This is a genomic window from Micromonospora sp. WMMD734 (assembly GCF_049178975.1).
GTDB lineage: Bacteria > Actinomycetota > Actinomycetes > Mycobacteriales > Micromonosporaceae > Micromonospora > Micromonospora wenchangensis.
Genome location: NZ_JBMHMK010000001.1, coordinates 5005917 through 5121259 on the forward strand (window position 1 = coordinate 5005917; position 115343 = coordinate 5121259).

A 115343-nucleotide genomic window follows, 5' to 3' on the forward strand; every position below is an offset into this window, starting at 1 on the left:
TGGTCGGCGCCCGCCGCCACGGACACGACCGTGGCCACCGCCCGGCGTACACCGTTGTTCTGCTGCGGCGCCTGCTGCCCGCCTCCGGTCGGCGGGGCGACCAGCACCACCACCCGCGACCCAGCGGTCAGGCTCGTCGGGGCCCGGCCCGGCTTGACCGGCACCGCGATCACCGCCTGCCCCGCCGCGGGCCACGCCGCCGGCCCGACCTGCGCCGAAACCAGCAGGCTCCCTGCCGCCAGCGGCACCGCCGCCGAACGGCCGACGACCCCGCCGCGCCGCTCGGCCGGAACAAGGTCCAGGCCGGACGGGTTCGCCACCCGCACCACCCGCACATCGGCGTCGGTGATGACCTGACCCGCCGGTACGTCCCGCGCGACGGCGAGGAATTGCTCGTCGGCGTTCCGGCGCAGGTCCACCTGCCAAAACGTCACCACCGTCGCCAGGACCAGCAGCAGCCCGGCGACCACACGCCGGCCGCTGCGCCGCCCCACCCGCCGCGTACCGGCGGGCACCGGCGGCAGGTCCGCAGCGGCGGTGTTCACCGCCCGGGGACGGTCCGTGGTGACGCTCACCGGGCACCTCCGACGATCGCCTGGGACTCCGCCACCCGCACGGACACCGTCGAGGTCGTCGTGAGCGGGGGGAGAGTGCCCCCGCTACCGGCACCAGACCAGGTGACCGACCACGTCACCGTCGCCCGCAGCCGGAACGCCGCCCCCGCCGCGACAGCGGACGAGGAGGTGTAGGTGTGCCCGCACGACGAGGACGCCCGCGGGTCCGCGCCTGGCTTCCACGGCTTGCCCGGACCAGTGCACGTCAGGTCGTTGCTGCCGTCGCCGAAGGACCACACCACCTGCGTGGGCGTCGCGGTGGCGGTGACCGACACCCCAGGCACCGACGCGGTCGCCGACCGGGCACCCCACGTCGCCGGGTCCACCCACAGCCACACCGGCACCTGCACCAGCACGAACGGCGCGGTGGTGGGATTCGTGCGGATCTGCGGCGAGGGCAGGCGCAGCCGAGACCGCGCTGTCTGCGCCAGCGCCGCCAGGTTCACCGACGGCGCCTGGTCCAGCCACACCGGCACGTCCTGCGACCCCAGCCCGTTGGCCACGCAGGTCCGCGAATACCAACCGCCCTCAGGGCCCTTGCCGGGCGGCGGCGGGAGGTCTACGTCGACAGGCAACCAGTAGCAGCCGTCCTCGCCGCCGCCCCCCGAGCCGTCATCGGAACCGCCGCTGCCCTGGTTGCCGCCATTCGAGCCGCCCGGTCCGCCTGGAGTGCCGGCGCTGATGTCGCACTCGGCCGCGTTCGGGGTCTGGCTGCAGTCCACGTTTCCCAGCCCGTCGTCGGCCCAAGCCGGGGAGAAGGCGCCGACGCCGACGCCGACAATCAAGAGCGCGATCCCAGCGCGCAGAGCACGCCTCAGCATGAGCCGACCGCCTGTACACCGAAGCTGGACACCTTCCAGCCGCCGTCGTCGCGGGTCACGGTCGCCCTCACGGCACGGTTCCCGCCCGGGACGTCATCGGCCAACGCTCCCGTCGCCGTCTTGTAGGTGAGGAATCGCGCCGTGTTCAGGCAGTCCTGCACCGAGATGCTCGATGGCGTGGCGGCGGGCGAGGCTTCCGTGACCTGCGGATCCGACTGGTACTCGCCCTTGATGACCTCGCCGTCCCGGCGAAGCTTCGCCAGGCCGTTCTTCAGGTTTGTCAACGCTTCGCCGGTGGTGTGCGCAGCCAGGGAATGCTCGTCCGGGTTGGCCGTGAGGCCGGCCTTCGCGTAGGCCTGCCACATGCCTCGGTAGGCGTCCAGCGCCGCTTCCTCGGCGCTGCCGCGGGCGTCCTGGGTCGGCGCGGGAACAGATGGCAGCGGAGTTCGGCTGTCTTCGGCGGGCTCGGCACCCGTGCAGCCGCCCGCAGCCGCGATAGCGACCAGTGCGGCGAGAACAGCCACAGCGGGCAGCGGATTGCGGGGTCGGCATGGTCGGTGCCTGACCCGACGCCTCCGTCGATCACGGACAGTCACTTTTCCTCCTCAGGTGCACCCCTCCACAGCACGCGCCGGCGTTCCTGCAGCGATGCGTGGAAGTTCCAGGGAGCGCGGTCTGAATCCACCTCTACACCCGGACCCCGCAGTTACCGCAACGTACTTACCGTGAGGTGATTACGACTCCGTGATCACCCTTCGGTAAGCGCCAATGGTCTGAAAGCAGAGCAAACCGGCGGCCGGGTGTCGGGTTAGCGACACTATGCCCGCAGGCATCGATGCCTCTAGAATCCCTCTGAACAGTTCGAGGGAGTCCCGATATGAGTCGCAGTGCCGAGGCTCGCTGCCCCCACGACCTAGCCCGCGAACTGAGCCGGCGAGCGAACGCGGTCGCCGCTCTCGTCACTCTTCGCAACCACGGTGACTCCAACCTGGACGAGCTCGCGCGGCTTGGCAATTGCCGAGACGGTGTTGGACTCGCGTGCGACCTCCGCTGGTTGGCGGCTGCCGGACTGGTGCGACGCGCCTCGGGAGCCGGAAGCTGGGACGTAACAGATACCGCGTCGGTCTACCTGCTCTCACGGCCCGGTCGGGCCCTTGCCGATTCCCTCGCGGCGTTGGCGCAGGCGTGCGACAAGCTGGGCGAACGCCACTCTTCAGGACGCACACCTGTCGATTAGCCAGCACCTCATCCTTCGGAGGTCGTGAATTTTACTATTCACGCTGCGCAGTGCTGCCCTTACACTCGTCGGGGTAGCCGACCTTGACGGGGAGGGAAGGCGGTGCATTCCTTTCAACGCGTCTACGACGCTGTCCGGCTGTGCGGACACCGGTGGTCCCTGGAGATCCTGACCGCGCTGCAGCAGGGGCAGCCCATGCGCTTCACCGATCTGCTGCACACCATCAGCCCTGCGCCCAGTTCGAAATCGCTGAACGAGGCTCTGCGGCGGCTGCAGGAGCACGGCCTCGTCGGGCACGTCGCGAGTACTGAGGGCAGCCGCTACGCCCTGACCGAAGCCGGCGAGGAACTACTGCCGGTGCTCATGTCATTCATGGCCGACCTGGGGCAATGGCTCGACACCTACGGCGACGAGACCAGCCAGCCCTCGGCCAACAACCGCACCCACCCCTGAATAGCGTCGAGGACGCGAGGGCTGGGTCGCGGTGAGTCACCTCGACGCGGCACTCTTATTCGGCAGCGCCGGGCTCACCGGTGCGCTGGTCGGCGCGGTGCTGCCATGTGCCACGCGGCTGCTGGCGGTCCCTACCGGCCCATCTGCCAGAACCATCGGAGCGGCAGAGGACGCGCCTTCGGGAGGTCGGCAACGGCTTGCCACCTCTCCGTGCGTGGCTGTGTCCGATCGGGTGCTCGGCAGCGTCAGCCTCGCGGTCGCTTCGATCGGTATCGGCCTGCGCCTACGATCCGCCGAGCTATCCGGCCTCGCCACCTTGGCGGTGTGGTTGGTCATCCTCTACAGCGGGGCGCTGCTCGCGGCCGTCGACATCGCCGTACGCCGTCTACCCACTCCCGTCATTGCGGTCGCGGCAGCGGCGGTCTTCGTCATCCTCGCCGCCGAGGCGGCCATGACCGCGGACGGCCGGCGGCTCGTCGTCGCTGCGGCGGCCGGCGCGGCGCTCGGCGGTGGATACCTGCTGCTCGCCCTTGTTGGCGGCAGCGGCATGGGACTCGGCGACGTACGGCTGGCCGCCCTACTCGGCACCGCGCTCGGCACGCTCGGCTGGGACGCAGTCCTCCTCGGCGCGGTCCTACCGTACCTGCTTGCAGCGCCCGCCGCCCTTGCCCACCTGGCAAGCCGGGCTGAGGGCAGCATGGCCTTCGGGCCATACCTCGTCGCCGGTGCCCTCGTCGCACTCGCCCTCATCGCCTAAAAACCAAGTCGCGGCCTCAGTTCCCCGAGTTGACATCTCTTAGCTCGGCAAGGCCCTGGACTGTGGGCCCACGACCCTCGCCGCTACGGATGGATGCGCACTGGACACAGTTGGGGCAGGTCGACGGCATTGGGGCCAGCGTGTCCTTTGAGCAGCCTCCTTGGATGCTGCGGCGCGGAACCTGCCCCGATCTCCTGCCCGATCACGACGACGCGAACTCTGCACAGTCGGCACCAGCTATGGGGATGTCGTACGGGCATGGCAGGGTCAACGCGTAGCCTCGGGACTAGCGATAGGCAGGTGCGGCGTGGCAGGCAGCCAAGCTGGAGGAGCTGCGTACTCTTCCGGTGTGTCCGGGAACCCTGCCCGATGGCCTGTGTCCGAGCTGCACCGTCACTTCTGCTCTGGTTTGGGAGACCACCTGTCCGAGTGGCCGCCTCCCTCAGACATGATGTCCAAGCCTCTGAGGCTCCGGGCGGTCTCACCCTTGCCACCTCGGCTGATCGTCTACTTGTTCAACGCCACAGATCACCCCTCGGAACGCCGCGCGGGCGACTACCGCATCCAGCTCCGGCTGCCGGGCCAAAGACCGCGGTCACGCGGGAACCTGGAGTCCGCGCCCGGATCAATGCTTGTTTTAGCTGGGTATATCCAGGAGTTCGACACCTTCGTAATGTGGGACGCCACCGCCCATTCAGAGTTTCCGTACTCCAAGGGCGTTCAGGTGGCCGCCCGGACAGTACACGAAGCGGCCATCGAGGGAATCGCCGAGCAGATTCGCCTGATCCGGTCTGCAGGGGTTACCGAACATGTGGTGGCCGCACGGACGGACCATCTAGTCCGAGCACTAATACGACGACACGAAATTACGCGCGACGACCTCCTACTGGAGACGCAGCAGTACCACACCGAGCGTACGTCGCCTAGGGCTGATTCATCGCAGGGAGAACTCTGGTGAAACGCCTCCGAGATTTAGAGCTAAAAGAAAGCTACGACAAGGGCGAAGATGACATAGCGGAGGATTTCTACCTGCCCTGCATGAGGCTATCGACACGCTATGATCGCATCTCGGGCTACTTTTCGTCGGCGGTCTTCGGAATCGCGTGGCCCGCACTAAAGGAATTCGTTCGCTCGGGTGGAACAATGCGGATTATCTGCTCACCCATATTTTCCTCCGCCGACTCAGCGGTGTTGCGGGAAAGCAGGGAATCGCTAGCCAACGATGAACTTGCGGCTGCCTTGATAACAGAGCTGAACGTCCTGCTCGCCAACGATCGGTCCAGGAAGCCGACGCGAGTGCTCGCTGGGCTAATAGCAAGTCGAGTGGTAGAGATCCGCTTGGCCAGCGTGGGCGCATCAGCGCGAGCTTCAGAGCGTCGTATGTTTCACGACAAAGTTGGGATCTTCGGGGATCCAGGCGGCGATTGGGTCGGTTTCCGCGGATCGATGAATGAGACATACCTTGGCCTGGCCGCCGATGGAAATATCGAGAGCATTGACGTATTCGCGTCATGGCTCGATGAACGGGATGCGCGCAGAACCGAAAAGTCGCGTGAACGGTTCGAGCTGCTTTGGCATGATCGGGCACAGGGCGTTCGCGTGCAGCCGCTGAATGACGAGGCCATGTCCCGGGTGCGCGAAGCTGGAGCCGAGGACTGGGAGGTCTTGATTGACGAAGTAATAGCAGAAGCCTCGGTCCGGGCTAAGAACAGCGGAAAACGTTCACCACTTCGAGACCACCAAGTACAGGCCCTGGCGTCCTGGGAACTAAACAAGCGGCGCGGGTTAGTCGAGCATGCTACTGGTAGCGGCAAGACCTACACGGCAATCAACGCCATTCGGGCCGCTCTGGAAGATGGTGGCACGGCCCTTGTGGTCGTCCCAAGCGCACTACTTCTAGGGCAGTGGCAGCGCGAGTTGACTGAGGGCCTTGGGGACCTAGACCCAAAACTCCTGCTCGCCGGCGACGGCCATGAGGACTGGCGCCGCCAAGAGCTCTTGCGGCCATGGAGCGCCCCTGGCGGTTCAGGAGCACGGATTGTTCTGGCGACTATGCAGACTGCCTGCACTGATGGCTTCCGCAGTCGGCTTTACCCGCACGACCGCCTCCTTTTCGTAGCGGACGAAGCCCACCGGCTGGGCAGCCCTAAGATAAGAAGCCTCCTCACAATTGACGCAGGATGGCGCCTAGGACTCAGCGCGACTCCACGGCGAGCAGGTGACGCCGAAGGAACCTTAGCCATTCTCGACTATTTCGGTGGCATCCTTAAGCCGACGTATAGCCTTGCCGACGCTATCCGAGATCGGGTCCTCACGCCATATACGTACCATCCACACACAGCTCCGCTTACAGGGCCAGAGCAGGCTGAATACGACGACATTACTCGCAGAATCCGTCGAGAAGCCGCGAGGAACGCCAGCGACCTTGGCGATATCGAGAGCAACGAGCGCCTTCGCCGTCTCGCCATCGCCCGATCGCGAATCCTGAAGCAGGCTTCGGTGAAGGTTGATCTGGCCCGTCGGGTTCTGGTCGATCACTGGCAGGACGGCCAGCGGTGGATTATTTACTGTGACAGTATTGAACAGGTGCAGCAAGTGCGAGCTGCGCTAAGCGGGGCGGGTATACCGTCTCTGGAATACCACTCAGAAATGGATGGCAGTCGAGAGGCTACGCTAGCAGAGCTAGAGCTGAATGGCGGGGTGCTTGTGAGTGTTCGCTGCTTGGACGAAGGCGTCGATCTCCCAGCAGTGTCCCATGCCCTGATCCTAGCTAGCAGCCGGAACCCGCGGGAATTCATTCAGCGGAGAGGGCGCATCCTTCGCCGACATCCCGGTAAAACCTTCGCGCGGCTCCACGACGCAGTCACTACACCAAGCGTCGAGAAGAGTGAGGATGCCGCGCCGCAGAACTTCCGTCGACGTGATGCCGACCGGCTTCTAGCGGGCGAGCTCGGTCGTGTGCTTGACTTTGCGAGTGGTGCTGCCAACCCTCAGGCCATGACCGAGGTCGAACGAATCTGCATCCAGCATGGAGTTCAAGTCATCGCAAACCATGTTGCGGACGGTGCCGAGGGTATCGAGTCGGAGGACTATGACGATGAGTGATACTGCAGGAGTAGAGCCGGGTGCCGACACGGAGCCTATCTTGCCTCAGGCCTCCGTAGAGGATGTATTCCGTGCAGCCGAGGAGCTGCGCGAGGCAGAGTTTCCGGATGTTCCGGCGGATCTTCTGGAGGCCGTACTCAGCGCCGAGCGGGACAACCTCGACAATGCTTCAGTTGCAACCCGCGCCGTGGCAAGGGCCGTGGAAGATTACCTCTCGCGGGAGGGTAGGTAAATGCTGCGCCTTAAGTCGCTAGAAATTACAGATTTCGGGCCCTACCGTGGCACCCAAACTTACGAGTTTTCAGACAGGCCTGGCGTGGAGCTCTTGTGGGGCGAGAACGGGAGAGGCAAAACGTCATTCCTGAACGCGCTCCGATATGCCCTGTTCGGCGTGATTCTTGGCCGCGGTTCTGCGAAGATTGACCTCGCAACTGTCGGCAACAGTGAGGCCGAAGGGCACCGCGGAGCCCGGGGTTTCAAAACGGTTCTTTCATTTGTCTATGCTGGACGGTCGTACAAGCTGACGCGCGCCTTCAAGCCTTACGACCCCACGCGGCCGGCTCATTCTGCTGCGGATTTCCGTGAACAGCTTAGCCTTCTTCGTGATGGGGCTGCTCTAGGTCCCGACGAGCGGAACAGGGAGATCGCCCGGCTGCTGCCGGAACAGATTGCGCGATTCTTCCTGTTCGACGCTGAGCTGCTTCAGGAGTACGAGCAGCTACTTACGACTGGCAGTGAAGTCGGCGAACGCCTCAAGGAGGCTATTGAGCGCATCCTCGGTGTACCCATCCTCACGGAGGCTCGAGCGCACGCAGCAGCGCTCTTGAAGACGGCCCGCACTGACCAAGCCAAGGCAGCGCAACGTGACAAGAGCACACGTGAACTCGGCAACCACCTCCAGATTTCGAGCGAGCAGGCGGACCAGCATCGCGAAAACGTTCGCGACTTGACAACTAAGGTCGACGAGCTCACTAGCAGTGTCAGTGATCTTGAGAAGAGGTTGGCGGCGGCAACCCGCTTGCGCGAACGTCTAGGTAAGCGCAACGCAAAGCGCGACGAGGTCGAGCGGCTGCGCCAACGCCATGACGAGCTAGTCAATGATCTTAAATCCAAATCCGGTACCGCGTGGCGTGCTGTGCTGGAGCCAACGGCGCAGAAGGTGCTGATCCAGCTCGACGACGAAATCGATGAAGTCACCAAGCGACGGGACGATGCTGTTCTCGCGCGAGCCTCCGCACAGAGCCGTGCCGAGCTGATCTCGAGTGGCCAGTGCCCGACATGCGGCCAGGGCACCGCGGCTGTCCAGACGTTAGACACGGCTGATGAGTCGCCCGCTCAGGATCCTGCAGAGCTCGACCGTTTGCTCGTTGACCTCCGTAACCGCCAACGTGCGCTTCGGCGATTGAAGGGGGAGGCTTCTCTACTGGCCCGGCTCGAGAGCCAGGCTGAGCAAACGCTGGTAGATCTGTCGGACGCGGAGCAACAGTTGAACGAACTGGAGGCTCAGCTGAAGGAGGACGGCAGCGGCGAAGGCGCTCTCATGGAGCTTGTCGAACGGCATGCCAACACACGAATCAGCCTCGGCAACACAAAGGCGATTCTTGCTGAGGAGCGCCGCTTGCTGGCCAGCAAGGAAGCGGCTGTCGCCAAGCTATCTGAGAGGTTGGCTAAGGCCGGGAATAATCAGACCGGACCATACGACCGTAAGGTAGCGCTTCTCACCCGGCTTCATGACCTGCTTGACACTGCTGTCACTGACTTCCGAGAGCGGCTACGGGAGCGGATTGAGGAAGATGCCACCAACGTCTTCCGGATTCTCTCAGGAGAGCCGGACTATGACCGACTTCGCATCAATGAAGGCTATGGCCTGACGATCCTCCACAAGGATGGCCAACCGATCGTCAACCGCAGTAGTGGGTACGAGCACATCGTCGCACTATCTCTGATTGCCGCTTTGCAGAGATGTTCTCCGATGAGCGGACCAATCATCACCGACAGCCCTTTTGGCCGCCTAGACCGGACGCACAAACGGCATGTCTTGAAAGCCCTGCCGATGTTGACCGATCAGGTACTCCTGCTCGTGCACGACGACGAACTGGATCGGGAGACCGCAGTCCAAGAACTTGACCACCTCCTCGTTTCGGAGCATCACCTACGTAGGCGATCGGCACGTCACACTGAGATTGAGCGGGGGGCACAGGTATCATGACCACGCCTACGCAGCGCGGCGCGACTGCAAAGGGTTCTTCCGCCAAGGGCCCCAAGAAGACGATGAGCTTTACAGCTGCGGCAGAGTCTGCGGCCAAGAGGGTGAAAGACCATTTCAATCTGCCCGACGCTTTGGACGCTGGCCGTCTGGGTCTTGCCTACGCGCTACGGGAGAAACTTCCGGTTGAGAGGCCCGCTGACTTCGGCGCACTAAGTGGCACCTTATACAACATCGGATCGGTCGACCCGGACGGGGAACTTCGGGATCTCCTTCTGGCCCTCCGGCCAGAACTGTCGGAGGACCCTTACAGAGCAATCGAAACCCTGATGAATATCGGGACAATTAGCCTGGATAATCAGGTTGCTACCGCAGCGGTACTTTCGCTTCGGGACTTGTTGAGCGGCCCTCAGTAGGGCAAATCCGTCCATGTCTTTGGCGGCGGCGGCAACGGCGGCGCTGTACCGATTTAGTCCTCGGATCGCGCACAGCGCCGCCACGTGGTCGCTATAGTTGGGGACAACGGCCAGACTTTACGGCACCGTAGACTTCCCGTATTTCGTCGAGTTCTCTGCCCTCCATGAACCGAATGCTGGACAAGTCGGCATACTCGCGACTCTCCTCGATTGAGAGCCATCTACGACCGAGCCGCTCGGCAACACGGCCCGTTGTGTTGGAGCCGCTGAAAATGTCTACGACGAGGTCGTCCTTCTCAGTCAACATCTTGACGAAGAATTCTGGGAGTGCCGCCGGAAACCGGGCTGGGTGTGCCCGTTGGCCGAGCTGCTTGCAGGTTCGAATGTAGAAGCCATTCGAATCAGAGTTAGGATAAGAGAGCAAGTTTGACGGAAGGGCGCCACCGTTATCTTGACCAAAAGCCTTACCGATCGCATGACCAGAGTCTCGGAGCTTCGGTTTATAGTACCCTTCCGGGTTCTTGAGTAGCCGCTTCATTGATTGCGAATAGGGGACCCTGACAGGATCGAGATTGACCTTAGGAAAGTCAGTCTTGGACAGCCACCAAACGGTGTTGACTGCATCCTTAACCCGAATCTTTCTCTTGTTTACCCATTCAATCGGCGAGGGGAGCTTCGCGGTGTTGTACCAGTAAAACTCCTCGGCCAGCTCATAGCCGACATTCTCGACGAGCGCAATCAAAACAAGATACTGGTGAAGCGACCGAACCGGACGGCCCTTCTGGTAGGCGCCGCCAATATCCAGAACCAAACTTCCTGTATCCTTCAAGGCATCCTTAGCAGCCTTGGCGAAATCTACAAGCCAATCGACGTAGGCGTGTTGATCCTCATTGCCGTACTCCTTTTTCCGCAGAAGTGGAAAAGGCGGCGACGTAACGATCAGATCAACAGAATTGGCAGGCAACTTCGGCAGGATCTCACGGCTGTCGGCGCAGATCTGGGTGCCACTACCGGTTGTGTATACACGACTGCTATGCGCAATCTTCGCGAGCAGATCCGCTTGAGTCATGATCATCTAGCTCCTCGGGCACCACCGACCTAGCGTGCCGGTGTAGTTGGCACACTAACGGAATGCCGCAGGCAATCAAGTATTCTACCAGGGGGTGGTGTCTCTTTTTTTGCAGGGGTTGCTCATCCCAGAACTAGATCAGTCGGTCGCCTCGGCTTGCCTCATTTTGGGCTTGTGCTCCACCTATCGGCTCTCGCTCGGCAGTACTAGCTTCGGAGCGAGTACGAGCTCCGACAGTCACGGGCGCCGTCGGTGATGCTGACGGCTCCTCGCCTTGACCCTGGCTCTGGCCCTGAGTCGGTTGGCACTGGGGTGATCTAAGGGCCAGACTGGTGTCGGCGTCGTCGTGGCGACCGTCGAATGTAGTCGGATGGGGCGGACGGGGTGGCGCGCTGTCGCGTCCGCCTGAGAACTCGAGCCGGCGTTGACAGGCACCCACGACCCCGCCTGAACCAGACCCTCACTGACGATCCGTCTCGATCAACACAAGCACCCTGCACGCCCGTTCGGGCGTCTGAGTTGGCCGCCTTGTAGGCGTTCATCCGTTCTGCCGGCACCTTCTCCGGCTTCCCCACGGTGCCGGCCGTGCAGTCCCTTCAACGAGAGCCATGGGCTTGCCGAGACGCGTAGGTGCGGCAGAATGCGTGGATGGCCTTCAAGCGTCGGACGCCTACCCCAGTTGCGCCGGATGACCCTGTCGAGCTGTACAGGACTCTCTCTGAGACGAATAACGGCCCTGCGGCCTTGTGGCTGCATCAAGGTGACGTCCTGCGCTCATGGCACAGCGGCCACCGGGGAGATCCAGATGTGGCGATCGAGCTTCCGACTGGCGCAGGCAAGACCCTCGTCGGCGGCCTCATCGGCGAATACCAGCGCCGCGCTTTAAACGAACGGGTTGCATACCTGTGCCCGACGCGCCAACTGGCACGCCAGACGGCTGCTGCGCTTAAAAACTATGGCATTCCGACTTCATTGCTGGTTGGCGCAGTTCCAACATGGAACCGAGCCGACAGGGCTCGCTATACTTCGGCGCAGTCCATCGCAGTCAGCACGTACGCCCACGTCTTCAACAGCAACCCAGCACTCGACGATGCCCAACTCCTTCTCTTGGACGACGCGCACTCGGTGGAGAGCTATGTTGCAAGCCCATGGAGCCTGGAGATTTCGCGAAGCGAAAGCGCTTATGGACTCGTGCTTGCCGAGCTCAAGGACTCCCTCGACCCCCTTGTCGCAGCTCGGCTTCGTAACGAAAACCCGGATGGGCAGTTCCTTACTCGAACCTACCTTGCATCGCCAACCGGCGTCGCAGCACATGCCGAGAGACTAGAGGAGATCGTCAGGGCGGCGTGCTCTGCCGAGACGGTCAGTAAGTCGGCACGATACGCGTACCAGATGCTTGCGGGCAAGCTGGATCGATGCCTCCTCTACGCCACATACAGTAGGTTGCTATTCCGCCCCTTGATCGCTCCGAGCACAGTTCATCCGGCATTTAGCAATCCAGCTCAAAGGGTCTACATGAGCGCGACCCTGGGTGACGGCGGTGAGCTAGAACGCAGTTTTGGACGACGCAAGATTAAGCGTATCCCCATCCCGAAAGGTTGGGAGAAGCAGGGCACAGGCCGAAGGCTCTTTTGTTTCCCAGAACTCACCACCGATCTATCGGTCGTCAGGAGCGATCTGGGACCATGGGTAAAAGACGTCATTGCTAAGCACCGTCGGGCGGTGGTGCTCACGCCTGATGGTCGGACTGCGGCCAAGTTCACCGAAGATCGTGTCCCTAAGGGCTTCGCCACGCTCACCGCGCAGGACGTCGAGGATGACTTGTCCTCTTTCACCACCAGCCCGGACGCGGTTCTGGTGCTTAGTAACCGCTACGACGGAATCGATCTCCCCGACGACGCCTGCCGACTCGTGATTCTCGACGGGCTCCCAGCCAAGGGTGATCTTCAGGAGCGATTCCTTTTCGAGGAGCTCGGTGCGCTCGAGGTCCTTCAGGAGCGCATCCGGGCTCGCATCGTTCAGGGCTCAGGACGCGCGACACGAAACGCTCGCGACTTCGCAACAGTACTGGTCCTGGGTGATGACTTGACGAGGTACATCGGTCGCGCCGATGTGAAGGCCGCAATGCGTCCGGAAATCCACGCCGAGGTTCAATTCGGCTACGACAACAGCCTTGGCTGCCAGTCCTCCGAGATGGCCGAGAACATTGAGGTGTTCCAGCAACACAGCGCGGAATGGCGAGAAGTTGACGCGGATATCATTGCCCACCGCGACGCGCTCAGCCAGGTGCCACCTGCAGGCGCGGCTGAACTTCAGAGGGCCGCGGGCCGAGAGGTCGCGGCTTGGGAGGCCGTCTGGCAGGGTGAGTGGGAACGGGCGCTCGATCTCATCCGCCAGGTCCTCGATAACCTACGGGGAGGAAAGGCGCCCCAACGCTATGCCGCTCTCTGGCACTACCTTGGATCGTGTATCGCACGACGGCTCGCGACGCAGACCGGCGACGCAACATATGCCGAAGCGAGCGAAGCCTACTACCGCGACGCCCGCGCCGCCGGGCGAGGCACGAACTGGCTGTCACACCTGGCCGCACCCGTCGAAGAGGCCCAACAGGCAGAGCCGGCCCTGGTTGATCCGCTCGACGAGGTGGCTGTTTCGAGCATCCTCGCTCGACTGTCCACGCTCGGTAAGTCGAGTACGTTCGAGCCGGAGATGGAACGGATCCGCACTGGACTGGGCGAAACGCCCGCCAAACCCTATGAAGCTGCGCTTGTAGGCCTCGGCCACTTTTCTGGCGCCACGGATAGTGTTGGCAACGGCGATGCCGACGCAGCCCCCGACGCTATCTGGACGTTTGGTGATCTCATTTGGATTGCATGGGAAGCCAAGAGCGAGGCGAAACCCGAAGGGGAAATGGGAGCATCAGACGTTCGACAAGCCGGCGGTCACCTCCGCTTCGTGGCTGACAAGCGCGGCGAGGCCGCCCCCGGCGATTCGGTATCGCTGCTGGTGTCAGCCCAGCACACAGTTCACCCCGCTGCACGTGCCGTAGCCGAAAATCACGTATATCTCGTACGTCCGAGCGATGTGCTCGATCTTTTTGAACGACTTAATTCGGCTTGGCGGATGCTACGAGCGATCTACTCTGCGGCCACAACAGGCGACGACGTCGTGAGAATTTTCAAGGCTGAGGGCGCACTACCTTCACAATGGCTTCCTCGGCTGAGGCAAGTGCCAATAGCGTCAGCCGAACCTGAGCAGCCTTAGGCGTTTCGCGACTGGGGGTTGGCCGGGTGAGGCCACGGGGTGGGGTGGCGGTGATCGATAACTGAGGAGGTCTTCGGTAAGTGGGTCAGCGGGCCGACATGCCGCATCGCGACGCACCGGAGTCGATAGCGGCGCGACAGGCTCGTCATTGCCCGCGTTCTTCTGCACGTCGCCGTGTGTCACTGGCCACAGGGCGCTTCCGACGCGGGCACACTGCCGCCGGCGCTACGCAGCGGCGAACTCGTTTGCCGATACGGTGAGCGGTCAGGATGATGCGAATGCCAACCGGTCGGCAGTGCAGGAGGCACGGTGCGCGCCACGTTGATGGATCGTGCGGACGGCGATCAGATCGACCTCATCCTGACGCATCCAGCGCATCAGGAGACCCTCCGCGCCTTGATCGATCTGATCCGGACATTACGCGCCTGCCGCTCTGCCGAGGGGTTGTACCACTTTCAGAGTCGGCTCGTGGCATGGTCCTCGACACCGAGCAGCGTCGTTCCGCGATCAGCCGGCAGATCAAACGACTGGATAGGCACCGCAACCTCACCGGGGACGCACCCGAACTCGGCACAGCCCTCGATCGCACCGACCGAGAATCCTGGGTGTTGGAAGGCGACGTCTACGAGCGGATCTGGCGCCAGCTCAAGTCGATCGCGGACGCACTCGCCTGGAAGGTCTTTGGCTACCAGCGCAACATCATTGTGGCGTTGTCGCGCGCCGACGCCCCCGGCCCGATGTACGGCAAGACCGGCCTGGCCGCAGAGCTGGAGGTCATCGAGACTGCGTGGCGCGAGAATCGGGAGTTCGTGCTGCACCATGACCTGACCAACGTCATCCGTGTCGGCGACGTCACCGTCCTCGACCGTGACGGCTGGGCCTGGCTCCGCGAGATCAAGACCAACCAGCGGTATCGAGTTCCTGCCCAGGAGCGGCTGCTGGCCGACACCTCGCAGGTCCTCGCCGACGAGACCGGCAAGTTGCCCAGCGGCTGCGCACCGGTGCGCACCACCATCGACTACCGCACCGACTTGGCGGGCCTGCGTGACATCCTCGGCTTGGCGCATGCGCGGACGGGTATCGCCGGAGGCGTGGTTTCGTCCGGCCGCGCGGTCGTCGCGGCCAGTCAGTTCACCGCCGCCGGCCGGTACACCGCTGAGGAGTTCGGCACTCGGTTCAGCGCCGAACTCGACCGGGTCCGCCGCCGCATCGGCGCCGACGACCCTGGGCACACGCTGACGCTGCTGAGCATCGACCAGGCCGGTCGTACTCTCGTGCGCCCACCCTGGGCGATTTACCCGATCGAAGCCGAGGTCGCGGCCAGCCTCATCGCCGACGGCATGTTCTTCGCCGTCTGCATGAACCCGAACAAGATCATCGACTCCCTGGCCAAGGCCGGTGTCGAAGCGTCCTGGCTGCAACGTCTCGACGGCACCGAGGACCCCTCGAAGCCGTTGTTGAACGTCGCCGTACGGGCGGGCAACCGGCTCTGGTCGACATCCCTGAACTTCGCCGCGATCGCGGAGCTGATGCTCGAGCTGATCGATCTCCGCACCTGGAGCCAGCAGGTCGCCGCGATGCTCAGCGGCGAGTTCGTTGCCGGCACGCGGCCCTGGCCGTGCTTCGCCAGGGAGGCCAGAGTCTGGGCCTGATTGCCCGGACGCTGGCTGCTTCGCTCGATGCCATCGCCCGGCGGATCGGATCGGCTCGCAAAATGGCATTGGCGCCGTCAGACAAGGTTAGGCCGTCGTGATCAACGCTCAGCGTTTGTTCTCGGCGCTGCCGGTCAGTCGGGTGAACTCGTACTCTCCCTCGCCGTCGGGCGTCATCGCGTAGCCGGAGTACGCGGGTGGGGCGTCGTAACGGTGTGACGTGAGATGTACGTCCAGGCGTTGTCGACCAGCCGTACGCACGGGATGCCGTGTGCCTTGGCGAAGTCAAAGGCACCACTCTGGAGTCTGCTGGCGGCCACCACCACGCTCTTCCGGGCGGCGATGGACTGAAGCTTGGTGAGAAGCACCTGAGCATGGACCGTTTGTGCGACGGGCGTTCACCACCAGCGGCGGCTCCTGACCTTGATCTCGCGTACCGGTATCTCGGAGGGGTGTAGGGGGCGTTCGACGACGGGACGCATCGTATGGGGTGTGATGCGGTCGCGTTCGTGTTCCTCGGCGAACCGGGCAGCCTGCTCGTGTTCGCCGAGGGTGTCCAGGGCCTTGAGGAGGTCGGTTACCAGGATGTCGAGGCGGTGGGTTTCGGCTTCGGCGGCGAGGAACCGTTCGTGGTGGGTGACTGCCCGGTGGCCGCACCACTGGCGTAGTAGTTCGTGACGGGGCCGATCGTGGCGGCGGTACCAGTCGTACTCCCATTCCGGTGTCGTCGACCGGCTGTCGCGGCCGACGCGGTGCTCATCGCCGAACTTACATTTGTGGCGGGACTGGGCTTCCTGCTCGATGACGAGGTCGAGGACCTGGGTCGGATGGGCACGGCACGCGGCTTCGACCAGTTGGAGGGTGCCGGCCGGGGACAGGATGGTCCGGCCGTCGTGGTCGAACCATTGGGCCGAGGCGAGGATGTCGTCGACCGGGCCGCCGATGATCTCGCTCAGCCGGGCCCTGTCGCGGATGTCGGTGGCGCATGACACTGGGGACCAGAGCAGTTCGGCTACGTCATCGCTGATCAAGACGCCGAAGATCTCCTCGACGCAGGCTTCCTCTGTGTGATCGAGGCTCAGATCGTCGATGCGTTGCCAGTTCGCCATCAGCGCGTCGAAGGTCCCGACCTCGCTCCACGGCACCCGCAGCCGCGAACCGGGGACCTTCTCCACCCGTTCGTCGGGGTCGTCGAGGAATCTGATCTCGAGGCGGGCGCTGGTCTTCTTCGGCTCGACGGCCAGGATGCGGACGCGCTCGGACGGTGCGTGGTCCGACTGCCGGTACGCCCATTCGTCGCCGACGGTGAAGCGGGAGGGGTCGATTCTCATCCAGCCGTCCTTCGGGTAAGCGTCGCTTGTTGCGTGGTACCGGGTCGTGCTGGCGGTTCGCGCCGCGATGGCGGCAGGTCCCGGCGCAGCTCGTGCGCATCCGGCCGAAGTGTGGTGACGGTTGAGGTGGACACACTTCAGGCGCCGCGGTCGAGCAGCCCGTGGTGCCACGATTCGGCCTGTCGGCGGATGCCGGCGTGGGCCTGCCGGTCGTGATCAGGGCGGTGCTCCTTGCGTGGTCCGTGGGGGCTCCAGTCACCGAGGAACGGGCCCAGGTCGTCGGGTCCGGGTTCGGGGTTGTAGTCGATGTCAGCTAGCACGCGGGGATTGCGGATGGGGTCGATCCGGTCGGCGGCGGCCCTGCCCCACGCGACCCAGCTGGCGAGGTACCCGCCGGCGGTCCTTCCCTCGGCCGCTTGTTCAAGGGCGGTGCAGAACGCGCGGATGTCAGCTGCGGTGGTCCACGCCTGGTAGGCGTTGCGGAAGGTTTCCGCGCGGATGGTGTCCGCGGCCCGGACGCGGGCGTCGGCCATCGCGGCGTGCCATTGCGCGAGGGTGGCCTCCTCCTGCCGTCTGCGCTCGGCCGCTGCTTCCTCCTGCCGCCGCCGGTGCTCGGCCGCGGCCTTCTCCCGCGCGGCTTCGGCTGCCCGCCGTTGCTGTTCGTCGGCGGTGACGCCAGCCTCGAACCCTTGGATGATCTGCGCGACGCGCTGTTCCAGACGTACGCGTGCAGTGTCGGTCCAGGTGTCGCGGTTGTCGTGTCCGGCCCGGGCGATCTCCAAGCGGAGCCTGCCGGAGTCGACGACGTCGAACTCCGGGGGTTTCATCCACGGCCGCAGGCGCAGCACCTTCAGCTCCTCGGCGGTGGGTTCGTGCGGGACCTGGTCGCGTTCCTCGGTCAGGGTGACCGTGCGTCGGACCTGCCCGGCCTGGAGGAACACCCGCGGGTGTTTCGCCTTGGTGTTGACCCCGAGCCGGTGCCCACGCCGGGCCGCCTCACCGGCGAGCTGCCGGATCAGCAGCAACGCCCGGGGCAGTAGGTCCGAGCTGACGGCGAGGTTGGTCGGATCGGCTTCGAGGGCGCTGAACGCCAGATGCGGGTCGGTGGTGACACGTCGGGTGTTGAGCCGGATCCGGTTCCAGTCGGTCTCGTCCGGACCGGCGTCGGTGTAGAGGCGGATGACGATGTCGCCGGCGTCACGGCCAGTGTGGCGCAGATGGTGACCCGATGGCACAAGTCCCTGCTGCTTGAACGCGTGAATGATCCGGCGGTACCGGGCCCGCGTTCCACTGTCGGGACTCTCGATACGGACCATGCCGCCCTCGTGCTGTAGGCGGTCGAGCAGTTCGCGAGCCGATCGCAGCAGGTCCGCCGACGAAGCGCCGCCGGCGATGCCGCCGGGTGCCGGCGTCTCCGACCGCGGGAGGGAAGCACGGTGGTCGGGATGATCGGGATGGTGGCCATGCTCAAGGTAGAAGCGGCCGGCATCGGTCGAGCACGCCCTCCACACCCCTGCCTTGCGTGTCACCGTCACCAGGTTCCGGTCCTGCAGCGCACGCGCCGACCGGCGGTACACAACGCCGTCCGGGCCGCTGAGGTCATCGCCGCCGTGGATCCGGCGAAGCAGGTCGAGCTGCCGCTCATTGAGCGAATCCCATCGCTGCACCCGCCGACAGTAAGGGGCACGGCGTACTGGATTGAGCTGGACACGGCTGCACGTGGCATCCCATGCCGGCAGGGCCGCCGAACGGTTCACTGCGCCTCGTCCTGCGAGGGCACTCGCACCTATTGGGCACCATGACCGCTGCCACGCCGGCGGGGTGCACGACACCAAGTTCGCCACCAAGCTCGAGTTGGCCGCGCAGATGATCACCGCAGCGCTGGACGCCGGAGTGGCGGCGGGCTGGGTCGCCGCGGACGAGGCCTACGGCAACAGCGCCGCCTTCCGCGCTGGCCTGCGCGAACACCAGATCCGCAATGTCCTGGCGGTGTCCCGCAGTCACCTGGTCCGCTCGACTGCGGTAAGACTCGGGTCCGTACCTCGGTGACACCGCAGGGTGCCACCACTGTCGTCCAGACTGTGTGCCCGAGGGGCGATCCTCACTCACGCGGGAACAGCCGCGAAGGCCGGCCTATGTCTGGCTACTATGCTGACTCCTTGCCGATGCACCGAGTGATCATCATGGAGTGTGGGTGACCGCCAACGGATCCCGCGCGGATTTCGCCGCGCCGCTGTTCGATGACAACCCAGCGGTCCTTGACTTGCTCGGTTTCGATGCGGTGGCAGAGGTGGTAGCCAAGGCCGTCACCGCGGGCGGATTGGACCCAGTGACCGTCGGGATCCACAGCGCTTGGGGCGGCGGGAAGTCCACCGCGCTGAACCTCATCGCCACACGGCTGGAACGAGAAGGCCATGTGGTCGTAGTCCGCATCGACCCGTGGGAGTTCGAGAACGCCGAGGATCTGCGCGGCACGCTGATCGCTCAGGTCCTCGACGAACTGCAGAGCCGCGTAGAGGCGGCCCCTGACATCGAGCCGTCAAAGCGCGAGAAGCTGGTGGCCCGGCTCAGTGACCTGCGGAGGCGCATCGCCTGGGGACGAGTCGCGCAGGTCCTGGTGTCGAGCGCAGTGAAAATGTCACCGGACTTCGAGGGGCTCATCGAGGCGCTAACGCCCAAACCGAAGCAGGCGGAGTCCGACACGTCCGATGCCCAGGGTACAGCCGACGCTCAGGGCATGGCGGGTTTCCGGGAGGCGTTCGAGGCGCTGCTGAAGCAGGTCGACGGCATCCGCAAGGTCGTCGTCCTGGTTGATGATCTCGACCGCTGTTTGCCACCGACGATCATGGCGACGCTCGAGGCCATCAAGCTTTTCTTGTCAGTGAAGGGGATGGCGTTCGTCCTGGCCGCCGACGAGGACCTGATCCGCGAGGCAATCGGGGTGCACCTCGAAAGCACGGCCAAGGGCGGTTTCGCCAAGCTGTACACCGAAAAGATCATTCAGCTTCCGGTCTCTCTGCCGGTGCTGTCGCTGGAGCAGGCGGAGGCGTACATCGCGCTGCTGATGTGCAAGAACGCCGGTGAACTCACCACGCGGGCGTTCGAGAAGGTCATCGAGACAGCGAGCGAGCGCCGCCTGCAGGGCCGAGCGCCGTATGTGGTCGCCGGCGAGGACACCGCCGCGGGGCCGTCGGCCGAGCACCTGATCTTGGCCGCTCGCATCGCCCAGGGACTCGGCGCCGATGTCTGGCGCAGTCCACGGGCGATCAAGCGGTTCCTCAACGCTCTTGCCGTGCGTGAGCATCTCGCCCGTGCCGGTGGCGCCGAGCTGGATCTTGCAGTGCTGCTCAAGCTATACCTGCTGGAGATCAGGCACTTGCCGGACTTCAAGCTGCTGAGCCAGAAGGCCAACGCCGAACGCCGCACGCTGATCGCCGAGTGGGAGCGCTGGGCTCACGGCGACGGCGCCCGGCCCGCCGATGTGCGGGAGGAGACCAAGGCGTGGGCGGGCGGCGAGCCGGCACTCGACGGACTGGACACGCAAGTCGAGCGGTACTTGAGCGTTGCGGCGACGCTGCTGAGCGACGTGCGGTTCGGCGGCGCGGTCACCGGTGCGCTGATGCAGGTCATCGAGGCGCTGGCCGACAGCTCCGACGCCACGCGCAACGCGGCCCTACAGGAGCTTGCGGAACTGGAGCCCGCCGACCGGCAGACCGTTGCCGAAGGCCTGAGTGAGCAGCTCACCCGGCTGTCCGAGCCTGAGCCGGTGATCGAGTCGCTGGCCGCTATCGGGAAGACGGACCGGGAGCTGACGGACGTGGTTACCCGGCTGCTGAGCAAGCCGGCGGTGATCGGTCGGCTGCAGGCCCACCACGTTCCGTACCTGAGCGGGCTCACCAGTGTGCTGCACGCCATCGTCGGCACCGAGGGTCTGGATGCCGATGTCGTGGCGGCGGCGCGTGAAGAACTGAACGGGCTGCCACGGTAGTGGGAACGTCGGGCGCGTACGGCGGCAGCGGATCCCAGCCGTGGGACGCCGCTCACGACGCGTACGGTGACGCCGCCGCAGCAGGCGAGGCGGGCCCGTCGGACGCGCAGATCGAGGACTTCGTCAACGCTTTCATGCAGGCACTGGCGAAGACGGCCCCGCCGGTGCCCGCAGCGTCGTCGTACCCGCTGGCCTCGCTGCGCCCACAGCGCGCCGGCGGCGCAGGTGGCGGCGGGGGCGGGTCAAGCAGCTCGGCCGGCGGAGGCGGCGGGCGTAACCTCGGCCGGCAGAGCGCCCGCGGCGCGGCTGCGGTCGCCGGCGCCTCCGCCCTGCGCACCGGCGACAGGGCCACGCTCACCGAACTCGGTCTCGACCTGCGCCACCTCGACGGCCTGACCACGGCCCGTGCGAAATGCGCCTACATCGTCGACACGCTCCTCGGGGCGCCGAGTCACCCGGACGAGGTCGCGCTGCGCGCGGCGACGCTGCGCACCATGGTGGAGATCCAGAAGGCCAAGGAGCCATTGACCACGACGGAGCAGATGGAGTTGTTCTTGCAGCACCTGGCCTACGAACAGGTGCTGGTTGAACTGACCTCCCAGCGGCGTACCGACAGTGTCACGCCCCAGCGCGCGAAACAGATCGAGGACAAGGCCAAGAGGTACCTGCGTGCCAGCGTGAAGGCGATGAAGCTGCCGAACATGGCGAAGCTGACCGCGCAGGCGTTCGTCTCCTCTGCGGCCACGCTCGCGCACAAGGTGTTCTCGGTCTTCCGGATGCGAGACAGCCGATGACCACCGTCGAGCTGTTGCCTCACGGCGCCCCGGCCACCCACGGCGATGCGCAGACCTATCCTTGGCCCGCCGAACCGGGCCGCACCGCCGCCCTGCATACCGACATCGGCTGGTCCATGACTGAACTGGGTTCGGCCGCCCCCGCGGCCAAGGATCTCCTGCGCCTGGTAGCCGCCGCCTACCTGGCTGACCGCACCGTCTCGCGTCCGCAGCTGGCCATGCGCCGCGAACTGCACCTCGTCGTCCACCTCGAGCAGCCCGACCTCTGGACCGAAGACAACCTGAATCGGCTGGCGGATCTGCTGCACTGGCTGTCCGGCGACATCTGGCGCATCGACACCGTCCCCGCCCGCCCGACCTCCGCGCACCACCGGCCCGACATCCTGGCCACCCCCGCCGAGGCGGTCAGCCTGCTCTCCGGCGGACTCGACTCGCTGTGCGGCGCCCTCCTGCACCTCGACCGGGCGGCCACGACCCTTTTCCTCGGCCACCGCGACAGCTCCACCGCCGTACGCCGAGCCCAGGACACCGTCAAGGCCGCCCTACAGCAGCGGCAACCCGACACCACCTACCTGCGGTACGCGTTGCGGCCGACGACCACCACCCGCGAGCCGACCCCGCGCACCCGGTCCCTGCTATTCATGGCTATGGCCACCGCCGTAGCGTCCGGCCATCAGGCCACTCGCATCCTCGTCCCAGAGAACGGCTTCACCAGCATCAATCCGCCGTTGGAGCCTTCTCGCGGTGGCCCGTTGACCACCCGCTCCACGCATCCGTGGACCTTCCACGCGCTGCAACTGCTGCTGAATGCGCTGCCGCTGGACGGCATGACCGTCAGCAACCCGTACGCCACCATGACCAAGGGCGACCTAGTCGCCGCGGCGCTACGCCCCGACTCCACCGACGACCTGGATCTGGCCGCTGCCACCCTGTCGTGCGCCAAGCCCAATGCCGGCCGGCTGCCCGGCGGCAACCCCAACCTCAACTGCGGCCTGTGCATCGCCTGTCTTGTGCGCCGTGGCGCCTTCGCCGCCGCGCAACGACCCGACACCACCGTCTACCTCGTGCACACGCTCACCGGCGCCACCCGCGAACGGCTCCTACGGCTGCGCCGCCACGACATTGCCGCCTGGACCTATGCCACCGGCGCCGGCTTCAACGAGTACCGCGTCATCGCGTCCGGCCTGTGGCCGCCCCACACCGACTTCGACGGCGTGCTCGCCCTGTGCGACCGAGGGCTGGAGGAACTCGCCCGTGTCACCCTTTGACCTGCCACCGCTGGACTGCCACGCCCACATCGCACCCGACGTCACCGGCCCACAGATCGCCGCCCTCAACGGCGCGATCATCTTCGCGATGACCCGCAGCCCGGCCGAAGGCCGCTTCGCCGCCCGCCGCAGCGACCCCACGATCCTCTGGGGCTACGGCGCCCACCCCGGACTCGCCTCCGCCCTCACAGCCGTCACCGAGGACGGCATCCGCCGCGCCGCCACCAAGCACGTCGTCATCGGCGAGATCGGCCTCGACAACAAGACCGCCCTGGCCCCCCAACTCGCCGCACTCGACCTCATCCTCGACGTCTGCGCCGGCCAGCCCGTCGTGCTGTCGCTGCACAGCACTGGCCGCACCGGCGTCCTGCTCGACGCGCTGACCCGCCGTCCCCACGCCGGCGCGATCCTGCACTGGTTCAACGGCACCCGCGAACAGATCGACCGCGCCGCCGCGCTGGGCTGCTACTTCTCCGTCAACGCCGCCATGAGCGACGAACGACTCGCCTGGATCCCCCAAGAGCGCCTACTGCCCGAAACCGACTTCCCCAGCAGCCGCCGCACCACCCGCGCCCGCACACCCGGCGACATCACCTTCCTCGAGCAGCGCATGTCCGAACTGCTACAACTACAGGCGGCGGCTGTCCGCAGCATGTGGTACACCAACTTGGCGACGCTGACCCAGCGCACCAGCGTCACACCGCGGCTGCCTGCCGGCCTGCGCCGTCTGCTCGGCGACTGCTGACCACCCACGGTCGACACGACGCCTCACCTCTGCCAGTCGGGAGTCGCCGCTGTCGCTGGTTACCAACCGTGGCATAGGTGCCTTCGGCGATCTTCTGCCCCCTGTAGACCACCACCCATGAAGTACATCCAGACCACGGGACGGGCCAACGCCCGCCGGCCGCGCCGTGGCCATGGCCGCCGACGAATGCCTACGACGCCCCGCTTATGCAGCGCAACACGCTGTCATGCCGCAAGGCGAACGCCTCGGGCCGAGCACCGATGAGACTCGCCACGCCAGTGGCTATGGGCGCCCCAAGCCCGCGCCCGCCTGCACCGGTAGAAGAGCCGACCGCGTCAATGGCAAAATCGACGTGAGTCCGTGAGCTTTGTCGGTGAACATCGCGCAGGCGTTCGGTCACAGACAGCACCTCAGCCCGACCGGGAGTTTCAATATGCCTCAGCTGCGACTACGGGCACTCATCGACCATTTCGACTCAAGGACCGCCAGCACGACCTCGGCGGTTGGTCTGGTCAGTAGGGCTGAGGGCGAGGGGATGCTGCGCGCGTTGCTGACGACCTACCTGCGCGACATCGGGATGGACGTAACCCGCACCGGATATCGTCCCTGCACCACCGTTAACGGCAATCGAGCCGTGCTCGACGACCTCCTCCTACTCGCATGCCCAGACGGGCGACGCAAGCTACTTTCGGTGGAGTACAAGTTCTGGACGGCCTCGAGCTATCGGGCCCGCACCGTGCCCACCGACGTTCCTGTCGAAGCGTACGCGTGGCACGGCTGGCACGACGGTGAGTCATCCTGGCAGGGTGCCGTCACCCGCGAGAGCTTTCTCAGTTGGGAGCCGGGAGCCAAGGTGCTCGGGTTGCTCGACCGCAGCCAGCTACCCACTGCCTATAGGGAACTTCCGGTCCGGCCGGTCCTCGCGGTCTGGACGCCGCTGCTGGCCCGACCCTCCGGCAGCGGAGTGTGCTGGAGCGAGGCTTGGCTAGCCGACGGGTGGTATCGCGGCCAAGGCTACGACGAGCCGCTCGGGGTTTTCAGCGGATCACTGTTCGCTCGCTCGACAAACCGCAGGAGCATTCCTGCTCAATTGGATCAGGCGACGTTCGGCGCGACGATCAGAGCCGCGACACAGATCGTGAACGATCTCGTCGAGGAGGAGTAGGGCTGTCCCTCGATGCACGGCCTACGCGCCCGGCTAGTCACCGGCTAGTCAGCGGTGGTACCAGGACGCCGACCGCTCAAATTACGGGCTGAGCAGGGCTTACAGCCCCATGCTGATCTTCAGCAGGCGAGCACAGCGGCACACCGGTGCGACCAGCACACAGTAGGCAAAATAGAGAACCTGCAGGCATTCGGCTTGGGGCACCGGGGAGAGCCTCGGGTTAGGAGTCTCCATGTGACTCCGGTTGATCTTGGCGGGCAGGATGAAGTGGCCGGCGGGACCGTTGTCGCGTCGGCGGGGAGCGGTCTGGTTCAGGCTGCGGCGCGGATCACCGGTGCCGGTCGGATAAAGGTCTTGCGGTCACGGACAAGGGCCCAGAGAACGTCGACGCGTCGTCGGGCGAGGGCGAGTATGGCTTGCCGGTGATTCTTTCCTTCGGCACGCTTCTTCTCGTAGTAGGCACGCGATGCAGGGCATTCCCGGGCGGCGGTGAACGCGGCCATCCACAGAATGTGCCGCAGCCGCCGATGAAAGCGACGAGGCTGCCGATGGTTCCCGGAGACCGTTCCGGAGTCGCGGGAGACGGGTGCCAGGCCCGCATGGGCGGCCAGTTTGGCGGGGCTGTCGTACTGGGTCATGCCGGCGGTGTGCACCAGCAGTTCGGCGGTGAGCAGGGGGCCCATGCCGGGCAGGCTCCCGATGATCGGCGCGAGGGGGTGCTGGTCGAGTTGGTCGGCGATGAGGTCGTCGACGGCGGCGATGCGTTGTTCGATGGCGAGTATTTCGGTGGCCATCTGCCCGATGACCACGGCAGCAGCACGCTGGCCGGGCAGGGTGACAGTCTGCTGCCGGGCGGCGGCGACCATCGCCTCGGCGACCTGGACGGCGTTCTTGACGTGCCCGCGTCGGAGCAGGGCGGTGATGCGGTCGACGCCTGCGTGCCGGATCGCCGCCGGGGTCTGCCAGCACGCCAGGACCATCATCGGGGCCTTGCGGTTCAGGTCCACAGCCCGCTCCAGGGCGGGGCTGATCCCGGTGAGGAGTTCCTGCAAGCGGAACAGGGTCGCGACGCGCTGGCCGACGAGGTCGGCCCGGTAGCCGGTCAGGACGGTCAGCTCGGCGAGGAGCCGGTCAGAGGGTTCCAGGATGGGGATGTCGGGGCGCATGCGGATGGTCTGGGCGATGACGACCGCGTCGCGGGCGTCGGTCTTGTTCTCCCCGGCGAACGCGGCGGCCATGTGGAACGCGACGGTGCCGGAGACGTAGCGGACCTGCGCCTGCCGCCGCCACAGCAGGGTCAGCAGCAGCGCGGACAGGCCGGTGGTGACGTCGACCGCCCAGCAGACCGCACGGCCGTGCGTCGACACCTCGGCCATGACGGTGAGCAGGGTGGTCTCGTCGTTGGCGACCCGGCGGGAGTAGACGAGCCGGCCGCCGCCGTCAACGGCGGCGACGTGGTGGTGGGTTTTGCCGATGTCCACGCCGATCCACAACTTCGCCACCGTCGTGCTCCCCTTCGTTGATCGGTTCTCTCGGATGCCCTTTGTCTGTGGGTTCGGGTTTGCCGGCACCTTCTACGAATGCGATCGCAGGTCGCGGGTCTCCATCAGCGGTCTACCGAATCTCGCAGACGACGAAGCGGCGGGTGGCATCTCCTACCGTCAGCCAAGCGATCTCGGCGAAACACACGCAGCCATACCCGCCACTTCCTGGGCATCACGGTCTACGGCCACCAAGGCCGCGCCCGTTCAACCAAGCCCACCCGCGAGGCGAGAGTTGGTGGCACCTCGAAGCTCAGCCACGATCACGGCGGAACACACACAGCCATCCCCACTCCCGGCCCCGCGGGCACGGCGAACTCAGCCTGCCGCCATCGTCGGCCGGCACCACGGACACGATGTGCGAGCCCGCGTGTCAACGCCGGCCGAAGGTTCCACGCGGCGTCGACTGGCTGCCCGCTCCCGAGCGTGGAAGCGTGCAGCCGGGCAGGAGACGGGCCTCACGGAAAACGTCCTCCGCGGACTTCGGAGGCTGGACCAGCACGAGGCCGACGCGTGCCGGCGTTCGGCGGAGCGAGTGAGCCATTGCCCGACGATCTCCTCATGCGTTCTGGGCTTGCCGGCCAGGGTTGAACTTTTCCTGGCCGGTCCGCGGGCGGGCGGGTCGGGATCGGCGTGTCGGGAGGCTCGTTCTCGCATGGGAAACTCTCGCCGTGAGCTCAGGTGTTCCCCGGACGATCAAGGCAGTCGACACGTCAGAGTTGATCCGGCTCGACACCGAGGCGATTCATTGCGGACTGAACCGCAATCACGGGGCAGGGTGGTTGGCGGAGTTCGCCGATCCAGCAGCGGTGCACTATCTGTGGCCGGTACTGGTGCACCGGTTGGGGCACCGGCCTGAGTCTTCGCCGCACTGGCGGTGCATGCTGCTTCTGACGGTGCGAGACGGCCAGCAGATCTTTTCCCTGCTGGATGTCCTGCCCGCCTCGTTCGAGGATCTACCCGAGACGCTGGATGCGGCCATGAAGGCCAAGATCGCCCACCGGCTGGAGCATGAGGGCCTGCTGACACAGGCGCAGTGGGCCGACCTCAACCCCTGATCCGGGTACTGCTTGGCGGCGATACACGGCGGCTGATATCGAGCGACGAACCGTGCGTCAGGTGTCGAGGCCTGCGAGGTTGAGGCGTTCGAGCAGGCTGGGCTTGCGGGCGTGCACCGCCCGTAGCTCGGCCAGCCGGTGCCGGAACGACGAGCTGTCCCCGTCGCGATCGCTGAGTTCGCGCAGGTCGACGAGGAGTTGTACGGCGGTGTCGTACTCGCGGGGTCTCTTTGTGGCGATGGGTTCGTCGACCCGCTGCCATGCGGCGGGTTGGTCGACTGCGAGGGTGTCGAGGTGCCGTTGCCGGGCTGCTGCGGCGGACCGTTCCCGGCGGATCCGGTCGCGTTCGCGCTGCTCGGCGTCCCGTCGTTCCCGCTCGGCGCGCAACTCCGCGGCGGTGGCGAGCAGTTCCCCGGCGGTGCGGGCGACTGCCGGGGCGAGGGCATCGGTGCGGTGCGCGGCGCGGTAGCGGCGCAGCAGTCGGCTGCGCAGGCGGATTCTCCAGCCGCTTCACGGGTGCGGTGCCCACGGACGCGGCCACGCTGCGCGGGTGGCTGACCGCCGGGGCGTCCGCGCACGAGGCGCCGGTGCAGTACCTGGAGGATGTCACCGAACTCGCTGGGGTGCGGCTGCTGAACCCGGCACAGCGGGCGGCGGTGCTCAGACTGCTGGCCGACCTGCTGGGCATAACGGTGACCGGGATCGTCATGGACCGAGCCGGCCGCGCCGGGCAGGCGTTCTCAATCGCGTCGAGCGCGCACGGTCTGCCTGCCCAGTACACGGTGATCGTCGATCCGCGCCTCGGCGCGCTGTTGGGTACGAGGAGGTGCTGACCACTACGGCGGGAAAGTTGAACGTGGCGATTCCCGCGGTGATCTCTTACCGGTCTGTCGGCGGCCAGCCGAATTTCCCCGTGGACGGCCAGTACCAAAGCTACGCACGGTAACGACAGGTACCTCATCGCCCTGCGTTCGCAAAGGCAACGATCTCGTCGAGTCCAGGGCGATAGCCGTCGCTGGTGTCCACCTCGATCGTGGGCACGTCGAGCCGGATGGGCTGGAAGCCGTCGTGGCCGACGGCATGGGTTTGATGGTCGCCGAGGTAGGCGTCGGCATGGGCACGCCGAGTCGCGTTCTCGTCCTGCCGTCGCTGGACACGGTCAAAGGCCGTCTGCGCGTCGACCTGGCAATGCACAACCCGGATGTCGGCGATCCCGATCAATGGCTGCAGGCCGGGGCGCCACAGGCGGTCTTGGAAGGCCGCCTCGGCGACCGTGGTGACGCCTGCGGTCAACAGCAGTTGAAGCACCTTGAAGAACGTGGGCAGGGTCCTCAGGGACAGCTCGTCGGCCGGTGCGGCGATGAAGTCGCCGGCCGCGTGGACCATGCCCTCCTTGATCTCGTCCCGGCAGATCGCCGGGCAACCGATTCGCCGGGCGAGCAGGTGGGCGAGTGTCGTCTTGCCAGCCCCCGACGGTCCGCTGATGAGGACAAGGGTCGGCGTTGTTCCCATCACGTCGTTATAGCTCGGCCGGGTGCGCGGCGCAGCACCGGGAGGGATCAGCGCTGAGTAGTCATCTACGGCCAGATACCTCCCCGCTAAGTGGCCGCCAGCGGGGAATCTGAACTGGCCACCAACACCGGTCGTACCTGGTCGCCGAGTATGGACCGATGCCCGGATGACGCGCGTCGGGTGGGTGACGTCGTGGAGATGCCACCTCGGACTCTTGATCGTCATCTGGGTCTTGGCCCGTGTCTGGCGGGATAGGCGGGCGGCACACCGCCCGCCCCTACTACACGCGTGATACACACTGCTCGGCCTCCACAACATTCCCTCCAGAAATCATCGACTGGAGGTGTCACCAGCGCTGGTTGAGCTCAAGGGATCATCGGTCAAGCTGCCAGATCACGCCCACCCACCCGCGCCAGTTCGCTGATCGACCGCCGCAGCTCGCCCATGTCTTCCCGCGTCAGGGCCTGCCCCCCGTCGCACAACGCGGCCTCGGGGTCGGTGTGCACGTCGACGATGACCCCGTCGGCGCCGGCCGCGATCGCTGCCCGGGTCAGCGGCAGGACGAGGTCCCGCCGCCCGCCGGAGTGCGACGGGTCGACGATTACCGGCAGGTGGGAGAGCTGCTGGATGACGGGGACCGCCGAGATGTCGAGGGTGTTCCGGGTGGACCTCTCGAACGTCCGGATCCCGCGCTCGCACAGGACTATGTCGAGGTTACCGCTCATCGCCACGTACTCGGCGGCGAGCAGCCATTCCTCCACAGTCGCACTCATCCCGCGCTTGAGCAGGACCGGCATCCCGGTCCGGCCGATCGCCTTGAGCAGTTCGAAGTTCTGCATGTTCCGCGCGCCGACCTGAAGCATGTCGGCGTGCGCGCAGACCACGTCCAGGTCGCGGGGATCGACGATCTCCGTGACGACGGGGAGGCGCGTCTCTTGCCCGACCGAGGCTAGGACCTTGAGGCCCGACTCACCGAGCCCTTGGAAGGCATACGGGGAGGAGCGGGGCTTGTAGGCCCCGCCGCGCAGCAGCGTCGCGCCTGCGGCCTTGGCTATCAGCGCGCAGTCCAACATCTGGTCGGGGCTCTCGACGGCGCATGGTCCGGCGACGAGGGTCACGGTGTCCGGGCCGATGGCGACGTTGCCTACCCGCACGGTCGACCGCACCGGTTGGTGCTCGCGGCTCACCAGCTTGTGGGAACTGCTGATCGCGACCACGTCCCGGACGGCGGCCAGGGTTCGCAGGTCCGTGCTCACGTGGCCGGCGGCGTCGGTTGCCACGACGAGCGTCCGGCCGCCGCCGCTGCTCGTGCTGGCACGGCCGCCCCCGCTCTCGATGATGGTGACGACGTCGGTGACGTCCGGAGGCGTGGCGGTTGCGTCGAGTACGACGATCACGGTTCCTGTCCTTCCGGTGATGCTTGCGTCGGTGGGGTGGTCGCGAAGGCCTCGGCGATCGGGCGGAGCGTCTCCGCGAACCGGTGCGCCTCGCTGTCGGGCAACTGCCCGGTGAGCGTGTCCAGCCGGCGGTTGAGGACGTCGGCTGGCCCGGCCGGCCCGGTCAGGCAGGGGCAGTGGGTGAGGGACCACAGGGGGCGGACGCGCGCACCGCGCAGCGCCTTCGCGCCCAGGCTGGAGGTGCCCAGCTGGATGCCGGTCAGGCCCTCCTCGTAGCAGAACTCCAGCGGGCTGTAGAACACGAGCTGCGGATACTCGTAGGCGTCCCGAAGGCGGTCGTAGTCGAACCCGACGAGCCGGATGACCAGCTCCGAGCGCCAGCGGTACGCCAGGGAGAAGCCGACCATCCGCGCCCCGTCGTAACAGCCGAAGACGACCGACCGGTGGTCCAGCCGTTCCGCCTGCCGGCGCAGCACGTCCGCCATGAGGGCGGGCGAGTGGTCGTGGCCGTAGCGGCGCTGGAGGTTGGACGCGAGCACGCCGCCCTGTTCCCAGCACTCGGACAGGCGCAGCCGGCGTACGGTGAGCCCGGAGGCGGCGAAGGCTCGGGCCTCCTGCCGCACGTTGTACCGGCGTCGTTTGTTCGGCAGCGCGGCGAGGTAGTCGTCGAACCCGTCGCCGGGCACGTCCAGCACGCAGTCGGCGTTGAGCAGGCTCACCGCCGGCCGCTGATCCCCGGGTGCCTTTATGACGGCGTGGACCTCCTCGCTCAGCAGGTAGGGCCACCACCAGCCGTCGACGGGCTCGCCCTGGGCGGCCACCGCCGTCTCCCGCAGGGCCGGCAGTGTCTCCGCCGGGGGCGGGGGCACGGAGCGGTATCCGCGTCGTCCCCCGAGGACAGCCAACCGGTGGGGGCAGTCGGCCAGCGTCCGCACCTCGCGCCCGGGCCGGTAGCGGCCGTTCGTCTCGGTGCGGGCGAGGTGCACCGGCAGCATGCCCTGGGGTGCCTGCGTGTTGCCGGCGACGGCGTACCGTGCCCGCGCCTCCCCGTCGGAGTCGGAGAAGGTGAGCCAGTCGCGGCTGGCGTAGAAGGTGTCCCGGTCGCCCAGCGCAGCGTCCCACCCCGGTACGGCAGCCGGGCTGTCCACCACCTCAACGGTCACCGGGCACCGTCCCCAGGGCCCGCTCGAGCCCGTTGGTCACGGCGTAGAGGTCGGTGATGAGCGTCTCGGGGTCGACGGCGGTGACGAAGAACCGCCCGAAGCAGTTGCGGGCCCCGGCGGCGGGGTCGTAGCGGGGGACGGTGCTGCCGGCGGGGGCGGTGAGTTCCGGGACCGTCTCGATGGTGCTGCCGGGGCTCAGCAGCGCCTCGAGCTGGGTGGCCTCGGGACGCCACACCGGTTCGCTGGTCCAGGGACGCCCGGACGCGTCCGCCGGCAGCCAGGCGAGCGTGGCCGCCGCGCCGCGCCCCCGGGTCAGCATCCGCTCGGGGTAGTCGACCGGCTCACCGAGCAGCTGCCGGACCAGCATGTCGACCATGTCGAGGCCGAAGACGTGCTCGACGACCCGGGCGATGACCGAGCCGCCGAACCGGGCGGCGGTCTCGACCACCGCCAGGCTGCCGTCCGCGCACAGCTTGATCTCGGTATGGGTGCCGCAGTTCTCCAGGCCCAGCGCGTCGACGGCCGCGCGGGCCACCTCCTCGATCCGTCGTTGCAGCGGCTCCGGCAACACGCACGGCGCATTGCTGCTCAGTTCCGTGAACGGCGGAATGGTGGGCATCCGGGCGGTGACGCACAGGGGGTGGTAGGTGCCGTCGGAGACGATGCCCTCTATGCTGACGTAGTCGCCGTACCGGCGGCGTGCATCCTCGTCGCCGTACCAGCCCTCGGTGGTGCCGGAGATGATCTCCTCGACGAGCAGGTTCCGGGCCGCGTCCGGCTCGTACCACTCGACGAGCCCGAAGTCGTCGTTGCGTCGCAGAGACGCGGTGAGCGCGGCGAAGGCGGCCGGGGCGTCGGCCTCCGACCGGACGACCATCTGTCCGATCGACCCCGAGCCCCAGGCCGGCTTGAGCAGCAGCGGGGGGGTGAGTTCCCGCACCGCCCACCGCACGTCCGCCTCGTCCTCCACCGGCAGGAAGCGGGGGATCGGCACGCCGTCGCGTCGCCAACTGGCGCGCATCAGCCGCTTGTCGCGGGCCCGCCGGGCGGCACCGGAGCCGGGCCCGCGCAGCCCAAGCCGCTCGGCGGCCACCGCCCCGGCCAGCACCAGGTACTCGGAGAGGCAGAGCACCGCGTCGGCCCCGACGTGCTTCGCGTGCCGCATGATGAGTTCGACCAGGTCCTCGCCACGCGGCCGGTCCTGCCACGCCTCGACGATCGACGCGCAGGCCGGGCGCCACGCCTCGGCGCCGCCGGTGGGCAACGGCGAGATCGCCAGCACATGCAGTTCAGCGCGGGCGGCGACGCGGGGCAGCGCGTACTGCAGGGGCGTGCCGGCCCGGCCGTGCACGAAGAGGATGCGTTTCACGTGCTCCCTTTCCTTCTGGACGGTCACGTTCACGCTGTCGCCGCACGCCTCGTGGCCCAGACGAAGCGCCACCAGATGACGGCCAGCGTCACGAGGACGAGGATCAACAACAGTCGGATGAAGAGGCGGTAGCCGACGACGAAGCCCCCGACGCCCATCAGGACGTTGCCCAGCGGGATGCTGGAAAAGACCACGAGCCGACGGAGGCTGAACACGCGCATGCGTACCGGAGCCGGGGTGTGGGCAAGCCATGCCGCCCCGCCGACGGCGACCAGGACGGAGAAGAGCGCCCCGCTGAGGACCATGGCGGGCACGATGACCCAGTCCTGCCCGGCGATCGTGACGGTGAGCAGCAGCCCACAGATCGCGGCGAAGGCGAGGGCCGCCGCGCCGAGCCGCCGTTGCCGGTAGCGCATCAGCGCCAGCGAGCCGAGCAGCAGACCGATGCCGTAGGCGCTCGCGGCGTCGCGGAACAGTACCGCCTGGGCCTGCTCCGGGAGGCCGTACTCCTTGATGAAGGCCGGCAGCACGGCGTAGAACGGCGCCACCACCAGGTTGGCCAGGATGCCGAACCAGACGAGGAAGACCAGCTCGCGGTGGCTACGGATGATCACCAGCGAGGCCTTGGCGTCACGGAGGGTGCGGCGCAGGAGCCCTACCCGGGGTGCGGTCGGCGCGTCGCCGGCCAGTCCCGGCCCGGCGGCCGAGCGGTGGCGGGCGGTCACCACGTCGAGCGGCCGGGCGAACAGCAGCGCCATGACGAGCGCGGCCAGCACCAGGGCGAGCGAGACGGCGGAGACCCCTCGCAGCGCGCCGGCGGCGACGAGCCCACCCGCCACCATCGGCGCCGCGACGCGGCTGATCTGGGTGTGCAACTGCGTCAGCAGCGCCACGCGCGGCCCGGGCCAGTCCGCCGGAGCCAGGTCGGCGCCGATGCTCTCCATCGTGCCGATGTAGACGGTCTGCACCGTGAGCACGGCCGCGTAGCAGCCGCCGGCGGCCAGTACCGTCCAGGCGTTCTGGCCCGTGCCGAAGATGGCCAGGAGCGCGATCAGCGGGGCCGCCATCAGGGCCAGTTGCAGCAGCACCGCCCGGCGGCGGTCGGCATGGTCCAGGATGCCGGAGACCACCATCATCGTGGTGAGCGACAGCACGCTGGAGAGGCCGACGATGAGGCCGAGGTGGGCCCCGCCGCTCGGCGAGCGGGTGATCCACCAGCTTAGCGCGAACATGGCGACGCCGGACGCCACCACCGCGCCGAGGCTGGGCACCCACACGGCGAGGAAGGGCAGAGTGCCCCGCCCGGCCTCGGGCTCCTCCAGCGTCGCGTTCGGCTGGGACGCCCGGGCGGCGGTCATCGGCCGGCCTCCGATTCGGCTACGGGTCCAGACGGCATCCGGTCGATCCGGAAGCTCGGCCCGTTGAGCAACTCGGACATCGTCTCGGCGAAGGCGATCAGTGTCGGTTCGCTGCCCGGCGGTCCGACCGCCTGCATCTCGATCGGCGCGTCGAGGGCCTCGTCGTGGGCGACCGGGAAAGTGACCGCCGGCAGCCCGGCGAGGCTCGCGATCGAGGCGTACCCCACCAGGCGAGGGTCGTCCTGGTCGTTCGGGTCCGGGATGGTGGAGACCGGCGCGGGGGTGAGAGCGAGGTTGCGGGGCGGCCGGGGGCCCGCCGGCAGCAGCCAGACGTCGACGCCCCCGTCCTCGAAGAGCGCCGGGGCGGCGGCGCGGGCGCGTCGGGCTGCCACGACGATGTCGGCGAGCCGCTCGTCGGTCACCGCGGCACCGGACTCCAGCGCCAGCCGGGTGGGCGTGCCGAAGGACTCGGTCACCCGCTCCGGCCAGGTACGGCAGGTCTCCCAGGCATGCCGGGCGCACAGTTCGAAGACCGCGCCCCGCCACCGCCAGATCTCGCCCAGGCGGACCCGCCGCACCGGGTGCCCCGCCGCATCGAGGGCCCGCACGGCCATATCCTGCGCCCGGACCACCTCCGGCGCGCGCCAGTGCTCCAGGACCTCGGCGACGACGCCCACCCGGAAGGCGGCCCGCTGCTCGGGTACGGGCGGGCCAGACCCGAACCAGCCCTCGCCCCAGGCCCAGGCCAGGTCCCGCGCGGTGCGGGTGACCAGCCCTGGCGCGTCCAGCAGCGGTGAGCTGCGGAAGCCCGTGCCGAAGTGGCGCGGATCGTGGGTGAGCCGAAGCCCCACCACGCCGCAGGCCGCCGCGGGCAGGCGCACCGATCCGACGCTGTCCGTGCCGACGGCCACGTCGCAGATGCCGGCCGCGACGGCGACCGCGCATCCGGTGCTCGACCCGGCCGGGTCGAGGTGGGGGAAGTACGGGTTGACGCAGCCGTGCCCACGCCCGATGTTGATCTCGGTGGTGACCAGTTTCGCGACGACCGCCCAGCGGGGCAGCCCGCTCAGCGCGGCGGACGTGCTCCGGGGGTGGTGCCGGTAGTGCCGCAGTCCGAGCCGCGTGGCGAAACCCGCTACGTCGAGCGTGTCCTTCACGCCGATCCGGACCCCGCCCGCGCCGCGCCCGGTCGGGCGCAGCTCCACGCATGCCTGGTAGCGGCCGTCGGCGTACGCGGCCCACTCGTCCGCCTCGGCCCGCCACCGGTCGCCGTCGAGCCGCCCCCGCCGGAGGCGGTCGACGCGCTCCGACAGCGGGCCGGTCAGCGACTCCGGCACCGCCCGGACGGGCTCCTGGATGTTGGTCACGATCAACCCGTGCTCCTCGTCGTGTTCAGGCCGGGGCCGTCAGCGCCCGCGCTCCGCGCCGCCGTTGACCTGGATGATCTGGCCGGTGACGTGACCGGCCAGGGGGGAGGCCAGCCACCGCACCGCCTCGGCGACGTCCTGGGGGGTGCCCGCCCGACCGTTGAGCGTCTGCTGGATCAGCCCGGCCCGACGCTGCTCGGTCAACCGGTCCCGGAAGAACTCGGTGTCCGCCACGAAACCGGGGGCGACCACGTTGACGGTGGTGCCCATCGGCCCCAGCGCGGCGGCGAGGTCGTAGCAGTAGGGGTGCAGCGCGGCCTTGCTCGCCGCGTACGAGCCGGAACCCGAGCCCCGGTACGCCGCAATCGAGCTGATGAAGATGATCCGGCCGTGCTCGCCGGTCAGCAGATCCCGTACGGCCTCGGTCAACAGCACGGCGGTCAGGACGTTGGCCCGCAGGTTGCCGTTCCAGTGGTCGGCCGCCGCCGCCACCGGGCTGTCGAACGACGGGCGGCCCTGCATGGTGACGTTCCCGCCCGCGCAGTGCACCAGCACGTCGACCCGCCCATACTGCTGCCGGATCGCCGCCGCAGCCGCCTCGGCCTGCTCCGGCTCGGCCAGGTCGGCGACAACCGGATCGACGGCGAGGGCCTGCGGGTTCGCCGCGCCGATCTCCGAGGCCGCCGCCTCCAGCACCTCGGCCCGCCGTCCGATGATCACCACCTGCTCACCGTCTGCGGCGAACTGCCCGGCGACGGCGCGCCCGATCCCGGTTCCCCCGCCACTCACCACGACCACCAGGCTCATTGCACTTTCCACCCTTCAATTCGGTACGACGGATTCACGGCCGCCATTATTGGTCCTCGCTGAGATACAGCGGGGTCTTGCCCGTGCGGGAATTGACGGCGAGCCGGTCCACGACGGTCACCTCCAACGCCCGGGGGGCGCGGTTGACGACCGCCCGCAGGCGGTACACCTCGGTGAGCAGTTCGTGCCGGACCAGCCCGGCCACCGCCGCCGGGTCCGCGCCCGGCTGCACCAGCAGCCGCACCTGGAGCGCCTCGTCGGGCCTGGCGTGGTTACGGAAGGCGAGCTGGACGTCCTGCACGCCGGTGATCCGCCGGGCGATCTCCCCCAGTTCGGCCGGTGCCACCAGCACGCTGACGAACTTCACCTGCGTGTCGGCCCGCCCGAGCACCCGCAGCCCCGGCTCGGCCCGGCCGCACGGGCAGGCCACGAACTCGCCACGGTCACCGACCTGGTACCGCAGGATCGGATTGAGGCAGTCGGGGTCGGTGTTGGTGACCAGCACGACGCCGTCGATCAGCTCCACGTGCTGGTACGGCAGGACGTGGAACACGTCCAGAGCGCAGTCCGGCCCGTTGCCGCCGATCACCCACGTCTCGGTGGAGCCGTAGACGCCGTACGTCTTGACGCCCGGCAGCATCGACCGGGTCAGCGCCGCCGCCCGATCCCCGTACTTCTCGCCCGTCCACAGCAGTTTGTCGATGGCCGGCGGCTTCCGGCCGGTGTTGTCGCAGTACTCCAGGAGCTGGGCAATCTGACTGGGGGTGGCGTTCAGCGCGGTGACCCCGAGCCGCTCCATGACCTCCAGCCACTCGCCGAGTTCGTCGCCCTCCACGGAGCCGAGCGGCAGGACCACCGAGCCCGACTCGTGCGCCAGCATGTTGAAGAAGTTGTGCGAGGACCACAACTGGCCGGTGCTGTAGAAGTTGACCAGCATGTCGTCGGGGGCCAGCGGGTTCCACTCCCGGCGGACCGCGGAGACGAACATGCCAGTGGGCACGACGCTCAGCTTCGGCTTCGAGGTGGTTCCACCGCTTCCGTAGAGGTAAGCGCCGATCGACCGGGCGCGCGCCGCGGCCACGAGGTCGTCCAGGGCACCGGCCAGTTCGTCCTTGGTGAGCACCGGCATGTCGCCCAGGGACAGCTCGCCCCCGTCGTCGGGCACGCCCGCGTACTTGTCGCGGAGCGTCGGCAGGCTCGACGCGTGCGCGTACATCCGGCGCAGCGCCCCGGCGTCGAAATCCGTGCGGTCGTGTTTCATCCCGTCTTGCCTCCTGTCAGTTGGCCGGCCGGTCGCGGTGTCACTCCGCGTCCGTCGGATCCGGATCGAGATCGCCTGGCACGAGTGAGAGAACCTCCCCGCCCCAGCACCGCCGGACGATCCCGGCGGCGGCGCGGACGTCCTCGGCGAGGGGCCGGTCCCGGTCGAGGGGGACAACCCGGTCGTGCAGGCGGTGCCACCCGGAGCCGGGGGGCGGTGTGGCGTCGAGCAACCGGGCCAGTTGCGCGACGGCCACCGCGAGCGAGCCGATGACCAGCCAGCCGAGGCGGACGATCTCGGTACCGGCAACAGCACCGTTCAACGCCATCGGCACGTGGTCCTGGTTGCCGAGATTGGTGGGCAACGCGGTCAACGTCGCGGGATGAGCGAGCTGGCGAATCTTGGCGACCATGCCCGACGCGGCGATCTGCACGCCGGCGAACCCGCTGTTCCGGCCCGGGTCCGCCGCCAGCAGCGGCGACTGCCCGCCGTTGTGCCCCGGGTCCAGCACCAGCGCGAGCTGCCGCTCAGCCAGGTACGCGAGCTGATGGGCGCAGAGCGACAACAGGTCGGAGGCGAGCCCCCCGGGCGCGGCGTGGAAGTTGCCCCCGTGCCACACCGCCCCGTCGATGGTCACCGGATTGTCGGTGCACCCGGTCGCCTCCCGCAGCAGGGGCTGCTCTTGGAGGGCGAGCTGGTCGAGGACCGCGCCGACGACCTGCGGGGCGCACCGCAGCGAGTATGGCTCCTGTAACGGCCGAGAGGCCGCCGTCCGGGGCGAACCGGTCAGCTCCCCCTCGATCCAGCGTGCCGCCCGCAGTTGACCCGGATGCCCGCGTACCCGGTGCACCGGCTTGGCGTACGGCTCGCGGCTGCACCCGAGCAGCCCGACGATCCGGGCCGTCAGCGCGGCACAGGCCCGGGCCTGCCCGGCCAGCTCCGCGTGGTTGAGCATGGTCACCGCCAACGAGGCGCCGCATCCGTTGACGAAGGCCAACGCGGCCCGCCCGGGCCACCGGAGGGGACGGCCCTCCAGCCGGCCGATGACCTCCGCCGCCGCCGTCGGCCGCCCTCGCCACCAGGCCAGCCCCTGCCCGGCGAACGCCTGCGCCGCGTGCGCCAGCGGGATCAGGTCGCCGCTCGCGCTGACGCTGCCCTCACCCGGCACAACGGGCACCAACCCCCGGCGCACGAGATCGGCGAGGGCCTCCCAGGTCTCCGGGGCCACGGCGGAGTGGCCGAGGCGCATCCCCTGAAGGCGCAGCCACACCAGGAGCCGGCTCGCCGCGACGCCCAGCGGGCGTCCCTGTCCGGCGCAGAGGTGGTGGATGAGATTGAGCCCTTGCTCGTGCCCGTCGCCGGCCGCCGGGTAGCGCACCAGCGGGCCGAAGCCCCGGGTCACGCCGTAGGCATCGCGGCCGGACGCGACCCAGCGGTCCAGGTCACGCACGCCGCGTGCCATCCGGTCCCGATCCTCGCCGGTGAGCGTGAGCCGCTCTGACCGCAGGGCACCGACGATCAGCTTCCCGAGGCCCTCGGCGGCGGGCACGACGGTGTTCAGCACGGCCCCAACTCCCGGGCTGGCTGCAGCGACGAGTGCGACGACCGGACCGCACGTGGCCGGTGGGCTGCGGGCAGCAGGTACGACACCGCCCGCAGCACGTGACGACGCCGGTGCTCTCCGCCCGGCACGAGGATCTCGTACCACTCGCCGCGCAGCTCGTCCCGGAAGATCCGGCAGGCCACCGGCACGCCGACGAGGTCCTCCAGCTCGCGCTCCACCCGGGAGACGTCCAGCCGGTGGCCGTCGACCTTCACCAGGCGGTTGCGCCGGCCGGTGAGCCGGTACGTGCGGGGGCCGGTGACGATCACGGTGTCGTCCAAGGTGTGCTCGTCGGGTTGAGCGGTACCGGCCCGACGGGCCAGCCTGGGACTGCGAACCCGCAGCGGGCGCGGGCCGTCGTGCCGGTCCTCGTCGGCAATCGTCACGTCCTCGGCCAGCGTCCAGTCGTCGTCCGGTGCGCGGCGCACCCCCACGAGCCCTGTCTCGGTAGAGCCGTGCAGCTCACACAGGCGCAGGCCGGGCAGCCGGGTCAGCACCTCGCCGGCCCGCCGGGGCAGCGCGGCGGTGCTGTGCACGACAGTGACCGGGTCGTGGCGAAACCGCGGCAGCGAGCGTTCGATCTGCCACCAGGCCGAGGGCACCGCCACCACCAGCAGCCCGCTCGTCGGATCGCTCAGCGGGTCGATGACGCTGGCCGAGCGCAACGGCACGCCCAGGATCTGTGGCACCAGCCGGTTGAGGAGGTAGCCGTACAGGTGATGGTCCGGGGCGTAGGTGGTCACCGCCCGGACTCCGTCGGGCAGCAGGCCGGCGAGGAGCTCGGCCTCCGCCACCAACTGGTGTCGGGTGCGCCGCCATGCGACCGGTGGCCCGGTCGTGCCGGAGGTGGTGAAATCCACCTCCGCAGGCAACGTGCCCAGCAGGGCGGCCATCAGAACGACACGTCCAGGACCGTCCGGTCGGCGAGCTTGCGCCGCACCAGGTCGTCGATGCTGGCCACGCTCGCGAACGAGGTGCGCAGGTCGTCGTCGACCAGGTCGATCGAGACGCCGAAGCGCTGCTCGACCGAACCGACGCAGTCGATCACGGCGAGGCTGTCGTACTGCGCGTACAGCATGCTCAGAGGTGTCTCGTCGTGCGCGGGATCGAGTTCCTCCCGCACCAGCTCGGCGACGGCAGCGCGGACTTCCGCACGCACCTGGTCGTTCGGTTCGGTGGCTGTCGGGTCACTCACGATCGTGCCTCCTGTAGGACTTCCGCGCCGGTGAGGTGCAGCTCCGGCGGAGCGTGCTCGAACTGGACGAAGACCCGCTCGGGCGGTACGGCCGGGCGCAGCGCCTCGACGATCTGCTGGCACAGCCCGCGCCGGAACCGCTCCGGGCGGCTCGGGTCGATCCGGCAACCGACCAGGGCGAAGGGGCCGCCGGTCGCCAGCGGGAACGGCCCGCTGAACACCGACTCCGGGCCGACCTCGCGAAACGAGCTGATGACGTGGTTGAGGTCGACCCCCTGGCCGCGCAGCCAGCGACTGACCGTCTTGGCGAAGTTTCGGCGTACCGCAGTGGGGAGCGGGCCGCTCTCGACGGTGATGGTGGGCATCACGGCTCCTAGAGGTTGAGTCGGGGCAGCCGCGCGCCGGTCGCGAGCCGGGTGCCCATCGCCGTGGCCAGGACACCCCCGGACCGGCGGCTGAGGGGCCCCCAGGCGTAGCCCGCCGAGCCGACCCGGGTCTTGTCGAGGAACCGGTCCAGCCCTACGACGTCGACCGGCTGGCCGAGGACCTGGTGGGTGAGCACGGCCTGGTACGTCGACACCAGATCCGGGACGCCGCGCTCGGCGGCGGCGAAGCCGCCGAGCCGGGACGCGAAGCCGGCGAGCTGCCCGGCGGCCCGCGCGGCCGCCTCACTCTCGCCGATCAGGTCGAGTACGCGCGCGGCCTGCGCGGTGGCAGCGCAGCTCACCGGGCCCTGCGGGGTGTGCCGGTAGCCCTGCGGGGTCGCGCAGGACGCGACGAACGCCCCCAGCATCCGGGTGTTCAGCACGTCGACGGCGGCGCCGAGTTCCGTGACGACCTCCGCTGCCGAGGCGGTGGCCGCCATGTCCGAGGCCCTGCCCTCCCAGTAGCCGAAGCCGCCGTCGGAGTTCTGGATGCGCCGGCACCAGTCCACGACCCGATCCGCCTCCGGCAGGCCCCGGCCGGCTGCCTTCAGCCCGGCGACGGCCCAGAGCGTGCACCGGACCTCCGCGCCGCGCCCCGGCATGTACATCACGCCGCCCTCGTAGGGCAGGTGGGCGCGCACCAGCCAGTCGGCGTAGCCGGTGACCGCTTCGGCGTCGGGACGGGCTTGGACGGTCTCCAGCAGCAGCGCAGCCGCCGTGGCGAGGCTGTCGCCGGCCATCGCCGAGTGGCGGTAGGTGAAGCCGCCCTCCGGCAGCTCGCAGGAGGCGAGGAACTCGGGGATCGAGGCCGCGAGCGGCACCGGGACGTCGAGCGTCTGCAGTGCGCCGACCGCGCTGAACCCGGCCCACACGTCGGCGGTGCGGTATCCGTCCCACCGCAGGTAGCCGGCGGGCGTCGCTCGGGCGGCGATCCACGCGCGGCAGTCCGCCGCCCGCTCCGGTCGCCCCCCGAGCGCGTCCAGGGCGCGGACCGCGCGGAAGGTCGCCCACAGACAGGGGGCGGAGTCCGGGTCGGCGAAGGCGTACCCGCCGGCCGGCGTCTGACGCTGGTTGATCCAGGTCAGGAGGGCGGGCGTCCAGGGCGGCGCGGCCGTGCCGGAGGCGGCCCGCCAGGCCATCGCCCCGTAGTAGCAGGCCCGGACGTCGGCACCGGTGGCACCCGGGTACCACCCGAGGCCACCGTCGGCGTGCTGGAGGCGGCCCAGCCAGTCCCGCAGCGCCCCCACATCCGCCGGTTCGACGCTGAGAACCTCCCGGGCCGTGCGCAGAGCGTAGTAGGTGGCCCAGACATCGGGGTGCTGCCCTGGCATCATCGCGAAGCCGCCGCTGTCGTGCTGGAGGGTCGGCAGCCAGCGCGTCAGCTCCGCCACGCGGGGCACCTCGGCACCGAGGTCGCGCAGCGCCTGCGTGCAGTAGTAGGTCGCCCATACGTCCGACGGCAGCCCCCGCTGCCAGGCGAATCCGCCGTCGTGGTTCTGGCAGGACCGCAGGTACTCCACGCAGGCGTCAACGTCGCCGGGGCGGCGGCCGAGCCACGCCAGCGTCCGCACCGCCGCGTACGTGCACCAGAGGTCGGCACCGCCCTGGCGGACCCCTCCGTCACCGGTTCTGACGATCGTTGTCCGGTCCATCAGTCCAACCACTCGACGTTCGTTCGCTTCCAGTTCTTCTGGCTCGCTCCGGCCTTGGTGAGCGCCGGGAGTTGGTTGACGAGCACCACGCTGTTCCAGGTCACGCCCAGTTCGGCGAAGCGGGCTCGGATCCGCCCCGCGACCGGCTCCGGCGGCCCGGTGAAGTCCACGTCGCGCTCCAGGACCAGGCGCGCGGCCGGCTGGTCACCGCCGCGAAGCTGGATCAGGTAGCCGGTCACCTCGGGCACGGCGTAGACGACCGACTCGACGTTCTCAACCGAGATCGGCCGACCGGCGACGCTCACCGCGTCGGACGCCCGTCCGTGGATCGTCAGCACCGGCAGGCCGAGACCGCAGGGGCAGCCGTCGCCCGGCAGGACGCCGCCGATGTCACCCGTGGCGTACCGCAGCAGCGGCCGGGTGTGGTTGTTCAGCGTCGTGGTCACCAGTTCGCCGGTGTCGCCCGGCCTGGCCGGGCGGATCGCGCCGTCCTCGCCCCTCAGCTCGGCGATATGGGCTGGCAGCAGGAGGTGCATCCGGTCGTGCTCGCAGCCTGCGCCGATCGTGCCGGTCTCGGTGCTGCCGTACGAGGCGTCGATGACCCGGCAGTCCCACAGCGCCGCAAGCCGCGCCCGCATCGGGGCCGTGCTCACCTCGCCGAGAAGCAGGGCCGTGCGAAGGCTTTCCCGGACGGCGTCGAGCCGTCCGCGCTGCTTGAGCAGCCGGGTCCACTGGAGCATCACGCCAGGGGCGACGAAGACGTGGTCGGGCCGGAAGCGGCTGAACAACTCCTCCAGCCGGTCCCAGTCGCACATGCCCTGGGCGAACGGATAGCAGCGCAGGAGCATGCAGTCCAGGTGCTCCGCGACGGAGGCGACCAGGTCGCCGACGGGGACGACGTCCGACGGCAGCAGCGACGCCACCCGGTCGCCGGGACGCAGCGTACGGCTCCAGACGGTGGCGACCGACGCCGTGTTCCACACCACGTCCTCGACGGCGCGGGGCGTGGGAGTGGGAGAACCGGTCGAGCCCGAGGTCTCGTAGTAGCGCACATGGCTGCCGTCGTCCCGGACGAACCCGAACGGATCCGCCTTCACCTCCTGCTTCTCGGTGACCGGGGCGCCGGCGAAGTCCCGGGCACGCACGTGCGGGAGGTCCCGGTAGCGGGGCGAGCCGTCGAGCCGCTCCCAGAGCTGGGCGAGCTTCTCCCCCTGGATACGGGTGACGACGTCCGGCTTGAAACCGGCGGCTGCCAGAGTCTGCCGCTCCCGCTCGGCGGCGGCGCACGCCGCCGCCGAGCGGCGGTGGAAGTTGGACATGCTGACTCCTTCGACTCAGACGACGATCGCGGGCGAGGCCAGGCACAGGTCGGACTCGCCGTCCCGCAGGACATCGCCGTACGTCTCGCGCACCCAGACGTCGTCGTAGACCGAGGCGAGGTACCGCTCGCCGAGGTCGGGTGAGATGGCCACCGCGCGGAGCGACCGATCGGCGAGCCAGGACAGTGCACCGCTGATCACCGTGCCGGTCGAACCGCCCAGCAGGAAACCGTGGCCGAGCAGTTGACGGCAGGTTCGGACGGTCTCGGGTTCCTCGACGTACACGACGTCGTCGACGAACGATTCGGCCAGGATGGCCGGGCGGACGCTCGTGCCGAGACCGGGGATCATCCGGCGCCCCGCCGGGCCGCCGAAGTTCACCGAGCCGACGCTGTCCACAGCGACCACCCGCACACCCGGGTGGTACGCCTTGAAGTAGCGGGCGCAGCCCATCAGGGTCCCGGTCGTGCCCGCGCCGATGAAGAGCACGTCCAGGTCCGGGAACTGGGCGGCGATGGCCGGAGCGGTGGTGCGGTAGTGCGCCTGCCAGTTGGCGCGGTTGACGTATTGGTTCAGCCAGACGTGGTTGTCGTCCGCCGCGCAGAGCTGTTGGACGTAGCGGATCCGGGCGCCGAGCAGCCCCTCGTCGGCGGCCGGCTCGCCCACGACCCGCACGTCCGCACCGAGGGTGGTCATCAGCCGGCGGGTGAGCGGGTTGCACCGGACGTCCGTGACGCAGATGAACCGATATCCCCGGTGGGCTGCGATGATGCCGAGCGCGACCCCCAGGTTGCCGGAGGACGACTCGACGAGGGTCATGCCGGGCCTCAGCCGCCCCGAACGTTCCGCGATAGTCACCATCTCGGCCGCAGCCTTGATCTTGATGGAGCCGGCGAAGTTGAACCCTTCACACTTGAGGAACAAGTCGCGGCCGAAGATCGGACGCAGGTCAACGAAGAGATCATCCACATTGAACTCGTGCGGAGCGGAGATCACTGGCACGACGCGCCCCCGTCCCCCGTGCGGCACCGCCGCGCCGCTGCGCCGCTACGCATAGCGGCTCAGCTCCGAGAAGAAGCCGTCCACGGTTCCGAGACCGTCCGTCGCGGCCAGTCGGTCGTACACCCACCGTCCGACCGCGATGTCCAGCACCCCGAGTCCGAAGGGTGAGAAGACCACGGGGCGGTCCCGGGGCAGGACGACGTCCCCCGCCATCACCTCGGCCAGGGTGCCGGCCAGGAATTCCCGGTTACCGATCCGCTGCTCCGTCAGGTGCACCGACGTCGAGGCCTTGAGGCAGTGTTCGACATCGTCGACCACGTTCACGGCAGAGAGCACCACCTCCGGCGACAGGTCTCGCAGCGACAGGTGCAACACCACCGGCCGGTGCGAGAACCAGGCAGGGTCGGTGACGTGCGGCTCGGCCGCGACGGTCGCGAAGACCACTACGTCGCTGTCGCGCACCAGGCTGCGCAGGTCGTCGTGGACGCGCACCTCCTGATCGGGCACCCACCCGCGGATCGAGTCGCGGAACCGGCCCGCGTACTCGGGTGACAGGTCGTAGACGCCGACGGCGTCCCAGTCCCAGCCGGTGCCGGCCAGGTAGGAATGGACGTACCGAGCGATGAGCCCGCCGCCGACGAAGCCGATCCGGCGCGGTCGCTCCCGGTCCCGGGTGAGCCGGTCCAGCGCCAGCGCCGCCGACGCAGCCGTACGGACCGCGCTGATGACCGAGCCTTCGAGGCAGGCGTATGGGAAGCCGGTGCGGGGATCGTTGAGCACCAGTACCGCCGACGCCCGGGGGATCCCATGCTCGATGTTCGCCGGAACGCTGGAGATCCACTTGATGCCGTCCGTACGCACCTCGCCGCCGACCGAGGCCGGCAGGGCGATGATCCGCGCCGACGGCCGGTCCGGGAAGCGGAGGAAGTACGACGGGGGGTTGACCGTGTCACCACGGCCGTGGAGGGCGTACACCTTCCCCACCAGGTCCACGATCTGCCGCTCCCGGCCCCGCAACACCTGCTGCACCTGGGCCCCGGTGACCACGGAGAACGCCGGTGGCGCCGGCCGGTCGGCCACGGCGCTGCCAGGCCCCACGGCCTGTGGATGACGGCTGTCGCCCGGGCGGCCGGCTGGTCCGCTGTTTGTCACTGAACCTACCCCTCGTCACGCGAATGCCCCCGTCTCCGCCGAGGCCGCAGGGCTTCGGCAGCACTGACTGAGGAGGCGTGGACCTGTGGCCCTGACGGCCATCTACAGCATTCGGGACATCTGCATCGCGTTGTCATCCGCGACTCATCCGGCCGGCACCGCATCGGCGGGGAGCAGGGGGGACGTGGTCCCCGGTGTCGTACCCGACCGGCCCGGCGACCGGGGCGACGGACCCGGTCAGGCGGTGTCGCCCGCCGGGGCCGCCATCAGTTCCAGCACGGCCGACTCGCCGACGGCGTCGTTGCTGTCCCGGTAGAGGCTGAGCGCCTGGCGGAGCCAGGACCGAGCCTCCTCCGGCTCGCCGCAGCCGCGCATGGCCATCCCAATCCGCATGAGCGTCTCGGCCTCCGCTGTCCGGAAGCCGAACCGTCGCAGCCTGTCGAGCGCCTGGTGCAGGTACTCCAGGGCGGTCCGGTATTCCCCCCTGCGGATGGACACCTCGCCCATGCTGCTCAGGATCAGCGCCTCGTGCTGGTCCTCCCCGGCCTCCCGGGCGATCTTGAGGGCCGTCTCCAGCCGGTCCAGGCCGGCATCCGTCTCACCGAGCGCCACCAGCGTGTCGGCGGAGTTGTTGAGCGCGTGCACCGTGAGCGTGACGTTGTCCGCTTCCTGGGCCAGGGCGAGGGCCCGCTGGTCCTGCTCCAGCGCCTCCTCCAGCCGGCCGGCCACCCCGAGCGCCCATCCGATGCCGAGGAGCGCTCCGGCCGCACCATCCAGGTACCCCTCCGACTCGTACAACTCGGCGGACCGATGCAGGTGCTCGATCGCCGGCGTCAGTTCCTGGCTCACTGCCAGGGCACCGCCCAGGGCGTGGCACAGGTGCCCGAGCATCAGGGAATCGTCGATGTCCTGCGCCTTCTCCAGGCAGAGCTTCCATGCCTCGACGTCGGCCCCGGGGAAGCCGGAGCGGACGAAGTAGCTGTGCAGGTGGTAGATCAGCTGAACCGCGCGGCGGATGTCGTGGCCAACCGCCCGGGACGTGACGGCGGCCAGGTTCTCGCGCTCCCCGTTGAGGAACTCGATGGCGTCTATCTTGCCCCGAAAGGGCGCGAGATGGTTGTCGATCGTGGGCCTGGCGTCCGCGTAGCCGTCCCGGTCGGGCCGCAGGAGCCCTGCGACGTCCCCGGCCACCGACAGGTACCAGGACAGAAGGCGGTCCAGCGCCTCGTCGGGTCGATCCTCCTTCGCCGACTGCTGCAGGCGCTCCTCGGCGAAGGACCGGACGAGGTCGTGCATCGCGAACTGCCCGCCGAGATCGTTGACCAGGTGGGTGGTCACCAGGCTCGCGATGATGCGGCGGGCGGCCGGAAGCGGCACACCGGCCAGCGTCGCCACCAGTTCGGGTCGGAACCGGCCGCCCGGATGCACCGCCAGCAGCCGGAAGACCCGTGCTTCCTCCGGCGGAAGCACGGCGTAGGCGCTGGCCAGGACAGACCGGACGCTCCGCGTGTCGCCGTCGACGACGAAGCCGTCAAGGGGCGCACCGGCGCGCGTGAGCTCGGCGACCAGGTCGCCGAGGGTGAGGAAGCGCTCCGCGATCAGGCGCGCGGCCAGGATGCGCAGGGCCAGCGGCATACCACCGCAGAGATCGACCAGGCGCTGCGCCGCCGGGTCCTCGCGGCTGACCGGCGACCGCCCGGTGACGCCTTCGGCGAGGAGGGAGAAGCTCTCTTCGCGGTTGAGCGGGCTGATGGTCACCCGGCTGACGGCCACGTGGGTGTTCAGGGCGGCGAGGCTGCGCCGGCTCGTGACCACGAGCTGGGAGCCGCCGCCGACAGGCAGTACCGGCAGCACCTGGTCGATGCTCCCCACGTTATCCAGGATGATGAGGACGCTACGGTCGCTGATCACCGACCGGTACAGGGGTATCTGCTTCTCCAGCGCACCGGGTATCCGCTGCGGCGGGAGTTGCAGGCTCTCCAGCACGTGCTGCAGCACGCTGCTCGGGGAACGGCTCGATCCGGGCAGGTGTCCCCGCAGGTCGAGGAAGATCTGCCCGTCCGGGAAGCGGTCCCGGACGCGATGGGCCCACTCCACCACGAGGGAGGTCTTGCCCATCCCCGCCGCGCCGGTCACGGCGATGACGGGCCCCTCTCCCACCTCTCGGTCGAGGTACCCCAGCTCACCGCCGCGGCCGGTGAAGTAGCCGACCCGGGGCGGGATCTGTATGGGCGGCGGCGGGCCGCTCGACATCGCCGGGACGGCGGGGACCTGTCCCGGGTCGTCCCTCACCGGCGCGTCCAGCGCAGGGTCGTTGCGCAGGACCCGCTGATGCAGTTCACGCAGGTCGGGACCCGGGTCGATGCCGAGTTCCTCACCGAGACGGGTCCGGATCTCCTGATACGCCCGCAGCGCGTCCTTCTGCCGACCCGCCCGGTAGAGCGCGAGCATCAACAGCCCGGTGAGCTGCTCCCGGAAAGGAAACTCGGCGACGAGGCCGACGAGCTCGGTGAGGACGCGGCCGTGCCGCCCCAGGCGGAGCTCCAGCCGTACGCACTCCTCCCAGGCGACGTGGCGCTCCTCGTTGATGCGGGCCGCATCCGCCTCGATGACACCGCTCCTGACCCCCGCGAACGCCGGCCCGCGCCAGAGCGCCAGCGCCTCCCGCAGGGTGCGTACCGCGCCGGCCACGTCACCGGCTTCCTCCAGCGCGGTGGCCCGCGAGACCTGGTCGCGGAACCGGTACAGGTCCAACTGGTCCGGCGCGACCTCCAAACGGTATCCGCCGCGCGTGGTGCGGATCACCCGCTTCGCGTCCGGCACGCCGGCCTGCTGCCATGCCTGGCGCAACTGCGACGCCGCGTTCTGCACCTGACGCTCGGCCGAGTCCGGTGGCTCCTCCTCCCACAGCGCCTCGGCGAGCGCGCCGATCGACACGAACGTGTTCGGCGTCAGCAACAGGCGGGCGAGGAACCTCTCCTGGCGGGGCCGCAATGGTGGAAGCACTCGCCCTGCCCATGTCTCCAGGTTGCCGAGGACACGGAACTCCATGCGTCGCTCCCCCCAAGCGGAACTCCCCCGAAACGCCAGCTGCCGGCGAGCGGCGGCGCAACGCCGATTGTATAGACTTCGGACATTGGCATCGAAGTGGCGCGATTCACAGCCGGAGCAGCGTGGGCAGAGGCCCACCCACCTTTCCGTCAGCGATCCGCATGCAGATCTGCGATGAAATTCGGATGAAGATCGATGGCATGCTTTCCCAGCCAACGGATCACTACTGGGACTGAGGAGATCGGATGGAGCACGTGGACGACCCGATGGAGCAGATCGACGTACTCGTCTCGACGCTGCAGGAGCTCGACGTCACGGACGACGGCCGCGAGGCGCTCGTGGCGGTCGAGGCAGGGATGAGTGGCAGCGTCGTCTGACGTCGTCGGCCGGGGCAGGGGCTGCGGTCCATGCCCCGGCGACGCTCCGAGCGAGAGGGGTGTGCAGGACGTCGGGGGGCAGAGCCTGAACGAGTGCCCGGAGCTCACCGCCCGGTACGACGCCCTGAAACGGGTGACGGCCCTCCGTTACGGAGCAGACAGTCAGGCCATGGTGTTCGTGCTCTACGAGGAGCTGCTCGCCCTGCGCACCGCCCTCCTGAGGCATCCCGGCTCGATCGTCCTCACCGCGCGGATCGCGGCGCTCCGTCGGCACATCCAGGGGCTGTACGACAGGTCCGCCTTCCCCCGGCTCGCGGAGACGCCCGTGGTGACGGTACAGACCGCGCCCCTACTGCTGGAATACAGCCGGAGCGTGTTCCAGCGCAGGTACGCGGCGGCGGCCCGGTCGATCCGCCCGCAGCTCGTCGCCGTGACCGAGCCACGCGTCGAGCCGCTGCGGCCCGGCCGCCCGTACATGTTCGTCGTGGACGACACCCGCACCCTGAAGGTCTGGAACCGACCGTTCCACTTCGGGGACCTGGTGTTCGGGCGCAACCGGGCGACGGTGGACGGCACGCCGGTCGCCCACCCCATGCTCGTGCCGGACCGGCTCCGGGTGCTGGCCGCCGGCGAGATCATCCTCGTCGGGCGGGGCAAGCCGGCCGCCGTCATCGTCAACACCAAATCGGGCCACTTCCGCCCACCACCCGCAACGGCCGAGGCGATCCGCGACGTGTGCCGCGAGGTGCTGCGGTTACAGGATCACGACATCGACATCTTCACGCTCGCACTGCCCGACCGTGTGGAAACCGCGGCGGCGGGCACTCTGAACGGAAGGACACCATGAGCAGTGAGCCTCGGCTGTTCGAGGGGGCACTGCCCCGCGTCGTCAGCGGCGTCGAGCACGAGTACAAGTGGCTCGTCACGGGCCTCGACCTCCCCGACTCAGTCGTCGGTACGGACGGCGTGCTCACCCACCTCGGAGGGCCGGAGGGCTTCGCGCCGGTACTCAAAGGGACCTCGAAGCAGTCCAGCATCTACCTCGACACCGTCGACTGCGATCTGGCGGCGGCCTTGACCTCACTCGCGGTCATCGTCAACTACGGCAGGCGCCGCGACGTCCGGTGGCTGACACTCAAGGAGACACTGCTCTGGGCCGAGGGCCGCCGGGACTCGCTGGAGATCGGCGAGCTGATCGGCTGCACCCCGGTCTCCCAGGTGCTCCAGGCCTGGGCCGCCCAGCCTCTGACTTGGTTAACACGGGGGTTCGGCCGGCAGCTCGACCTGCGACCGTACGGGGCCACTACCCAGCGGCGTCAACAGGTGCTGGTCAGCTCGACCGACGGTTCGAGCCTGGGGCTGAGCCTCGACGAGACCACGACGCGCGACGGCAACGGCGTCGAGCGGGCTGTCGACCGATGGCTCGAGGTGGAGACCAGCCAGAGCGACCTGCGCAGCCTCTCGAGGCTGGCGGCGTGGGCCCGCACGATCAGCGACCGGCTCGGCGTCGGCCCGTACGAGGGATCGAAGCCCGAGCGGACCGCCGAGCTCGTGGGGCGAGCCAGTGTCGGTTGACGCCGCCGTCGACGAGGCCGTTGAGGATGCCGAACGGTCCAGCATCCCGGCGGACATCTGGGTCCTCTACGCTGCCCGGATCCTCTCGCTGCTCGGCAACTACCTCCAGTACGTCGCGCTGCCGCTCTGGGTGCTATCCGTCACGGGGTCGGCCGTCGCGACGGGCTTGACCTTCGCCATCGAGGTCATGCCGGTGGTCTTCCTGGCCCCGTGGGTCGGCTACCTCGTCGACAAATACGACCGCCGTAACCTGCTCGTAGCGGCCGAGGCGCTCTCCGCCGTCGCGGTGGGCGGCCTGCTGCTCGCCGTCGGCAACGGCTTCCTCCCGCTGGTCTACCTGGCCGTACTCGTGATCCGCGTGTTCGACACTTTTGCCATGCCGGCGTCGACCGCGATCCTCAACAGCCGCGTGCCGAAGGCGGCCCGACCGCGCGCCATCGCCACATTGGAGGCCATGTTCGGCGGCATGATGACCCTGGGACCGATCGCGGGCAGTCTCGTCTACGGCGCGGCCGGCATCAAGGTCCTGCTGATCGTCAACCTCGCGTCCTTCGTGGTCAGCAGCGTGCTGACGGCCTTCCTGCCGTCCTGCCCCGCGGTCGGAGTCCTAGCGGGAGTCCGGGCTGCGCTGGTCGACGCGGTCAGATCCGTGGCGGCGGACCGCCGCCTCCGACTGGCGTCCCTGGTCGAGATCAGCTATTTCCTCTGCTGCGGTGGCCTCACCACGCTGGCCGTCGTCATCGCGGAAGGCAGCATCGGGGCCGACCTCAGCGGGCTTTACGTCGGCGGGCTGGGGTTCGGCTGGCTCGTCTGTTCGCTGTTCGTGGTACGGCGGTTCGGCGGGCATCCCCGCGCACTCCTCTTGGCCGGGGCGATCGGCTGCTGCGGCGTCGGCGTGGTGCTCTGGCAGGTGGTCGCCCTGCATCCCGTGGCCTGCGTGCTCGGCGGGATGCTCGCCGGCGCGGTCAACGTCCTAATCGTCACGGCGACAACCGTGGTCTACTCCGACCGGGTCCGCGTCGACGCGATGGGTCGGGTCTTCGCCGCACGGCGCGCATGGATGAACCTCGCCCTGGCTCTGTCGCACGGCACCCTGGCCGCGCTCTCCACGGCACTGGGGCCCGGCGCCACGGCGGTGGTCGCGGGTACGGCCGCTACCCTGGCTGGTGTCGTCCTGCTGTCGCCGGCCTTGGCCCGCGGCGCGTGGCGCCCCGGTCCCGGGAACCAACCGGAGGCAGCGTGCTGAGCACGCCGGACGTGATCGTGGTGCCTCGCGCGCGGGTCGTCGGCTGGGATTTACCGTTCCCCGACGCACCGGCCCTGCCCTCGGGCCTGGCGGCCGTGGCCGCCCGGTACCTCGCGGACCCCAGGTCGGATTCGGTCGGACAGTACGCCGCGACTCGCTACTGGAAGCTCAGGCACGCCCTTCTCGGCCCGTGGTCCTGTTTCTCCTTCTGGGCCCCGGGGCTCACGGCCGACGCCGCCGCCCGGCTCGCCGATGTGGCGCGACCCGCCCCGCAACCGGAGCTGCTCCGAGCGGTGACGGCGGCGCACCTGGCCGGCGTCGCCCGCCAGCAGGCCGATCCGACGACGGCCATCCGACGGGCCCTGCACGCGGCAGCCTGGGGCGAGCCGGAGCCGTGCGGCGGGGAAGCCGGAGCGGACGGTGTCGCGGCGATCGACTGTTCCACCCTGGCCGACTACCTCACGGAGGTCGTACCGCGCGCTGAGCTGACGGTCCTCGACGCCGCGGCAGGCCCGGTGCCGCTGAGGCCGCGCACAGCCCAGGCGGAGCGCGCGGACGACCGCCGGGTGCGGGGCGGACCGTGCACACTCGTCGACCGGCCCTGGTCCCAGTTCGTCGTCGGGGTACTCGTCGGCTTCGACCCGGTCGAGGTCGACGAGGTTGCTCTGGCCGTGATAAGGGAGTTGCTGGGCAGCGGCACCGACGGGCTGCTCGGGGCGGAGCTTCGCGCCGCCCGCGGCCTCGTCTACGCCGCCGGGGCTGCGGGCGGGCTGGAGCACGGTAACGCCGTGTTGTGGGCCTGCGCGAACACCGACCGCGACCACGCCCTGGACTGCGCCCGGCTGTTGGGCGAGGTGGTGGACCGCCTGCCAGCGTCGAGCGCCGACCAGTGGCAGGCCGCCGCCCGACGGGCGAAGCAGCGCGTCGTGACCGCGCTGGACCAGCCCTTCGCCCGCCTGGACGAGCACCGGCGTGCCTCGCTGGGCCAGCTCACGCTGGCGGAGGTGCACTCCTCGGCCGACGCCCGGGCCGAGGAACTCGCGTCCCGGCCGCCGGTACCGACGGGTGGGCGGGCCCGCGCCATCGTCGGCGGCCTCGACGACGCCATCCGCGCGGGGGCCGAGGCGTGGAACTGACCGGTACGCAGGTCCGGGTCGAGGAGGAGCGGCTCGGACTGACGGAACTCGCATCGTCCGGCCTGCGCGTCCTCCTGGTGCGCGTGCCCTGGCAGCGCAGCGTGGCGGTGCACTTGCGGGTTCTGCGCGGCTCGGGCGACGACCCCTACGATCGGGCGGGCCTGGCCCACCTGGTGGAGCACGAGCGGGTCGCCCATGCTGCCACGCGTGCGCCGTCGCTTCCACCGCTCGCCGGCCGGACGGAGGTCGCCTGGACCGACTACCGGCTATGTGTACCGGCCGAACACTGGCGCGACGCCCTCGGACAGGCGTTGGCGGTTCTGCACCACGGTCGGCTGACCGACACGCGGCTCGCCCATGAGCGGCAGGCCGTCGTGGTCGAGCTGGCGCGCGCCGTGGGGCGGCCTGCGCTGCGCCTAGGTCCGCTCCTCGCCTCCGTCGCCGCCGCAGGCTCGGACCTAGCTGCGGTCGGCGCTGCCACGCCGGACTCGATACGCTCACTGACCTCAAAGGACGTCGACAATTTCCTGCGGGACGCGTACCAGCCGCAGCACTGCCTGCTGGCTGTCACCTCTCCGATCCCCGGAGCCGAGGTCGGGCGCTTCCTCAAGGCTCATCCGCCGGAACCGCCGTACCACCTGACGCTGGCGAAGCGGTCGGTGGTCGACCGCCCTCCGGCGGGTCCCGAGGCCGCCCTCTCCGGGACACTGGCCATGACCATGCTGGCCGCGCGCCCGACGGACCCTCACGATCATCTCGCCGAACGGTTGGCCCACCTGTACCTGACCGAGCCGCACGGGCACCTCGACCGGCTCTCGTCGCCGTCGGGCGGGCGGATCGTCGGGTCCGCCATGCTCGTCGGCCGGCAGGCTCGGCTAACCATGCTGAGTTGGGGCCAGGTGACCTCGGCAGCGCGGCTCGGTGCCGCCCTGCACGGCGGCCTGCGGGCTGGCGGCCCGATGGCACCGGCGGAGCTCAGCCGGCTCCGCGAGCGGTTGTACCTTGACCGGAGCTTCGAGTCGCAGACTCCCCTCGGCCTGGCGGGGCAGGTCCTCCGTGCAGCGGCCGGCGAGGACGCCCCGCCGGCACCAAGGGCCGAGCTGGAACGGGTGTCCGCCCGGCAGGTCGACCAAGCCATCGGGAGACTGAGCGAAGCGGCCGTCTTGTGGCGGATCGCCGATGGTTTACCCCAACCTTTGGAGTCGTAGATGGAAGTCCTCGCGTGGGGCCGGGGCTACTCCGGGCTCGCCCTGCTCTCCGCTCTGTGCCAACTTCCGGGAGGCCCGAGGGTGGTGGGCGCCGTCGTTGACGCTGAGGCCGCCCGCGCGGCGCGGGCCGTGTCGGCGCTACGCGGGTTGGACGTCCGCGGACACCGGGACGACGTCGAGGAGCCGGCCTTCCCAGACGCGCCGGGTCATCGCCTGCTGTCGCTCGGCCCGCCGGCCGGCTCCGGGGACCGTCCGGCGGTGCCGTCCGTCGTCGTCAGTGTGATAGGCAGCAGCATTGACCGTGGCGCGGATCCGCTGCCCTGGGCCCTGGCCGCAGGCATGGACGTGGTCACGCTCGTCGTCGATCGCGTGCCCGGGACCCGCTGCGTACACCAGCTCCGCCTGCTGCCCGAGGGGGGCCTGCGCGACGCCGGGGAGGCAGCCATCCGGTTGCTCGCTCCGTGCCTCGGCGGACCATGCGGATCGCCAGTGGAGGCTGTCCGCCTTTCAGACGGCGCGAGGCGGGAACAGCCTGCCCTTCCTTGCCTCGCGCTGCCGACCCGGCTGGACTGGTCAATGCCCACCGACCGGATTATCCGCCTTGTCCGCGCCTGGGGTCCGCCCGCGCCCGGTGCGTGGACGACGTGGCGTGAAGTCCAGCTGTTCGTGTCGTCAGCGTTCCGCGATCCGGCCCCGGGCTGGCCGGTGGCGCCCGGGACTGTCGTCGAGGCCGCCGCGACGGGCATCGTCGTGGCGGCCGTCGACGGCGCCGTCCGCATGACCGGGCTGCGGGACGTCATTGGGTCGGTCGACGGCGGCAGTATCGCTGTCGGCGACCTCCTCGGCGGAGATCCGGTTGCGGAACTGGCGCGGCTGGAGCAGCGTGTACGTGACCTGGAGTGCATCGTCCGGCGGCTTGCGGACGGCGTGGCGTTCCTCTAGCCGGCCCGACGCTGATTCACCAGCCTCGGGTGCGCCACTCCTCCAGCGCCGGCCGTTCCGCGCCCAGCGTGGTGTCGCGGCCGTGGCCCGGGTAGACCCACGTGTCGTCCGGCAGCCGGTCGAAGACCTTCGTCTTGACGTCGGTGAACAGCGACGCGAAGTCGTCGGCGTTGCCGAAGGTGTTGCCGACTCCTCCGGGGAAGAGCGAGTCGCCGGTGAACAGGTGCGGGTGGCCTCCCGGGTCGTCGTACAGCAGGGCGACGCCGCCGGGCGTGTGGCCCGTCAGCCGGATGACCTTGAGGGCGATCTCGCCGCAGCGGATGACGTCGCCGTCGGCCAGGGGCACGTCGGTCGGGACGGTGATGCCGTCCACGTCGGGTGCGCCGGCGTAGGTGCGCGCCCCGGTGGCCGAGACGACGTCGGGCAGGCCGTGCTCCCAGTGGTCCCAGTGGTGGTGGGTGGTGACCACCGCGTCGAGCCGCCCGCCGCACAGCTCCAGCAGCCGCTCCGGCTCGTTCGCCGCGTCCACCATCAACTGGGCACCCGTCGCGCGGCAGCGCAGCAGGTAGCAGTTGTTGTCGCCCGGCCCGACCGAGATCTTGTTGAGGGTCAGCGCCGTCAGCTCGCGTACCCCGGGGGCTGATCCGTCGTATTCCGCCATGGTTGGAATATAGCCCGATCACACTAAGCGACGGCGCCCTGGACCGACCTGCCCCCACCCATGCGAATCGCCGAATTGCGCTCCACCCGTGAGTACCCCCGCTCTCAAAGCCTAAGGGCTTGGAGGTGCCACCGTCACGGTGATCATCGGCGCGCTGATGGCCGTCACCCTCCTGCTGTGCCCCGCGATGCACTGCTCCCACGCCAAGATTTCCAGGTCGAGCTGCAAGAGACGTCCGAGGCCCCAGCCGTTCTCATTGGTCGCATTCTTGAGGTTGTCCTCGACCTAGGCGTGCAGGTCCAACAAGTGCTGGTCGATCACAGGCCGGCTGGTCAAAGACGATCCCCCCAGGCGTTCGATGAGTGCCTTTAGTAGATGGACTCGATCTTTATCAGCCGTGACTGCCTCGTAGACCCGGTCGGCGGGCTGGGCGTTTTCCCGGGCCTTGTCCTGGATCTTCTTGCGGAGTGCGCCGGGTGGCGATGAGGACCCAAGCTGGCGGTGGCGGTGGAGCCGTGCCGGTGCAGCTGGGGCGGAAACCTGATGTAGGGGTGTCTGCGGTGATCATGATGCTTGAATGGTCGAGCAGGATCTCAGGTCGGGCCGGACTCGTGTGCGAGCGACGCGGCCACGTTCCGCAGTCATGCACCCGCACCAGTGGCAGCCTGGCGCCTTGGCCGAGCTTGCGGAAGCGGGTGGTGGCGTAGTTCGGGTTGATCGACGGGCCGTCGGCGCGGGTGAACACGTACCCGAAGTCGTGCTGACTTGTGCCGGCTGCGGCGTGCTGGTCCCGCCGCACCTCACGACGAGCACGCCCGGCTCCGCGCCATACGCCACAACGCAGCCCGCACCGGCCTCGCACGTTCCAGCTGATCTTCGGCAAGCGATCGCAGCAAGCCCGCGAAGCGACCGGCACGCACCGGCAGAAAACAGAAAGCCGCGGGTCATCGGCCTGCGGATACCGGCGGAGCGTCCGGTTAGGAAACCGATGCTCTATCCCCTGAGCTACGAGGGCGCGAGCGCCTAGTCTAGCGACCTGCCGGTTCACCTGGGGTGGCAGGGAGTGGCCCACGTCCACCCGCAGCGCCAGGACCCGTGTTCGCCCAGCCCAGGACCACACCCGGAGCACACGAACCCCGGTTTGCGACCGGCGGTCGGCTGTGGTGACCCGTGTTGGCACCGGTTCATCCGGGTTGGCATCCGCTGGAGAGCACACACCGCGCACATCATCGATAATCATGAGTGCTCGCTCAGCCCAGGACCCGTCAGCCGGTGCCAACGGCAGTGACCGACGCTGTCCGCCCTTGGCCTCACCCCCGCCGAAGGCGAGGCCCGCCGAGTACGTCGGCGCAAGCTTGGTTCATGGGGTTGGTGCGTCCGGCCGACGACGCCCCACCCTGATGCCTACGGCGGCGGCCCCCACCAAGTGCCCGCTCATGCCGATGTGAGTGCGCCCGAAGCGATGCTGACACACCTACAAACAACAAACGACGCGCTGACGATTTCCAGGAGGTGCTCAACAGAGTCGACCGAGCCCTGAAGGCCTCATACCCCCTGCTCCTCCATGCCTGCCGTCCAGACCGAGCCGGCCCTCTTTCGAATCCAACCGGTAGGTAGACCCTATCTGCGACCCATTGCCGTCTTCAGCTGATGAACCGAACGATCGTCGTGGACCGACGCCGCATTCCGTCCATCTCCGATTCGAGGCGGTAGGTCTTGCGCGAGTTACACAGCCAGTGGGCGCACTGTGTGTTGTCTCGTCGGTGTTTTCCTCCTCGCGCGAGCGGGGTCACGTGGTCGAGGCTGACCGACATCGGGTGCGGAAAGATCAGGGTCCGGTCAACCGGTCGCTTACAGATTCCGCACGTCCAGCCGTCGCGCTCGTAGATCTCGATGTCGGTGAACTTCTCGGACTCCGGGTCTCGGCGCGCGAGGCGACGGTTGCGCTTATTGTTGCGGTTCTTCATCCGGCGTAGCTCCGGCCGGTCCTTAAGCCACTGCTGGGTCTGCCGCTTCCACGCTTGTTCGCTGCAGGGCGGGCAACGCTTCCGGAAGTTTCCGTTCCGGCCCGCCTGCTCGATGGTCTTGCCGCAGCCGAGACACGTTGTGCGCCATACCGTCGGCGGCAGCGCATTCGCATCTCGGCGGGCCTTCTCGGCGCGGCGCGCATACTCTGGCCGGCATTTTCGACAACAGAGGGGGAACGCGCCAAGCCGCTGTACCGGTGTAACCGCCGCGCAGATGAAACAGGTGAAAACGACGGGTCTGCGCGCAGTCGTCGCGGCGCGATTTCTGGCGTTCTGACGCTCTCGCAAGCCGCGTGTTGTGCACGAGGGGCAGTGTTGAGGCGGATTACCGCCGCGCCCCTTCCAACAGAATTCGGCAGCGCAGCTGCCGCACCGGTGAATTTCCGGACGCTGGGGATAGTTGTCGGCGTAGTACTGCCGGGAGTACTCGATGCGCCGTTGACGGTTGTGAAGCTCGGCGCACGATGTACAGCGGGCGGGCCGCTTACCTCGCCCCTGGATCTGCGGTAATGCGCCGTCGCAGTCGACACATCGGCGCTCAAGTTCAGCCTGGATGCGGGCCTCTCGCTCCGGTGCTCGCTTGCGGCGCTGAGCTTGACGAGTCTGTTGACGTTTTCGTTTGAGCTGGCAGTCGCCGCATCGTGGAGAATGTCGGCCGGGACCTGTGACCGGCGGAAGTTTACCGCTGCAGTCGACACAGAAGTGGATCGCGCCGTTCATGTGGCTCCCGTTCAGGGACCGCAATGTCGTCGTGGGTCGATCACCTGCCATGGGCGCTCCTTCCAGACTGAATCACGACGAGACGGTAGCCGCGCGGTACGACACTTTTAGGTTGCAGCACACGATCGAGGGAGGTGATCAAGAGACGGGCTCCGGTGGCGGTCGGAGCCAAAACAGGCTGCCACCCGTGCTTAAGTGCTTGCGAGCGATCCCGCAGCGGTCCTCCCGCCCGGCCGCCTGTGCTAGAGACACAGCTCTGTGACGTTGGCGTCTCCGCGCGACGAGCCGTGGCTTGCTTAACGCCTGCGGCGCGCCACCGGCCCGTGCCGGCCCGGTCCTGCTTGGCCTTGGTGACCCAGTTACGCAGCATCTCGTGATTGACGCCCAGTTCCTTGGCTACGTCGCAGTCTGGACAGCCGGAGTCCAGCACCAGTGCCACGGCCTGGCGCCGGAACTGTTGGGGTACTTACTCGGTGGCGCCATGCGGTTCCTCCTCCTCGGCAGGCTGCCAAGTCAGGAGGTGTCCGGCCTCAGGGGTCACTTCACCGACATCGGCGCCTTCATCGGCACGCTGAACACCGCTCGCGTGACATCACCGCTCCGCTGCACCTCCTACGGGCACGCCGGCGACACCCTCGTCCGCCTGACCCAGACGTGCCCGGTCCTGCTGGCCTGGGCACCCGACGAATCGCTCACCGCAGACGCAAGCTCACCCAGTGGCAGTACAGCGGTCACAATGCAGTGGTGATTGTGCGCATTGGCAAGCCGTGGTGGATCGTGGGTCTGGTGGTCGGGCTAATCGCGCTAGCCGTGGCGCTGGCTCGAGCCGGGCTGGAGGACGCCGACCGCTGGTCCAGCGTGATCAGCATGTTTGTCGGTACCACCGGGCTAGCCCTCGCTGTGTACAGCGCGGTCAAGGCGCGCGGTGGCTCGTCCGGGTCGACGAATCAGGTACACAACACAGTCACGGACGCATTGGTGAAGGGGACAGCCCTGCTTGGCCGAGACGTGCGGCGCATCGGCTCGGGCCGCCCGGCATCGACCGAGGCCGCGGCACTCCCCGAACAAGGACCGTCGGAGGTGCGCAACGAGGTGCGAGGCGGCACCTTCCATGCACCGTTAATCATGGCCCGTGACATCGAGGACGTCTCTCTGCCGCCACCCACGTCCTCAGCTGAGGGTAACGACTCGGGAACCGCGAAGTGAGATTCGGTCGAGTGTCGAACAAGATCACCGGAGGGCTGTTCTTCAGCTCGGTGATCATGGGGCGGGATATCTCAGTTACGTTGCCAGCCGAGATCCGGCCGGCCTTGACTGGGCTGCCGCCAGCCTCGCCCGTGTTCACCGGGCGCGAGCATGCAGCAGAGGCCCTGCGCGAAGCATTGAGGCCCGACTGTCCCGGTGGCGTCCAGCTGGTGTCCGCGGTGGCCGGGATGGCCGGGGTCGGCAAGACCGAGCTGGTGCTGCACATCGCCCACGAGGTCCTCGCCGATGGATGGTTTCCCGGCGGCGTGCTTTTCGTTGACATGTTCGGCTACGACCCTGACCGCCGGGTATCCGCCCAGGACGCCCTAGCGGGATGGCTGTCGGCGCTAGGGATCCCGGGTGGGCACATCCCGGCCGACTTGAGCGGCCGGTCCCTGCTCTGGCGCAGCATCCTTGACGCCTATACCACCCAGGACCGGCGGCTGCTGCTGGTCATCGACAACGTCGACAGCGAGGAACAGGTCCGTCCGCTGTTGCCTAGCGATGGCCGGATACCGGTGCTAGTGACCTCCCGGCACACGCTCGACTTGGACGCCCGGCTGCACGATTTGGATGTGCTGGGGCAGGATGCCTCCACCGACGTGCTGGCCCAGGTGATTGGTACTCGTCTCGGCCCGGAGGAACCACGTCTGCAGGCGAACCACCGGGAAGCGCTGACTGAACTCGCAGGCCTGTGCGCGGGGCTGCCGCTCGCCCTGCGCATCGTGGCGGCGCTGCTGGTCGACCGACGTCAGCTACCGCCGCAGACACTCGCCGACCGGCTACGGGCCGAACAGCACCGTCTGTCCGGCCTGACCCGGCAGCAGAAGGCCGTCCGCTCCGCCTTCGACCTGTCCTACCAGCATCTCACCGTTCCGCAGGCGCGTCTGTTCCGGCTACTCCCCATAAATCCGGGGACCGACATCGCCACCATCGCCGCCGCCCACCTCGCCGAGCTCCCGGAGCATGAGGCCGCGGAACTGCTCGCCGACCTGCATCGGGCCCACCTAGTGACCGAACCAGCACCGGAACGCTGGAGCATGCACGACCTGCTCCGCCTGCATGCCGCCGAACAGCAGCGCACCAGTGACGGCGGTGAGGAAGCCGAAACCAGTCAGGCGCGGCAGCGGCTGTACCGCTACTACCTCTGGGCTGCTAGTGCGGCGAGTACCCATCTGACCTCAACGGCGGTGGCCGAGTCGCACACCTTTGCCAGCCGCAGCGATGCCCTGACCTGGCTGGACAACGAGCACGCCAATCTGATGGCTGTGGCGGCGAATGCGCCGACCTTCCAGATGACCGAGGTGACGATCGATCTCGCTCTGACCCTTGGCGAGTACCAAAGCCTGCGCCGCCATTTCCACGATTGGATCATCATCGCCACCCGGGCTCGGCACCTTTGCCATCACGTCGGTGATCGATCCCGCGAAGCCGCAGCGTCGAACAACCTGAGCCTCGCGTATTACCAAGCTGGGCACTTCAGCGCGGCCGCGGAAGCCGCGACTCATGCTCAGCAGCTCTTCCACCAACTCGGCGATCAGCGCCATGAGGGCGCAGCGTGGGACAATTTGGGACTAGCGTTAACCGAGATGCAGCAATTCGAGGAGGCTGCCGAAGCATTCGGCAACAGCCTCGAACGACTAAAGGAAGCCGGCGACCTACGTGCGATCGGCCGGGTATGGAACGACTTCGGCATCGTCCTCCGCCAAACGAACCGCCTCGACAAGGCGATCGAAGTCAGCGCCAACGCGCGCGACATTCTCCGGATGGCTGGTGACAAACACGGCGAAGCCAAGGCGTGGGGCAACCTGGGCGGTGCTCTTGCCGAGAATGGACAGCCCGATGAAGCGGCAGAAGCACAGGCTCACGCGCGTAGCCTCTTCCAGGAGGCGGGGGATCCGCACAGTGAAGCAGTGACGTCAAACGACCTGAGCCTCGCGCTGATTGAAGCCGGCCGTCCTGACAAGGCCGTCGAACCGGCTATCCACGCTCGGGAGATCTTCCAGCAGACGGGCGATCACCGGGGTGAAGGTTTGGCTTGGAATAACCTCGGCATCGCTCTACATCGCCTAGGCCGGCACCGTGAGGCCTATAAGGCCCACACCACGGCCTACGGCATTTTCGATCAGCTTCGCGATCAGCTCGGACTGGCGCAAACCTGGGCTGGCCTCGGACGCACGTTGTCCGGCCTCAACCGGCTCAATGATGCCATCGATGCACACGCCCGAGCTGGCCTAATCTTTCAAACGTTAGGGGATCGGTATGGCGAGGGGCAGGCGTACCGACAACTCGGCATCGCGCTGTTCGGCGCGGACCGGGTCACTGAAGCTGTCGAAGCCCACCTGCAAGCATGGAAGACCTTCCAGGAAATTGGCGAGCGGCAAGAGGATGGCCTGACCGCGGGAAGTTTGTTTTTCATCTTGGCGGAGGAGGGGCTCCCCGGCGCCCGTGACGTGGGGGAACACGCGATCATCGCCTTGTCCGAGGGCGGCAAGCAGGATCTTGTAGCCGACATCCGGGAGCGCCTCGACAAGCTCCCCAGGTGACCGCCTCAACTCGGTCGACGGGAACGCGGGAGCCAGCCGGCATCGTCGATGAGCGCTGCGATCCGCACGTCGACAGTGGCGGCGAGCCAGGCTGTACGGGCTTCAACTACGGCTGTCAGCAGTGCACCCGCTCGCCGCCCCCGCAGCGGTGGGACGTTGGCAGGCATACGCTGACTCATGCCTTGCGGTCCCGTCCGTTTGCGGGCACTGCTGCCCCTATGTCCGCACAGCCGTTCGTGATCGTCGGGAGGCGGAGTGACTCGATGACCGCCACGCAATTGGATTCGGCCGACATGGAAACGTCAAGTCGCTTTGTTGACAGGCCCGGCCAGTCGCCAAAAGTATGCATCTCGGTGGCGAATGCTTGCAAATACCTAGGTATCCGGACGTCACGGTCTGAGACGATGTCAGTCGGGCAAGGGCCGTCTGGAGCGCCTCCTCGCCCTCGCCAAGTTCGATCGCCACAGACGGCTGGACGTCGGTGAGTGCTCGGACCGAGGCGGCCAGATTTTCCCAAAGGAGTTCGAATGCCGTGTGTCGTTCGTGGGCGTGGGCGCGGGCGGATGCGTAGACGGTCTTCGGCCCGCGATCAACCAGGTACACGGGGTCTTGTGCAACGCTCAGGTCGCGGAGATCATCAAGACGATCAATCATCGCCCCGATGAGCGCCTCTGCAACGTTCATACCTGCGGTACTGACGGCCCAGGAGGCGAACTGTTCCGGCGCGGCGATCGTGGGGAGGTAACGCCACAGTGGACTAGAGACGACTGCTTCGATGCCACTGCTGTTAAGGGCGGTGGCAAGGTGTCTGATCAGAGTCGTCTTCCCGCTACCATCGATCCCGTCGACGAAAATGATCATAGGGATGCCGACTCTTCGAGCATGCGTCTCACGGCCACGGCGCACCTGGCACCCGTGCGGCGAGCAGTTCGGCCTGTGCTACGTCGTCTGCGCCTGCACGGCGGTAGGCGTCGTAGGCTCCAAGGAGCGATCTGAGCTCGGTATCCGGCCAGTCCCGCAGCGCCTCGACTACCTCGGGAAGCCGGGGTCGTCGCCACTGGCGGGATCATCGCAGCAGTCAAGTCCGCGCCATACGTCAAGGGCTGGTTCAACGATCTGAAGTCGAAGTCGAGTGGAAACTCCGAGACGAGCGAGGGCGAGAGTCGACCACAGCTCGAGTCTCCATGTGACTCCGGTTGATCTTGGCGAGCAGGGCGAAGCGGCCGGCGCGATGGGCTCGCGTCGGTGGAGAACGTGCTGGTTCAGGCTGCGGCGCGGATCGCTGGTGCCGGTCGGGTGAAGGTCTTGCGGTGGCGGATGAGTGCCCAGAGGACGTCGACGCGTCGTCGGGCGAGGGCGAGTATGGCTTGGCGGTGGTTCTTTCCTTCGGCGCGTTTCTTCTCGTAGTAGGCACGGGAGGTCGGGCATTCTCTGGCGGCGGTGAAGGCGGCCATCCACAGAATGTGCCGCAGTCTCCGGTGGTATCGGCGGGCAGGCCGGTGGTTTCCGGAAATCGTTCCGGAGTCGCGGGAAACCGGCGCCAGGCCGGCATGAGCCGCGAGTTTGGTGGGGCTGTCGTATTCGGTCATGCCGGTGGTGTGGACGAGTAGTTCAGCGGTGAGCAATCGCCCCATGCCGGGCAGGCTCTCGATGATCGGCGCCAGCGGGTGCTGGTCGAGCTGCTCGGCGATGAGGTCGTCGACAGCGGCGATGCGCTGCTCCAGGGCGAGGATTTCGGTGGCCATCTGCCCGACCACCACGGCGGCGGCCCGTTGTCCGGGCAAGTTGACGGTCTGCTGCCGGGCGGCGGCCACCAAAGCCTCGGCCACCTGCACGGCGTTCTTCACGTGCCCGCGGCGCAGCAGGGCGGTGATCCGGTCGACGCCGGCGTGCCGGATCGCGGCCGGAGTCTGCCAGCACGCGAGGACCATCATCGGGGCCTTGCGGTTCAGGTCCACGGCACGTTCGAGGGCGGGGCTGATGCCGGTGAGTAGTTCCTGCAAGCGGAACAGGGTGGCGACGCGCTGGCCGACGAGGTCGGCGCGGTAGCCCGTCAGGAGGGTCAGCTCGGCCAAGAGCCGGTCAGCCGGTTCCAGGATCGGAATGTCGGGGCGCATGCGGATGGTCTGGGCGATGACCACCGCGTCGCGGGCGTCGGTCTTGTTCTCCCCGGCGAACGCGGCGGCCATGTGGAACGCGACCGTCCCGGAGACGTAGCGGACCTGAACCTCGCGCCGCCACAGCAAGGTCAGCAGCAGCGCGGACAGGCCGGTGGTGACGTCGACCGCCCAGCAGACCGCACGGCCATGCGTCGACACCTCCGCCATCACGGTGAGCAGTGCGGTCTCGTCGTTGGCGACCCGGCGGGAGTAGACCAACCGGCCGTCGCCATCGACGGCGACCACGTGGTGGTGGGTCTTGCCGATGTCCACGCCGATCCACAACTTCGCCACCCTCATGCTCCCCTTCATCGGTCAGTTTTGGCGAATAGCCCTGGTCTGCGGGTTCGGACTTGCCGGCACCTTCTCACGAGGCGAACGCAGGTCGCGGATCTCCATCAGCGGTCTACCGAATCTCGCAGACGACGAAGCGGCGGGTGGCATCTCCTACCGTGAGCCAAGCGATCTCGACGAAACACATGCAGCCATACCCACCGCTCCCGGGCATCAGGGTCTACGGCCACCAGGGCCGCGCCCGTTCAACCAACCCGCCGGTAAGGCGAGAGCGGGCGGCACCTCGAAGCTCAGCCACGATCACGGCGGAACACACTTCAGCCATCCCCACCCTCGGACCCTGCGGGCGCGGCAACCCTGAGCCTGCCGCCGTCGCCGGCCGGCACCCCGGACACGATGTGCGGGACCTGCGAGCATGAGCGCTCCACCGAGCGCAGGGCAGGGGTTGGGCATCGGGACCCACGACGGCTGGTCGCCGGCCGCCGCTCCGAGACCGGCCTGATTCCCACGCCAACCGTCGCCCCAGCGGCTTGAATAGCGGTGTGCAGGTCAGCAAGGACGGGCGCGTCGGCACCGCCGCCGACGTGGACTGGATCGCCGGGCACACCACTGCCGGCGTCTCGATCACCACCGCGATCCCGCCGGTCTTCGACGCCTACGCCACCACGTATCAGACCGACGAGGTCACCGCCGCCGCCTACGAGCAGGCCCTGATCGAGGACCTCATCACGCACACGCCCGACCAGCCCTGGTGGCTGGCCTACCTCGACACCGGCGCCCACGACGTCGTCTTCCCCCACGCCCCGAGGGTGTTCCTCTACTGGAACTGGCCGTACGTGCTGGTCGAGGCCGGGACTGAGCAAGCCCTCACCTGGCGGACCGGTGGTCACATCCGCCACGCTCACGGCGCGCTACCCGATCTGTTCTTCCCCGCCGACCGGTCATGGCTGGTCTCCGCGCTCTGGGACGACACCTGGACCTGCCTGGGCGGCCGCAAGTCGCTGATCCACACCCTGGAGTGCGGCCCTGTGGCCAACGCCCGCCAGGTCCGACCCGACGAGGACGCGCTGCCACCGCGGCTGACCCGCGAGTGACGACCCACGCCCCGGGCAGCGGGCAGCCTCCGATCATGGCTAACGCCCCCACGTCTCGGCGGGACGGCAGTCGCTGGTCGGTTTGCCGTAGATCCGCTTCCCGTCCGGGCCCGCGTAGCAGTGCTCGAGTTGGTCCTCGGCCCGGAACAACGGACGCCTGTCGATCTCCGTCCCGGTGGCGTCGTAGCTGACCAGTTCAGGGTCGTTGCCGGCCTTGAGTCTGGCGTCGCTGGTCATCAGGCCGAACGCGCCTTCGGAAAGTCGTGCTGTGGTGGCGTGGCCGTCGCCGTGATCGAGCACGAGCCGGTGGACGCGGCTGCTGACCCGGCCGCTGACGCTGACGTCCCCACCGTCGAACTCGGTGGAGGTCAGCAGCAGCCGCTGCACCGGCCCGGGCAGCCAGGCACCGTGCGGCCACGGCTCAGTGGCGCCCCCGCCGGACTCCCGGGGTGTTCCCACCCACTCCACGTCACAGGTGGCGTAGCCGACGTCATTCATGAGCAACACCAGCGCGCGGTCACCTCGCTCCGTGGCCACCGCCAGGTCGGCCAGGGACACCGGAACGGGTCGCTCCCCTGGAGCCTGGCGGGTCTGTCGTTGTGGGGAGTTCCACTGCAGGCACCGCTCGGCCGCATCCTGCAGCGTCGGCGACAGCTCCCCGACCCCCATGGCCAACACCTGCACGGTCGAGCGCTCCGGCCGGTCCCACACCACCGATACGGCACCGGACGCCACGGCCAGCAGCACCGCCGCAGCCACGGCGATCCGCAGTCGTGGGGTACGCGGCGGAGGCGGGCTCGCGAAGCCGAGGATCCGGGCCCGCATCGCGCGCGCTGCCTCCGGTGGCAGGTCCCGCTCAACGGGCAGGTCGAGAATGTCGTTCACCGATTCCCCTCCTGAATCTCTTCCGGCATCAAACGGGCCAGGCGGCTGCGCGCACGACTGACCCTCGACCGCACCGCCACCTCGCTGATGCCCAACACGGCTGCCGCGTCCGGGTACGAAACGCCGGACCACAGGCACAACGCCACCGCCTCCCGCTCGGCCGATGGCAACCGGCGCACCACCGCGAGGACTTCGGCCATCCGCCGCTCGTCATCGAGCCGCGCAGAGACGTCCTCGGCGAGGTCACCATCGGCGTACCGCTCTCCCGGTAGACGCCGTAGCAGCGCCAGCCACCGGCGCGCCGACCGCCACTCCGAGCGGACCGCGTTGGTGGCGACGACCAGCAACCACGGCAGCGCCGATCCGTCCACGAGTCGCGCGTCGTGCCGGCGGCGCCACGCGACGAGGAACGTCGCCTGGGTGACGTCCTCGGCCGTCGACCACGACCCGGTCAGCCGGAACGCGTGGTTGTAGACCGGACGGGAGTACCGGTCGAAGAGCCGACCGAAAGCCGCCTCGTCACCGGCGGCGATCGAAGACCACAGTTCCTCGTCCGACGGCCGTACCTGATGCCTCACACCACACTATGGCCGCCAACGCGGGATCTGTTGCAGATCGGCCATCCATAGCTGAAGGCTGATCTCAGGGCTGGCCACGCCGCGCGTCGGCGACGGTGGCCAACTCACCGGGCCGCGATCCAAGCGTCAGGTGCCGAGGCCTGCGAGGTTGAGGCGTTCGAGCAGGCTGGGCTTGCGGGCGTGCACCGCCCGCAGTTCGGCCAGCCGCTGTTGGAACAGCCCGCTGTCTCCGTCGCGTTCGGCGAGATCGCGCAGGTCGACGAGGAGTTGCACAGCGCTGTCGTACTCGCGGGGTTTCTTTGTGGCGATGAGTTCGTCGACGCGCTGCCATGCGGCGGGTTGGTCGCTCGCGAGGGTGTCGAGGTGCCGTTGCCGGGCTGCTGCCGCGGACCGTTCCCGGCGGACCCGGTCGCGTTCACGCCGCTCGGCGTCGAGGCGTTCCCGTTCGGCGCGCAGGTCGGCGGCGGTGGCGAGTAGCTCTCCGGCGGTGCGGGCGGCCGTCGGGGTGGACGCGTCGGCGGGATGCGCGTCGCGGTAGCGGCGCAGCAGTCGGCTGCGTGGGTGGCTGTCACCGCTGGTAATCAGGTCGGTCAGGATGGCGTCCTTGTCCCGGGCGGGCAACCCGACGACCCAGGTCCGTAGTTGCGCAGCTGTCGGTTCACCGGAGGCGACCGGCGCCGACCCGGCCGCCGCAGCCGTGATCAGATCGGGGTCGATGCGCAGAAACTCGGCCACGGCGGTGAGGGACGCGTCGAGGCTGCCCAGTCCGGCCGGGGCGGGCGGCTCGGGCTCGTCGTCGGCGATGTCCTCGGACTGTATGCAGCGCAGCCAGGCAGGTAGAGCAGGCGCAGGTCGCCGGCGGCGAGGCCGGCCCGGACCGGGATGATGGAGGTGAGCAGGCGGTGGCCGTCGAGGTCCCACTCGTCGGTGCCGTCCTCGTCGTGGAGGTCGATGATGACGTGCTTGCCGGTGGTCCAGGCGGATGCGCTGTCGCCTTGGCAGTACTGGGCCACCGTGCCGGGGTCGAGCACGTGTTTCGGCAGCCGCAGCATGAGCTGGCGGGTTCCCCAGTTCGCCAGGTAGAGGTGCGCGTCGAAGTACCGTTCCATCAGCTTCCGCGGGTTGCCCTTGAAGTCGCCCCACTCGTAGGTGTTGACGAAGCTGGTGGCGGTGATGTCGGCCCGGGTGGAAAGCGACCGCAGCTCGGCCCGCTCCCGGCCGGTGAGGGGCCGGTCGACGGCAGTGAACTCGTAGTACTGGTACTCGCTCACCGTGGCCTACCGTCCGGCCCAGTGCCGGTAGGCGTCGATCCACCCAGCACCGTCCGGCGCGGGGGTGGGTAGCGGAAGGTCGAGAAGGCCGACCTGCTGCCGGTGGCGGCCGCGGACGCAGACCGCGACGATGCTGTCCGCCGCCAGCTCGACCTTCCGCACGGCGACCTCGACGCCGAGGACGGTGGTGGTGAACGGCACCGCCAGATGCTCCTCGATCATGGTGAACAGACCGGCGAGCTCGTCCTCGCAACCGTCCGTGTCGACCGTGGCTTCCTCGATCATCGCCTCCAGCGCGGCGTTGCCTTTCGATGCCATCGGCGGAGGATAGCGGACCGGTGTCGGGGTGTTGGGAGCCCGATACGCGAGGATGGTCGGCATGGGTTCGGTGGCCGAGTTCGCTGATCTGCGCCGGGAGGTGGAGCGGTTACGGGCGGAGAACGCCCGCCTGGCGCGTCTGCTGGAATTGCGCGGCCAGGACACGCTTGCGGCGCCGGAACAGTTGTCCGCTCCGGTGGAGCCGCCGGGGCTGGTTACCATGGCTTCGCCGACCCGGGACAAGCTGGCGTTGTTCGCCGACCGGTTCCGGGCCCGGGTCGACGTGTACGCCGTGCGGTGGGACAACGCCCGTACCGGCGCTGCCGGGTGGATGCCTGCGGTCGCCGGTGGTTGGCGTAGGGGTATGGACCGGCGGGGTGCCTCCTACCTGCCCCGCACGGCGGAGGTCGTCGCGGCGCATCTGGTCGGGGACGTGTTCATGGGCCTGTATCCGCTGATGCCCGGCAACACCTGCCACTTCGTCGTGGCCGACTTCGACGGGCCGACGGCGATGCTCGACGCCCTCGCGTACGTGAAGGCGGCACGGGCCAGCGCGGTGCCCGCCGCGTTGGAGATCTCCCAGTCAGGCCGCGGTGCCCACGTGTGGGTCTTCTTCACCGGTGCTGTTGCCGCGGCCACCGCGCGGGCCGTCGGCACGGTCCTGCTGCGGGAGGCGATGGTGCTGCGCGGGTCGATGGATCTGCGCTCGTACGACCGGCTGTTCCCCAACCAGGACGTCCTGCCCGAGGGGGGCTTCGGCAACCTCATCGCCGCACCCCTACAGGGACGCCGCCGCAAGGACGGGCTGACCACCTTCCTCGACCTCGGCATCCTCGAGCCGCACGCGGACCAGTGGGCGTTCCTGTCGACGCTGGACCGGCTCAGCCCCGGCGACGCCGATCGGATCGCCCGGCAGGCGAAGCAAGCCGTCACCGGTGCCGACGTCGCCACGATGAGCCGGTCCGCCGCGACCCAGGTCCATCCACCGCTACCTCCCGTGGTCCACGCGGAGGCCGGTGCCGGGCTGAGCATCGACGCCGGGCAGCTCACCCCCGCCGCCCTGGCGACGTTCAAGCACGCCGCCGCCATGGCCAACCCGAAGTTCTACGAACTGCAGCGACTCCGCAAGTCCACCTGGGACACCCCACGCTTCATCCAGGGCTACGACCTCACCCTCGATGACCACCTGGTCCTCCCACGGGGCCTGCGGCACACCATCGCCACCATCGTCGAGCGCGCCGGATCCCGGCTGGCCGTCACGGACGCACGGAACTCCGGGAGCGAGATCGACACCGCGTTCACCGCCGAACTCACCAGCAGGCAGGCCAACGCGGTCGGCGCGCTTCTCGCCCACGACGACGGGATCCTGGTCGCGCCACCGGGCTCCGGCAAGACCGTCATGGCCTGCGCCGTGATCGCCGAGCGCAACGCCTCCACTCTCGTCCTCGTCGACCGCAAAGCCCTCGCCGACCAGTGGCGCACCCGCATCCAACAGTTCCTCGGCATCAAGCCCGGCCAACTCGGCGGCGGCCGACACAAGCTCACCGGCACGGTGGACATCGCGCTGCTGCCCTCCCTCGCCCGGCGCGACGACGTCGCCACCCTGACCCAGGGGTACGGGCACGTCATCGTCGACGAATGCCACCACCTCGGCGCCGCAGCCTACGAGCACTCGGTCAAACGGATCGCCGCGCAGTTCTGGCTCGGCCTCACCGCCACCCCCACCCGACGCGACGGCCTCGGCCAACTCGTCACCTGGCAACTCGGCCCCGTCCGCCACACCCTGACCGACGAGGAACCAGGCACCCTCGCAGCCGCGATGCACACCGACGCCGGACCCCGGCGAGCGCTGTTCATCCACGAGACCACATTCCAACCCGGCGACATCGACCTGGACACGCCCGGCGCGCTCGCCGAGGTCCACCGAAGACTCGCCCTCGACGAGCCCCGTAACACCCAGATCGCCGATGACGTCGCCGCAGCCCTGACCCGCGGCCGTAACTGTCTCGTGCTGACCCGACGCGTCGCCCAGGTCGAGGCACTCACCGCTCTGCTCGCCGCACGCGGACATCAGGCGCTCGTGCTCCAAGGCGGGATGAGCACCCGCGAACGGCGGGCCGTCGTTGACCGGCTCGACGGCGCCAAGGCCGGCGACGGCCTGCTTGTCATCGGCACCACACCGTTCATCGGTGAAGGCTTCGACGCCCCCGCCCTCGACACCCTGTTCCTCGCCGGCCCGATCTCCTACGACGGCCTACTCGTCCAATGCGCCGGCCGAGTCATCCGCGCCGCACCCGGCAAGGACCTCGCCGAAGCCCACGACTACCACGACCCGGCCACACCCATCCTTGCCGCCTCACTCCCACGCCGCATGCCCGGATACCGGGCCCTCGGCTTCACCAGAACGTGAGTGCATCCCGACGCGATCACCACGCCTGGGCCCGCCGGTTACAGGGTGCGAATGAAAGGCCAAGCTTGCTGGGCCTAGCGTAGTAGGCTGATGACCATGGGCCGGTTCTCCGAGGATGAGCTGCAGGCGGTTGTCTCCCGGTACGAGGCGACGCGGTCGCAGGCGTTGACCGAGCGGGACGAGCAGCTGCGGGCGTTCCACGCGGCTGGCTGGCGGCCGGTGGATCTGCAGCGGGTCACCGGATACAGCCGAGAGACCATCCGTCAGGCGCTCCGACCAGAAGTCCGACGGGCGACCAACATCAGCCGACGCAGAACGGCACCCCAGCCGCCGGCGGACTACCGGCCCTACGGCGACCGCAAGCCCTACGTCGTGGCTGAAAGCCTCGCCGCGCTGCACGGCCCGGCCGATGGCACAGTGACGCTTCCGCGTCACCTCGACTGGTCCGGGCACGCCGAGTACGACCTTGACCGGCCCGCACGCCTGGCCAGCATGTACAAGGTGGTGCTCACCGAAGCCAGCACCGTCGAGGATCTGAACACCTGGCTCGACGCCGACCTCCTCCGGCGGCTCTGGCCCACCCTCTGGCTGCCGCCCCAGCTCCGGCAGCGCTGGGAGGACGCCTTCCCCGAACTCGCCGCGACCCGCAGCAACGCGGCATAGCGGTGGACCCCTTCCACGAACGCCTCGCCCGCACCGGGCTCGCGGCGTCCGATCGATACGGCTTCGCGCTGGCCGGCGGCTACGCGGTCCAAGCCGCCGGGCTCGTCGAGCGGCCCAGCGAGGACATCGATCTGTTCACCGCCTGGGACCGCCGCAACGAGTTCACCGCCGCGGTCACCGCCGTCGTGCACGCCTACCGAGTCGACAGCCTGACCGTCGAGACCGAGCGCCAGTACGACACCTTCGCCCGGCTGGCCGTCACCGACGGCATTCGGGTTGCCAAGGTCGAACTCGGAGTGGACTGGCGGGCCAACGAACCGATCCTCATGGCGATCGGACCCGTCCTCCACCCCGACGACGCAGTAGCGAACAAGATGAGCGCCCTCTACGGGCGAGCGTTCGCCCGGGACTTCATCGACATCGACGCCACCCTCCGCTCCGGCCGCTACACCCGCGAAGCCCTTCTCACCCTGGCCCAGCGCGCCGACCGTGGCTTCGACCCGCGCATCTTCGCCGACGCCCTCGGACAAGCCACCCACCTCGACCCCGACGACTTCGCCCAGTACGGCGTCACCGGCCCAGCGCTGGACGAACTCCGAAGCCGATTCGCGCAGTGGCGCCGCGAACTGCTCGACGACGAGGAACGATGACTCGGCCCCGACTCACGGCTACGTCATGCCGGCACCCACAGGGCCCACAACGTTCCAGCTGATCTTCGGCAAGCGATCGCAGCGAGCCCGCGAAGCGACCGGCACGCAACGGGGACGATAGGAAATTCGCAGTTCATCGGCCTGCGGACACCGGCGGAGGCCAGTCTTAGGAAACCGATGCTCTATCCCCTGAGCTACGAGGGCGCGAGCGCCTAGTCTAGCGACCTGCGGGTTCACCTGGGGTGGCAGGGAGTGGCCCACTTCCACCCACGTCACCCGGACCCCCGTTCGCCCAGCCCAGGACCACAGCCCGAGCACACGAACCCCCGTTTGCGACCACGAGCGGCTGCGGTGACCCGCGTCGGCACCGAATGACCCGGGTTGGCATCCGCTGGCGAGCACACGTCGCGTACATCATCGAAGATCAACGACGTCCCGTCTGTACAACCACCTTCGACGTCGCCACCGGAGGGCACGCCTTCCCCGAACTCGCCGCGACACACAACAACGCGACGTAGCCGTGGACCCCTTCCACGAACCGGCTCGACCGCGTGGCCCGCAGATCGAACACCAGATGACCGCGTACCGAACGCACCTTGCGCCGCAGATCGAAAGCCCAGATCCTCGCAGATCGAAAACGCGGCCGTTATGATGATGCCGTGCCCACACCGCATCTGATCCCCCGCCGCGCCGCCGCGCAGGTCGACGCTGCCCTGGAGGACACCCGCGTCGTCTTGATCAGTGGAGCACGCCAAGCAGGCAAGAGCACCCTGGTTCGCCTCGTTGCCGGCGATCGTCTGGCCGAGCGCCGCGATCTTGATCGGGCGCAGGACCGGGCGGCGGCGATCGCCGACCCGGTCGGGTTCGTGGACTCCTCCGACCTCCTGGTCATCGACGAGATTCAGCGCGCTCCGGAACTACTGCTGGCCATCAAGGCAGCAGTCGACGAGGACCCTCGTCCGGGCCGGTATCTGCTCACCGGCTCGTCACGGTTGTTCGGCATGGTTGCCGCCCCGGACGCGTTGCCCGGCCGGATGGAGACCGTGGAACTCTGGCCGTTCTCCCAGGGAGAACTCGACGCTGAGCCGGACGGATTCATCGACGCCGTCTTCACGCTCGGTCCGGACCTGCGACACGAGTCGGAGGTGACCCGCGCCGACTATGCGGCCAGGATAGTGCGCGGCGGCCTACCCGAGGCCACCACCCGTACCGACCCGCGCCGCCGCCAACGGTTCCTCGACGCCTACGTCCAGGCGCTCATCGACCGCGACGTCCGGCAACTGTCCGACATCCAGCACAAGGGCGAGCTACGCAAACTGGTACGCCTGCTTGCGGCCAGGTCCGCGACCATCATCGCCGCCAACTCCCTCGAATCAGCCCTCGGGCTCAGTCGACCGACGATCGCCCGCTACCTCCAGGCGCTGGAAGAGATCTTCCTGATCAAGCGGATCCCGGGCTGGTCCCGCAACCTGGGCACCCGGGCCACCGCCGCGTCGAAACTGATCTTCGTCGACTCGGGTATCGCCGCCAACGAGATCGCGACCGACGCCCGCGCGCTGCTCCGGCCGGGCGCACCGTTCGGGCCGCTGCTCGAATCATTCGTCCTGTCCGAACTGTCCCGCCAGCTCACCTGGTCCGAGCAGCCCGTCGACCTGTCCCACTACCGCGACCAGAGCAGGTACGAAGTCGACGCGGTGCTCGAGAACCGAGCTGGTCAGGTGGTCGGGATCGAAGTCAAGGCAGCCAGCACCGTCGGACCCGACGACTTCCGCGGGCTACGCCGGCTCGCCGAGCGCCTCGGCGACGACTTCGTCGCCGGCATCGTCCTCTATACCGGCACCGCCACGCTGCCGTTCGGCGACAGGCTCCGCGCCATGCCGGTCAGTACCCTGTGGCAGGCTCCCGCCCCGACAGCAGACTGACCTCGCTCCCAGGCTGCTCCTCAGCCGTTTCTGGCCACCGACGACCGAAGCGCTGGTCGGCTGATCTTCGGCAAGCGATCGCAGCGAGCCCGCGAAGCGACCGGCACGTACCGGGGACGATAGGAAATCCGCAGGTCATCGACCTGCGGACACCGGCGGAGGCCAGCCTTAGGAAACCGATGCTCTATCCCCTGAGCACGTGACCGCAGAGCCATGGAACTCTAGAACGCGGACAGACCAAACCCTCCGGCATACGGAGAAACCCCCATCCCCCATGAACTCGAGCAAATCCGTGCCTGGCCCCGATGGCGCAGACGCCGCGACACCAGGCCCGGACCCGTCACCACCGACGACAACGTCATCCCTGACCAATTGCCGTTGCAGTACCGGGTCGTCACGGCACTGCGTGAGCCGCTGACAAGGTAGTTGGCCGGAGCCGTACCCGATCGTCACGACGACTGCGCCCCGGTGGGTACAGACCCGCCGGGGCGCGCGCTAGCTGGGAGGACGACAGGCGGGTGCGGTCAGACGGTGGATTCCGACACGAAGTCCGCGATGGCCGTCAGCGTCTTGGGGTCGGTGAGGATCTTGCTGTGTCCGAAGCCCTGAGTGGTGATCATCCGAGACTGGCCGGGGAACGCCGCGGCGATCTTCTTGGCCTGCGACATCTCGATCCGACGGTCATCCTCGTCGTGGATCACCAGCACCGGACCGGTCACCCGGTCCGCCTGGTACGGGACGGAGAAACGGCGATAGATGTCCTGCTCCTGCGGGAACAGGCCCTCGAACCGGCGGCTCAGATCCTTCCTCAGGCGCTCGGACAAACCGAGTTCCTCGCTGAACCGGTGGACCAGGTAGTCGAAGTCGCACACGGCGTTCACCGTCACCACGCGGTCGACCTTGACCCCTTTGCGCATGGCGTGGAAGAGCGCCAACGACCCGAACGAGTGGGCGACGGCCGCCTGGAAGGGGCCGTGCCGCTCGTACAGTTTCTCGATGATGTCCGCGTACTCCAGCAGCGTGGTGCGATTTCCCTCGGAGTCGCCGTTGCCGGGTGCGTCGAAGGTGACCGCGCTGTATCCGCGGGCGAGCAGCTCCGCCACCAGCGGTGCGTACCGCGAGCCGCGGGACTCCCAACCGTGGACCACCAGGACGGGCTTGGTGCCGTCCCCCCACTGGTAGGTGACGACCCGCCGACCGTTGTACTCGATGCTTTCCACCTGGGCCTGGGCGTGGATCTCGGCCTCGTTGGGGCGCACCCGCGACGGGGTGCGGAGCTTGCAGAACAGTGCGAACGTCCACTTCCCGGCGAGACCCGGTGCGACCACCGAGGCGACCCGCAGCCCGGCCTTCACCGTGGAGAGGGCGATGCTCATAGGAATCTCAATTCAGTTGACGTTGCGGTCCACATGCGCCCAGAACTGGTCCCGGAGGATCCGACGCAGAATCTTGCCACTGGGGTTACGGGGGACTTTGTCGATGATATCGTACTGGGCAGGAATCTTGAAGTCGGAGATCAGCCCCTTCAACGACAACATCAACTCACGCGGCGTCGCCTGCTGACCTGGGCGTAATACCACAAAGGCCCGGACCGCCTCACCCCAGCGCTCGTCGGGGACGCCGATCACCGCCGCCTCCGCGACCGCGGGATGCTTGCACAACGCATTCTCGACCTCGGCGGGGTAGACGTTCTCCCCGGCCACAATGATCGTGTCCTTGATCCGGTCGGAAATGTAGAGATAGCCGTCCTGGTCGAGGTATCCGGCGTCACCGGTGCGGAACCAGCCGTCCACGAAGACCTCGTCGGTCGCCTCCTTGAGGCCCCAGTACTCGATCATGATCGCCGGGGTGCGCAGCCAGACCTCTCCCACCTCGCCTTGCGGCACCTCGACACCGTCCGCGTCGACCACCCTCAGGTCGACGCCGGGCATCGGGCGGCCGGCGGCCCGCATACGTGGGCTGCCCGGAACATGCTCGGCCGCCGGCAGACACACCGCGCAGTTCCCGGTCTCGGTGAGACCGTAGAGCTGGACGAACTCACAGCCCATCGCATCCAGGCTCTGCCGCAGCAGGCTCTCGGAGATCGGCGAGCCCCCGTAGGCGACCTTGCGCAGGCTGGCGAAGTCGTCCGACCCGACCCGGGGCTCAGCCAGGATCATCTGCAACATCGCCGGAACCACCAGGGTCGTGGTGATTCCCGACTCGCGGATCAGGGTGGCCGCCTCCGTGCTCAGGAACCGACGCATGGCCACGCTGGTGACGCCCGCGTTGAGCGCCTGCAACGCCCACCAGAGGCCGGCGACGTGGAAACCCGGGATGCCGATCAGGCTCTTGTCGTCCGACCGCCAGTCCAGCCAGTCCAGGTCGTTCTCGACCAACAGGTCGTTGATCCGGAAGAAGCTGCGGTGCGGCAGCACGACGCCCTTCGGAAGGCCCGTGGTGCCGCTGGTGTAGAGCTGCACGATCGGGTCCTCGGGCTGGACCGAGGTGTCCAGGTCGTCGGCGGAGTGCTCCGCGGTCCAGGCCCGGAAACCCGCACCCAACTCGCCCTCGCCGTCCATGTCGACCACGAGCCGTAGCTGATTCTGCTCCCGCTGGAGGTCCAGCGCGGTGGCGCGGAACTCGCGTTCGGTGAAGAGAAGCTCCGTGCCCGAGTCGCGCAGGATGTGCTCGATCTCCGTCGGCGTCAGCCGCCAGTTGATCGGCACGAGCACGGCCCCGCTCTTCGCGCAGGCGAAGACGATCTCGTAGTAGTACTCCGACTCCTTGCCCAGGTAGCCGACCCGTGACCCGGGTGTCACGCCGGCCGCGAGAATCGCGCGGGCCGACCTGTTGCTTCCCCGGTGCAGTTGCGCGAAGGTGACCTCGCGACCCTCGCATTCGATGGCGACACGGTCCGGATGCCGCTCGGCGTGAAAGGTCGCGGTGTCGACGACTGTCTTGAGGTTCGGGTAGTGCATCTGTGGCATCCCATCAGCTCGCGTCAGGACCATTGATAGCCTTCGGGCCAGTACCGTCTGCCGGTCAGGACCGGGCCGGGAAGGCGGCACAGTGCCTGCCCAGCCCGCGCCGACAGCTCGGTGAAGACGATCTCGGCGCCGGCCGCGTACTGCTCCCCCACCAGGTGCAGCCAGCCGGCCGCGTCCAGCTCGGCCAGCGGCACCGGCACGGCCTCGGCGGTCGCCGCCGCACCCAGCACCCACACGTTCCCGGTGACCGTCACGTCCGCCGCGCCCGGTCGCGGCGGTACGGCTCCCAGCGCACCGGCCTGCCACCGCGCGGCTACCTCGGTCGTTGCGGTACGCCCGGCCACCACATCGGACAGCACGTGGCGGTACCGACCGCCGAACAGTCCGCCGGACACCCGCAGCCCCACCGCCGTCAGCAGCTCGCACCAGCCCATCGCCCAGGCCAGCCAGGTGCCCTCCGGCAGTGCCTGACCGTCGGTGAGCAACCCGTCCAGGGCGGGCAGGCCCATGGCCTCGGCGCACCCGCGTAGCCGGGCGGCGAGCGGCTCGAACCCCGGACCCAGGCTGGTGGTCAGCACCGCCCTCAGCCGCGAGTCGTCAAGCTCGGGCAACTCGACGTGGATATCCGCCCGGGGCGCCCGCTCTACCGGGCCGGCGGCCAGTGCGTCGAGGAGTTCGGACCGGCCGGTGACGACGGCCGCGGAGCGGACCGGGAGATGGTCGCGACCGTGCGCCAACGTACGGCAGACCGTGTGGTGGTCCCACTCCGCGCGCTGGTCCAGGTGCCGGTGCAACCGGTCGGCGGTCGCCGCCAGCGCCGCGTCGTTGTGCGCCGAGAGGACCAGCAGGGCGGGGACACCCGGTGCCGTGGGGGCCGCCTCCGGCCGCCGCCGGCCCGGGACGCCCTCCAGGATGACGTGCGCGTTGATCCCGGTGAAGCCGAACGAGCTCACCCCGGCCAGGCGGCGGCCGTCCGACGGCCACGCCGTTGGTTTGTCCGCGAGCCGCAGACCGGTCCGGTCCCACGCGACGCCGGGGTCGAGGTTCTCCGTGCCGACCTGCGGCGGCACCTCGCCGTGGGCGAGGGCGAGCACCGTCTTCATCAGGCCCACCGCCCCGGAGGCGGTCTCCAGGTAGCCGAGGTTGGCCTTGCACGATCCCAGGTACAGCGGCGGGGCCGTCGGTGACCGACGCTCGTACGCCTCGGCCAGTGACTCGGCCTCGATTATCCCGCCCAGCCGGGACCCGTTGGCCTGGGCCTCGACATACTGCACGTCGAGCGGTTCGACGCCAGCACTGCGCAGCGCCAACTCGATGACCGTCTTCTGCCCGGCGCCCGCGGTCACCGCCATCGAGGGGCGGTCACCGTGGGAGTGGACCGCGCTGCCGCGCAGCAGCGCGTACGGCAGGTCACCGTCGGCGACCGCGTCGGAATGCCGTTTGACGACCAGGATGCCGCAGCCCTCGCCCCGGACGTGGCCGTCGGCCTCGGTGGTGAACGGGCGGCTGCGCCCGGCGCTCGACAGCATGCCCGGCTTGCCCAGCACCGCGGTGGTGAACGGGGAGAGCAGCAACTGGCAGGCACCGACCAGGGCGACGTCGCACTCGCGTCGCCGGAGTGCCTGCGCGGCCAGGTGCATCGCGGTCAGCGCCGAGGACGACGACGTCTCGATGGTCATCGCCGGGCCGTTGACGCCCAGCATGAAACCGATCCGCCCCGACGTCGCGCTCAGGGTGTTGCCGAGCGCCATGTGCGGGGACAGGTCGTCGGCCGGCACCCGGTTTCGCACCCAGGCTATCGGGTACTCCACCGTGCTCGCTCCGATGAAGATCCCGACCCGCTGGCGGCGCAGGTCGGCGCGGGTCAGGTTCGCGTCGGCGAGCGCCTGCACGGTGACCTCGAGCAGCAGGCGCTGTTGCGGATCCATCCGCTCCGCCTCCTGCTCGGTGATGCCGAAGTAGTCGGCATCGAACAGGTCGACGTCGTTCAGGTAAGCACCGGAACGGAGCACGTCGGCGATGGGTGCCAGGTCGGGCGCGTCGAGGTTCCAGCGCGCCCGACCGAGGCTGTCGGTGGGCGGGCCGGCCGACTCCGTCGGCACGACCCGTCCCTCCCGCAACGTGGTCCACAGACTCCGCGGATCATCGATCCCCCCGGGGAGGCGGCAGCCGAGCCCGACCACCGCGATGCCCTGGGTCTCGTCCTGCCGCTGCCGGGCGAGCATCACCATGAGTTGCTTCTTGGACAGCGACTCAAGATAGTCGATGTAGTTCGTCAAAGTCCGTTCTCCACGTCGCGCCTGCCCTGGTTCTGTCGCTGCTAGACGAACTCGCGCAGGGCGTCGAGTTCCGCGTCCGCCGCACTGTCGTCGAGGTCCTCGACGTCGGCCTGGTCCGGCTCCGACCCGGCCCCGGACTCGGACTCGACCGACGCCAGTTGCTGGCCGATGAACTCCGCCAGCGTCCCGACGGCCGGGTAGTCGAACAGGATCGACGTCGGCAGCGGCACCCGGAACACCGATTCGAGCGCGTTCTTCAACTCCACCGCCGCCAGCGAGTCGAGCCCCAGTTCCACGAACCTGGCGTCGGCCTCGATGTCGTCGAGGGAGTCGAAGTGCAGCACCGCGGCGACCTTCGCCCGCAGCAACGAACGGATCGCGGCGTCCCGGTCGCTGCGGGGCAGGCTCATCAACTCGTCGAGGTCGATCGTCTGCGCCGGTCCCACCTCGGTCGTCAGAACCTGCTTGAACAGCGCGTTGGCCACCGGCTGACCGGCGACGAACTTCTCCCAGTCGAACTCGCAGATGATGCTCTGCGGCGCCGTACGGCCCATCGCCCTGACCAGTGCCCGGGTGGCCTCGGCGGGCTTGACGAACTTGACGCCACGCTCCTCGATGCTCTTGATCTGCCCGGACGTCAGGTTGGCGGCCATACCCACCTCCGCCCACGGTCCCCAGTTGACGCTCAACCCGGGCAGCCCCTGGGCGACCCGCCAGTGCATCAGTCCGTCCATGAAGGCGTTGCCGGCGGCGTAGTTGCTCTGACCGGCCGCACCGATGATCGACGCGATCGAGGAGTACGCCGCGAAGAACCTCACGGTGGGTACGGCCGCCGCCGCCCGGTGCAGCAGCCACGTCCCGTACACCTTCGGGCTGAGCACCCGTTCGAAGCTCTCCCAGCTCTGGTTGGCGATGGGCGCGTCGGCGAGCACACCGGCGGCGTGGATGACCCCGCCGAGCGGGGCGTCCGACTCCGCGATCGCGGCCATGATCCGGTCCACGTCGGCGGCGTCGGACACGTCGCCCTGGTGCACGCGGACCCGCACGTCCGCACCGATCGCCGTGGTCAGCGCGGCCAACTCCTCGTCAGCCACGAGCCGCCGGCTGACCATCGCCACGTGCCGGGCGCCCTCCTGGGCGAGCCGACGTGCGGTGACCACGCCGAGGGCGCCCAGGCCACCGGTGATGAGGTACGTCTCATCCGGGCTGATCGTCAGCGGCCGTTCGACCGGTCGGGTGTCGCCGAGGGTGAGCACCAGCTTGCCGGTGTTGGCGCCCCGGCTGAGTACCCCGAACGCCTCCTCGACCTCGTCGAGCGAGTACGCGACGGTCGGCAGCGCGCCGACCTGCCCCGACTCCACCAGATCCACCACCGTCTGCAGGATCTGCTTGTTGAGGCGGTTGAGCTCGTCCTGCGGGAACTCGCTGAGGTCGAAGTTGTGGTAGTCGACGTCCGGACGCTCGGCCCGTACCTGCTCGGTGGACCAGATGCCGATCTTGCCGAGCTCGACGAACCGGCCGTCCTGCCCGAGGCAGCGCAGCCCGGCCGGGACGTACTCCTTGTTCAGGCTGTTGAGCACGATGTCGACGCCGCGCCCCTCGGTGATCCGCAGGATCTCGTCGGAGAACTCGAGGTTGCGCGAGTTCATGATGTGCCGCACGCCCTGCGACCGCAGCAGCGGCCACTTGCGCGGGCTGGCGGTCGCGTAGACCTCGGCACCCGCCAGCTGGGCGAGCTGCACGGCCGCCTGGCCGACCCCGCCGGCGGCGGCGTGGATGAGGATCTTGTCGCCCGACTTGATCTTCGCGAGGTTGTGCAGGGCGTAGTAGGCGGTGACGTACGCGGCGGAGAGCCCGGCGGCCTCGGCGAAACCGATCCCGGCCGGCTTGCGGACCGCCACCTGCGAGGACACGGTCATCCGCCTGCGCATGCAGCCGAGCTGGCTGAGCACGACGTCCTCGCCGACCGCGAACTCCGCGTCCGGACCGGCCGCCACGACGGTGCCGGCGGCCTCGAAGCCCAGCGGCAGCGGCTTGTACTCGATCCCGTTGTCCAGCGCGTACTGCTTGAGCATGCCGAGCGCGTTGAGCACGTCCTTGAAGTTGAGACCGGCGGCCTCGATCCGGACCTCGATCTCGTCACCGGTGGGCGCGACGTCCTGGACGGGGACCGGCTTGATGTTCGCGAACTGGCCGTACTCCACGATTGACAGCTCGAAGTTGTCGTCGTCGCCGGCGTCGACGGCCTGCGGAAGCACCCGCTTCACGAACCGGCTGCCACCCCGGTAGGCCACCTGGAACTCGCCGCCGCCGGTGTCCCCGGTGAGCAGCTCGTCGACCAGCGGCTGGAAGTCCACCCCGGCGCTGACCGGAGGCAGATCGAGCAGGGTCGCCCGCAGCGTCGGGTACTCGTTGAGCAGGACGTGGCCGAAGCCCCACAGCGAGGCGGCCACCAGGCTCTCGTCCGTACGGTCGTCGGCGACGTCGCCGGGCAGCCACTGCGCGCCCTGCGTCACCAGCGTGACCCGCAGTTCCCGGCCCAGCCCGAGGCCGTCCAGCTGCCCGACCAGCGTGAGCAGGTCCCGATAGTTGCGTTCGGTCTCGGTACGCAGGCGCTCCGCACCGACCTGGTCGGGCGCGGCACGCCAGAACCAGTACACGTCGGTGACGGTGGGCTCGGCGGCGAGGGTCTCGCGCACCTGCCCGGTGTCGGTGGCGAACCGCAGCCGTACGCTCGCATCCGCCAACAACGGCGCCACGGACGCGAACTCCTCCTCGGTGCGGTGCAGGACGAGCACGTCACCGCGTCCTTCGGCACCCGCCTTCGCGGCGACCAGCGAACGCCGCAGCCAGCGGGGTTCGTGGAGCAGCGTGCGTCCACCGTCCGACGAGGTGTTCGCGACGCGCTTGAGCCGCACCTCGTGCACGACGAACACCGGACGGTCGCCTTCGAGCACCACGATGTCGGCGGTGAGTTCCGAACCGGCGACCCCGTCCTGGGCGTCGCCTGGCAGGTTCAGCTGGAGCAGGGTACGCAGGTCACCCTTGGGCTTCTTCAGCAGCTCGACGCTGCCGAACCCGACCGGAAGGTAGGTGTCGCCCAGCTCGGCGACCCCGGCCAGGGTCTGCATGGCGCAGTCCAGCACCGAGGCGGGCAGGGTCCCGACCGCGGGCGTGTCGATGCCCCGCAGATCCCCGATCGCGAACCCGTCGGCGTACTGCGCCACCGTGCGGATGCGCCGGAACTCCGGCCCGTACGGCAGCCCCAGCTCGACGAAGTCGGCGTAGATGTCGTCGGCCCGGTGTACGGCGATTGGGGTGTCGCACGCCCGCTCGGTCGACCGCAGCCGGCTGACGACGTCGGCCAGCGTGACCGCGTTCTCCGGCGGGCCACCGAGCGTGGCGGTGACGTGGCGACGCTCGATGACGCCGTTGCGGGCGGCGATGCGGCTGACGATCTCGGCCTGCCACCGCCCGTCCCCGTCCGACCGCAGTCGAGTACGCACCTCGGTGGGGGACTCCTCGGGCAGGAACAGGGGCTCAAGGATGCGGACGTCCTGGACCAGGCGTCCGGTCTCGCCGAACACCGCGTCCTGCAACGCGAGCAGAACCTCGACGTAGCCCGCGCCGGGGAAGACGACCTGACCCATGACGATGTGGTCGGCGAGGTGGGCCGGACTCGTCGGGTGCAGCTGGGTGGAGAACTCACGCTCTCCCGCCGCGCGCTGCGCGTCGGTCGAGACCTCCGTACCCAGCAGCGGGTGCCGGTCGCTCGCCGTGGCCAGCGTCCCGGCCGGGGCGAAGATGCCACCGCGGTTGGGCACGGGCAACCAGTAGCGCCGCTTGTCGAACACGTAGGTCGGCAGGGTGATCCGGCGACGGTGCCGGCCCTCGTGGTAACCGGACCAGGAGATCGCCAGGCCGGACGTGTAGCAGCGGGCCAGCGCGCCCCGGATGGTCGAGCCGTCCTGGTCCGTCGGGGTCAGGCTGGACAGCCACAGGTGCGGGGCCGGGTCGCCGCACCGCTTGCCCATGTTGGTCAGCGCGGCGGACGGGCCGACCTCGATGAACACGTGCCGGCCCCGGGTCTGGACGAAGCGCATGCCGGCGGCGAAGTTCACCGGCTCGCCGATGTGGCGTACCCAGTAGTCCGGGTTGCCGACGTCGGCCAGGCTCGCGACCTTACCGGTCAGGTTGGAGACGAAACTCAGCTCGGGCTCGCTGAACGTGATGTCCTTGATCGCCTCGCGGAACGCGTCGAACACCTCGACCATCAGCGGCGAGTGGAAGGCGTGCGACACCGGTAGCTGCTTCGCCATGATCCCCTGGGCCAGCAGTTCCTCGGTGATCTTCGCCAGTGACTCGGTGCCGCCGGAGACGACGCACTGCTGCGGTGCGTTGATCGCGCCGAAGCTGACGTCGGCGTACCCTGCCAGCAGCGGAGCCACCTGCTCCGCGGCGGCCCGGACCGCCACCATGCCGCCCGGCGTGGTGACCGACTGCATCAGCCGGGCCCGCGCGGCGACCAGGGTGACCGCGTCCGGCAGGCTGAACAGCCCGGCGATGGTGGCCGCGACGATCTCGCCGACACTGTGCCCGAGCAGCACGGTCGGCTTCACACCCCACGAGATCCACAGCTGGGCGATGGCGTACTCGAGCGCGAACAGGGCCGGCTGGGTGTAGACGGTCTGGTCGATCTCCTGCGGGTCGCCGGACGCCTCACCGAAGGCGAGTTCCTTGATCGACCGACCGAGCGCCGGCGTGAAGAGGCGGTCACACTCGTCCAGGTGGGCTCGGAAGACCGGGTACTGGGCATAGAGCGCGCGCCCCATGCCCGCGTACTGGGAGCCCTGACCGGTGAACAGGAACGCGACGTTCCCGCCACGGAACTCGCCTTCCGCGCCGGAATCCGACTCGGGTCGGGCGAGGTAGTTGTCCAGCAGCGCCTCGATGTCGGCCCGCGACGACACCGTGCCGGCCAGCCGCGCGTTCCAGTGGGTCCGACCGACGTTGCTGGTGTAGCAGAGGTCGGCCACGTCGACGTCGGCCTGCTCGTCCAGGAAGCGACGGTACCGCTCGGCCTGCGCCCGCAGGGACGACTGGCCCCGCGCGGAGAGCGTGAAGAGCAGCTCCTCGTCGGGCGCGACGGCGGACGTCGGGGAGGCCGGCGGCGGGGGCGCCTGCTCAAGGACGACCGACGCGATGGTGCCCGCGAACCCGAACGAGTTGACCAGTGCCCGCCTCGGGGCGCCCTCCCAGGTGACCTGCTTCGTCGGCACGGTCACCCGGTAGCGGTCCCAGGGGATGTGGCGCGACGGGGTCTCCAGGTTGATGTGCGGGTAGATGACCCCCTCCTGAAGCTGGAGGACGGTCTTCACCACGCCACCGACGCCCGCGGCGGCCTCCATGTGCCCGATGTTGGTCTTGACCGAGCCCACCACCACCGGCCGGTCCGCGTGCGACTCGGAGAGCACGGCGTCGATGGCACCCATCTCGATCGGGTCGCCGAGCGACGTCCCCGTGCCGTGCGCCTCGACGTACTGCACGTCACCGGGGTCGAGCATCGCGCTGGCCAGCGCCTCGCGCATGAGGATGGCCTGGGCGGTGCCGTTGGGTACGGTGAGGCCGCCGCTCTCGCCGTCCTGCCGGACCGACGAACCGCGTACCAGCGCGAGCACGGTGTCACCGTCGCGCCTGGCGTCGGAGAGTCGCTTGAGGACCATCACCGCGCAGCCCTCGCTGCGGCTGTAGCCGTCCGCGCTGTCGTCGAACGTCTTGCAGCGGCCGTCGGCGGCGAGCATGTTGGCCTGGGAGAACACGACGTGGTTACGCGGGTGGTGGACGGCGTTCACCCCGCCGAACAGGGCGATGTCACACTCGCCCCGCCGTAGTCCCTGGGCGGCCAGGTGCAGGGCCACCAGCGAGGAGGAGCACGCGGTGTCGATGCTCATGCACGGGCCGCGCCAGCCGAGGAAGTACGACAACCGTCCCGACATCGCGCTGTGTGCCGTACCGGCGGCGATGTGGGAGGTCAACTCGGTCGGGTCCAGCCGGTCCACCTCGATGGTGTAGTCCATCGAGCTGATGCCCATGTAGACGCCGCCGTTGCTGTCACGCAGGGTCGCCGGATCGATGTTCGCCGCTTCCAGCGCCTTCCACGCGCATTCGAGCACCAACCGGTGCTGCGGGTCGACGTAGGCCGCTTCCTTTGGCGAGATGTTGAAGAACTTGGGGTCGAACTGGTCAATTCCGCTGATGAATCCGCCCCCGGCGGTAAGGACCTTGCCCTTCTCCGCCGCATCGTCGCTGTACAGGCCCTGAACGTCCCAGCGATCGTCGGGAATCGGACCCGTGCCCGATCGCCCGGCCCGCAGGAACTCGGCGAACTCCTCCGGGGTCTCGTTGTTGCCGGGAAGCCGCAGACCCATGCCCACGATGGCGATCGGCTCGTACTTCTCCATCAAGAGCTTTCGGACCAGGTCGTCATTCCGGATCTGCGAAGCCGTCTCCGTCATGGTCATCCCCCATGGATCAGTCAATCCCGCGGTCAAGAAGAATAAAGGTCTTTGAGCATGTCATTGAGTAGGTCTTTCGGTGAAGTGTGGCCGTCACTGTACGAAGCCGGCACTTTCACCACATCTCTCTCGACCGGGGCCGTCGCACTGCCAGAAGACGACGAGGTCTGCGGAAACAGATCCGCCAGCACCTCGGTGCGCAGGTAGGTGAGCAGATGGGCCGCTGTCGGATTGTTGAACAAACTCGCCGCGTTGATCGGGCGACCGAGCCCGGCCACCAGTCGTTGCTGAATCTCGGTCGCGCCGAGCGAGCTGAGCCCCAACGCGAAGTAGCTCTCGTCGAGCGGGAAGACGTCCGCGTCGCCCATCAGGAGCCAGACCTTGAACTCCGCCACGACGAGGGTCTCGAGCGCGCTGGCGCGCTCGGACAGTGGGGTGTCAGCCAGCTGCTGGTACCAGGGCGGATTGACAGTCAAGATCGGTCCCCCTACGGACGTCGGGATTGAGGTCGCCGGCACTGGCAGCGAGCGTCTCCACGCAGGATCACCACGGAAGTGACCCGTTCCGACGCATGAATGTACTCACAATTTAGAGCCCATGTCAGTTCAGCTACTTCCCTACCAAAACACCCGTCGATGCCACACCGGGCGGGAACCGGGAACCCTTCCGCAACGCGATGAACAGGGGATTCAATGGCCGGGGCAAGGTGCCGCCCGGACGGCCGAGCAGGCATACCCGTGCGAGTGATAAACATCACATCGACGCCGGATGTGTCGGGTTGTTTCATGGCTCCGGTTGATTCGCCCGACCCACGTACGGGAAAGCGACCCCGCTCGACGGGAAACTGTCGCCATCCCGACTCACACATGACCATGGCCAGCATCTGGGACACCCGGCGGACGGACCCCGGCAGCACCCTGGGGGGAGCATTAGCCGATCGACATTCGACCGCACGGCGGCGAGCAGACAGACTGTCGGTAAACCGCACCTGTCACGCCGGCGGCGATTTTCTGCTTGACACCTGTTCCGGCCGTCGGATGCGTCCGACCCACGTATCACAATCGACGTCGGCGCACCCTGCGGGGACGCTCATCGGGAGAGCAAACCGGGCACCCCTGCACCTACACTGTGCCGTGGCTCCGCTACCGAACGAGATTGGATTTCCATGACAGCGCAGAAACAGTCGGACTCGCCGTCCGGGTCGCCCGCCACCGCGACGGCGGTCCGGCCACCGACGACACGGCAGTGGCTGACGCTGGCCGTGCTCACGATCGCGCAGCTCACCGCCTGGCTCGACAACACGATCCTGAACGTGGCGCTCAAGACGCTGGCCGATCCGGTGGCGGGGCTCGGCGCGACCACCAGCCAGCTACAGTGGTCGATCAGCTCGTACACGCTGGTCTTCGCCGGGCTGCTGTTCACCGGCGGAGTGCTCGGCGACCGGTTCGGTCACCGACGGCTGTTCCTGTTCGGCATGGCCTTGTTCGGCGTGTCATCCGCCTGGGCGGCGTACTCCGCCGACACCACCCAGCTCATCGTGGCCAGGGGCGTGATGGGCATCGGCAGTGCCCTGATCATGCCGGCGACCCTGGCGCTGGTCGCGAGGGTCTTCATCGGAGGACACCGGGCGGTGGCCATCGGCGTGTTCTCCGCCGCCAGCGGGCTCGCGGTGGCGGCCGGTCCGCTGGTCGGCGGGGCACTGCTGGAGCAGTTCTGGTGGGGATCGATCTTCCTGATCAACGTACCCTTCGCCGTCGCCGCGATCGTGGGCGCGCTCTGGCTGGTACCCACGGCCGAGAGCAGCAGGCAGCAGCGCTTCGACCCGCTCGGGGTACTGCTGTCCACCGTGGGCATCTTCATCCTGGTCTACGGGGTGATCGAGGGTGGCCACCGCAACGAGTGGACGCAGCTGCACGTGATCGGCCCGATCCTCGGTGGGCTCGTCCTGCTCACCGCGTTCGTCTTCGTCGAACTACGGGTGCCGAACCCCTGCTTCGACGTACGGCTGTTCCGCAACCGGCACTTCACCGGGGCGAGCGTGTCCGTCATGCTCACCTTCTTCGGACTGGCCGGCGCGATGTACTACTCGAACTTCTATCTCCAGGGCGCACGCGGGTACTCACCCCTGGAGAGCGGCGCGGCGATCGCCCCGGTCGCGATCGGAGTGGTGCTGGGAGCACCGCTCTCGGTCCGGCTGGTGCGACGGTTCGGCCTCCGGCCGGTCGTCGCGCTGGCCATGCTCCTCGCCGTCAGCACGTTCTTCGGCTTCGTCTTCTTCACGCTGGAGACGCCGATCATCTGGTTCTGCGTGCTGATGGTGGTCCAGGGCCTCGGCATGGGTGCGGTGATGGCCCCCACCACGGAGGCGATCATGGCCACGCTGCCCCCGGAGCGCACCGGTGCCGGCTCGGCCGCGAACAACTCGATGCGTCAGGTCGGCAGCGCCCTGGGCGTCGCCGTACTCGGTTCGGTGCTGTCGGGTGTCTACCAGGACGAGGTCGCCCCCAGCCTGGACGTCCTGCCACCGCAGGCCCAGGAGGCCGCGGGCGCCTCGGCCGAGGCCACCCGGATCGCCGCCCAGTCGTTCCACCTTCCCCAGTTGGTCGACCAGGCCAACGACGCGTTCATCACGGCGATGCACACGACAAGCATCGTGGCCGGCGCGGTGTCGTTCCTCGGCATCGTGGCGATCCTGGTCTTCCTGGGCCGGACCACCACCGGTCCGGCACGGTGAGCACGCGGGCCGGCACCACGGACACGACGCCCGGCACGGGCCGGGCGACCTCGGTAGGAGCACCGACGTTGACGGACGACCCGACCACCCCGGACAAGCCCGGGGACAACGGCGCGGACGCCCGGGCCGCCGCGCAGGCCCGGGCCCGCGAGCTCTACGCCACCGACCTCACCTGCCAGACGCTGGGCATCGACCTTGAGCAGGTCGGCCCAGGGTACGCGCAGGTCCGGATGCGGGTCGCCCCGACAATGGTCAACGGACACGGGATGGCCCACGGAGGCTATCTGTTCCTCCTGGCCGACGCGGCGTTCGCCTTCGCCTGCAACACCCACGGCCCGGTCACCGTGGCCCAGAGCGCGCAGGTGACGTTCCTCCGACCGGCCGAGGTGGACGACGAGTTGCGGGCCGAGGCGGTGGAGCGGACCCGGTTCGGGCGTGCCGGAATCTACGACGTCACCGTTCGCCGTACCGACGGCGTGGTGATCGCCGAGTTCCGCGGACAGAGTCAGATGCTCGCCGGCAGGCCGGTCATCGGGACTCCCCCGGCTGACCGGGCACCCGGCGCAGCCGGCCCGCCGTGAGCACGGCCGCCTCGGCGGCCTCCGCAGCAAGCACCTCGACGAGCCGCCGGGCGGGAAGATCCCTGGTGAACCGGTGCCCCTGGCCGGCCCACAACGCCATCCCGTCCGGATCGCCGGCCGCGGCGGCGGCCTTCCGGATCGGCACGGTCAGATGGTGCACCTGCGGGTAGGCCGACGGGGCGGTGTTCCCGTACTCCCGGATGAAGCGGTTGGTCAGGCCACGCGCGGGTCGCCCGGAGAACGCGAGGGTCACCGACGTGCTGCTGAACCGGGGGTCCACCAGGGCGGCCTGGTGCCGGGGATGGGCGCCGCTCTCCGGGGTACGGAGGAACGCCGTGCCCAGTTGCGCGGCGCCCGCCCCGGCCGCCAGTACGGCGGCGACCGCACCACCATCCATGATGCCGCCGGCCGCGATCAGGTCGAGGTCCACCGCGTCGCGGACCTCGGCGAGCAGGGGTAACAGGCCGACGCCGTCCCCCTGCGACGGCTCGGGCGTGAACGAGGCGCGGTGCCCGCCGGCCTCGGGTCCCTGGACGACCAACACGTCGACACCGGCCCGAGAGCAGGCCCTGGCCTCGTCGGCACTGGTCACCGTCCCCACCACAGCGGTGCCGACCTCGTGGAACCGGTCCACCACCGACGGGGACGGGCAGCCGAAGGTGAAGCTCACCAGCGGCACCCGTTCCTCGACCAGCAGCGCCAGCTTCTCCTCCCAGCCGTCGGTGTCACCGACCGGCGGGTCACCGAGCGTGACGCCGTACCGCTGTGCCTCGCCCGCGAGTGCCAGGCGGTAGCGGTCCAGCGCCACCGGATCGGTGGCCGACGTGGCGGGCACGAACACGTTGACGCCGAACAGCGCCCCGGTCCGGGCCCGCACCTGCACCAGGTCGGCCCGCAGGTCGGCCGGCGACCGGTAACCGGCGGCCAGAAAACCCAGGCCACCGGCCGCCGAAACCTCACCGACCAACGCGGGGGTCGAGGCGCCACCGGCCATCGGCGCCGCGACGATCGGGTGCCTGAGCCGCCCGAGCACGTCCCGGGTGGACGCGCCCACGGTCAGGCCGGCCAGGCCGGGGACCGACCGAGCAGCCGCAGCAGACGGTCCTGGTCCGAGCCCTCTTCCGGCAGCGGCGGCGCGAACGGTGAACCCGGCAGGCTGCGGGACGGACCGACGGGTACCGCCCGACGGGTGACCTCCAACGCCGCCTCGACGATGTCGTCGTCGAACTTCGGCGGCGCACCGAGCGCGGCGCCCACATCCCACCCGTGCACCACGTAGTCGAGGAAGTGGAAGCTGATCGCCATTCGGGCCGGGAAGCCGCCGACCCGCCGGATCTCCGGCAGCCAGAACTCCCGACCCATGACGTCCGGTCCGTCGAACGCGCTGATCACCCGTTCCGCCGACCGGAGGTAGTCACCGCCCGGGTCGGCCGTCGGCTGCTCCCGCCAGACCGAGTCGTCCTCGGTCTCGCCGTCGGCCGCCGCCGCGAAGCCGTTGTTCTGGGCGGTCATGTGGGCCAGCAACTGCCGCAGGTTCCACTGCGCGCACGGGGTGGGCAGATCCCACTGCTCCTCCCGCGCACTGGAGACGATCTCCACGCTCTGCCGCACCGCCCGGCGGTTCAGCTCCTGGATGTCCACCACAAACCCTCTTTCTGCTTCCCGCTGCTCCATCTGCCGTCCTACCCGTCCCGGTCAGTCCTCGAACTGGCCGTGCTCCCGCCACCAGCGCCGACCGGAGTCCGACAGGGAGGAGATCGGGTCGTAGTAGGCGTAGCGACGGTCCAACCCGTGCTCCAGGTCGCCGGATTCCGCCGTCTCGATCCCGGTCCGGTAGTTCTTCGTCCAGTACGAGACGCCGCGCTCGCGGTCGTACTCACTCACCTGGTGTACCCAACGCTTACCGACGTACGGGACGTCGCAGACGATCCGGGGCGTCGCGTACCCGGGCAGGTAGCCCATGATGTCGTGTTGCAGTTCCTGCGCCTCCCACACCGCGATCCGCCAGTGCTCCGCGTTCGGGATCATGTCACACATGTAGAAGTAGTACGGCAGGATGTTCGCCTCACCCTGCAACGCGAAGCACAGGTCGAGCAGGTCGGTCGCGGTGGCGTTGACGCCCCGCATGAGCACGCCCTGGTTGCGTACGTCCCGGACACCGGCGTCCAACGCGGCCCGGGTCGCCTCGGCCACCAGCGGGGTCACCGACTGCACGTGGTTCGCGTGCGTGTGGATGGCCAGGTTGACCGCGCGGCGTGCCGCGGTACCGGCCACCCGGGCCAGCCCCTCCCGGACGCTGGGCTGGAGCCAGTGCTGCGGCAGACCCACAAGCGCCTTGGTGGCCAACCGGATGTCGCGGATCGACTCGATCTCCAGCAGCCGCATGAGGAACGCCTCAAGCTGCGACCACGGTACGTTGGCCACGTCGCCGCCGGACACCACGACGTCACGGACGCCGGGCGTACGACGCAGGAAGTCGATCATCTGGCTCTGCCGGTCCGCCGGTTTGAGGGTGAGCCGGAGCTTCTCGATCTGCGGGGTCGAGTTGCCGACCAGGTCCATCCGGGTGCAGTGGCCGCAGTACTGGGGGCAGGTGGAGACCAGTTCGGCGAGCACCTTCGTCGGGTACCGGTGGGTCAGGCCCTCCACCACCCACATCTCCGCCTCGTGCAGCGAGTCACGCTCGGCGTACGGGTGGCTCGGGCCGTCGGGGTCCCGGTCGCTGTGCAGCGGAACCATGTACCGGCGGACCGGGTCGGCCACGAACGCCTCGCTGTAGGCACGGCGGTCGGTCCGGTCGTGCGGCGCCATCGTGTTCAGCATCTGCGGTGGCAGCAGCATCGACATGGTGGCGAAGTGCTTCTGGTCGGCGGCGAGATCGTCATAGACGTGGTCGTCGAGCAGATCGCCGACCACCGCGCTCAGTTGTCCGACGTTCTTCACACAGTGCGCGCGTTGCCACTGGGCGTCGCGCCACTGCTCGGCGGTGACGTCCCGCCAGCCAGGGAAGCGACGCCAGTCGGGTTCGACGAGTGGAGTCCGTACATACTGGTAGGGCTGCTGATTCCGCACCTCGTGCGGTACTTCGTGCACTGTGGCAGTCATCGGTCCTCTTGGCCGTACGAAGCATAGTGACGTCGCAACACACGGGCGACGACGTCCTCGGCGGCGCCGAGATAGTTGCTGGGGTCAAGCAGGTCGTGTATTGCCCGGTCCTCGCTGAAGCTCCCGGCCAGCTCGGGCGCCGCCGCCAACAGGTCGTCGAACGACCCGCCCCCGGACGCCGCCTCCAGCGAGATCCTGGCCAGCAACTGCTTCGCGACGACCTTGCCGAGCTGCGGCGCGAGGGCCACGTTGAGTCTTTCCGAGACGATGGTCCCGCCAGTGATCGCGAGGTTGCGCGACAGGTGCTCCGGGAACACGGTCAGTCCCTCGGTGAGCTCGACCGCGTTGCCGGCCGCACCGGCGGCGAGTCGCAGCGCCTCCCGCAACGGCTGCCACTCGGACTGCCAGCCGCCGGCCGACCGCTCGTCCTCGGCGAGCAGGCTCTGCCCGAGCATGAGTGCGTACCCGGGCACCTGCCGGGCCGCTGCGACGATGACGGTGGCCAGTACGGGATTGCGCTTCTGCGGCATCGCGGACGACACCCCCCGGCCCTGCGCGGCCGGCTCCACCACCTCGGCGACCTCGGTCCGTGACATACCCAGTACGTCCACCGCCAGCTTGCCGAGCGCGCCGGTGACCACCACCAGCGCCCATCCGATGTCGGCGAGCGGGGTGCGCTGGGCGTGCCACGGCGCCTCGGGCTCACGCAGGCCCAACTCGGCGGAGAAGCCGGCCAGCAGGTCGACGCCGTGTCCCGGGCCGCCGGGGGTGCCGGTGATCCCGGCCGAGCGGGCGTACTCCTCGTACGCGGCGAGCGTTCCGGCCGCCCCGCCGAGCTGTGCGGGCAGGCTGGCGCGGACCTGCCGGACCCGGTCGACCGCGTCGAGTACCAGGGTGAGCCAGCCGGCCGCTTTGAGTCCGAAGGTGATGGGCGTCGCGTGCTGGGTGAGGGTGCGACCGGCCATCGGGGTGGCCCGGTGTTCCCGGGCCAGGGTCGCCAGCGCGTCCGCCACCCGGGCCAGGTCCCCCTCGATCCGGGTCAGGACCCGGGCGGTGAGCAGCATGCTCGCCGAGTCCAGGATGTCCTGGCTGGTGCTGCCCCGGTGCACGTACTCCGCGGCGTCCGGGTCGGCCTCGGCGACGGCACGGGTGAGTTCCTGCACGAAGGGGACCACCGGGTTGGCGGCGCCCCGGGCCCGGCGGGCGATGTCGGCGACGTCGAGGCGGGCCGAGGCGGCCACCCGCGCGATCACCTCGGCGGCCGGCGGCGGGATCACCCCGAGCCGGGCCTGCACCCGCGCCAGCGCGACCTCGACCTGCAGCATCGCCGCCACCCACGCCTCGTCGGACAGCAGCCCCCCAAGGCCCGCACCGGCCCACATCGGGCTGAGCAGGCCGGTGTCGGCACCCGGATCTACGCTGCGGTCGTTGCTGGTGGTCACGACGGCTCCTCTCTGGCGGACCGGTCAGGATGCGACGGGTGTCGACATCGTCGACGGCGCCTGAGGAACGGCCGGGATGGCCAGGCAGGCCCGTGCGATGGCGTCCGCGTCACCCAGGATGACCGAGTCCACGCCCGGTCGGATGCCCGCCGCGGTCGCCCAGTGCACGGTTTCAGTCGGTATGCTCAAGGCGTACCTGTTCGGGTGAATTCGGCCGGATCTGTCGATCAGCCGGCACGGCCGACGGGTCACCGCCATCGCCCCGGTCTGGTATTCCCCCCGCTCCGGGTCCGGTATCCGGTACGGGCGGCACTGTCCCCGGGCCACCAGGCTGCGCAGCAACCGGTCCTCGGTGGACCGGATGTCCACCTCCGGCAGTCGCGCCTCGATGAGCGCGGACACCTCCACCGTCGAGTCCGGGATCTGGCTGGAGCTCACCACGAGCCCCGTCCCGTGCCGGGTCGGGGTGACCGTCAACCCCGGCCCGATGACGTTGACCACGCCGGCCTCGATGAGCGCGATCAGCTCCTCGATCCGGCTCGGCGGCGGTCCGATCGACACGAACGCGTTCAGCGGCGTGTACCACGACTGCAACTCGCTGCGGTACGAGCCGCCGGTGATGCCGGCGTGGTCCACCACGAGCCGGATCTCGTTGCGCAGGTCCCGCATCACGTCCAGGGCGGCCTTCATCGGGCCCCGCACGTTACCGAGCCGTGCCTCCACGACATCCTGGCGCAGATACCCGAGCAGCCAGTCCTGGAACTCCTGGTTACTACGGAACTCCTGATCACCGTACGGTCGGGCGACGCGGTCCCAGTTCCACCAGTCCGACTCGGGCACCCCGGAGTGCCGGAGCAGCTTCTCGTCGACCGACGGTGTCGTGGTCTGCCACTGGCAGAACTCCCACAGGAAGGAGTCCGCCGCCTCCTGCCCGTCCCGGGCAGCGATCAGCGCGTGGTAGTAGACGGCCCGGACCTCCCGGTCGACCAACGGCCACACGTCGGCGACGAACTCCACCGGGTCGCCGCCCTCGTGCCGGTCCCGCAGCTCGCCTATCACCTCGACGGTGAGGAACAGCGGCATGTGCCGGCCGAAGGCGCCCTTCTGGTTCTCGCCCCGGGAGTGGTACGGGACACCACGGCGTGAGCCGACGAACATCAGCGGCTCGTTGCCGGAGGGCTGGTAGGTCAACCCGTCGTCGCCGGGCACGAACCGTCCGCCGCGCCCGACGGTGAGCAACGCCATGTAGTCGAAGAAGTTCAGCCCCATGCCGCGCAACGCGACCCGCTGCCCCGGCGTGATCACGTCCAGGTCCACCTCGGCCGGATTCGCGGTGCGCAGATAGGTCACCCGCTGGGCCTCGGTGTAGGCGACCAGTTCCTCCTCGGAACCGCTCAGCGCCATGTCGACGTGCCCGAGGGTGAGCACCACCGAATCGATCCCGGTGAGCCGTTGCCCGTCGGCGAGGGTCACCGACTGGGTACCGTCGGGCGCGTCGTCCAGGGCGACTGCGGTGTCGGCGTGCAGGTGCACCGAGACGTGGGCCGGGGCGGTGCGCACCACGTGGTCGAGCACCCACTGTAGATAGTGCCCGTAGAACGCGCGGGTCGGGTACGAGTCCGGACCCAACCGCCTGGCCTCGTCCCGTACCGCCTCCGGGTACCTGTCCACCGACTCCATCAGGGTGACCAGTCCGGCCCACTCGTGCAGGCTGGGTCCGGGCCGGATCGGGCCGTCGCACTGCACACTCCCGTCGGTGAACATGGTCACCTGGGAGGCGACCGTGTTCATCAGCAGCACCGGCGACTGGGTGGACCGCCACACCCGTCCGCCCGCACCGAGGTACGGGTCGACGACGTGCAACACCACGCGTTGTCCGGTCACGGAGGCGTTGGCAGCGACCCGCTCGGCCACCGACAACCCGCGCGGTCCCATTCCGATGACACACAACGTGGTGATGTCGCTCTCCGTCACAGCTCTTCGTCTCCCCGAGTCTGAATTGAAGGTCTGAAGCGGTGCGAGCAAAGGGCGGTCAAACCTGGGCCACCCGGACGCGACCGACCGGCTCTGTGCCCTTGATCGGGCACAGAGCGGCGGCTTCGTCGATGTCAGTCCGAGTACTCGCTCCGACGCGCGGGATCCGTGAGCAGGGTGGACAGCCGGGTCCTGAGCTCACGCTTGAGTGACTTCCCGGTGACGCCGGTCGGGTAGTCCGCGTCGGTGCGGGCCACCAGCAGCGCCGCCAGGGGCGTCAGGTTCGCCTCGGTCAGGGCCTTGTTGGCGTGCTCCAGCAACTCGCTCAGCGGCGGGTCGCCGGCATCCTGCTGCAACCGGACCGTGGCGACCGGAACCTGACCGGCCCCGTCGGCCGACGGGACACCGACCACCGCGCAGTCCCAGAACAGCTCCGCGCAGTCGGCCAGCAGGACCTCCTCGATCGGCAGGCTGTACACCGGCCCGGACGCGGTGTCCATGACGTCGACCGTACGGTCGAGGTGGTAGAAGTTGCCCTCGCTGTCGCGGTACGCCACGTCACCGGTCAACCAGTAACCGTTGAGCTCGAACGAGCGGGTCAGCACCGGGTCGTTCCAGTAGCCCGGGGTACGCGACGGGGTCTGCACGGCGAGCAGACCCACCGTGCCGTCGGGCAGCTCGCGACCCTCCTCGTCGAGGACGGCGGCCCGGTGGACCACCTCGAGCGGCTTGCCGACGCAGCGGTCGTTGCGGGCCGACTCGGGCGTCGTCACCTGCCCGAACAGCGCCATCCCCATCTCGGAGGAGCCCAGCCCGTCGATGAACTGCGACCCCGGCAGCGCGGGCTGCTCGGCCTTCTCGTCGGGCAGCAGCCACGGCTTGATCAGCCCCGCCGGCCGCTCGCCCAGCGTCACCAGTCGACGGATGTGGCCGTAGTGCGCACCGTCGCCGGTGTTGAACCAGCTGTGCACCTTCGCCGCGCCCCGGACCGGCAGGTCACCCGTGGCCAGCTCCACATAGGTGCGCGGGAACGATGCGATCATGGTCGGCTGGAACGCCTCCATCACCGGCTCGACGACCTCGCGCCGCCAGTTCCCCATCACCACCGTCGGTACACCGAGCAACGTCGTGGTCAGGAAGTAGCTGAGGCCGCCGGCGTGCGTGTGCGGCATCAGGGACATGAGCTTGTCGTACGACTCCGCCGGGAACCGCACCATGCGGGGCTGCTTGCCGTTCCAGAACTGCTTGTGGGCCAGCATGGTGGACTTCGGGGTGCCGGTGGTGCCGGAGGAGTGGATGAGCGCCACCACCTCGTCGTCCTTGTGCTGGTACGGGAACCACTCGGGCAGCTCACCGGGCTGCGGGTCGTACGCCCGGATCTCTGCCGTCGGCACGACGAAGCGCGGCTTGCGCTGGTTCGCCCGGTACGCCGCGACCAGCCGGGTCGGGTCGTCGGAGACCACGCCGACCACGCCCACGTGGTCCAGGTACCGCACGGCGCCGTTCGTCGGCATCGCGTCGTTCACCATCGCGGGGATCGCCCCGAGCGAGGTGAGCGCGAAGTAGTGGAGCAACGGCTCAAGCCCCTCGGCGACCAGGACACCCACCGGGTCACCCGGACGGACGCCGTTCGCCCAGTACCACTTGGCGTACCGGTCCCGCAGCGCGGCGAGATCCACCAGGCTGTGACCACGCAGGACGACGGCGCCCCGGTGGTCGGTCGAGTGGCTGTACGCGTACGGCACGTTGCGGTTCGGGTTCAGCTCAAGGGCACGCTGGAGGAAGTTGCCGGCGCCGAGTGTCGGGTCGGTCATCATCTCGCGCCGAACCGACAGTGGGGCGATGGGGCTGATCGCGCTCATCGAGATCTCCTAGGCTCTCAGTGCTCTGCGTGGCTCAGTGCTGCTCTGCGGTGATTTCCGCGGCCACTCGATGGCCGGAGCGGATCGCACCCTCCATCAGGCCGAAGAACTCGGTGCTCGTCTCGGTGCCCGCCCAGTGCACCCGCTGGTGCGGCTCGGTGAGGTGGGGGCCGTGCCGCATCCAGTCCCCCGGGCCGAACAGCGCGGCGTAGCAGCCACGGCTGTACTCCGCCGTGACCCAGTCGGTCACGAAGAACGACACCGGGTCCGGTAGCTGCGGGAAGAGCTGACGGGCCTGGGCGAAGGCCGCGGCGCGCTGCTCGGCGTAGGTGAGCGCGCCGAACCGGCGGGCCTCGCTGCCGGTGACGAACCCGGTCAGCACCCCGACCCCGCCCTCCGGGGAGTCGTCGACGGTGGACAGCAACGGGCCGTCGGCGCTGACCGACCAGCCCGACAGACCGTGCTCGCGCCACAGCGGGCGGGGATAGACCAGGTGCAGCTTGACCGCACATCCGGGAGCGGTCTGCGCGGAGGCACGCGGAGCCGGCAGCGCCGGGTGGTACTCCAGGCCGTCGGCCAGCAACGGCGGCAGCGCGACGATCACCCGGTCCGCGCGCAGCTCGCCGCTGGCCGCGTACACCGTGACACCGTCGGCGTCCTGGTGGATCGCCCGTACCGGATCGGAGAGCCGGACCCGGTCGCCGAGCGCGGCGGCGAGCACCTCGCAGACCTGGTGCGCGCCACCGGCGACCCGCTCCTCCTGCGCCCCGCCCTCGAACGCGTTGAGATAGCTGACTCCGCCACCGGAACGCAGGTAGAACGCCATGTGCAGGACGGAGATGTCCGCCGGGTCGGCGGCCATCATCTCGCCGAGGAAGAGCGGGAAGAACAGTTGCGCGTCCGGATGCGGCAGGTTGTGCCGCGCCCACTGCGCCGCCGTCATGGCATCCAACTCGGCCGCGTTCGGCGTCAGCCAGGGCGCGTCCACCCGTACGCTCGCGACCAGTTCGTCGAGCAGGTCGAACATCCCGCCCAACGCGACCGCGTTGAGCGGCGGGAACCGCCCCGGGCTGGTGTCCCGCCCGTCGTTGAGCGCGAACGTGCTGGCCCCCGCCATGGTCGTCGGCGTGGTCTTCAGGCCGGTGCGGGCCAGCAGGGCCAGCAGGCTGGTGTGCCGCTCACCCAGGTACGCCGCGCCCGCGTCGACCCAGTTGCCCGGCGCGACCTCGATGCCGTGGGTACGCCCCCCGACCCGGTCGCGTGCCTCCAGAACGGTCACCTCGACACCGGCCGAGACGAGTTCCGTCGCGGCGGTCAGGCCGGCCAGACCGCCACCGACAACGATGACGCTCACTGGACCACGCTCGCGATCTTCTCGGACAGATGGTCGGGCGACGGACCGTTGAGGAAGTCCTCGAAGGACAGCTCGACGCCGTACTCGCGGGCGATTGCGCTCAGCACCCGCGTCGCGAGCAGGGAGTCTCCGCCCAGCTCGAAGAAGTCCGAGCTCATCGCGATGTCGTCGGTCTGCAGAACCCTGCGGAAGATGTCGGTCACTCCGGCGGCGCTCATTGGCTCAGCTCCTTGAAAGGTGGTCGGACGCGTACCGCCGATGCGACCCGGCGCGGTCGACCTTGCCACTTGACGTGTAGACGAGGTCCGGAACGACGATGATCCGGTTGGGCACCAGATGTCGGGGAACCCTGGTACGCAGGTAGGCCAGGACCTCCGCGCCGAGCACCTCGGTGTCGGCCCGGGGACGGGGCACCACGTACGCGGTCATGGTGGTGTGGTCGGCGACGGTGACACCCACGACCGCGGTGGCGGCCACGTCCGGTTGGCCCGAGATCTGGGCCTCGACCTCACCCGGGTCGACGCGGAACCCGCGCACCTTGATCTGGCTGTCGAGCCGACCCTCGTGGATCAGCGTGCCGTCCACGGCCCGGCTCACCCGGTCACCGGTGTGGAAGTAACGCTGCGGCCCGTCGCCGAGATCGAGCAGTTCGAACCGGGCGGCGGTCTCGGCCGCCAGGCCGAGATAGCCCAACGCCACCGACGCCCCGCCGATCAGCAGCTCACCCTCGTCGCTGATGTGCTCCCGCACGTGCGGGAGCGCCCGTCCGATCGGCACCCGCCGGGTCGGGTCCCATCCGGACCCGACGCCCGGCGTACGCGGGCCGTGCAGGTCGACGGCGTGGGTGACCAGGGTGGTCTCGGTGCAGCCGTAGGTGTTGACGAGGCGGATCGCCGCGGTGTCGCGGGCGCACCAGTCGGCCAGTCGGGCCGGGCTGGCCGCCTCACCACCGATGATCATCAGTCGTACGCACGCGGGCAGCGTGGCCTCGTCCTCCACCAGGTAGTGCACGAGTTCGTGCCAGAACGCGGTCGGCAGGTCCAGGACGGTCACCCCCTCCGCCGCGACCATCCGCAGGAAGCGGGGGAACGATCCGGAGTAGGCCTCGCTGTTGAAGACCAGGGTCGCTCCGCTGGTGAGGGTCGGCAGGATCTCCTCGAAGCAGGTGTCCCAGTTCAGCGAGGCGAACTGGAGAACCCGGTCGCCGGGGCCGATGTCGAACAGCTCCGCGAGCGAGCGGGTGGCGGCGGTGATCGCCCGGCGCGGGGTGAGCACCGCCTTCGGCGTCCCGGTGGATCCCGAGGTGAACAGCACGTACGCCGGGTCGTCGGGGTCCGGTGCGCCGAAGGTCGCCGGATCGCCGACCGTCTCGTGCATGCTGTCCGCGAACGGGTCGGTGGGACCGCCAACGAGGCTTCCCGACGTGGACGGCTCGGGTGCCGCCGGCAGTATCCGGGCGGATCCGCTCGCCGTCACCAGTTCCTGCTGTCGGGAGACCGGGAAGGTCGGGTCGATCGGGCAGTAGGTCCCACCCGCATCGAGCACGCCGAGCAGCCGGACGATCGTGTCGGCTGATCGTGCGGTCCGCACGCCGACCACACCCGGTTGCGGGCCGATCTCGGCGGCCGTCTCCCGGACCATCCGTTCAAGCTGCGCGTAGCTGAGCACCCGACCGTTCTCGCTGATCGCCGGTGACTCCGGGTGACGGCGCGCGGTCCGGTGAAAATGATCAAGTAAATCGTCCGAGGCCGCAGCCTCTCCATCGTGCTGTGACATGGAACCCCCCGTGCTCGCCACACGGTCCACCCTGGGCCGAGTGCCTTCGCAATTCGAACAGGCCCGAATAGTCCAAGTGGCTGGACCAATGTTGGACGGCGGCTTGCTCCGCGCCCATCATGCATGGGATGAGCCAATCATGCAAATCACTCGCTTTGCTGGTTCCCTTAGCCCTGGTAGAGGATTCACCGGCTCCCAAGGACACAGAAGCGGGCACAGCAAACCGCAGATAGACCGATGTTCTGCGGCGATGTCCAGGAAGCCGCGGCCACGCCGCCGACACGCCCGGCGGTGCCCGCGAGTCGGACTGACCGTTTTCTGACAGCAGATTTCACAATGAGGTTAGATCTAACGCGCCAGTAGGTGCAAATTGCCACGAATGGGCTCTGCGCGAAACGGTGCGCAGGATGAGGCGCCGAGCCACCCTCGACCGATCCTCGAATTTCTCTGGCCGCCGGCCACTGTTCTTCCGAATATCCGCTGGTGGCAACCGATACGGGTGCGCCATTGGCACCCCCACGACGGGACCGGTGCCGGTCGACAGCGCTCACCCGCTCGGGCCGGACCCACCGCCGAATCCCGCCCGGGCGGCCAGCCCCTCGACCGGACGCCGGCCGGCCGACGCCCGACCAGCAGCGGCCTTACCGCCTCTGATCAGCACCGCAGCGAGCAAACTCGGCCCCGATGGACCGCCCGGCGGCCAGCCGGGGCATCCCCTGCCGCCACACCCGCCCGGACCACACCCACGCCCGAGCGCCACCCCGGCCGGAGCAGCCGGGCCTATCCTCCGACGAACCGGGGACCATGGGGCGATGCGTGTCGAAAACGGATAAATGCGAGTGGGAAAAACGTCGCTCCCACACCGCCCCGCACCCATTTGGCAAGATTCACGTACGTATCCACCGACCCGCGCCCACCAATGCCCCGACGCCGCCCGGCCATTCGCCCACATATGCCATTTGAGCTGCTACGATACACATACTTTCCCATATTCAGGACACCTGCAGGGTCGCCGCCGCAGCTACCCGCCGGACCATTAGGATTTCCGGCCGCCGCCCGGGCGACCCGGGCCCGGCATTCAGCAGCACCCGCTGATGCCGTCAGCACTTGCCGAGATCGCGCCGCCGCACCGACCCCCGAACGTGCTGCGCCCGGCCATGGTCACCGGTGGTGACCGGCTGCCCGTTCACCACCCCGGCGGTGGTGTGCGCAGTGATCGGCGGGGCGCGGACACCCAAACGTTGATCTTTATCGACGCGCCGCCCGCGGCGTTACCACTGCACAGATGACACGACCTCAGAGTCCGCCAAGTGCCGCGAAACAAAGTGTTTACACAATGCACGATCCGACCGACGAGTTGTCGGAGACCTGTCAACCGGAATTTCTCAACTCGCAGTGAATGGTGAGAACACCCCGGTCGGCCGTACGACGGTGGTCATCCCTTGCGGGACCATCGACCACGGCGCTGTTTCTGCGGTGCGCGACCGGGCCGAAACCGCTCGCCCGGACCGGGGCCACCCGGGTCGACCGGTCCGCGCCGCCCGGTGATGACCGCGCCGCCGGTACCGTCGATCGTCACCAGGTCGCCCTCGGACAGGGTGCGCTCGCCGACCCGGATCAGACCTGCGGCCTCGTCCGTCCGGCCAGGTGTGGCTGGAGCACTACCCGGCCCGGAGGGTGAGCAGGGTGATCTCGCTCGGCGCGAAGATCCGGAACGGCGGGCCCCAGAAGCCGGTCCCCCGGCTCGTGTAGAGCTGGGTCCTGCCGTGCCGGCTCAGGCCCTGGACGACCGGCTGGTCGAGCCGGACCAGGTAGTGGAACGGCCACATCTGGCCGCCGTGGGTGTGCCCGGACAGTTGCAGATCCACGCCGGCCGCGACCGCGTCGCCGATCTGCTTCGGCTGGTGCGCCAGCAGCAGCACCGGCAACCGCGGGTCGGTGCCGGCGAGCGCCGCGGCGTGGTCGGCGCGGTGCCCGGCGACGCCGGAGGAGGCGGCGGTCAGGTCATCCACCCCGGCGACGACGAGCCGGGCGTCGTCCCGCTCCACCACGAGGTGCCGGTTGTGCAGGGGCTCCCAGCCGAGTGCCCGCATGTGCTCGACCCAGCCCTGCGCCTGGCCGTAGTACTCGTGGTTGCCCGTCACGTACACCCGGGCCAGCCGGGCCTGCACGGTGCCCAGCGGCGCCGCCTGCGCCCGGCGCTGGTCGACGGTGCCGTCGGCGATGTCGCCGGTGTGGCAGACGATGTCGGGGGCCAGGCCGTTGACCACCTCGATCGTCCGGGCGGAACAGCGGGCCCGGTCGATCGGGCCGTAGTGGGTGTCGGTCAGCAGCACCACCCGGACCCCGTCGAGACCGGCTCCCAGCCGGTCGATGGTGACCTCCACCCGCCGGACCCGGGGCACCCGCATCGCCTCGACGTAACCCCAGACGGCCAGGACGACCGCGACGACCGCCGCACCGGCCGCCACGAACCGGGACCGCGCCGGATCGGCGACCCCCATCGCGGCCAGCGGGAGCCGGGCGACGTTGCCGATCAGCGCCCAGACGAACAGGATCCACACCAGGCCGAGCAGGGTGTCCCCGGCGCGGGCCGCCGCGTCCAGCCGCCGGCGGCCGTGCCCGAGATACATCAGTACGGGGAACGCGACGAGCGCGCCCACGAACAGGGTCGTGCCGGCGGCCTGCACGGGCGTCGGCCAGCGCGCCGCCACCGTCAACGTCCACCACGGCAGCCCGAACAGCAACGCCAGGACCGCGACCAGCGTCGCCCCGGACAGCAGCGGTCGCAGCGAGCCTCGCCTCGGCCGCACCTGTACGGCATCGCCAGCAGCCATCGTCGTCCTCCCGTCGGGGCCCGTGCAGCATGACACGGTCCGGGCTGGATCGACCACGCCGGAAAACACCCGGACGCCCGGCGAAACCGGGAGCTGGGGGAAAACCGCCAGGCGGAGCCGGGTGCCTGCCGGCTTCTGACCGCGGACGCTGTTGCCTAACGTCGATCTGGTGATCGAACTACGGGAGTTGACCAAGAGGTACGGGGACCGGGTCGCCGTGAACGGGCTGACCGTCCGGGTACAGCCGGGGGTGGTGACCGGCTTCCTCGGCCCGAACGGGTCCGGCAAGTCGACGACGATGCGGATGATCCTCGGGCTGGACGCCCCGGACCATGGGGAGGCACTGATCGGCGGTGTGCCGTACGCGAAGCTGACGTGGCCGTTGAGGTCGGTCGGCGCACTCCTCGACGCCGGGGCGTTCCACCCCGGTCGCAGCGGCTACGCGCACCTGGCCGCGCTCGCCGCCAGCAACGACATCCCCCGATCGCGCGTCGATCAGGTGTTGCGCCTCGTGGGTCTGTCCGATGCGGCGAAGCGGCGCACCGGCACCTACTCGCTCGGCATGCGCCAGCGGTTAGGCGTCGCGGTGGCGTTGCTCGGCGACCCGGGGGTCCTGCTGCTCGACGAGCCGGTCAACGGGCTGGACCCGGAGGGCATCCGCTGGATCCGGAGCCTGCTGCGCGCACTCGCCGCCGAGGGTCGGACGGTGTTCGTGTCCAGCCACCTGATCGCCGAGATGGCGTTGACCGCGGACCAGCTGGTGGTCATCGGCCGGGGCGAACTGCTGGCGGAGACCACCGTCGCCGAACTCGCCGGCCGCCACGACACGCTGGAGGACGCGTTCTTCCGGCTCACCTCGCAGACCACCGACTACCGCGGCACGGAGGTGTCATGAACGGCTACGGATTCCGGCAGGTGGCCCGGATGGAATGGATCAAGCTGAGCAGCGTCCGGTCGACCTGGTGGCTGACGTCCGCGACGGTGCTGTCGATGGCGGCGACCGGGGTGGGGGTGGGCCTCGGCTACCGGTCCCACACGCCGGTCGCCACCACCGCCCAGATCCTGAACAACAGCCTCAGCGGCGCCCTCCTGGCCCAACTGTTCCTGGGTGTGCTCGGCGTCCTGCTGGTGACCGGCGAGTACGGCACCGGGCAGATCCGTTCGACGTTCGCCGCCGTACCGCGGCGTCGGACGGTCCTTTCGGCGAAGGCCGCCGTGTGCGGTGGCGCGGCTCTCACCGTCGGCATGGCCGGGACGTTCGCCGGCTATCTGGGCGGGCAGCTCGCGATCCGTGGTACCGCCATCCCGACCGCTTCCCTCGGGGACCCGGCGGTCCTGCGGGCGGTCCTGCTGACCGGCGGTTATCTGGCCGCCACGGCGCTGATCGGGGTGGGTATCGGGGCGTTGGTGCGGCATTCGGGGGCCGCGATCGGCATGCTGTTCGGTCTGATGTTCGTCCCCACGATCGTGGTCGGGCTGTTCGGCGAGCACGGCGTCGTCGTCGGACGCTTCATGCCGCTGCTGATGCTGCTCAACTCGGTGGCGGTGCTCTCGCCCGGGTCCGGGCTGTTCACCGGGTGGGTCAGCGTGCTGCTGATGTGCGGGTACGCGGCGGTGGCGATCGTGTGTGGTGGCGTCCTGCTCCGTTCCCGGGATGCGTGACCCACGGGCCGACGACAGCGGGGCCGGCCACGACCGGGCCGGTCGCAACGGAACAGGCAGCAGCGCGGTCATCGGCCAGAATGGGCCGATGACCGCGCTGCGCGCACCGTTCACCGGACCCGTCCTGCGTCAGGCCGTGTTCTGCGTGGTCGGTGTGCTCAGCGCGGTCGCGGTCCTGGCCGCACCGATGCTCGTGCCCGCCGTGGGTGCCCTCGTCCTGTGGGCCACCGGGGCCATGTCCCGTGAGCCCGCCCCCACCGTCGCGCCGCTGTTCCTGGTGCTGTTCCCGCTCACCGTCGCGCTGCTGGTCGTGTTGGCCGCCCCGGCCGGGCGCGCGACGGGAGCGGTGCACCGCCGGCTCGCGTCCCGGCTGCTCGGCGTACACCTGGAAGCTCCGCCGCCACGGTCGTCGCGGCGGCCCGGTGCGCTGGTCACCGACGGGCCGGGCTGGCGGGCCTGCGGGTACGCCCTGCTCAAGGTGCCACTGGCCGTCCCGCAGGGCTACGGCGTGTTCTGTTACGTGTTCGGGCCGGTCAACCTCAGCTACCCGCTGTGGTGGCCGCTGTTCCGCAACCACCCGCCCGGCACCCGCCTCGGGCCGGTGTTGGCGCTGACCCCGTTCGGCCCCATCGGCGCGCGCACGCTCGCCGGCACGTTCCTCATCGCGACGGCCGGTCTGGCCATGCTCCTGGTGGCACCGACGCTGATGCGGATCGGCACGACGGCCGACCTGGCGGCGATGCGGTGGCTGCTCGGTCCGCGCCGGCTCGCCGAACGGGTGCGGCAGCTCCAGGTCAGCCGGGCCCAGGCCATCGACGACGCGGCCACGATGATGCGCCGGCTGGAACGGGACCTGCACGACGGCGCGCAGATCCGGCTGGCGACGCTGGCCATGAACCTCGGTATGGCCACCGAGAAGCTCGGCGTCGACGGCCCACCGCCCGACCTCGCGCAGGCCCGCGAGCTGGTCGCCCTCGCCCACCAGGGCGCGAAGGACGCCCTCGCCGACCTGCGCGACCTGGTGCGCGGCATCCACCCACCGGCGCTCGACAACGGTCTCGGCGACGCGCTGGCGACGCTGGCCTCCAGCAGCGCGCTCCCGGTCACGGTGACGGTCGAACTGCCCGACCGGCCGGCGCCCGCGATCGAGACGATCGCCTACTTCTGCGCGGCCGAACTGCTCGCCAACGCCGCGAAGCACAGCAACGCGACCCGGGTCCGGCTCGGTGTCGTCGGCACCGGCCGCAGTCTGACGCTCGGTGTCACCGACGACGGCACCGGCGGGGCGGACCCGGCCGGCCCCGGCCTGACCGGGCTGGCCCGCCGCATCACCGTCGTGGACGGCCGGATGATGGTGCACAGCCCGGTCGGCGGGCCCACCCGGGTCGAGATCGAGCTACCCACACAGGTGTGAATGGGAGGCGACGGCATGCGGGTGGTGATCGCGGAGGACGCCGCGATGATGCGCGAGGGGTTGGTCCGGCTGCTCACCGACCGTGGCTTCCAGGTCTGCGCGGCGGTGGCCGACGCGGACTCGTTACGGTCGGCCGTCGCCGACGCCCTGCCGGACGTGGCAGTGGTCGACATCCGGATGCCGCCGACGCACACCGACGAGGGGCTGCGTGCCGCGATCGACATCCGCCGCGACCATCCCGGGGTCGGGGTGCTGGTGTTCTCCCAGTACGTCGAGACCCGCTACGCGACCCGCCTGCTCACCGACCGGCCCAGCGGGGTCGGCTACCTGCTCAAGGACCGGGTAGCCGACGTCGCCGACTTCGTGGAGGCGCTGACCCGGGTGGCGGCCGGCGGCACCGCGCTCGATCCGGAGGTGGTCGGTCACCTGATGCGGGCCGGGCGGGACGTGGCGGGGCTGGCGTCGCTGACCCCCCGCGAGCGTGCGGTGCTCTCGGCGATGGCCGAGGGCCGGTCCAACGCCGGCATCGCGGCGGCGCTCGCCATCACCCTCGGGGTGGTGGAGAAGCACGTGGCGAACATCTTCGCGAAGCTCGGGCTGCCGGCCTCGGACGGCGACAACCGCCGGGTGCTGGCCGTCCTGCGCCACCTCGGCGGCTGACCGTGCCCGGTCCGACGCCGGCCGGCGTGCATGCCCGTCGGCCGGCGACCGACACGAACGCCGGCCGGCAGCCGAAGGGCCACCGGCCGGCGGGGTGGTTCGCGGGTCAGGGGATGAAGGTGACGCCGGGCAGTCGTGGCGACGGACCGTCCAGCAGGTGCCCGTCCCGGCCGCGCAACCACCTGTCGAAGAAGGCGGTGACCAGGGTCTCCTGGGTGCGGACGGCGCGGGCCGGGTCGAGGGTGCCGATGGTCTCGGTGACGAAGCTGTCGGGAAGGCCGAGTTGCCGGGCGATCTGCGGAAGCAGCGGCACGATGTCCTTGTACGCGTCCTCGCTGGGCGCCCCGTCGAGCCGCAGGTCGACTCGCCAACCGGTGCTGTTGTCCCACAGCATCCGCCAGGACGGCGTCTGCCGGTGGTCGGTGCCGGCGTCACCGACGAACATGAACGGCCGGTCCAGACCGGTACGGGTCACCGGCCACAACCGGAGGGCATCCGGGACGATCGGTGACTCGATGCTGCCGTCCATGTCGATCGCGGCCCTGATCCGGGAGTCCTCGCTCATCACCTGCAGAGCGGTGATCCCGCCCGCCGAGACACCGAACATGCCCGCCCGGCGCAGGTCCAGGCCGCCCGCCACGCCCCGGGGCAGCGGCCGGCCCTCCGCGTCCGGGTTGCCACCCCGGTGCAGGGCCGCCAGCTGGTCGAGCACGAAGCGGATGTCCGCGACCCGGGTGTCGAACACACGGGCCGCGAGTCGCTGGAAGTCGTCGGGCTGCTGCGCCTGCTCGAAGAGCTGCGGCAACACGGTGGTGAGGACCCGGCCGTCGGGAAACTCCACCTCGGATGTCTCGTAGGTGTGGTCGACGGTCACCACCACGTACCCCCGGCTGGCGAGGTCCTGCACCACCGTGGTGTTCCAGGTCCGCGGGTCGCCGGCCCCGGGGGAGTACAACACCACGGGGAACGGTCGCGCGCGCCGCGCCATCGGCGCACCCCGGTGACCGCTGGTCCGGGTGGCGGCGAAGTCCACCGCGCCCGCCGGTATGTCGTACAGGCTGGTCCCGACCCCGTCGGCGCTGCCGAAGTGGGCCGCCGCGCCGGGCAGCATGTGGGGTGCCCGGGGGAAGCGGTCCACGTCGGTGGCCGGGTACCAGAGGCTGACCATCAGCTCGCGGGAGGCCGGGGTGGTCGCCCACGGGTCGGTGCGGGAGCGGTCGACCAGGTGCAGGTCGACGGTGCCCACCGGATAGGGCCCGGTCGGCGTCGGCAGTCTCAGCCGGGCCGGGCCGTCACCCGGACGCCAGGTCGGCCCGTCACCTGGATGCCGGGTGGACGGCTCGACGGTGCCGGCGGCGAAGGTGGGTGCCGCGTTCGTCAGGGTCAGACAGCCGGCGACCAACGCGGCGAACAGGGCTGTGCGGATTCTTCGTGCCATGAACGGGCTCCTCGGGAAACCGGGGCTGCGCCTGCGGCCGCCCTCGGTCGTTCCCACGCTAGGAGCGCGACAGGGGCGACAGAAGGCGGCTTCCACCCGCCGTCGTACCGGGGATAACCCCCGGGACCACCCGCGACCTGCGGTCCGGCCGGTCGGGGCAGACTGGGACCGTGGAACGTCACGAGTTCGGCGTCGCGGTGCGCCAGTTGCGGGAGAGCACGACGCCGGCGACGGTCGGGCTGCCGGTCGGCCGGCGGCGGGTGCAGGGGTTGCGGCGGGAGGAACTCGGCGATCTGGCGGGCATGTCGGCGGACTACGTACGCCGGTTGGAGCAGGGGCGCAGTCATCCGTCGGCCGGGGTGGTGCACGCCATCGCCCGTGCGCTGCGGGTCGGGCGGGCGGAGTACGAGCGGCTCTGCGCGCTGGCCGGGTACGCCGCCGCGGACGGGCGGGTGCCCGACGAGATCGGTCCGGGCGCGATGCGGCTGCTGGAGCGGTTCACCGACACCCCGATGTTCGTCTCCGACGCGGCGATGAACCTGGTCGCCGTGAACACCGCGTTCCTGGCCCTGGGGCACTGGGAACTCACCGGGGACCCGTGGCAGTGGAACGTCGCCTGGCGTACGTTCTGCGATCCGTTCCGTGGTTTCCGGCAGTCGGCGGCCGAGGCGACCGATCACGAGGCGGTCCTCGTCGCCCGGCTGCGCAGCGCGGTGCTGCGTTACCCGGCCGATGCCTCCCTCGCCGGGCTGGTGGACGAGATGCGCAGCCGCAGCGGTCTGTTCGACACCCTGTGGCGGGAGCCGCGTCCGGTGACGGCCTACGAGAGCAGCGCCGCGTTCGTCCATCCGGACGGCGGTGTCGTCACCCTCGTCGGCAGCCTGGTCACCATCCCGGGTGACGATCTGGCGGCCCTGATGCTCACCGCGGCACCGCGTTCGGCCGATGCGGCGCGGCTCGCCGAGATCGTCGACGACGCCGGTGAGCCGGCCGTCATCAGGGTGGGCCAACCTGGCCCAGGCTGACCGCGCCGGTTCCTGCCAGATTGGGTGACGTATCCGGCGACCGCGGATCCGGCGGCTGCCTCCGGGCGACCCTGGTGACACCGGGCCGGATGCCTCCGCACCGCGCGGCGCTGCCGCGACGGCACCGCTTCGCGCCCGAGGCTCACCGACGGCGTCCAGGAAAGCAGGTCAGGCAATGAAGGCAGTGCGCTTTCACGAGTTCGGCGGCCCCGAGGTGCTCCGCTACGAGGACGTCGAGCAGCCCGTCCCCGGTGTCGGTCAGGTCCGCATCCGGGTCGCCGCGACGTCGTTCAACGGCGTCGACGGCAACATCCGCGCGGGCTTCATGCAGGGCCCGATCCCGGTCGAGCTGCCCCACACTCCCGGCCTCGACGTCGCCGGCACGGTCGACGCGGTCGGTCCCGAGGTGACCGACATCGCGGTCGGCGACCGGGTCATCGGCTTCCTGCCGATGACGGGGACCGGGGCGGCGGCGGAGTACGTGATCGCGCCGGCGGAGATCCTGACCGGGGCGCCGGGGAACATCCCGTTGGCCGATGCGGCGGCGCTTCCGCTGGTGGGGCTGACGGCGTGGCAGGCGCTGTTCGACCACGGCAGGCTGACCGCCGGCCAGCGGGTGCTGGTCAACGGGGCCGGCGGCGCGGTCGGCGGATACGCCGTGCAGTTGGCGAAGGAGGCCGGTGCCCAGGTGATCGCCACGGCCAGCCCCCGCAGCGCCGACCGGGTCAGGGCCGCCGGGGCCGACGAGGTGGTCGACCACACCAGCACCGACGTGACGGCGGCGGTGACCGAGCCGGTCGACCTGGTGCTCAACCTCGCCCCGGTCGCCCCGGAGCAGCTCGCCGCCCTGGTCACGCTGATCCGTGACGGTGGAACCCTGGTCAACACCACCGTCTGGATGCCCGCCCCCTCCGACGGGGCGCGTGGCGTACGCGGCATCGACCTGTTCGTCCGCAGCGACGCCGACCAGCTCGCCGACCTGGCGGCGCGGGTGGGCACCGGCGAGTTGCACGTCGAGGTGGCCCAGCGGGTGCCGCTTGCCGAGCTGCCCGCGCTGCACGCCCGGGCCGGCGCGGGTGAGCTGCCCGGCAAGACGGTCGTCCTCACGGCCTGAGGGCGACCGTCCGGCCGGCGGCACAAACCAGGTGACGTCGACGGATGTCTACGCGAGACTGACCGGCGTGGCAGGGGTCGAGGTGGTCGTCGCCCATCAGGAGCGCGCGACCCTGCGCGTCGACGACCTGTTCCTCAAGATCGACTCCGATCCGACGCGCACCGCCGTCGAGGTCGAGGCGATGGCGTTGGCACCGGTTCCCACGCCGGAGATCCGATGGCACAGGCCGCCCGTGCTCGCGCTCGCCGCCCTTCCCGGGCGGCCACTGGGCCAGCTCGGCGAACCGTCGACCGCGTCGCCCGCCGCGTGGGCCGCGGCCGGTGCCGCCGTACGCAGGCTGCACGACGCCCCGCTGCCGCCCTGGCCCGGTCGTCACCTCGACGACCTGGCGGCACGCCTCGACGGGGAGTGCCGGTGGCTCGTCACGAACGGCGTCCTCCCCGCCGATCTGGTCGCCCGTAACCGTCGGGTCGCCGAGGCCGCGCTGCGGCCGTGGACCCCGGTGTTCATGCACGGCGACCTGCAGACCGCGCACGTGTTCGTCGAGCACGACGAGGTCACCGGCGTGCTCGACTGGTCCGAGGCGGGCCCCGGCGACGCCCTGTACGACCTCGCCATCCTGACGCTCGGTCACGAGGAGCACCTGGGTGACGTCGTCGCCGGTTACGGCACCGAGGTCGACGTCGACGTCATCCGGGCGTGGTGGTCGGCGCGGAGCCTGCTGACGATCCGCTGGCTGACGGAACACGGCTTCGACCCGGCCGCTCCGGGCTGCGAGATCGACGTGCTCACCGCCCGGAGGTGAGGCCACCGGGCCGGTGTTCCCTCCGCTGCGGGTGACCCGCGCCGGCGTAGACGTACCGTTGGAAGATCTCCTGGTGTGTGAAATCCCCTCTCCTGTCTAGCCTGCGGCCGGGCCGCAGCGAGCGGACGGCGGACGGCCCGGCGCGGAAGGGTGCTCCGCGCCGGGCCGTCGCCGTCGGACCGGTCAGTTGGCCGCGCAGGTGGCCGTGGCACCGGGGCCGGTGCCGTTGCCCTGGAAGCCGAAGTTGGTCGACTGCCCGGCACCGACCTGCCCGTTGTAGCTCACGTTGGTGAACCGGACGGTCCCGCTGGTGCCGCTGGACTGTGCGCTCCAGGTGCTGGTGACGCTGGCACCGCCGGGCAGGCTGATGCTGACGTTCCAGCCGTTGAGGGCGGTGGCGCCGGCGGTGACCGTCACGCTCGCCGTGAAGCCGCCGTTCCACTGGTTGACCACCACCGACGCGGTGCAGCCGTTGCCGGCCGGCGGCGGCGTGGTGGGGGGCGCCGTGGTGGGGGGCGGGGTCGTCGGCGGGGCCGTGGTGGGCGGCGCGGTGGTCGGCGGGGTCGTCACCGGCGGGTTGGGTGCGCCGTTGGCCAGACTGAAGGCCAGGTCCGGCTGGAAGGAACCGGCGGTGTAGCGGCAGCCGTCGGCCTCACCCGGCGGCTTCACCCAGAGGTACGCGTCGATGTTGTTGTCGCCGGTGTTGGTCGTCGGGTACTGCCCGATACGCCGGTCGGTGTTGTCGTCGCCGCACCAGTCACCGCTGGCTCCGCCGTTACGGCTGGTGTCGATGACCTGGCGCTTGCCCGAGATGCCCATGCCGTTGAGGGCGTTGATGACGTTCCGGCCGAAGTTCGCCTCACTGGAGGTGGGGTTGAAGTTCGACACGTTGGTGAAGAAGCCGTCGGCGTACTGCACGCCGGCCGCCCGCAGGCGGTTGGCCGTCTCGTTGGCGCTGTTCCAGGTGGAGTGGCCGCCGTCGAGGTAGACCTTGGCGTTGGGGTTGGCCGCCTTGAGGGTCCGGGTGGCCGTCGAGATCGCCTGGTTGCGGGCGTTGATCTCGTTGCTGTTCAGGCAGGTCAGCAGGGCGAGCGAGTCGGTCTCCAGGATGATGATGACCGTCTGGTTGCCCAGCCCCCGGGCGAAGTTCGACACCCAGGTCTGGTACTGGTTGAGGTCGGGCGCGCCACCGGCGCTGGCCCCGCCGCAGTCCCGGTTGGTGATCTCGTAGATCGAGAGCACCGGGATCTGCCCCGCGGAGTTGGCGGCGCCGACGAACGACGCGGCCTCGGACTGCGCGGTTGACGGGTTGAAGTTGGCGAACCACCTGGCCTGCGGCTGGCTGGCGATCTTGTCACGGATGACGCCGACCCGCGAGTCGCCGGGGTTGGCGGCGACCCAGCGGACGACGGCCGTCGTCGGGTCGCGGTAGAGCGGTCCGGATATCGTCCCGGCGGAGGCGGTGCCACCGGCGAGGACTACGCCGGCGGCGGTGACGCCCGCGACGGCCGCCACGCTGAAGGCCGCCACCGATCTGCGGCGGAGCGAGGAGAGGGTAGCCACGACGTGTTGCCTCCTGATCACATAGATGTTTCTACATGGGAGCGTTCCCACGACGGTAGCCGAGGCGTGCGCCGCTGCCAAGACGTACGGCCCGCCCATTGAGACATCGACCAACTTCACGGGCTGTGCGGACCGGACGGCAGCGTAACGCCGATGCGGGGTGCGGCGACCGGAGCAGGGAGGCGGCGACCCCGCTCACCGGGTCACGGCGTGTGCACCCGGTCGACCTTCACGGTGAGCAGGACCCGCTGCTGCCCACCACCGCCGAAACCGGGATAGGGGCGACCGAGGTACTTGCGGGACAACTCGTCGATGTGCTCGCGGGCACCGGCGGTGGAGATGTCCACCACGCTGCCGCGCAGCGCCCAGTACCGGGCCGGGGCGGCGGGGTCGGCGACGCCGATGGCGACCCGCGGGTCGCGTCGTACGTTGCGGGTCTTCTGGTGGGTGTCCACGGTGTTGACCAGCACGTGCTCGCCGTCGGTGCCCACCCAGGTCTGGGAGATCTGCGGTGACCCGTCGGGCATGAGCGTGGTCACGAAGCAGATCGCCGTACCGTGCAGGACCGCGACCAGGTCGTCGGGGAGAGCCGTCATGGGCTGCGCCTTCATCTCGGGGTGTGGTGGTGGAGCCGGCCGACAGCCAAGTGGAATGGAAATTCCAAATGGAAGGGCTATTCCACTTCCTGGGCGGTGCCGTGTCCACCTTCCGGCGCGGGATCGGGGCGACGTCGCCCACACACGGCGACAGCGGCACCGCCGTCGTGCGCGGTGCCGCTGTCGCCGGTGGCGGCCGGTCCCGATCGGTCGCCGGAGGGGGCGGCCGGTCCCGATCCCTGCCGCCGGCCGACCCGCCGGAGGGGAAGGTTCCGTTACGGCCGGAGGGCCTGCGCGGCCGGGGTCCAGGTCGACTCGTCCCTGACGTCGGCGACCCTGATGCCCTTGGCGACCTTCTCCAGCTCGGCCAGCGACAGCTTGTTGCCCAGGCCCATCCCGCTGACCTGGAGGACGACCGTGCCGTCGGCGTTCCAGATGTTGCAGAAGCCGCCGCCTCCGGCACCGTCACCCGGGGCCCGCCGGTCCGAACCGGGGTAGCACTTCGTCACACCCGGCTCCGGGGACTGGTTCGAGCTGCCGGCCGGCGTGACGAAGATGTGGAAGCCGTCCTTGATGCCGTTCTCGGCCTGGTCG

93 protein-coding genes (2 of these 93 cut by a window edge) are annotated in these 115343 nt (G+C 69.2%); 39 read left to right on the forward strand and 54 right to left on the reverse strand.

What is annotated here, in order from left to right; genetic code table 11:
• The 3 genes from ACN267_RS21435 to ACN267_RS21445 form a co-directional block, all read right to left on the reverse strand.
• Positions 1-470, reverse strand: partial view of an SAF domain-containing protein gene (locus ACN267_RS21435; protein ID WP_421490474.1) — the 5' portion only. The gene continues 106 nt to the left of window position 1, outside the view; the window shows 470 of its 576 coding nt (coding positions 1-470); it begins with the start codon at positions 468-470; its stop codon lies off the left edge, out of view.
• 101 nt (positions 471-571) lie between these two features.
• A complete protein-coding gene (locus tag ACN267_RS21440; RefSeq protein WP_421489499.1) occupies positions 572-1435 on the reverse strand; it encodes a hypothetical protein in 864 nt (287 codons plus the stop codon).
• Complete coding sequence (locus tag ACN267_RS21445) at positions 1429-1959, reverse strand: hypothetical protein (RefSeq protein ID WP_421489500.1); 531 nt, start codon at positions 1957-1959, stop codon at positions 1429-1431. The genes ACN267_RS21440 and ACN267_RS21445 overlap by 7 nt, the downstream gene beginning before the upstream one ends.
• Positions 1960-2774: 815 nt before the next feature.
• On the opposite strand from ACN267_RS21445, the gene ACN267_RS21450 reads away from it, so the two are divergent.
• The 5 genes from ACN267_RS21450 to ACN267_RS21470 all read left to right on the forward strand — a co-directional run bounded on the left by ACN267_RS21450 (position 2775) and on the right by ACN267_RS21470 (position 9196).
• On the forward strand, positions 2775-3125 hold the full coding sequence (locus tag ACN267_RS21450) for a winged helix-turn-helix transcriptional regulator (protein ID WP_421489501.1): 351 nt from the start codon (positions 2775-2777) through the stop codon (positions 3123-3125).
• Positions 3126-3156: 31 nt separating this feature from the next.
• Positions 3157-3882: a prepilin peptidase gene (locus ACN267_RS21455; RefSeq protein WP_421489502.1), complete on the forward strand. Its 726-nt coding sequence runs from the start codon at positions 3157-3159 to the stop codon at positions 3880-3882.
• A gap of 451 nt (positions 3883-4333) precedes the next feature.
• Positions 4334-4840, forward strand: coding sequence for a hypothetical protein (locus tag ACN267_RS21460; RefSeq protein ID WP_421489503.1), 507 nt, complete (start codon positions 4334-4336; stop codon positions 4838-4840).
• The gene (locus ACN267_RS21465; RefSeq protein WP_421489504.1) at positions 4837-6987 is read left to right on the forward strand and encodes a DEAD/DEAH box helicase family protein; all 2151 of its coding nucleotides are present in this window, start codon (positions 4837-4839) and stop codon (positions 6985-6987) included. Before ACN267_RS21460 ends, ACN267_RS21465 begins: the two co-directional genes overlap by 4 nt.
• A 232-nt stretch (positions 6988-7219) precedes the next feature.
• On the forward strand, positions 7220-9196 hold the full coding sequence (locus ACN267_RS21470) for an AAA family ATPase (protein WP_421489505.1): 1977 nt from the start codon (positions 7220-7222) through the stop codon (positions 9194-9196).
• Positions 9197-9700: 504 nt separating this feature from the next.
• On the opposite strand, the gene ACN267_RS21475 is transcribed toward ACN267_RS21470, so the two are convergent.
• The gene (locus tag ACN267_RS21475; RefSeq protein ID WP_421489506.1) at positions 9701-10684 is read right to left on the reverse strand and encodes a DNA-methyltransferase; all 984 of its coding nucleotides are present in this window, start codon (positions 10682-10684) and stop codon (positions 9701-9703) included.
• Positions 10685-11326: 642 nt separating this feature from the next.
• On the opposite strand from ACN267_RS21475, the gene ACN267_RS21480 reads away from it, so the two are divergent.
• Together ACN267_RS21480 and ACN267_RS21485 are read left to right on the forward strand one after the other, a co-directional pair.
• Positions 11327-13942: a DEAD/DEAH box helicase gene (locus ACN267_RS21480; RefSeq protein WP_421489507.1), complete on the forward strand. Its 2616-nt coding sequence runs from the start codon at positions 11327-11329 to the stop codon at positions 13940-13942.
• 473 nt (positions 13943-14415) lie between these two features.
• The gene (locus ACN267_RS21485) at positions 14416-15594 is read left to right on the forward strand and encodes a hypothetical protein (protein ID WP_421489508.1); all 1179 of its coding nucleotides are present in this window, start codon (positions 14416-14418) and stop codon (positions 15592-15594) included.
• A gap of 108 nt (positions 15595-15702) precedes the next feature.
• Here the strand turns inward: ACN267_RS21485 and ACN267_RS21490 are convergent, their stop codons facing one another.
• From ACN267_RS21490 to ACN267_RS21500, 3 genes are all read right to left on the reverse strand, one after another.
• Complete coding sequence (locus ACN267_RS21490) at positions 15703-15855, reverse strand: hypothetical protein (RefSeq protein WP_421489509.1); 153 nt, start codon at positions 15853-15855, stop codon at positions 15703-15705.
• Positions 15856-15992: 137 nt separating this feature from the next.
• Positions 15993-16925: a hypothetical protein gene (locus tag ACN267_RS21495; RefSeq protein ID WP_421489510.1), complete on the reverse strand. Its 933-nt coding sequence runs from the start codon at positions 16923-16925 to the stop codon at positions 15993-15995.
• Positions 16926-17062: 137 nt separating this feature from the next.
• Complete coding sequence (locus tag ACN267_RS21500; RefSeq protein ID WP_421489511.1) at positions 17063-18592, reverse strand: hypothetical protein; 1530 nt, start codon at positions 18590-18592, stop codon at positions 17063-17065.
• Between the two features lie 52 nt (positions 18593-18644).
• On the opposite strand from ACN267_RS21500, the gene ACN267_RS21505 reads away from it, so the two are divergent.
• The 6 genes from ACN267_RS21505 to ACN267_RS21530 all read left to right on the forward strand — a co-directional run bounded on the left by ACN267_RS21505 (position 18645) and on the right by ACN267_RS21530 (position 24885).
• Positions 18645-18974 carry a transposase gene (locus ACN267_RS21505; protein WP_421489512.1) on the forward strand — a complete coding sequence of 110 codons (330 nt, stop codon included), beginning with the start codon at positions 18645-18647 and terminating at the stop codon, positions 18972-18974.
• 145 nt (positions 18975-19119) lie between these two features.
• Positions 19120-20913: a KAP family P-loop NTPase fold protein gene (locus ACN267_RS21510; RefSeq protein ID WP_421489513.1), complete on the forward strand. Its 1794-nt coding sequence runs from the start codon at positions 19120-19122 to the stop codon at positions 20911-20913.
• Complete coding sequence (locus ACN267_RS21515) at positions 20913-21707, forward strand: hypothetical protein (RefSeq protein ID WP_421489514.1); 795 nt, start codon at positions 20913-20915, stop codon at positions 21705-21707. The genes ACN267_RS21510 and ACN267_RS21515 overlap by 1 nt, the downstream gene beginning before the upstream one ends.
• Positions 21704-22975, forward strand: a complete 1272-nt coding sequence (locus tag ACN267_RS21520; protein WP_421489515.1) for a hypothetical protein — start codon at positions 21704-21706, stop codon at positions 22973-22975. Before ACN267_RS21515 ends, ACN267_RS21520 begins: the two co-directional genes overlap by 4 nt.
• The gene (locus ACN267_RS21525) at positions 22962-23720 is read left to right on the forward strand and encodes a TatD family hydrolase (RefSeq protein WP_421489516.1); all 759 of its coding nucleotides are present in this window, start codon (positions 22962-22964) and stop codon (positions 23718-23720) included. The genes ACN267_RS21520 and ACN267_RS21525 overlap by 14 nt, the downstream gene beginning before the upstream one ends.
• Before the next feature lie 373 nt (positions 23721-24093).
• Positions 24094-24885, forward strand: a complete 792-nt coding sequence (locus ACN267_RS21530) for a hypothetical protein (RefSeq protein WP_421489517.1) — start codon at positions 24094-24096, stop codon at positions 24883-24885.
• Between the two features lie 311 nt (positions 24886-25196).
• Here the strand turns inward: ACN267_RS21530 and ACN267_RS21535 are convergent, their stop codons facing one another.
• Positions 25197-26387 carry an IS110 family transposase gene (locus tag ACN267_RS21535; RefSeq protein ID WP_421489518.1) on the reverse strand — a complete coding sequence of 397 codons (1191 nt, stop codon included), beginning with the start codon at positions 26385-26387 and terminating at the stop codon, positions 25197-25199.
• A gap of 710 nt (positions 26388-27097) precedes the next feature.
• Between ACN267_RS21535 and ACN267_RS21540 the strand changes: the two genes are divergently transcribed.
• Positions 27098-27484, forward strand: coding sequence for a hypothetical protein (locus ACN267_RS21540; RefSeq protein WP_421489519.1), 387 nt, complete (start codon positions 27098-27100; stop codon positions 27482-27484).
• Positions 27485-27541: 57 nt separating this feature from the next.
• Here ACN267_RS21540 and ACN267_RS21545 read toward each other — a convergent pair whose 3' ends face one another.
• Entirely contained in the window at positions 27542-27871 is a 330-nt protein-coding gene (locus ACN267_RS21545) for a hypothetical protein (RefSeq protein ID WP_421489520.1), read from the reverse strand.
• A gap of 134 nt (positions 27872-28005) precedes the next feature.
• Between ACN267_RS21545 and ACN267_RS21550 the strand changes: the two genes are divergently transcribed.
• On the forward strand, positions 28006-28317 hold the full coding sequence (locus ACN267_RS21550; RefSeq protein ID WP_282323875.1) for a hypothetical protein: 312 nt from the start codon (positions 28006-28008) through the stop codon (positions 28315-28317).
• 124 nt (positions 28318-28441) lie between these two features.
• On the opposite strand, the gene ACN267_RS21555 is transcribed toward ACN267_RS21550, so the two are convergent.
• The 17 genes from ACN267_RS21555 to ACN267_RS21635 form a co-directional block, all read right to left on the reverse strand.
• On the reverse strand, positions 28442-28996 hold the full coding sequence (locus tag ACN267_RS21555; RefSeq protein WP_421489521.1) for an AAA family ATPase: 555 nt from the start codon (positions 28994-28996) through the stop codon (positions 28442-28444).
• A 380-nt stretch (positions 28997-29376) separates the two neighbouring features.
• Positions 29377-30393 (reverse strand): 3-deoxy-7-phosphoheptulonate synthase, encoded by a 1017-nt coding sequence (gene aroF, locus ACN267_RS21560; RefSeq protein WP_282323874.1) that lies wholly within the window; start codon positions 30391-30393, stop codon positions 29377-29379.
• On the reverse strand, positions 30390-31556 hold the full coding sequence (locus ACN267_RS21565; protein ID WP_282323873.1) for a GNAT family N-acetyltransferase: 1167 nt from the start codon (positions 31554-31556) through the stop codon (positions 30390-30392). The genes aroF and ACN267_RS21565 overlap by 4 nt, the downstream gene beginning before the upstream one ends.
• Positions 31546-32997 carry an ATP-grasp domain-containing protein gene (locus ACN267_RS21570; protein ID WP_421489522.1) on the reverse strand — a complete coding sequence of 484 codons (1452 nt, stop codon included), beginning with the start codon at positions 32995-32997 and terminating at the stop codon, positions 31546-31548. Before ACN267_RS21570 ends, ACN267_RS21565 begins: the two co-directional genes overlap by 11 nt.
• Positions 32955-34283, reverse strand: coding sequence for a hypothetical protein (locus ACN267_RS21575; protein WP_421489523.1), 1329 nt, complete (start codon positions 34281-34283; stop codon positions 32955-32957). The genes ACN267_RS21570 and ACN267_RS21575 overlap by 43 nt, the downstream gene beginning before the upstream one ends.
• Positions 34280-35650 carry an amidase family protein gene (locus ACN267_RS21580; RefSeq protein ID WP_421490475.1) on the reverse strand — a complete coding sequence of 457 codons (1371 nt, stop codon included), beginning with the start codon at positions 35648-35650 and terminating at the stop codon, positions 34280-34282. The genes ACN267_RS21575 and ACN267_RS21580 overlap by 4 nt, the downstream gene beginning before the upstream one ends.
• Positions 35651-35689: 39 nt before the next feature.
• Positions 35690-36457: an SDR family NAD(P)-dependent oxidoreductase gene (locus ACN267_RS21585; protein ID WP_282323870.1), complete on the reverse strand. Its 768-nt coding sequence runs from the start codon at positions 36455-36457 to the stop codon at positions 35690-35692.
• Positions 36458-36503: 46 nt separating this feature from the next.
• Positions 36504-37718 carry an AMP-binding protein gene (locus tag ACN267_RS21590; protein ID WP_421489524.1) on the reverse strand — a complete coding sequence of 405 codons (1215 nt, stop codon included), beginning with the start codon at positions 37716-37718 and terminating at the stop codon, positions 36504-36506.
• Between the two features lie 40 nt (positions 37719-37758).
• Positions 37759-39282 (reverse strand): aromatic amino acid ammonia-lyase, encoded by a 1524-nt coding sequence (locus ACN267_RS21595; RefSeq protein ID WP_282323868.1) that lies wholly within the window; start codon positions 39280-39282, stop codon positions 37759-37761.
• Positions 39276-40214: a hypothetical protein gene (locus tag ACN267_RS21600; protein WP_282323867.1), complete on the reverse strand. Its 939-nt coding sequence runs from the start codon at positions 40212-40214 to the stop codon at positions 39276-39278. The genes ACN267_RS21595 and ACN267_RS21600 overlap by 7 nt, the downstream gene beginning before the upstream one ends.
• Complete coding sequence (locus ACN267_RS21605; RefSeq protein ID WP_421489525.1) at positions 40214-40516, reverse strand: phosphopantetheine-binding protein; 303 nt, start codon at positions 40514-40516, stop codon at positions 40214-40216. The genes ACN267_RS21600 and ACN267_RS21605 overlap by 1 nt, the downstream gene beginning before the upstream one ends.
• Positions 40513-40881: a hypothetical protein gene (locus ACN267_RS21610; protein ID WP_421489526.1), complete on the reverse strand. Its 369-nt coding sequence runs from the start codon at positions 40879-40881 to the stop codon at positions 40513-40515. The genes ACN267_RS21605 and ACN267_RS21610 overlap by 4 nt, the downstream gene beginning before the upstream one ends.
• Before the next feature lie 8 nt (positions 40882-40889).
• Positions 40890-42593 carry a prenyltransferase/squalene oxidase repeat-containing protein gene (locus ACN267_RS21615; RefSeq protein ID WP_421489527.1) on the reverse strand — a complete coding sequence of 568 codons (1704 nt, stop codon included), beginning with the start codon at positions 42591-42593 and terminating at the stop codon, positions 40890-40892.
• Positions 42593-43912, reverse strand: coding sequence for a phenylacetate--CoA ligase family protein (locus tag ACN267_RS21620; protein WP_421489528.1), 1320 nt, complete (start codon positions 43910-43912; stop codon positions 42593-42595). The genes ACN267_RS21615 and ACN267_RS21620 overlap by 1 nt, the downstream gene beginning before the upstream one ends.
• Before the next feature lie 15 nt (positions 43913-43927).
• Complete coding sequence (gene sbnA, locus ACN267_RS21625) at positions 43928-44914, reverse strand: 2,3-diaminopropionate biosynthesis protein SbnA (RefSeq protein ID WP_421489529.1); 987 nt, start codon at positions 44912-44914, stop codon at positions 43928-43930.
• Positions 44915-44959: 45 nt separating this feature from the next.
• Positions 44960-46012: a 2,3-diaminopropionate biosynthesis protein SbnB gene (sbnB, locus tag ACN267_RS21630; protein WP_282323861.1), complete on the reverse strand. Its 1053-nt coding sequence runs from the start codon at positions 46010-46012 to the stop codon at positions 44960-44962.
• Positions 46013-46303: 291 nt separating this feature from the next.
• Positions 46304-49117, reverse strand: a complete 2814-nt coding sequence (locus ACN267_RS21635; protein ID WP_282323860.1) for an AfsR/SARP family transcriptional regulator — start codon at positions 49115-49117, stop codon at positions 46304-46306.
• Between the two features lie 245 nt (positions 49118-49362).
• On the opposite strand from ACN267_RS21635, the gene ACN267_RS21640 reads away from it, so the two are divergent.
• The 7 genes from ACN267_RS21640 (at position 49363) to ACN267_RS21670 (ending at position 55601) form a co-directional block, all read left to right on the forward strand.
• Positions 49363-49494 (forward strand): hypothetical protein, encoded by a 132-nt coding sequence (locus tag ACN267_RS21640; RefSeq protein ID WP_282323859.1) that lies wholly within the window; start codon positions 49363-49365, stop codon positions 49492-49494.
• 61 nt (positions 49495-49555) lie between these two features.
• Positions 49556-50341 (forward strand): hypothetical protein, encoded by a 786-nt coding sequence (locus tag ACN267_RS21645; protein WP_282323858.1) that lies wholly within the window; start codon positions 49556-49558, stop codon positions 50339-50341.
• Complete coding sequence (locus ACN267_RS21650) at positions 50338-51069, forward strand: hypothetical protein (protein WP_282323857.1); 732 nt, start codon at positions 50338-50340, stop codon at positions 51067-51069. Before ACN267_RS21645 ends, ACN267_RS21650 begins: the two co-directional genes overlap by 4 nt.
• Positions 51059-52315 carry an MFS transporter gene (locus ACN267_RS21655; protein ID WP_282323856.1) on the forward strand — a complete coding sequence of 419 codons (1257 nt, stop codon included), beginning with the start codon at positions 51059-51061 and terminating at the stop codon, positions 52313-52315. Before ACN267_RS21650 ends, ACN267_RS21655 begins: the two co-directional genes overlap by 11 nt.
• Positions 52309-53451 carry a hypothetical protein gene (locus ACN267_RS21660; protein ID WP_282323855.1) on the forward strand — a complete coding sequence of 381 codons (1143 nt, stop codon included), beginning with the start codon at positions 52309-52311 and terminating at the stop codon, positions 53449-53451. Before ACN267_RS21655 ends, ACN267_RS21660 begins: the two co-directional genes overlap by 7 nt.
• Complete coding sequence (locus ACN267_RS21665; protein WP_278131533.1) at positions 53442-54659, forward strand: hypothetical protein; 1218 nt, start codon at positions 53442-53444, stop codon at positions 54657-54659. The genes ACN267_RS21660 and ACN267_RS21665 overlap by 10 nt, the downstream gene beginning before the upstream one ends.
• Complete coding sequence (locus tag ACN267_RS21670; RefSeq protein ID WP_278131531.1) at positions 54660-55601, forward strand: hypothetical protein; 942 nt, start codon at positions 54660-54662, stop codon at positions 55599-55601.
• A gap of 16 nt (positions 55602-55617) precedes the next feature.
• On the opposite strand, the gene ACN267_RS21675 is transcribed toward ACN267_RS21670, so the two are convergent.
• From ACN267_RS21675 to ACN267_RS21685, 3 genes are all read right to left on the reverse strand, one after another.
• The gene (locus tag ACN267_RS21675) at positions 55618-56262 is read right to left on the reverse strand and encodes an MBL fold metallo-hydrolase (protein ID WP_278131530.1); all 645 of its coding nucleotides are present in this window, start codon (positions 56260-56262) and stop codon (positions 55618-55620) included.
• 1643 nt (positions 56263-57905) lie between these two features.
• Complete coding sequence (locus ACN267_RS21680; RefSeq protein WP_402893838.1) at positions 57906-58577, reverse strand: HNH endonuclease; 672 nt, start codon at positions 58575-58577, stop codon at positions 57906-57908.
• A gap of 472 nt (positions 58578-59049) precedes the next feature.
• The gene (locus ACN267_RS21685; protein WP_421489530.1) at positions 59050-59448 is read right to left on the reverse strand and encodes a hypothetical protein; all 399 of its coding nucleotides are present in this window, start codon (positions 59446-59448) and stop codon (positions 59050-59052) included.
• On the opposite strand from ACN267_RS21685, the gene ACN267_RS21690 reads away from it, so the two are divergent.
• Genes ACN267_RS21690 through ACN267_RS21700 form a run of 3 tightly spaced genes read left to right on the forward strand, consistent with a single transcriptional unit; the run spans position 59383 to position 62800 of the window.
• On the forward strand, positions 59383-59757 hold the full coding sequence (locus ACN267_RS21690; RefSeq protein WP_421490532.1) for a hypothetical protein: 375 nt from the start codon (positions 59383-59385) through the stop codon (positions 59755-59757). The two genes, ACN267_RS21685 and ACN267_RS21690, sit on opposite strands and share 66 nt — an antisense overlap.
• Complete coding sequence (locus ACN267_RS21695) at positions 59754-60215, forward strand: hypothetical protein (RefSeq protein WP_421489531.1); 462 nt, start codon at positions 59754-59756, stop codon at positions 60213-60215. The genes ACN267_RS21690 and ACN267_RS21695 overlap by 4 nt, the downstream gene beginning before the upstream one ends.
• 11 nt (positions 60216-60226) lie before the next feature.
• Positions 60227-62800: an ATP-binding protein gene (locus ACN267_RS21700; protein ID WP_421489532.1), complete on the forward strand. Its 2574-nt coding sequence runs from the start codon at positions 60227-60229 to the stop codon at positions 62798-62800.
• A 1262-nt stretch (positions 62801-64062) separates the two neighbouring features.
• On the opposite strand, the gene ACN267_RS21705 is transcribed toward ACN267_RS21700, so the two are convergent.
• Positions 64063-65253: an IS110 family transposase gene (locus tag ACN267_RS21705; protein ID WP_421489533.1), complete on the reverse strand. Its 1191-nt coding sequence runs from the start codon at positions 65251-65253 to the stop codon at positions 64063-64065.
• A 542-nt stretch (positions 65254-65795) separates the two neighbouring features.
• Here ACN267_RS21705 and ACN267_RS21710 point away from each other — a divergent pair.
• Positions 65796-66347 carry a hypothetical protein gene (locus ACN267_RS21710; RefSeq protein WP_421489534.1) on the forward strand — a complete coding sequence of 184 codons (552 nt, stop codon included), beginning with the start codon at positions 65796-65798 and terminating at the stop codon, positions 66345-66347.
• Between the two features lie 39 nt (positions 66348-66386).
• On the opposite strand, the gene ACN267_RS21715 is transcribed toward ACN267_RS21710, so the two are convergent.
• The 5 genes from ACN267_RS21715 to ACN267_RS21735 form a co-directional block, all read right to left on the reverse strand.
• The gene (locus ACN267_RS21715) at positions 66387-67232 is read right to left on the reverse strand and encodes a hypothetical protein (RefSeq protein ID WP_421489535.1); all 846 of its coding nucleotides are present in this window, start codon (positions 67230-67232) and stop codon (positions 66387-66389) included.
• The gene (locus tag ACN267_RS21720; protein ID WP_357757614.1) at positions 67229-67810 is read right to left on the reverse strand and encodes an RNA polymerase sigma factor; all 582 of its coding nucleotides are present in this window, start codon (positions 67808-67810) and stop codon (positions 67229-67231) included. The genes ACN267_RS21715 and ACN267_RS21720 overlap by 4 nt, the downstream gene beginning before the upstream one ends.
• Before the next feature lie 126 nt (positions 67811-67936).
• Entirely contained in the window at positions 67937-68545 is a 609-nt protein-coding gene (locus tag ACN267_RS21725) for a hypothetical protein (RefSeq protein ID WP_421489536.1), read from the reverse strand.
• Positions 68512-69081: a hypothetical protein gene (locus tag ACN267_RS21730; RefSeq protein ID WP_421489537.1), complete on the reverse strand. Its 570-nt coding sequence runs from the start codon at positions 69079-69081 to the stop codon at positions 68512-68514. The genes ACN267_RS21725 and ACN267_RS21730 overlap by 34 nt, the downstream gene beginning before the upstream one ends.
• A gap of 6 nt (positions 69082-69087) precedes the next feature.
• Positions 69088-69399, reverse strand: a complete 312-nt coding sequence (locus ACN267_RS21735) for a hypothetical protein (RefSeq protein ID WP_228543333.1) — start codon at positions 69397-69399, stop codon at positions 69088-69090.
• 61 nt (positions 69400-69460) lie between these two features.
• Here ACN267_RS21735 and ACN267_RS21740 point away from each other — a divergent pair, with 61 nt between their 5' ends.
• The 4 genes from ACN267_RS21740 to ACN267_RS21755 all read left to right on the forward strand — a co-directional run bounded on the left by ACN267_RS21740 (position 69461) and on the right by ACN267_RS21755 (position 75044).
• Positions 69461-71809, forward strand: a complete 2349-nt coding sequence (locus tag ACN267_RS21740) for a TOTE conflict system archaeo-eukaryotic primase domain-containing protein (protein WP_421489538.1) — start codon at positions 69461-69463, stop codon at positions 71807-71809.
• Positions 71810-71905: 96 nt separating this feature from the next.
• Positions 71906-72472: a hypothetical protein gene (locus ACN267_RS21745; RefSeq protein ID WP_421489539.1), complete on the forward strand. Its 567-nt coding sequence runs from the start codon at positions 71906-71908 to the stop codon at positions 72470-72472.
• Between the two features lie 2 nt (positions 72473-72474).
• The gene (locus ACN267_RS21750) at positions 72475-73122 is read left to right on the forward strand and encodes a nucleotidyl transferase AbiEii/AbiGii toxin family protein (RefSeq protein ID WP_421489540.1); all 648 of its coding nucleotides are present in this window, start codon (positions 72475-72477) and stop codon (positions 73120-73122) included.
• Between the two features lie 659 nt (positions 73123-73781).
• On the forward strand, positions 73782-75044 hold the full coding sequence (locus tag ACN267_RS21755; protein WP_421490476.1) for an ATP-binding protein: 1263 nt from the start codon (positions 73782-73784) through the stop codon (positions 75042-75044).
• A gap of 524 nt (positions 75045-75568) precedes the next feature.
• On the opposite strand, the gene ACN267_RS21760 is transcribed toward ACN267_RS21755, so the two are convergent.
• The 5 genes from ACN267_RS21760 to ACN267_RS21780 form a co-directional block, all read right to left on the reverse strand.
• Complete coding sequence (locus ACN267_RS21760) at positions 75569-76420, reverse strand: alpha/beta fold hydrolase (RefSeq protein ID WP_204958894.1); 852 nt, start codon at positions 76418-76420, stop codon at positions 75569-75571.
• Between the two features lie 12 nt (positions 76421-76432).
• Positions 76433-78013: a fatty acid--CoA ligase gene (locus ACN267_RS21765; RefSeq protein WP_239485299.1), complete on the reverse strand. Its 1581-nt coding sequence runs from the start codon at positions 78011-78013 to the stop codon at positions 76433-76435.
• 14 nt (positions 78014-78027) lie between these two features.
• Positions 78028-80292: a beta-ketoacyl synthase N-terminal-like domain-containing protein gene (locus ACN267_RS21770; protein ID WP_421489541.1), complete on the reverse strand. Its 2265-nt coding sequence runs from the start codon at positions 80290-80292 to the stop codon at positions 78028-78030.
• A 41-nt stretch (positions 80293-80333) separates the two neighbouring features.
• The gene (locus tag ACN267_RS21775; RefSeq protein WP_421490477.1) at positions 80334-86753 is read right to left on the reverse strand and encodes an SDR family NAD(P)-dependent oxidoreductase; all 6420 of its coding nucleotides are present in this window, start codon (positions 86751-86753) and stop codon (positions 80334-80336) included.
• 86 nt (positions 86754-86839) lie between these two features.
• Positions 86840-87283, reverse strand: a complete 444-nt coding sequence (locus ACN267_RS21780) for an acyl carrier protein (protein ID WP_239485297.1) — start codon at positions 87281-87283, stop codon at positions 86840-86842.
• A gap of 689 nt (positions 87284-87972) precedes the next feature.
• Here ACN267_RS21780 and ACN267_RS21785 point away from each other — a divergent pair.
• Both ACN267_RS21785 and paaI read left to right on the forward strand, forming a co-directional pair.
• Positions 87973-89541 carry an MFS transporter gene (locus ACN267_RS21785; RefSeq protein ID WP_204958892.1) on the forward strand — a complete coding sequence of 523 codons (1569 nt, stop codon included), beginning with the start codon at positions 87973-87975 and terminating at the stop codon, positions 89539-89541.
• Between the two features lie 68 nt (positions 89542-89609).
• Positions 89610-90122, forward strand: coding sequence for a hydroxyphenylacetyl-CoA thioesterase PaaI (gene paaI / locus ACN267_RS21790; protein WP_204958891.1), 513 nt, complete (start codon positions 89610-89612; stop codon positions 90120-90122).
• Here the strand turns inward: paaI and ACN267_RS21795 are convergent.
• The 10 genes from ACN267_RS21795 to ACN267_RS21840 form a co-directional block, all read right to left on the reverse strand.
• The gene (locus ACN267_RS21795) at positions 90070-91176 is read right to left on the reverse strand and encodes a nitronate monooxygenase (protein ID WP_281900846.1); all 1107 of its coding nucleotides are present in this window, start codon (positions 91174-91176) and stop codon (positions 90070-90072) included. The two genes, paaI and ACN267_RS21795, sit on opposite strands and share 53 nt — an antisense overlap.
• Positions 91177-91178: 2 nt before the next feature.
• On the reverse strand, positions 91179-91796 hold the full coding sequence (locus ACN267_RS21800; protein WP_421489542.1) for a TIGR03086 family metal-binding protein: 618 nt from the start codon (positions 91794-91796) through the stop codon (positions 91179-91181).
• 21 nt (positions 91797-91817) lie between these two features.
• The gene (locus ACN267_RS21805; RefSeq protein ID WP_204958889.1) at positions 91818-93227 is read right to left on the reverse strand and encodes a KamA family radical SAM protein; all 1410 of its coding nucleotides are present in this window, start codon (positions 93225-93227) and stop codon (positions 91818-91820) included.
• Positions 93224-94669 carry a 3-carboxy-cis,cis-muconate cycloisomerase gene (gene pcaB / locus ACN267_RS21810; RefSeq protein ID WP_281900851.1) on the reverse strand — a complete coding sequence of 482 codons (1446 nt, stop codon included), beginning with the start codon at positions 94667-94669 and terminating at the stop codon, positions 93224-93226. The genes ACN267_RS21805 and pcaB overlap by 4 nt, the downstream gene beginning before the upstream one ends.
• Positions 94670-94693: 24 nt before the next feature.
• Complete coding sequence (locus ACN267_RS21815) at positions 94694-96643, reverse strand: FAD/NAD(P)-binding protein (protein ID WP_421489543.1); 1950 nt, start codon at positions 96641-96643, stop codon at positions 94694-94696.
• Between the two features lie 134 nt (positions 96644-96777).
• Positions 96778-98505, reverse strand: coding sequence for a class I adenylate-forming enzyme family protein (locus tag ACN267_RS21820; protein WP_204958888.1), 1728 nt, complete (start codon positions 98503-98505; stop codon positions 96778-96780).
• Positions 98506-98539: 34 nt separating this feature from the next.
• The gene (locus ACN267_RS21825; RefSeq protein ID WP_204958887.1) at positions 98540-99859 is read right to left on the reverse strand and encodes a flavin monoamine oxidase family protein; all 1320 of its coding nucleotides are present in this window, start codon (positions 99857-99859) and stop codon (positions 98540-98542) included.
• Positions 99856-100077: an acyl carrier protein gene (locus ACN267_RS21830; RefSeq protein WP_204958886.1), complete on the reverse strand. Its 222-nt coding sequence runs from the start codon at positions 100075-100077 to the stop codon at positions 99856-99858. Before ACN267_RS21830 ends, ACN267_RS21825 begins: the two co-directional genes overlap by 4 nt.
• Positions 100078-100081: 4 nt before the next feature.
• Positions 100082-101635: an amino acid adenylation domain-containing protein gene (locus tag ACN267_RS21835; RefSeq protein ID WP_204958885.1), complete on the reverse strand. Its 1554-nt coding sequence runs from the start codon at positions 101633-101635 to the stop codon at positions 100082-100084.
• A gap of 1661 nt (positions 101636-103296) precedes the next feature.
• The gene (locus tag ACN267_RS21840; RefSeq protein WP_421489544.1) at positions 103297-104472 is read right to left on the reverse strand and encodes a metallophosphoesterase; all 1176 of its coding nucleotides are present in this window, start codon (positions 104470-104472) and stop codon (positions 103297-103299) included.
• A 169-nt stretch (positions 104473-104641) separates the two neighbouring features.
• On the opposite strand from ACN267_RS21840, the gene ACN267_RS21845 reads away from it, so the two are divergent.
• The 4 genes from ACN267_RS21845 to ACN267_RS21860 are packed head-to-tail and all read left to right on the forward strand — an operon-like array spanning position 104642 to position 108208.
• The gene (locus tag ACN267_RS21845; RefSeq protein WP_204958883.1) at positions 104642-105367 is read left to right on the forward strand and encodes an ABC transporter ATP-binding protein; all 726 of its coding nucleotides are present in this window, start codon (positions 104642-104644) and stop codon (positions 105365-105367) included.
• Positions 105364-106134, forward strand: a complete 771-nt coding sequence (locus ACN267_RS21850) for an ABC transporter permease (RefSeq protein ID WP_421489545.1) — start codon at positions 105364-105366, stop codon at positions 106132-106134. Before ACN267_RS21845 ends, ACN267_RS21850 begins: the two co-directional genes overlap by 4 nt.
• A complete protein-coding gene (locus ACN267_RS21855; RefSeq protein WP_281900859.1) occupies positions 106127-107548 on the forward strand; it encodes a sensor histidine kinase in 1422 nt (473 codons plus the stop codon). The genes ACN267_RS21850 and ACN267_RS21855 overlap by 8 nt, the downstream gene beginning before the upstream one ends.
• Positions 107549-107563: 15 nt before the next feature.
• Positions 107564-108208: a response regulator gene (locus ACN267_RS21860; RefSeq protein WP_421490478.1), complete on the forward strand. Its 645-nt coding sequence runs from the start codon at positions 107564-107566 to the stop codon at positions 108206-108208.
• A 106-nt stretch (positions 108209-108314) separates the two neighbouring features.
• Here ACN267_RS21860 and ACN267_RS21865 read toward each other — a convergent pair whose 3' ends face one another.
• Complete coding sequence (locus ACN267_RS21865; RefSeq protein ID WP_204958881.1) at positions 108315-109646, reverse strand: alpha/beta hydrolase family protein; 1332 nt, start codon at positions 109644-109646, stop codon at positions 108315-108317.
• A 170-nt stretch (positions 109647-109816) separates the two neighbouring features.
• Here ACN267_RS21865 and ACN267_RS21870 point away from each other — a divergent pair, with 170 nt between their 5' ends.
• The 3 genes from ACN267_RS21870 to ACN267_RS21880 all read left to right on the forward strand — a co-directional run bounded on the left by ACN267_RS21870 (position 109817) and on the right by ACN267_RS21880 (position 112590).
• Entirely contained in the window at positions 109817-110671 is an 855-nt protein-coding gene (locus ACN267_RS21870; protein ID WP_421489546.1) for a helix-turn-helix domain-containing protein, read from the forward strand.
• A 175-nt stretch (positions 110672-110846) separates the two neighbouring features.
• On the forward strand, positions 110847-111785 hold the full coding sequence (locus ACN267_RS21875; RefSeq protein WP_281900863.1) for an NADP-dependent oxidoreductase: 939 nt from the start codon (positions 110847-110849) through the stop codon (positions 111783-111785).
• Positions 111786-111852: 67 nt separating this feature from the next.
• Positions 111853-112590, forward strand: coding sequence for a phosphotransferase family protein (locus tag ACN267_RS21880; protein ID WP_281900865.1), 738 nt, complete (start codon positions 111853-111855; stop codon positions 112588-112590).
• Between the two features lie 183 nt (positions 112591-112773).
• On the opposite strand, the gene ACN267_RS21885 is transcribed toward ACN267_RS21880, so the two are convergent.
• The 3 genes from ACN267_RS21885 to ACN267_RS21895 all read right to left on the reverse strand — a co-directional run.
• On the reverse strand, positions 112774-114153 hold the full coding sequence (locus tag ACN267_RS21885) for a glycoside hydrolase family 6 protein (protein WP_281900867.1): 1380 nt from the start codon (positions 114151-114153) through the stop codon (positions 112774-112776).
• Between the two features lie 203 nt (positions 114154-114356).
• Complete coding sequence (locus ACN267_RS21890) at positions 114357-114749, reverse strand: PPOX class F420-dependent oxidoreductase (RefSeq protein WP_204958878.1); 393 nt, start codon at positions 114747-114749, stop codon at positions 114357-114359.
• A gap of 275 nt (positions 114750-115024) precedes the next feature.
• Positions 115025-115343, reverse strand: partial view of a hypothetical protein gene (locus tag ACN267_RS21895; protein WP_421489547.1) — the end only. The gene runs 923 nt beyond the window's last position; 319 of the gene's 1242 nt are visible here — the last part of the coding sequence; the start codon falls outside the window, past its right edge; it ends in the stop codon at positions 115025-115027.

What these genes read in the sequence shown, in the direction of transcription:
- ACN267_RS21440 (WP_421489499.1), bottom strand. Translation starts at nt 1,435, where the DNA reads ATGCTGAGGCGTGCTCTGCGCGCTGGGATCGCGCTCTTGATTGTCGGC.
- ACN267_RS21460 (WP_421489503.1), top strand. Translation starts at nt 4,334, where the DNA reads ATGTCCAAGCCTCTGAGGCTCCGGGCGGTCTCACCCTTGCCACCTCGG.
- ACN267_RS21470 (WP_421489505.1), top strand. Translation starts at nt 7,220, where the DNA reads ATGCTGCGCCTTAAGTCGCTAGAAATTACAGATTTCGGGCCCTACCGT.
- ACN267_RS21475 (WP_421489506.1), bottom strand. Translation starts at nt 10,684, where the DNA reads ATGATCATGACTCAAGCGGATCTGCTCGCGAAGATTGCGCATAGCAGT.
- ACN267_RS21480 (WP_421489507.1), top strand. Translation starts at nt 11,327, where the DNA reads ATGGCCTTCAAGCGTCGGACGCCTACCCCAGTTGCGCCGGATGACCCT.
- ACN267_RS21485 (WP_421489508.1), top strand. Translation starts at nt 14,416, where the DNA reads ATGGTCCTCGACACCGAGCAGCGTCGTTCCGCGATCAGCCGGCAGATC.
- ACN267_RS21495 (WP_421489510.1), bottom strand. Translation starts at nt 16,925, where the DNA reads ATGAGAATCGACCCCTCCCGCTTCACCGTCGGCGACGAATGGGCGTAC.
- ACN267_RS21520 (WP_421489515.1), top strand. Translation starts at nt 21,704, where the DNA reads ATGACCACCGTCGAGCTGTTGCCTCACGGCGCCCCGGCCACCCACGGC.
- ACN267_RS21555 (WP_421489521.1), bottom strand. Translation starts at nt 28,996, where the DNA reads ATGGGAACAACGCCGACCCTTGTCCTCATCAGCGGACCGTCGGGGGCT.
- ACN267_RS21575 (WP_421489523.1), bottom strand. Translation starts at nt 34,283, where the DNA reads ATGACCGCCGCCCGGGCGTCCCAGCCGAACGCGACGCTGGAGGAGCCC.
- ACN267_RS21585 (WP_282323870.1), bottom strand. Translation starts at nt 36,457, where the DNA reads ATGAGCCTGGTGGTCGTGGTGAGTGGCGGGGGAACCGGGATCGGGCGC.
- ACN267_RS21590 (WP_421489524.1), bottom strand. Translation starts at nt 37,718, where the DNA reads ATGAAACACGACCGCACGGATTTCGACGCCGGGGCGCTGCGCCGGATG.
- ACN267_RS21600 (WP_282323867.1), bottom strand. Translation starts at nt 40,214, where the DNA reads ATGGCCGCCCTGCTGGGCACGTTGCCTGCGGAGGTGGATTTCACCACC.
- ACN267_RS21610 (WP_421489526.1), bottom strand. Translation starts at nt 40,881, where the DNA reads ATGCCCACCATCACCGTCGAGAGCGGCCCGCTCCCCACTGCGGTACGC.
- ACN267_RS21615 (WP_421489527.1), bottom strand. Translation starts at nt 42,593, where the DNA reads ATGGACCGGACAACGATCGTCAGAACCGGTGACGGAGGGGTCCGCCAG.
- ACN267_RS21620 (WP_421489528.1), bottom strand. Translation starts at nt 43,912, where the DNA reads ATGTCCAACTTCCACCGCCGCTCGGCGGCGGCGTGCGCCGCCGCCGAG.
- ACN267_RS21635 (WP_282323860.1), bottom strand. Translation starts at nt 49,117, where the DNA reads ATGGAGTTCCGTGTCCTCGGCAACCTGGAGACATGGGCAGGGCGAGTG.
- ACN267_RS21640 (WP_282323859.1), top strand. Translation starts at nt 49,363, where the DNA reads ATGGAGCACGTGGACGACCCGATGGAGCAGATCGACGTACTCGTCTCG.
- ACN267_RS21650 (WP_282323857.1), top strand. Translation starts at nt 50,338, where the DNA reads ATGAGCAGTGAGCCTCGGCTGTTCGAGGGGGCACTGCCCCGCGTCGTC.
- ACN267_RS21670 (WP_278131531.1), top strand. Translation starts at nt 54,660, where the DNA reads ATGGAAGTCCTCGCGTGGGGCCGGGGCTACTCCGGGCTCGCCCTGCTC.
- ACN267_RS21675 (WP_278131530.1), bottom strand. Translation starts at nt 56,262, where the DNA reads ATGGCGGAATACGACGGATCAGCCCCCGGGGTACGCGAGCTGACGGCG.
- ACN267_RS21735 (WP_228543333.1), bottom strand. Translation starts at nt 69,399, where the DNA reads ATGGCATCGAAAGGCAACGCCGCGCTGGAGGCGATGATCGAGGAAGCC.
- ACN267_RS21740 (WP_421489538.1), top strand. Translation starts at nt 69,461, where the DNA reads ATGGGTTCGGTGGCCGAGTTCGCTGATCTGCGCCGGGAGGTGGAGCGG.
- ACN267_RS21745 (WP_421489539.1), top strand. Translation starts at nt 71,906, where the DNA reads ATGGGCCGGTTCTCCGAGGATGAGCTGCAGGCGGTTGTCTCCCGGTAC.
- ACN267_RS21760 (WP_204958894.1), bottom strand. Translation starts at nt 76,420, where the DNA reads ATGAGCATCGCCCTCTCCACGGTGAAGGCCGGGCTGCGGGTCGCCTCG.
- ACN267_RS21765 (WP_239485299.1), bottom strand. Translation starts at nt 78,013, where the DNA reads ATGCCACAGATGCACTACCCGAACCTCAAGACAGTCGTCGACACCGCG.
- ACN267_RS21775 (WP_421490477.1), bottom strand. Translation starts at nt 86,753, where the DNA reads ATGGAGAAGTACGAGCCGATCGCCATCGTGGGCATGGGTCTGCGGCTT.
- ACN267_RS21785 (WP_204958892.1), top strand. Translation starts at nt 87,973, where the DNA reads ATGACAGCGCAGAAACAGTCGGACTCGCCGTCCGGGTCGCCCGCCACC.
- ACN267_RS21800 (WP_421489542.1), bottom strand. Translation starts at nt 91,796, where the DNA reads ATGGAGCAGCGGGAAGCAGAAAGAGGGTTTGTGGTGGACATCCAGGAG.
- ACN267_RS21805 (WP_204958889.1), bottom strand. Translation starts at nt 93,227, where the DNA reads ATGACTGCCACAGTGCACGAAGTACCGCACGAGGTGCGGAATCAGCAG.
- ACN267_RS21820 (WP_204958888.1), bottom strand. Translation starts at nt 98,505, where the DNA reads ATGAGCGCGATCAGCCCCATCGCCCCACTGTCGGTTCGGCGCGAGATG.
- ACN267_RS21830 (WP_204958886.1), bottom strand. Translation starts at nt 100,077, where the DNA reads ATGAGCGCCGCCGGAGTGACCGACATCTTCCGCAGGGTTCTGCAGACC.
- ACN267_RS21835 (WP_204958885.1), bottom strand. Translation starts at nt 101,635, where the DNA reads ATGTCACAGCACGATGGAGAGGCTGCGGCCTCGGACGATTTACTTGAT.
- ACN267_RS21840 (WP_421489544.1), bottom strand. Translation starts at nt 104,472, where the DNA reads ATGGCTGCTGGCGATGCCGTACAGGTGCGGCCGAGGCGAGGCTCGCTG.
- ACN267_RS21850 (WP_421489545.1), top strand. Translation starts at nt 105,364, where the DNA reads ATGAACGGCTACGGATTCCGGCAGGTGGCCCGGATGGAATGGATCAAG.
- ACN267_RS21855 (WP_281900859.1), top strand. Translation starts at nt 106,127, where the DNA reads ATGCGTGACCCACGGGCCGACGACAGCGGGGCCGGCCACGACCGGGCC.
- ACN267_RS21860 (WP_421490478.1), top strand. Translation starts at nt 107,564, where the DNA reads ATGCGGGTGGTGATCGCGGAGGACGCCGCGATGATGCGCGAGGGGTTG.
- ACN267_RS21865 (WP_204958881.1), bottom strand. Translation starts at nt 109,646, where the DNA reads ATGGCACGAAGAATCCGCACAGCCCTGTTCGCCGCGTTGGTCGCCGGC.
- ACN267_RS21875 (WP_281900863.1), top strand. Translation starts at nt 110,847, where the DNA reads ATGAAGGCAGTGCGCTTTCACGAGTTCGGCGGCCCCGAGGTGCTCCGC.
- ACN267_RS21890 (WP_204958878.1), bottom strand. Translation starts at nt 114,749, where the DNA reads ATGACGGCTCTCCCCGACGACCTGGTCGCGGTCCTGCACGGTACGGCG.